Here is an 84,578-nt window from a genome sequence, read left to right on the forward strand (position 1 = left end):
GTGAAAGACGGTGAAGAAACCCACCTTCTAGTCAGCGAAGCCAATATTCTAGCAATAGTTGAGTAAGATTAGAAAAGAGGGATAAAAAATGGCAAAAGACATTAAATTTTCAGCTGATGCAAGAAGTGCAATGGTACGCGGAGTCGATATTTTAGCAGATACAGTCAAAGTAACCTTGGGACCTAAAGGTCGCAATGTTGTTTTGGAAAAATCTTTTGGCTCTCCCCTTATCACCAATGACGGTGTGACCATCGCTAAAGAAATTGAATTGGAAGACCACTTTGAAAATATGGGTGCTAAGTTGGTGTCAGAAGTTGCTTCCAAAACCAACGATATCGCAGGTGACGGAACAACAACAGCAACTGTTTTAACGCAGGCTATCGTCCGCGAAGGAATCAAAAACGTAACTGCCGGAGCCAATCCAATCGGTATCCGTCGTGGGATTGAAGCAGCTGTTGCAACAGCTGTCAGCGCTCTGAAAGAAACTGCTATTCCAGTTTCTAACAAGGAAGCGATCGCTCAGGTTGCTGCCGTTTCTTCTCGTAGTGAGAAAGTCGGTGAATACATTTCTGAGGCTATGGAAAAAGTTGGCAACGACGGAGTTATCACTATCGAAGAGTCCAAAGGGATGGAAACTGAGCTGGATGTTGTAGAAGGAATGCAGTTTGACCGTGGCTACTTGTCTCAATACATGGTGACAGATAGTGAAAAAATGGTGGCTGATCTGGACAATCCTTATATTTTGATTACAGACAAGAAAATTTCTAACATTCAAGAAATCCTGCCATTGTTGGAAAGCATCTTGAAAACCAACCGTCCGCTTTTGATCATTGCAGATGATGTGGATGGCGAAGCCTTGCCAACACTGGTTCTTAACAAGATTCGTGGAACTTTCAACGTTGTTGCTGTTAAAGCACCAGGTTTTGGTGATCGTCGTAAGGCTATGTTGGAAGATATTGCCATCTTGACAGGTGGAACAGTCATTACAGAAGATCTTGGTTTGGACCTCAAGGATGCGACTATTGAAGCACTTGGACAAGCATCTAAAGTCACTGTTGACAAGGACAGCACCGTGATTGTCGAAGGTTCTGGCAATCCAGAAGCTATTGCTAACCGTGTAGCTGTTATTAAGTCTCAAATTGAAAGTGCAACTTCAGAATTTGACAAGGAAAAACTGCAAGAACGTTTGGCTAAATTGTCTGGTGGTGTAGCTGTGATTAAGGTTGGAGCTGCAACCGAAACAGAACTCAAGGAAATGAAACTCCGCATTGAAGATGCCCTTAACGCAACCCGTGCCGCTGTAGAAGAAGGAATTGTATCCGGTGGCGGTACAGCCTTTGTTAGCGTTTTAGATGCAGTTGCTGCTCTCGAATTAACAGGAGATGAAGCTACTGGTCGTAATATTGTACTTCGTGCCTTGGAAGAGCCAGTTCGCCAAATCGCTCTCAATGCAGGCTTTGAAGGTTCAATCGTCATTGACCGTTTGAAAAACTCTGAAGCTGGTACAGGTTTCAATGCAGCGACTGGTGAATGGGTTAACATGATTGAGGCTGGAATCATTGACCCAGTCAAGGTGACTCGTTCAGCCTTGCAAAATGCAGCTTCTGTTGCTAGCCTGATCTTGACTACCGAAGCAGTGGTAGCGAATCAGCCAGAGCCAGCTAGTCCAGCACCAGCCATGGATCCAAGCATGATGGGTGGCATGATGTAGTCATTAGCTAAAAGCTTAAATAACAAAAAGAGGAAAGATTTTTCCTCTTTTTTTACTGTTGAAACATAATTATTTCCTTGAAGATTTGAGCTCAGGCTTCCTATATGATAAAATAACGATAGAAAAAGGAGAAAATGATGATTGATGTAGAAGAAATTCTGAGCAAGATGAATCTCAACCAGAAAATCAATTATGACCGTGTCATGCAGAAAATGGTCCAGGTTTGGGAAAAGGATCAGAAACGTCCAACTATTCTTATGCATACGTGTTGCGCCCCTTGCTCGACCTATACCTTGGAATATCTCAGCCAATATGCGGATGTGACAATTTATTTTGCCAACTCCAATATTCATCCTAAGGCGGAGTATCAGAGGAGGGCTTATGTGACTCAAAAGTTTGTCAGCGACTTCAATGAGAAAACAGGCTATACAGTTCAGTATTTGGAAGCACCCTATGCACCTCAGGAATTTTTCCGAAAAGTTCATGGCCTGGAGGATGAACCTGAAGGGGGCGATCGTTGCAAGGTCTGTTATGACTATCGATTGGACCAGACGGCAGAAGTTGCGGTTGAACTTGGTTTTGATTATTTCGGTAGTGCCCTGACTATCAGCCCACATAAGAATTCACAAACCATCAACAGTGTTGGTATTGAGGTTCAAAAGGTCTATGCTACTCACTATTTACCGAGTGATTTCAAGAAAAATCAAGGCTACAAGCGCTCGGTGGAGATGTGCGAGGAATATGATATTTATCGTCAGTGTTATTGTGGCTGTATTTTTGGTGCCCAAGACCAGGGAATCGACTTAGTAAAAGTAAAGAAAGAAGCTACAGCCTTTATGGCGGGCAAGGATTTAGAAAAGGACCACTCTCATATCAAGTTCACAGTGATAGATTAGTTCTTGATAGACTCATAGTCTGTGGACAATAAAAAGAACTGCTCTAAGATAGATTGTTCTGTCTTGGGGCAGTTCTTTTTATTATATAAGTGTTTAAAAATGTAAACTTGGCTGATCATTATCCAATCGCGCAGCTGTTTGGTAGGCTAGGAAGAAGGTAAAAATAGCTAGGGCAGATAGGATGGGTCTTACAAGCGGTATTTCGGTTTCAATAGCTGAAAGCGGTGAGTTCCAGATGAAATGTAGGATGAAAGCCGCTAGGAAGTAGATAAGTCCTGTTTTGAAGTTGCTAGCATTCTTTTTGCGATAGCGAATCATGAGGGTCAAACCGAAAGCAGTCAAGCCTGTGTAGAGCCAATGTGAGGCGATTGAGCCAACCACGCGTCCCAAAATTCCTGAGATAGCGAAAGAGAAGCCTTCTGACATATCAGATAAGATATAAGAGAAGTCCTCACTGATTTGGAAACCAAATCCCGCTACAATTCCTAGAAGTAAGATAGACTTCAAGTTTTTTACAGGAACTAAGTAGAGAGCAAAGGCTACACCGATCAATTTGAGAGGCTCTTCGACAAGTGGCGCTACGATAGCACTTTCTAAATCATTAATAAAAGAAATAGATAAAGTAGAAACACCGTCATGGATATAAGTGTTGGCAAGACCAGAAGTCCATCCCGCGATGAATAGCCCGCCCAAGAAGGCGATGATTAAGCTGGCAAGTGGAGTCTTCCATTTTTTTTGAACGTGTAAAATGATTAAGCTAGCTGGAACGATATAAAGCAAGGCTAATAAGGCAGCCAGTCCAATAATGCCGTAGGCTTTGCCGGATAATTCGCCTAGAGTATAGGTCTTTGTTTCGTACTCGATTCCAATACAGATTAGAGCCAGAAATAGGAGAAATACTAATTTTTTCTTCATAAACTTCTTTCTAAGGTGAGCATAATGTGTTGAGTGATAAGAGGGAATTAGTCGTGATGAATCATGGACAAAATTTCCTGTCTCTGATGAACATTTTCTTTGTAAATTCCTTTTGCAACAGTCGTGACAGTCTTACTACCAGGTTTTTTGATTCCTCGCATAGTCATGCACATATGTTCGGCTTCAACCATGACAAATACACCCTCGGGTGACAAAGCTTCATCTAAGGCTGTCGCAATTTGGGCAGTAAGGCGTTCTTGTAGTTGAGGACGTTTGCTAGCCACTTCAACTGCACGGGCTAATTTGCTCAGCCCGGTGACTTTGCCATTGCTTGGTAGGTAGGCGACATGAGCAACACCATAAAAAGGTAAGAGATGATGTTCACACATGGAATGAAATGGAATATCTTTTACAAGAACGACTTCTTCATGACCTTCCGAAAATACAGCAGTAAATTCATCCTTAGGATCTCGACCAAGTCCAGAAAATACTTCCTGATACATTTTAGCTACTCGCTTTGGTGTGTCGAGCAACCCCTCACGGTCAGGATTTTCCCCAACCAATTTTAATAGTTGGTAAACAGTCTCTTGCAATTTTTCAAAATCAGACATAAAAAACTCCTCATCAGTCAAACTAGTCCTATTATATCGGAAAGGAACAGGGCCGTCAAATACTTGAGCAGTATCAGAATATCTCGTTCATGAAGTTTTAAAGGTAAGTGTCTAGAGTTTTGAGAAAGTGAAAAATTGAATAAGAAATTGACGAGGAAATGAGAAATCATTTCCTCGTTTTTTGTTTGTTTAAGATAACTAAGGAGGGGCTAATATGTCACCTAAAGAAAAAGAATCCAGAGAGGCTATTATTTCATTCTTGATGAAAGAGACTGGTTTTACACGAAAAGAAACGCTAGAAAATTTGAAAGAACTAGAAGCGTTTGGATTGATTAGATTTAACTCAAAAGGTGCTTTTAGACTGAGGGAGGTTTAATCAATGCGAGATATAAAATTTATTAGTGCAAGTCATTATCAAACATCAGAACGATTTTATGCATTACCCAAAATTCTGTTTGAAAGCCCTTTGTACGAGAACATGAGATTAGACTCCAAAGTAGCTTATTCTATGCTGAAAGACAGATTGGATTTATCTTTCAAGAACAATTGGATTGATGAAGATGGAAATATCTATTTGGTATATTCTAACTCTAATCTAATGAAGATCCTAAATTGTTCAAAATCTACTCTTTTAAGAATTAAGAAGCAGCTTACAGAATATGGTTTAATTCGTGAAATTCAACAATCTACTAGTAAATCAGGAAACCTTGCTAACCGGATTTACCTTGGTCTACTACAAGATGATACACTTGCTAGAAATACTGATAAACCAGTTGATTTCAAATCTGACACTAGGGGGGTGTCAAATTTAGACCAGGGGGGTGTCAAAAAAACACCAGGGGGGTGTCAAATTGATACTACCCCGGTATCAGATTTATCCCCTAACGATACTGATATTAGTGATACTGATATTAATGATACTGAATTAATTATTTCTGAGGAGGACGAGGAAAAGGCTACTCAAAATTCAAAAAAGAAAGATCCAAATTCTCTTTTCCGGAAAGTTGATAAAGCTACCCAGTATGATAAAGATTATATCTGTGATTTGGTCTATGCTCAGCTTTTGGAAGATAACTACTCAGAAACAGTAATTAGTGCTATCATGCTGCCATTTGAGGACCGTTACAAGTATGCTCTAGAGAACATGCGCTTTGCACGTTCATCTGAAATGGTTGCTGAGTACGTCTACAATGGCCTCCTGGCTACCTTCAATAGCAATACTAGAAAGCAACTGGAATAAGGTTTTGTTCCTAGTTTAGAAGTTGTTTGAAAAAATCGTAAGGGGTTTTTGGTATGAAAGAAAATGAAGAACAAGTGAAGTACGAAGGCCGAGTTTATTTGTTTAATTGCATTCCTCTTTGGAAAGTAAGTTTTACTAAAAAGCAATGGCAAAAAATAGCTTTTGAGCAATCATCGAAATCAAAGATATACGAACTGATATTCATAGATGATAAAAACAAAGAACGCTGAACATATGGAGGATACAGTAATGGTATTTGAAAGAAGAAACGCAGGTATGGCAGCAATGAAGTCTGAACCAAAGCCTGCTCAACCGTTGAGCATTTATATCGAGTATCATGATTCAACTATAGAGAATATTGACATTAATTATAACCTTGAAGAGATTCAGCAACTATTTAGCACAGCATTCTCTGATGGCGGTGCTTTAAATTTCACGTCTGCAACTCCCCCTTTTAGTATTAATACAAGGTACATCAAGAAAGTGACATTTGTTCCAAAAGAGAACTGAGTCATGATTTAGACTGCGATACTAATATTCTTATAGTTTAACACTTGACCTCAGCAAGTCAATAAACTGCTGCCAGATCTTTGACAACTGAATACCCCCGCTGTCCTGATTAGCGTGACCTAGACATAAAAGAGAAATAGGGGCGGCGAGTAACTAGAAAAGGATATCTAGTGTTGGTCACATGACGTAAAGCCACGGTTGACTTGTCCCGTAAGGCAAAGGAGTTTTAGGGTTTACTAGACTAAAATAACCCTGCGTAAGAAACACGGAAGGCAGTTACGCACTGCCTCGGCAAGCTGTAAATCAGCAACTTTTCAGAAGGGGGATTAACCATGACTGAAAAAAATGATATAAAGTCAGTTACTATCTCTGACCTCAAAAAGATGGGTAAACACGGCAGTGCAACAGCTCGCCTGGACTCAGGAGAAGAGATTAACTTGGGTCCAAAATATGCAACTCAGAGAAGGTCAGGCATTATCGCTGGTCAAGTGCAGGAAGTAGATCTAATCATCCCCTACACTACCCAGCTGATCAGTCAGATACGGACTATTAAAGTCGGTCCAGTACTGGTTGCTAGAAAATTGAAACAACAACGTAAAACCTCCCTGCAGCTGACAGGGCAGGGCTATAAGAAATAATACAAGGAGAATAAAAACATGGAAATTTTTACAACAATCATTCGTTTTTTGGGTATTGGAATTAACATTGGCGGAGCTTTGTTTATTGCAGAGGGATGGCAAACATACGCTGCAGGTAAAAGTTCTAACAGTCCTAATGAACGACTTCAAGGACAAAATAGCATGATTTATGGTGGCATGATGATTGCTGGAGGAACAATCGTAATGACTTATGTAGCTAATCAAATTGCTGCTCTTGGATAAAACCAAAGGAGGCAGATATGGACGTTGATCAAGTTAAAGAATTGACCCAGAGCCTCGCTGAATATGCACCTAAAGTTAATGAGATGTCAACTCTTATTAACTCTTCTAGTATGAAAGCTGCACAATTAATTATTGCTGTAATGTTTCTAATTGAGCTGGATTCTTGGTATCGATATTTGAAACGGGAGGGAGGCGGCTTGAATAGTGGCCTCTTTGCAGAATTAGCTGTGAAGTTTTTATTTGCTTTTATTCTTGTCACTTATTCTGCGACTATTTTTGATGGTATTGCAGAACTCTTTAGTTATATATTAAGTGGTTTAAGCAAGATAATATCAATTATTGCTTTTAAAGGGTCTGTAAAAACAGATGGAGTAGATGGTTGGATTTTAAAGAATTTCTTGGGGCTAATAAGTTGGCTATCGGAAGCTGTTTCTAGTGTCTCTATAAAAATGATTATTTTTATGAGAGCCTTTGAAATGTATATACTCAAAGCAATTGCCCCACTAATCATTGCTTTCTGGATGGCTGATAGCACTAGAGATATGGCCAAGAATCTACTGAAGCAATTTGCAGCTGCAGCTTTTCAAGGAATTGTATTATTCATTGTAGTTGCTATTTATGCTGCTTTTGTAACAGATGATCTCTTTAAGGTTTCAACTGGCAAAGCTGGTGCGGATATTGCTTTTGCTGGGATTTTTAAATTACTTGTTTTTATATTTACACTTTGGAAAACCCAGCAACAGTCTAAAAAATTATTCGGAACTTCCTAGTAAATTGTGCTATAATAATAAAAAGGGGAAGGGGTGAGAAGATGGCAACAGAATTAGAAAAAGCAGTTAAAAAGCTTAATCAGGCGTTAAGTCAAGCTTCGGAAGAAGAGCGTACAGAGTTTCTGGAACAGAATTTTCAGCCGGATCAATTTGAACTGACTTCTAAAGCAGCTGTTCCTAACTGGAAAAAGTTTGTTTCCCAGTTAGGTCGGTTGCTAGCTAGGGCAGGATTTATTGTGCTTCGGGTATTGCTTTGGATTCTCAAAGCTCCTTTTTTCATTCTTTCCTTCCTGAAAAATTGGTTTTTTATGGGCTTAGGATTGTGGGTGATGTGTTGGTTTCTTGATGGGGTTTATCGGGTTGTTATATTAGATCAGTATAGACCTTTCCAATCAACTCCAACATCGATTAATGACAACATCACTACAATAATAGTGATTATAGCAGGGATTTTATCCCTGATTGGAACGGCTTTACAATATAAAGGCGAGATTGACTAGAATTGACAGAAAACACTTTGCAGACAGTAAGGTGTTTTTATTGTGCTAAAAAACAGAATGAGAGGTTTTGGTTTGGAAAAATTAGGCAGTGAATTTCTTAAGGAATTTGGGGACTATGAGCGCCCTGTTTTTCTAAGACGAACTCTAAGACAGCTAGTTATGACTGGTGGGATTGTCTTAGGTGTAGCTCTGGGAGTTTTGTTGAATTGGCTAGGCTTCCCAGATGTATTTAACTATTTAGTAACTGGAATTATTATTGGTCCTTGTTTTTTGTATGGAACTAAGAAAAACAAAATTCTGAAAGAGCGTTTAATCTTTCAGTTAATCAATCAAAAACGGTCTTATATGACTGAATATGGAGGAGAGGAGACAAGACACTATGAGTTTACTCAATCAGCTTCCGTTCAGGAAGCGGACGGTCCAGACGGCTACTGAACGTAGCCGTCAAATTCGTTTGCGGAAGGAATTTAAAAGGAAGCCTTCAACACAGAACAGCATTTACTTTACCAGTCAGTTTGAGACTGGAATCATGCACATTGCAGAAAACTGGTATTCCCGAACATACCGGCTGGGAGATGTTGCCTATACAACGGCTAGCACAGAGGACAAGTTGGATATTATTGACAGCTATGGAGAGGCACTGAACTCTCTGGATGCTGGAGATAATTTTCAGCTCCTGGTGATCAATCGACGGGTGGACAATCAGACAGTCCGCAAGGTTCTCTATGAGCCTGCAGGAGATTGTAACGATATCTACCGAGATGAATATAATGATATTATTCAGGAACGATTTTCTTTGGATGCCAAAAACTTCAAGGTGGAGAAGTATATCACCTTGGCCACAGAGGCCTATGAGAAGAACCTCGCAGACACTCAACTTCAGGAAATGGGAACCCTGGTAGAAAATGAATTGCAGGCGATGAATATTAGCCTGAAGAAGCTCTCAGGTATAGAGCGGCTGGGGATCTTTAACTTCCTACTCAGACAACAGCCTTATTTTGCTTACACCTACAAAGACATTGCCTTGTCTGGTTTAGCAGCTAAAAACTTTATTGTTCCCAATCGGATTGAGTTTCATGAAAACTTTATGAAGATTGATGGACAATTCGCTAAGGTCCTCTATGTCCGAGATTATCCGAACTTCTTATCCGATAAGCTTATCAAGAGTTTTTGTGATATTGGTATAGAGCTGGCTGTCTCAATTCATGTTGCTCCTCGAGAATTAGGGGAAGTAGGAAAAGAACTATCTAATGAGCAGTCAGTGGCTCAAGAGGAAATGGTCCGTAGTCAGAAGGAAGGATTCCAGGTTGGAATTGACCCAGGGTTAGCTGTTTCTGGAAGAGCTGTGGAAGCTAGTGAGACGACTCAGAAGTGGAAAGATAAGGTCAATGAGGATCAGAAAATTTTCAATGGGGTTATCACGGTTTACTTTGTGGCAGACAGCCTGGAAGAGCTGCAGCAAAGCACCAAGAAAGTACAGGCAGCTGGCCGCAAGCTTGGTGTGGACTTGGAAGAAACCTATTATCATCAAGAAAATGGTCTCAATACCATTCTTCCGATCGGCAAGCCCTTCCTGGAAGTCAAAAAGGAGTTTATGCGCCCTTTTACGACATCCAACGTAGTGACGCAGGTTCCGTTTACTAATGTGGATCTGCAGTCTGACAGTCAAAGAGCTCTTTATTATGGGCAAAACCAGTTGTCAAAAAATTTGATTACTTTGGACCGTCAGAGAGACCTCAACGCTGCGAATGGATTGATTATCGGAACGACGGGGTCAGGGAAAGGTATGACAACTAAAACAACTGAAGTCATTCCGGCTTATTTAAAGTATCTTAAGGATCGCTTTATCATAGTGGATCCGGAAAATGAATACACAGATATTGCAGAGGCTTTTGGAGGTCAGGTGATTAACCTATCTCCAAAGTCAGATAGCCATATCAACCTGATGGGCTTGACCCAGACAGATCAGGTCTTATTTAACGAGAATGATGAAGAAATTGACAGTGTGGCCGATAAGGCCAATCTTCTTATGGCTCTCTTTGAGTCTATTCTTAAAGAGGTTACTGATGAAGATATTGGAATTATTGACCGGGTTACAAAGTTGGTCTATGAGCGCTACTCAGAACCGACTCTAGCGGATTGGCATGATATTCTTTTAGAACAGCCTGAGGATGCTGCTCAGCAGCTGGCTACACGATCAGAACCGTATGCCAAAGGGAGCTTGAACTTATTTTCTTATAAAACGAATGTCAATTTGGATAATCGGCTTGTTGTTTTCAATCTAAAGGGACTAGATAAGAAACTCAAACCTTTTGCCCTCTTAGTACTGCAGGACTTCATCTGGCAACAGGTGATTAAGTACCAAGGAAAGGAAACTATCCGGCTCTATTGGGACGAATTGCATCTAACCTTCCGTAACCAGACAGATGCTGCTTTCTTTGCTGAGCTATGGGCACGGATCCGGAAGTACGGTGCTATTCCAACTGGCATTACCCAAAACCCAGGAACTATCCTAGCCTGGGAGGAAGGAAGAAATCTTATGTCCAATACAGAGTTTTTCATCTTACTTAAGATGAGAGAACAGGACATCGAGGCTCTGCGAGACGTGGTAGATATTCCTGATGCAATGCTACGCTATATCAAGAGACCAAAAGAAAAAGGTAGTGGCTTAATTTTAGCTGGAGAAACTGTCGTCCCGTTTGAAAACAAGATACCTAAAGAGACTAAGCTTTATGAACTGACACAGACAGATGCAGTAGTGGTATAAATTAGAAAGGAGCTAGAGAATGGCAGAAAAAGAACCCTGGTCAGAAAGGGGGAAAATCAAACGAGAAGCCAGCCAGAAGATTTCGGAGCATAATGAACTGAGTAAGCGCCAGGGTTTGAAACAAGCCAAGAGCGCTGTTCAGGAAAGTAAACAGAGCCTGAAAGAAGCTAAGACGGAGCATAAAGCAACGGTCAAAGCTAAGCAAAGCACAGCTGAGAGTAGAGAAAAACTTCATCAAGCCAAACACAACTTGAAGGTAGATAAGCAGGCTCAAAGAGCGGCTTATAACCGAGTAGGTGGCACGAAAAAGGAAAAGCTAGCTCGAGGTGGACACCGAGTTCTCGGTAGGATGGGGGAGGCGGCCTGGCAAGGGAATGATACTTTAGAAGATATCGCAGATGCTCGTCAAAAAATCAGGGGCATCCATGCAAGCCTTCAGCAAAGAAAGCAGCTCGCCAAGGCAAGCAAGACTGTTTCAAAGGGGCTAGTGAAAGGATCTTATGGCCTCGTAAACCGAGGTTATAACCTATTGCGGGGTCGAGGATTTACTCGAACAGTTGTTGGGGAACGATGGGAAGTCAAAGCAGCCAAACGGCTCAGGGCTTTTCGTCACCGACTTAAATTTTCTAAAGCCGGTAAATCTGTGCGAGGAACAGGAAAAGTTTTGAATTTCCTAACAAAGCCCCTGCAGGTGATTTTGAAAAATCCGTTGTCACTTAAAGCCTATATCGTAGGCTTTTTTCTTATCCTCTTTTTCGCTATCTTTTTAGGAAATCCAAGTCCAGTCCAGCAGGATGAATGGGAATTAAATCAATCATGGATCTATCTGACAGAATTGGATCGGAACGCTTCTAACGACAAAGTGGACTACTGGTCCAATATTGATGATGTGGTCTTTTACATGAATTACCGTTATAAGAACTATAAGCTGTCAGATATTTATGATGACGGCAGTAATAGCTTGAAAAACAGGACTAATCCATTGGCCACTCGGAAAGATACCAGCGAACAACGCACCTACAAAGATTTGCTGCGCCAGATCTGGCATGGTCTCAATGATGATCCTCAGAAACTGGAGACTATGAAAGATTTGTATACCAATGAGCAAGCTACTACCTACTATCTTGGGGAAAAAGCCTTGAAAGAGTATGAAGAGCTTCTGAAAAAATCGGACGAGTTGGGTCGCTATATGGCTTATCAGGAATTAGAGAACCCTTTCTATAGTTCTTCAGATGCCGGACATGATAGCCCGCTCCTTATTACTCGACGCTTTGGATATGATCCTAAGGATAGAATGTATAACGGAACGGTGATACAGATCAGTCAAGGGCAATCTTTAAGAGCGGCCTTTGGAGGCAAAATTAAAATAAAGGGTAGTGATGTGCTGATTACTAGCTCTAACAGAGAACTGACTTATAAAAAAGTAGATGGTATTCGAGTTCAGGATGGCGAACAGGTCTCGGCTGGTCAGGAATTGGGAACAGTATCCGGTCAGGGTGGTCAGGAGTTCTATTATCGCAAATATCGTCAGTACGATGATAAAGATAAAAAGGATGAATGGGTCTGGGTCAATCCTGGCTTTTACTTTGAAAAAGTTAAATACAATCAAACCACGTCGGTTATCTCTGATTTAGAACTTTCAGGAGACTTGGCTATTCGAAGCAAACAAACGTATGATTATATCAAGAAAAAAGAACCTAAAGCGACCGATAACGGTATAGCAGCCATGTTTGGAAATTTTGGAGTAGAGAGCAATATGACCGCTAAACGAGCTGAAGGAGATTATCTAGCCCAGCCGGTCGGTGCAACTGACAGCTCCTGGGATGATGAAGCATGGCTCTCAATGAGCGGACCAACCATTTATGGTGGCGGCTATGACAATATCCTACGTCGAGGTTTGGGTCTTGGTATGTGGACGGATACGAAAGATGGTAGTACTCGTCATAGTCTCCTTTTGGCCTTTGCTCAGGAGCATGGCAAGAAGTGGTACGATCTGCAGCTGCAGATTGACTTCATCCTGGATGGAGATGCTCCTTATTACAGAGAAATTGCCCGGCAAATCCTGACCAGCAATGAAGATGTTGAAACGCTGACCAAGCGCTTTCTTAATAACTGGGAAGGTAATGCAGGGGATAAGCTGGCCGAGCGGCAGCATGCGGCCCAGCAGATGCTAGGTTACTTCAAACGTCAGACAACTGGAGGCGGAAGCGGAACACTAGCCAACAGTGTTAATTTACCTGCTGAATACGAAGGAAAGCTGCAGTACGGAAGACCTTCTACAGCAGCTATGACTACGCAGCCAGGTAGTGGGTATCCGGTAGGTCAATGTACCTGGTATGTCTATAATAGACTAGTTGAAACAGGAATTCTGACGGATACTTCAGGCGGCTATGGGTATCTAGGAAATGGACAAAACTGGGTGCAATCTTTGGCTGCTAAAGGATGGAAAACAAGTTCAACTCCAAGCGTTGGAGCAGTTGTTTCAACACTTGGCGGCTTCGATGGAACTTATGCCATTTATGGACATGTAGCCTTTGTAGAAGCTGTAAACCCTGATGGCACATTCTTAGTTTCAGAATGTAATTATTTAGGTATTCAGGATAGGGTGCATTACCGAGTTTTGCAAAATGCATCCTACTATACCTTTGCGACAAAATAAGAGAGAGAAAGGAAATAAGATGATTGATAAGATTGAGGTCGGAAAAATGAAAAATCTTCTCCTGCTTGGCCTGGCAGTGATTATCTTTTTAATCGGCTATGGCATCGGCGGGTTTGGAAAGGCGGGCAGCAGTTCTAATAAAACTAAAACGACGACCAACCAACAGGAACAGATTAAAACAAATCAAAAGGCGGAATTGAGCCAGAAGCAAGTAAAGGATTTTTTGGTGGCTTACTTTACCAAAAAGGATCTAGAGGAAAACCGAGAACGTTATCGTCCTTTTATGACGAAAGGGCTCTATACTTCTGAGGTCAATCAGGAAGACAAGGCCGTCAATCAAGCCTATAAGGGCTATGTTGTGGACTATGTTTTCCAGAGCGCTCAGATTTATATTGATCAGGAGAACCTAACGGCTATTGCTCAGGTGAGATATAGCAATACGCTCTTATCTAAGAAAAATAATTATGATAAAGCTCAAACCAATGTAGCTAACGAAACGACACTAAAACTAACCTACAGTAAACAAGATGGTAAGCTCTTGCTCAACAGCAAGGAGCAGTTGCTTCTCACGTCCAATACAGGAACATCTAGCAGCTATCCAGATTATGGAGCTTTGAAAGAGGACTCAGAAAACTCCTCTAGCTCCTCAGAAGAAGCGACCGAGTCAAGCAGTAGCCAAGAATAGAAAGGAACATACATAACATGGTGAAAAAGAAATCTACTCAGGATCTGGAGAAGAAACTCCAGCGCCTGGAGCAAGAGAAAATCAAGGTACAGGAGCAGCAAGTTCAGCTCAAGAAGAAAGAAAAGGATATAGAGCAGGCTATTACTCAGGCCAAGGCAGAGTACGTGACTGCCCTGCTCAGTCAGTCCAATACTTCTCTGGACGATTTGAAAGGCCTCCTGCTGGAGGAAAGCGAACAGACAGAGGAAGGTGGTGAGAGCTGATGTTTTTAGCTCAGAATGTAGCAGGAGGAAGCCAGCAGCAATTTCCTAGCAGAGATCAGCTGTTGGGCTTTCTTGAGCAGGAAAATGCAAAAGTGAAGAGTTTGGAACAGGAAACGGATCTGACCTTGATGCAGGTAACGGAAGCAGGAGAAATCCTGCAGAAGAAGCGGATTAGCTTGCCATTTGTAGAAACAGTAGAAGAATTGCTGCAGGAGTTTGGCTTCGTTCAGACAGCTCAAAAAAATAAGTTTCCTTCTTTCCTTAAACTGGGAAAATCCGCTTCTCAGTCAGATGCAGAGCAGCAGGCTACTTCAAAGGCTGCTTCAGCAGCTCCTAGCAGCCCTCTCAGTACTCTTAAAGTCTTAGCGCCGGTTCTTCTCCTAGTTCTTCTGTTAGGTGGCTATACAACTGTTTTAGGCGGCCAAAACAAGCAGATGAAAAATCAGATTGCAGACCTAAAGAACCAGGTTGGAACTCTATCTAATCTGCAAGAAGCAGGCTCTAAGGTAGATGTCTTTGGCCGTTATTTTGTGGCCACTCTCTTTGCCAATGATAAGGAGCAGATCCAGCAATACCTCAATACGAATATGCAGAAGAAAATTGAGGTCAAAGATGGTCAGCTTCAGTCTACTGTCTTTGAGTCCATCAAACCTAAAGGCAAGGGCTACGAGGTGACCTATGTTCTCTATGTCAATCAAGAAAACAGCATCCGTCTAGTCCGCTTGACATTTGATGTTGTGGCGGACAAAGACAGTCGCTTTGGTTGGCTCGTTACTAGCCAGCCGACTGAAAGTCTCTATCCAGGATAGAGACACGGTATCTAACTATCAACAATAGAAAAGGAAAATCAATCATGAAAAAAACAACTATTTACTCTTTATTACTCACTTCATTAACTTTAAATCAGGCTGTTTTAGCAGATGAAATCATCGCTCCAGCTGGAGATCAGCCAGGTATTGTGTCTCCAATTGAACCCAGTCAGCCAGTCATTCCAGCTGCCCCTATAACAGTTGACCCTGTGGAGCCAACAACATCTGATACAGCTACTCCAAAGGAAGCAGAAGAAACCAAACCAGAGCAGCCGATGGAGCCTGTGACTCCAGTCCAGCCTGGCCAGCCTACTGATCCGGTGCGTCCACTTCCTGATCAGCCAACGCAGCCAAAGACTCCAGAACCCTCAACAGAACCCAGTCGGCCTAAAGAAGTTGAGCAATCAAGCCAAACTGGGCAAACTCCTGCAGCAACCAATCCTAGCGCTCCTGTGACTCCTATTGTTCGCTCTAGTGCTTCGACAGAGCCTGCAGAGGATCAGCCAATTATTGATGTTCCCGCATCTTCTGAAAAGCCTGCAGAGGAAGTGGTTATCACTCCAAAAAGCCAAACTCAGTCCTCAAAAACGGCAGAGAAAACAACTGAACTAAAGGAGAGCAGGGAAACTCTGGATCGCCTACCAGATACCGGAACAGATGACAGCTCGCTTCTGAGCTTTCTGGGAGCGGCAGCCCTGGGCTTGGTTGGTCTTGTTCTTCACAAGAAGCAGAACAAAAACGGCAGCATCTAAGAGGATGCTGCTGTTTCTATTTACAAAGAAAGGAGCTATAACGGATGGAGCAAGAAAGAACCATCTTTCAGGTTAAAGATGTGTCAAAACTAACCGGAGAGATGCTGCTGAAGATGCTGGCTTATATGGTTGAGTACATGACAGACCAGGGGTATAAGTACATGAGACGGCAACGATACGGTGCGGAAACCCGATGGAACCAGTTTATGGCCAGCGATAGTGCCAAGGAAGTGAAAACTTTCTTGAGCAATGAGGTCAACTTGGATAAGCTCAAGGCTTATCTGGAAGAGTATAAAATAGGTTTTGCCACTCAGGCTCTAAAGGATAACCGAGTTATGCTGGCCTTTGAGGTCAAGAATAAGGAACTAGTCAAAAAAGCCTATGAACAGTTCCTGACCGACTTGACCAGTCCTCAGGAGACTAAGAAGCTCAATCAGGAATTGCTGAAGAGTCCTAAAAACATGAACCTTGAGGAAAAAATCACTCATTTCAAGGTCCAAGAGCAAGTGAAAATTCAAGCAGTTGCAGAGAAGGCTCCAAAGATTACCAAACCAAGTCCAAGTAAGGAGGTCACAAAATGACAGAACGAAAACCATTGCCGTATGTCATAACAGCAGGGATTTTATTTTATTGTCTGCATTGGTTGGCCAAACTTTTTGAAATGTCTCCAGATACGGCCATTAACGATGATTTTGGTTTGGCTCGTTTGGAGTGGATGGCGGAACATTGGACAGAGAAATTTCCTATCGATGTCGAGTTTACCTCTTCCTCATTGATGGCTGGTCTTGTCGGTGTCATGGCTGTTCTTTTCTTTTTTGCCCGACGTCAAGATCGGGGGATTTACCGAACTGGAGAAGAACACGGAACAGCTCGTTTTGCAACCGTAGAGGAGCTGGCCAGCTTTCAGGATCAGGATCCAGAGAAAAACATGATTTTTACACAGCGAGCTCAGATGGGCCTCTTTAATCAACGCTTGCCCTACAACAAGCATATCAACAAGAATGTTCTGGTTATCGGGGGAACTGGTGACTGGAAAACCCGGTCTTTTGTGAAACCTAATATTATGCAGCTAAACTCGAGCTATGTTATCACAGATACTAAAGGGCTTATCATACATGAAGTTGGCACTATTTTGAAAAAGGCTGGTTATAAAATTAAAATCTTGGACTTGATTCAACTGGCCAATTCGGATGGTTTCAATGTCTTTCACTATATGCAGAAGGAAACAGATATTGATAAGGTTTCAGAAGCCATTATCACAGCTACTAAGCGCTCAGATAATAAAGGGGAGGACTTCTGGGCTCAGGCAGAGGCCTTTCTGACCAGAGCTTTGATTGGGTATCTATACTTTGATGGAAAAGTTCTAGGCAAGTATGAGCCAAACCTTGCTCAAGTAGCCGATCTGTTACGCTTCCTGAAGCGGACTGATCCGGAGATTGAAAGTCCGGTTGAGGAAATGTTTAAGCAGCTCGAAGAGGAGTTGCCAGGTAATTATGCTAATAAGCAGTTCCAGCTCTTTATGAAGAACTTTGGCGGTCAGACTTTGATGTCTGTCCTAGCTATTATCTCCAGCCGGTTTTCTGTTTTTGACCATGATGATGTGAGAAAGATGGTGCAGCGGGATACAATGGAAATTGAAAAATGGCAGCTGGAGAAAACAGCTGTCTTTATTCATATGCCCGAAACGGATAAGTCTTATCAATTCCTGTCAGCCCTGTTTTTCCATACCATTTTTGAAGTATCTAACAAGACTGCAGACTCTATCATCCAAGGAACGCATCCAACAGCAACGATTGAGGCTTTACTGCATTTGCAGATTTATGCAGATGAAACGGGTCAAATTGGGCAAATCCCTTATCTTCCTGAAGAAATTGCTGTTGTCCGGAGCCGGGAAATTTCAATCAAGCTGATGATCCAATCTATGAGTCAGCTTCAGCAGCTGTACGGAGATAAGAATACTACCACCATTTTGAACAACTGCGGGGCAGTTCTTTATTTGGGTTCTAATGACCCAGACACACTGAAAAGTATGGCAGACCGAACAGGACCGCAGACCATTCAGCAGACTAAGACTTCCAAAAGCTATGGTCAACATGGCTCTTCAAGCGAGTCCACAGATAGCCTCAAGCGGGAACTGCTCAATTATCATGAAGTAGCCACTGTAGCCATTGATGAAGCTTTGCTCTATCTCAATCGCCAAAATGTGTTCAAAGATAAGAAATACCGCTTAGAGACACATCCACAATATGAAAATCATGCAGATGGGCCATTCAGTCCTAATTGGTTTACATACAGACGCTATATGTCAGATATAGATGAGTGGCTAGAAAATGTCGAGCTAGGTAACCAGGTTGAGATCAGCATGGAAGAACTGGAAGAAATCGCTCTGCCTTGGGACTTGAGCGCATAGAAAGGAAATGATATGTACGATTTTATGTTTAAGAGCGACAAACAACCTCAAAAACCAACTTATGGAGTTGGTTTTTTTGAGGGCATTGAGGAGCAAATACCCGGAGGGGTATTATTGAGAGCTGCGGTATCTGCTACAAAAGAAGGAACTGCAGATCAATCTCAGGAAGAGTTTTTGCTGCAGGTGCTTGTGAAAGCTATTCAGGAATTGACTTATCAAGAATTCCAAGAGCTGCAGCCTTATCTATTTTGTTATGATGCAGAACAAACAGCAAAAGTCCCAATAGTTCGACCGCTGGAGGCAACTCAGGAAGAGTTTGAATTAATCCGAGCTACTCCAGAAGATTTCTTCCTAAAGTTGCCTAGCCGTTCAGAATAGAAAGGAGGCTGCTTATGGCACGAGTAGAAGAATTGAAAAAGCTATCCATTCTGGATGTCGCAGAGGCTTTAGGAATGGAGCTGAAGCGCCAAGGAACGGACAGATATGTCTGGGTTGAGCATGAAAGTTTTGTAATCAGCCCACGTCGCAATATCTTTTCATGGTTTTCTCGTGATGTGAAAGGAGATGTAATTAAGCTTGTCCAGACTATTCGGGAAGAGCAGACAGGAAGCCGGCCATCTTTTAAAACGGCCAAGCACTTCCTGGAGGTAGGAGAGTTTCCAGAAGTGGATATGACCGCTGCACCAGCGCCTAAACTGGCCTTTGAATACAGGCATGAAAGCTATGAGCATGCCAACACCAGCTGGACCAGAGACTATCTGAGAAGGGAGCGGAAGCTATCTGAGGATACAATTACTTTTTTCTTCCAGCAAGGGAGTATAGCTGAAATATCTCATAAAATGAACGATTACTCTGAGCCAGCTATTGTTTTTAAATTCAAAAACAGCCAGGGAAAGGTGATGGGAGCCAGCCTGCAGGGAATTGTCGAAAATCGGGAGAAATACCCTGATAGGGGCTATCTAAAGCGGATATTGAAAAATTCTGATGGTCTTACTGGTTTTTACGCAGACGTTGGCCGACCTAAGCGACTTATATTTGCAGAGTCTCCCATCGATGTCATGAGTTATTATCAACTCCATCCTCAGCTGCAAGATGTCCGTTTAGTGGCCATGGATGGACTTAAGGAAGGTCTTATGAGTTTTCGATTTGCGGAGCTAGTCAGTGAGCTGCAAGGCAAGACTTATGAGCCAGGGGAGCGAACAGCTAGAGTACTTGAAGCTACAGCTAAAACTTCCACGTTCTTTCAGAGTAATGAGGATTTTATCACTTTGGCCGTAGATAACGACTCTGCAGGGTGGAATTTTATCAGCAAGCTGCAGGAAAAGGGAATCCCTTTTAAGTTAGATATTCCGCCTATTGCTGAAAAAGGGGTTGAAAAAGCTGATTGGAACAGCTTTTTGAAAGAACCGCTCCAGGGGCAAGCAGAGCTAGTTCATATCTACAGCTACGATAAAAAGAAAAAAATTACAGCCTATCAAGGTTACTTTTCAAAAGAGTTGGCTACAGCAAAAGTTGCCCAGTTGACTGTAGGTGATGTGGTCGCTTTCAGTGCCTCTGAAACGCTCTCTAGGGACGAGATAGAGGAATTAGCGGCCAATCAATCACAGACATACCCGCAGCTTTCAGAAGCCAAAGAGGGGCTTAGAGAGGAAGTTCCGCAGACACTGAACATCTGGGCTGGAACGAATGAAAATACATTACTATCTAATCTAGCACCTTCCCTACTAGTCATTGATGGTTTCAGTTATGAGAGTGTAGAACATGCTTATCAGACTCTGAAATCAGGAAAGATGAATGCAAAAGCTTATTCCTGGGCTGAAAAAAATAGAGCAGCCTTTAAGGCAGGTCAAAAAGTCCAATCAGATCGAGTTTTAGGGCCTGCTGATATCAGTAAGAATATTTTGTTAATGGAGAAACTTTTGAAAGAACGTTATCAGCAAGATACGTCCTTTCGTCAAGCATTGGATGCAACAAGAGGAAAAGTTTTAACCCATGAACAAGATCAAGGAATATGGAAAGTAGAATTTCCAAAAATTTTAACGAGGATAAGAGATAAAGAAAATTTCAAGAAGGAGAACCGAATGACAGAAGTAAATAAACCAAGCATTGACCAGCTCATTCAAGACAGAGATCTGAAAGGTTTGTCTGCTCACCTGAAGGAAGGTGTCAAAGATTATTTTAACTCTGATACCTATAAAATTTTCTTGCAAACCATGAGCAAATTCAACAATTACTCTCTGAATAATTTGTTTTTAATCGTCGCTCAAAAGAAAGATGCGTCTGCGGTTGCTTCCTTTAATGCATGGAAAAAATTAGGAAGACATGTCCAAAAAGGGCAGAAGGCGCTCAAGATTTGGGCACCCTATCAAGTGACTAGAAAGGACGAAAAAGGCCAGCCTGTTTTAGATAAAAAAGGTCAAGAAGTAAAGGACACACGCTTCCGTTTAGTTCCTGTCTTTGATGTCAGTCAAACGGAAGGCAAGGAGCTTCCTAAGCCTGTTTATGAATTAGAAGGAACTCACCAAGACTATGCGAACCTCTATCGTGCAGCTAAAGAAACTGCAGCCGCTAAAGGAGTCCTTCTAGAAATTTCTAAGGAACCGAAGGAAGAACATGGCTATTACTCTCCAGCAGAAAATAAGATTGTCATTCGGGCTGGCATGAGTGAACGTGAGACACTGAGTACCATTTTTCACGAGATGGCGCATGCAGACTTACACAACCCTAAAGCACTTGAAGGGCAGAAGCTGACACGAACTAATAAGGAGCTGCAAGCTGAGTCTGTAGCTTACGTTGTGGCTAATCATTATGGTTTAGATACCAGCTCATACAGTTTCGGTTACCTTGCTAATTGGAGTAAGGAACCGGATAGTCTAGCCGATCTTGAAGCTCAGCTATCCATCGTCCAAAAGGAAGCTGCTGACCTCATTCATCGGTTAGATACAGCATTTGAAAAATATCAAAACAAGGAAGTGTCCAAGGATCCGCTCTCTCAAAAATTGGAACAGTTCAACGAAAAATGTCATCAGAAGATGGCAGAAAAGGCGGCATCAGAACCCGAAAAAAAATCTCATCCCCAGAAAGGGGACGAGGAGAAGGACAACCAAGCGAGCAAGTAAAAGAACTGCTCAGTTCACTTAACCGAAAACGAAAGGATAACCAAGATGAAAGAAATAGTTGAAGAAACTTTAGCAACCTATTTTACAAAATTTGCACCAGATGGTGTGCTAAAACCAGATGAAGAATTTTTCAAACTATCTCGTAAAGCAGCAATCCACGAACTCCAAAAGGACCTGAAAGAACAGGAAGAGTTGGAGCTGGAGCTTGCAGAAGATACAACAGAAACAATCGCCTATCTGCAGTCTATTAACGACGCAGAATATGAGCAGTTGAAGGATAACTACCGCTAGGTAGGTATTCAAAATAGGCGAGGCCATTTGAAAAATGGTCCGCTTGTTAAGGTGCGCAGCACCTCACCAGGGGCTTGGGGATTTCCCCAAAATTTTGAAAGATAGGTTCTCTTATTTGGGCAGGGAAAGCCCAAAGAGAAGAGAGCCTATTCTTTTAAATTTCGCATTTGTATATACAAATGCTATGCTTGCCAGAGCAAAGTATATCAAGATGGCAGGTTGCAATCAAGCAGAGAGGAACAAAATTAGGTATGAAAGAACAAGGACACAGAGAACGACCAATACAAAAGCTATTTTGGATAAACGAAAGCGAAAATCAGGCCATCCGTCGCAAAATGGGAGAGGCCGGCATCCGAAACTTTTCGACATTTGCCCGCTACATGCTGCTCACTGGCCGAGTTCAAGTTATCAACTTTGAGGAACTGTCCAAACTGCGCCAGGAAATCAACCGAGTCGGAGTCAACATCAACCAAATTGCTCGGCAGGTGAACACGAACGAAGAAGCCAGCAGAGAGGAATTGGTTGCTGTTTTGGAGAAGCTGCAGGAGATTGAGGAGCTGATTGAGGGGAAGATTGAAGAAGCAGAGAAAGGAGAATAGATGGTTGTTACAAAAGCTATTCAGATCAAAAACACTGGTAACTTAAAGAGGGCTGTTAAATATATTTTGGATGAAGCTAAGACAGTAGAACTGGTCACTAACAGCAACCAATCTTTTCCAGTTGTTCTCAAAGATGGGAAATTGCAGACGCAGTTAGTCTCTGGTCATTTGATTGGACAAGAGAGGAAAGCTGCAGAGGAATTCATCCTGACAAAGAAGTTAGCTGACTCTCGCTTTGGGCGAAAAGAAACCTCTGATTTGGTGACAGAAAAAGGAGTCCTAGCCCATCACCTGATCCAGTCTTTTGATCCGTCGGACAATCTGACAGCAGAGGAAATTCATGAGATAGGGCGCAAGACTGTTTTAGAACTGACGAAGGGAAAACATGAGTTTGTGATTGCAACTCATGTAGACAAAAATCACATTCACAACCATATCATTTTCAATACAACGGATAATAGCACCTTGAAAAAATTCCGTTGGCAAAAGGGAACTAAGCGGAGCCTGGAGAAAATCTCAGACCGCTATGCGGAATTGGCTGGAGCTAAAATTATTGATCGGAGCGCTCCAAGATTTTCTCATACAAAGTACGCAGCCTATCAGAAAAAGAATGTATTTAAACTTGAGATTAAGTCCCGTTTGAATTTCTTGATTAAGCACTCAACATCCATCGAGGACTTTTTAAAGAAAGCAAAGGCGCTGAATTTAGCAGTCAATTTCTCTGGCAAGCATGCCACTTATCGGTTGCTGGACAGTGAGCAGCAGCGCAATACTCGTGATAGTACTCTATCTAAAAAAGGTGCTTACACTTTGGCCACGATTGAGAAGCGAGTCAGCCAAAACAAGGCGACCTATTCTCTAGAGGATATCAAGCCAGAGTATGACAAACTGCAGCAAGAGAAGGCAGAAGATTTTGAACAACGTCTCATGATTGAACCTTGGCAAGTTCAAGAGGTTACAGCTGACGGCATCTACCTTGAGATAGACTTTGGGATCCGTAATCATGGTTTGATTAAGGTCCCACATCGGCAAGTAGATCAGCTGGAAGATGGACGTTTTGAACTCTTTGTCCGAAGAAATGATTTCTTTTATTTTCTTAATCCAGATCACTCAGAGAATAACCGTTACATCAAAGGAAATACCCTTATGAAGCAGCTTGCTTATAATAATGGTGAGGTTGTTCTGACTAAAAATCGAAACATCTCTAATCTAGATCAGTTGATTAAAGAGTTTGAATTCCTGGCTGCCCATAACGTGACCAGTGGCCAACAATTTGAAGAACTCGAGGAACGCTTTATTGAGCAGCTGGACCAAACAGAGGAGACGCTGCAGCAGATTGACCAACGACTGATGAAACTCAACAAGGCTGCAGCTGCTTTGTCTGATCTGCAGTCTGACAATCCAGAATACCAGGCGCTAGGTCAGGAAATTCTGGAAAGCTTGGGCTTCCCTTTGACCATTCGAACGGAGGAACTGGAGAAAGAGATTACTGAAATCAGTGTCGAGCAAGCAGGTCTGCAGCAGAAATATGATGGCATTGTTGGTAGCTTTGAAGAGTACCGATCTGTTAAGGATAATAACCAGGTCCGGAGGGAGAAAGAGCAGGAAAGCTCATTATAAATATAAACATAATTATAAGTATATAGAACGTGTAAATCAGGTATAAACAAGCAGATGCAGCAGGCCAATAAGGTATGCCCTATTGGCCTTATATGTGCAACTTGATTCTATTGGTTTTATGATACGGCCATTAGAGTTCGGCAAAAAGGAGGTAAGAAAATGTCGAAAATCGGTTATGCCAGAATCAGCTCGGCCGATCAAAATCTATCTCGGCAACTGGAGCAGCTGAAGGGATGTGAGAAGATTTTCCAAGAAGCAGCCAGTGGAGCCAGCAAGGAGCGGCCTCAGCTGCAGGCTCTCTTGGAATATGTCCGTGAGGGGGATATAGTGGTCGTCAGTGAGCTGGAGCGCCTGGGGCGGAACAATCAGGAGCTGACAGAGGTCATGAATCAGATACAGGCTCAGGGGGCTACTTTGGAGGTTCTTAATCTTCCAACCCTGCGAGGTATCGAGGATGACAATCTCAGACGGTTGCTTAATAACTTGATTTTAGAGCTGTATAAGTATCAAGCCCAGGCAGAGCGGGAGCGCATTAAGGAGCGCCAGCGCCAGGGAATAGAAATTGCCAAAGCTCAAGGGAAGTACCAGGGCAGGAAAGCACTCTATACAGAAAATGACGAACGCTTGCAGCATGCCTTTGATTTGTACCGAAAGGGCTATACCGATAAAGACGTAGCCCGATTGACAGGGATCCCTGAGAGGACTTTTAGGAGGTATCGGGAGAAATACCAAATAAGGCGAACCAATTAGCTACTGTATTCGCAGGATATTGCAAAATAATTTAAATCATTCTCCCTAGACTGTCCTAGGGCTTTTTTATTCCTATGTATCGTTATAAATATAATCATAATTATATTTATAAACATATTGACAAATATAATTATAGTGATATAATAGAAGTATAGAAAAGTGACGAAAGGACAGCAAAGAAAATGAAATTTCTTGATCTATTCTCTGGAATTGGCGGTTTTCGTTTCGGGATGGAAGCAGCTGGCCATGAATGCATTGGTTTTTGTGAAGTTGATGTCTTTGCAAGAAAATCTTATAAAGCTATTTTTAATACAGAAAAGGAGGTAGAGCTTCATGACATCAGAAGCGTACCAGATGAATCTATTCGAGGACTTGGACAAGTGGACATTCTCTGCGGAGGATTTCCGTGCCAGAGTTTCTCGCTTGCTGGAAGCAGAAGAGGTTTCAGAGATGAACGAGGCAATCTCTTCTTTGAAGTTACACGCTTCGCAAAGCTTCTTAGACCCTCTTATATTTTCCTTGAAAACGTCCCAGGACTCCTTAGTCATGGAGGAGGTGATACCTTTGAGACCATCCTCAGCACGCTTGATGCCTTGGGGTATAATGTGGAATGGCAAGTGCTTAACAGCTCGCACTTCGGAGTTCCACAGAACAGACAAAGAGTCTTCCTTGTTGGACATTCTCGAAGACGAGGTACCCGACCAATATTTCCTCTCGGAAGCTACAACAGGGAAGTTGCTGAATTATCAGAAATCAGAACAAATTCCCTTACCGCGCAATACCCAGGGGGACAAGGGAACGGATCGTACATTATTGAAAGTAAACCGAAGAGAGTAGGGAATATTCATCCTTCGGGTAAGGGAATGAATGGAGATGTTTACTCAGCTGAAGGGCCTGCTCCTACTCTTACAACAAATAAAGGCGAGGGGATGAAGATTGTACTATCAGGTATTGCTCCCACACTTTCCACAATACAAGGAGGAGGCCAAGAGCCAAAGATAATTCAGCGCTCTCATGGTTTTAATAAAGGTGGGGAACATAAAATAGCACCAACCTTAACCGGTCATAGTTATCAGGAGAATAACGTTTTGAAAATTAAAGAAGCAACATCTGTTGGTTATACAAAAGCTGCAGTTGGTGACAGTGTAAATTTAGCTCATCCTAATTCTGCAACACGCTGGGGCAGAGTTGGAAAGAATAAAGCAAACACGTTAGTGACTGATGACAGCCAAGGAGTTGTTATGTCAGATTTTCGTATCCGTAAACTCACTCCTCGTGAGTGTTGGAGGCTTCAGGGCTTCCCAGATTGGGCTTTTGATAGAGCTGAGAAAGTAAACAGTAATAGCCAGCTTTATAAGCAGGCAGGTAACAGTGTAACGGTTCCTGTAATTGCTGCTATTGCCAGACAGTTACAATAACTAAATTTATTTTATAGGGGTAATCAAATGAAAATTATTACATTTGCCGCTATTAAGGGCGGTGTTGGAAAAACAACTTTAACTTTTAATTATGCTGAATGGCTTGCCAAGAAAGGTCAGAAAGTGCTTTTGATTGATCTGGATCATCAGTGTAATTTGACGCAGTGTTACAATATCTACGAGAGCAAGAATACCATTGCTAATGCTTTCAAAGGCGGTGACGTGGATATTAAGCAGGTCAAAGAAAATATCAGTCTTATTCCTGGTTCCGTTCAGCTAGACACTGTGGAGCGGGATCTGGAGAACAGCGACAAGAAAAATATGCTTCTCTATCTCTGGTTAGAAGATAACTATGAGAAGAAAGACTTGGAACGGTTTGATTATATATTGATTGACTGTAGGCCGGACTTTGCAACCGCAACTAAAAATGCAGTTGCAGTTAGTCATGCCATTGTCAGTCCGCTGACTCCGTCTGAGTTTGGCTACAATGCCAAATTCAACCTTTCCAGTCGTCTAGAGGCTTTCCGAAAGGATGTGATTGATTATCGTACTAGAGAGTCTTATATAACGGCTGAACTGTATTTTTTGGCTAATATGATTCGTCCAAACTACGGATCTTCCAGAGAGCTTTTAGAAGCTTTAGGGCTGGAGGCTAAAGAAAAGGGAACTGATAACCTTTTGGGAATTATTCCAGCAAAAGAGTTGTTCAATCACTCAACAATCGATAAAGTCTCTATTGCGGATATGAAAGAAAATCCGGAACTCTATAAAAAACATAAAAAATTCTTTGACGAGCTAGAGAAGACTTTTTCGAAGATTTATGATACAATATAATTATATTTATAAGTATAAATACAAACACAATTATAAATATAATTAATAAAGGAGATATAGATGGCATTTGAACGTAAAGAAAAGGAAATTTCGCAGCTAATTGAGAAAACCACTCAGCCAACTCCTCAGCCGGTTTTTGCTCCTGATATGAGTAATTTTGAACGGAAGAAGCAATATCAGTTCACCTTAAAGCCAAGCAATAGAGAGAAACTGGATCAGCTTTCTAAAGCTGCAGGGGCTCGATCAGCATCCGACTATTTAGATAAGCTAATAGAAAGCTTGAGTTGATTTATATTTATAATTATATTTATAAACATGATTATAAATATAATTATATAAGTGACAAAAGGAGAGCTAAAAGATGAACAATCCTCAACGCACTGTAAGACTGATTGATATTACAAATAACGTAAGTTTAAGCTACAAGATTGTAGCCGAAGCAAACGAACTAGAATTAGAGATTCTGGATCAGGCTCTGGACCAGGATCTGGAAGGCCCTTTGAATAGCTTCCTCTTCGTTGGTTCAATTGATTACTACAGCCTATGCCAAATCAAAAAAGAAACCTACCAATCCTCTCAGGTGATTGTTTTGGAATGTGTATCAGGCCTGAGTCCGATGAACTGGAATAAAGATTTATACAAAGAAGCAGATCAAAAATATGGTCTGAGTGGTCACACTATCTACGTGAGAACTCCTGTAACAGGACGTGACCAAGCAATTCCTTTAGACTTTTAACTATGACTTATATAACAATATTCCAGCCATAGTTGACAATCACTTTCTGACCTTTCTAACTGAAAGGTCTTTTTTTGTCATTTCCGGGATAAAAAATGACATTTCAGAGGAGAGCTACTACAAAATATCTAGTACATGTTAAACTTTTCTTATCACTTGAAGGAGGAAAGAGATGCTGAGAAAATTGAAAAGCTGGCATAAAAAATATTTTGGAGTTGGCAGCAACTTTTATCGTAAAATAGCCCACTTTGAAAGCTGGCTATATGATGCGATTGTTTCCAAACTATTCTAAAATTTGTGTTATACTGGTTGTGAGGTGGTAACCCTAACAGCTATCTCATAGCCTGGCCTGTTGGTCAGGCTCTTTTTTTATCATGGACTTGAAAATTTTACCAAAAAACAATAATATAATACCTAAGTTTTAGAAAGGGGTTAGCTTATGGGTGTGACTGTCCTGGATGAAAAAAAATTTTTAGCAGATTTGAGAAAGCAGAATGAAGAAGCCTTCCTGAAGGCTGTAACTCGATATGATGATCAGGTAGCCCCGTCTATGCGTGCCAGGGGCTATAAATTGAAAAATAGATCAGCTCGTACAGTTGCTTTTATCTTTGGGGAAATTTGCTTTGAAAGAAACCGCTGGTACAAAAAGGGAACCTGCAAGGTGCCGGTGGATGAATGGCTTGGGCTGGAGAAACACAGCCGTTTCAGCATGGAGCTGATTTATCAAATTAACCAGATTTCAACGTGTACCACTTACCGCAAAACAGCGGATCTGATAGAGTTCATGACTGGTATCAATCTAACAAAAGATACTGTCCTGAAAGCTGTTAAGCGAGCTGCAGCACTCAAGAAGGAGCAAGAAGAATATGACCTCTTGTCTCTTCCGGAAGTTACAGAGGAAAACAAAAAAAGCCCTGAGAGGCTTTACATTGAAGGTGATGGAGTCTGGGTCAAAACACGATCTAAACAAGGAGAGGAAGCCAAATATAGCAATATCTCTCATTATGTCGTACATACAGGAAGCGAGCAGATCGGCCAGTCCAAACGCAGGCAGTTAAAAAATAAAAAGAACGTGCTTTCTTTATCTGGTAGCAAAGCCAAAGATCAGGTATTAGATTATGTTCATCAGACCTATAAAACAGGAAAGGGAACAACCCTGATTACTAACTCTGATGGCGGTCCGGGTTATGGAGGCAGAGTTTTCAAGGATTTTGCGGCCGCTTTTAAAGTTCAAAGACATGAGCATTTCTGGGATCCGTACCATTTGCAGCAAGAGATAGAAAAGAATTATAAAGCGCAGCCAGAAGAGCTAAAAGAACTCTTGAAACAGGCTATTTATCAGCATGACTTTGACCTTCTTCAAACAACCCTCGACACGACAGAAAGTCTCATTGAGGACGAGGAAGAAACGGCTACTTTCCAGGACTTTGCCAGAAGACTAAAGCAAAATTTTAGTTATACTAAGCCAGCATCACTTCGCAATCTCCCAAAGAAAGGAATTGGGGTGATGGAGTCACAGCACAGGCGCCTTACTTACAGAATGAAGAACCAGGGAATGATTTGGAGTTTAGAAGGAGCTGAGATTATGGCAAATATGATATTAGCTGTAGAAGAAGGAACCCTGAGAGAGTTGTTTTTCGGGGACTGGCGGAAAGCATCCCAAAAAATAAAAGGGTTAGATAAGGTTTCTGGAGGAAAAATAAGAAAATACATGAATCATTTGGATAGTCTAAAGCGGAATTTCCAGATTGGAGAGGGAAGAAAGGCGCATAAAGCTCGACGTCAAAGTCATAAAAAAGGTGCTACTATCCTAAGATAATCAAATAGTCCTGTATAGTTCTTCTGGGGTTGAAAACTCTAGGGTTTATTTGACATGCCGTCATCATTTTTCTGTTGACATCGCTTGAAATTAGTTGTATAATTATAGCAATAAGAAACAAAAAAAGAGGCAGGTGCGCTAACACCTACCTCCACCGAGTAAACAAGTACAGTTGTGTTACTCAGTCTTTAATCTAGTTTACAGCATAAAGTAGAGAATGTCAAGGCTGAAGTGAACGATTGTATACGTTTGCATCTCATTTCCTTGAATTTCTGCTATTTTTTTATCTTCTCAAAAATTGAGACACATACGTTTTAAAGAATTCTCTTGCTATTTCATGGAGAATCTAGTATAATAGTTATTCGTGAGAAAACCTCACTTACCCCTTGCAAAGTCTTGGGGTCATTAGACCAAAAGGAGGAAAAATCAATGGCTAAATACGAAATTCTTTATATTATTCGTCCAAACATTGAAGAAGAAGCTAAAAACGCTTTGGTAGCACGCTTTGACTCTATCTTGACTGACAACGGTGCAACTGTTGTTGAATCAAAAGATTGGGAAAAACGTCGTCTTGCATACGAAATCCAAGATTTCCGTGAAGGACTTTACCACATCGTTAACGTTGAAGCAAACGACGATGCAGCTCTTAAAGAGTTTGACCGTCTTTCAAAAATCAACGCTGACATTCTTCGTCACATGATCGTCAAACTTGACGCTTAATTAAGAAGGTAGATTCATGATAAATAACGTTGTACTTGTAGGTCGCATGACCCGCGATGCTGAACTACGCTATACACCGCAAAACCAAGCGGTTGCAACATTTACATTAGCTGTTAATCGTAATTTTAAAAACCATAATGGTGAAAGAGAAGCAGACTTTATCAATGTTGTCATCTGGCGTCAGCAGGCAGAAAATCTTGCAAACTGGGCTAAAAAAGGTGCTCTAGTCGGAATTACAGGTCGTATTCAGACTCGTAATTATGAAAATCAGCAAGGTCAACGTGTCTACGTCACTGAGGTCGTTGCAGATAACTTCCAACTATTGGAAAGTCGTACAAGCCGTGAAGGACAGTCTGGAGGCTATGCTCCAAATAACTTTGGCGGTAATGCAGCACCAAGCTTCGGAGGCGCTGACTCGTCTCACCAAGTACCGAATTTTTCTCGTGATGAGAATCCATTTGGTAACTCAAATCCAATGGATATCTCAGATGATGATCTGCCATTCTAATTGGACAAACTAGAACTATAATATAAAGGAGAAAACACATGGCTCAACAACGTCGTGGCGGATTCAAACGCCGTAAAAAAGTTGATTATATCGCAGCGAACAAAATTGAATATGTTGATTACAAAGATACTGAGCTTCTTAGCCGTTTCGTTTCAGAACGTGGGAAAATCCTTCCTCGTCGTGTAACAGGAACTTCAGCTAAAAACCAACGTAAAGTAACAACAGCTATCAAACGCGCTCGCGTAATGGCTTTGATGCCTTTCGTAAATGAAGACTAATTTGATTAATAGCAGGCTCTGACCTGCTGTTTTTTTATTATATCATTGACAAAATGTCAGTTAGGTGCTATACTGACCACAAGGAGGCAGAAATCATGCGTGATGTCAAGGAAGTAGAGGTACGGAGAGCAGAGATTATGTCTGCAGCCTTACAGCTCTTTGCCCAAAAAGGCTATCTAAAGACTAGAACTCAAGATATTATTGATAAGCTTGGAATCTCACGAGGTCTGCTTTACTATCATTTTAAGGATAAGGAAGACATTCTCTATTGTCTGATTGAAAAGAATTCTGAGCCCTTGCTGAGAAAGCTAGAAAAGATTAGCTATCAGCCAAATGTTGGGGCCAAGGAAAAAATCAGAGCCTTTATTGAGGCGACCCTTATCCCAGAGGAAAGCAGAACACAGGAAAATCAGGTCTTGCAGGAAACCGTCAATTTGGAGACCAATCGCTATGTTTTAGATCGCTTTTATCATAGACTCTGTGAACGGATGATTGTTTTCTTCACTCATATCTTGGAGGAAGGACAGAAATCCGGAGATTTTCATTTAAAATATCCACATGAAACGGCTTCTTTTCTCATGACTGCCTACGTCTTTGTGTCAAATGATATTAAGATGAGTAATGAAAAACCAGAGACTTTGCAGGATTATCTCACCAGTTTCCAGGTAATCCTAGAAAAAACCTTAGGATTAGAAGAATCTATTTTTTAGAATAATCGGCAGTTTTCTGCCTTTTATTTAGAAATTGCACTGACAAAATGTCAGTTTGAGCCTTCAATCTCTTAATCTAAATTATAAAAAATTTTACGCCAAAACTGACAAAATGTCAGTTTAAATAAAAGGAGAAATTCATGTTAAAAATAGAACATTTAACAAAAGTATATAGCAACGGTAAAAAGGCTGTGGATGATCTTAGTCTGATGGTGGAGCCTGGGGATATTTATGGATTCATCGGTGCCAATGGAGCAGGTAAAACATCCACCATTAAGGCGATTGTGGGGATTCATGATTTTGATAAAGGAGATATTTATATCTGCGGGCACTCTATCAGGAAGGAGTCCTTGCTTTGTAAGAAAAAGATGGCGTTTTTGCCGGATAATCCAGACCTCTATAAAAATCTAGTAGCAAGGCAGTTTTTGGACTTTGTAGCAGACATTTATAGGGTTTCTTTGGAAAAAAGGCAAGCGGCTATAGAAAAGTATTCTAAAATGTTTGAGCTGGATACGTCTTTGGATCAGTTGATATCAGCTTATTCACATGGAATGAAGCAACGATTGGCACTAATAGCGGCCCTTTTGCATGAGCCAGAATTGTTGATTTTAGATGAACCTTTTGTCGGTTTGGATCCGAAAGGCGCATATTATTTTAAGCAGATCATGAGAGAGCTAGCCAGTCAAGGGCATGCGATTTTCTTTTCTACTCACGTTTTAGAGGTTGCGGAAGAACTCTGCAATAAGGTAGCAATTCTGCAGAAGGGTCGTTTGGTGGCTAATGGAAGGGCCTCTGAAGTTAAGGGGGCATCCAGTTTGGAACAAGTATTTATGGAGTTACAGGATGATGACTAATATTCTTTTGCTTTTAAAAGTACAATTATACAGCACATTTTCGCTTAATGATTTAAGGAAAGGACGAGGGTTGGGCAGGTATTTTAAGCTTGGTCTGCTCTTCTTGCTTGTTTTGCTATTTTCAGGCTATAACTTTTTGACGGCTTTGAGTTTGGTCAAGTTGGGGCAGGCAAATTTGATTCCAGCCTATATGATTGCCTTGGTTAGTTTTATTATTTTCTTTTTCAGTCTGATGCAATCAAATGGCATCTTGTTTGACCAAGAGGAACTTGACAGGCTCATCGTATTGCCGCTCAGTATTAGAGAGATTGTCTGTGAGAAATATGCTTTTCTTTATCTTTTGAACAGTGTGTTTGCCGTCCTTCTCATGCTCCCAGCAGGCCTCGTTTGTTTTAGATATGGTGCGTCCTTGTTGGAGTTGATTCTTTATCTGCTTTTAATGGGATTTGTTCCTCTTTTACCTCTCTGTTTAGCATCTTTACTTGGCTTGTGCGTTGCCTACATAGCCTCAAAGGCCCCTCATAAAAATCCAGTTGCCTTCCTTTTTTCTATTCTCTTGCTTTTGGGCCTAGCAACAGGCAGTATGTGGGCTATGAGAGCCGGATTATCAGTAGAAAATGTTGGTCTCTTGCTTACCAAGCAGCTGACTTCTCTTTATCCTCCGGCAAGCTTGTTTTTTAACCCTCAGCATTTTTGGTGGGCTAGCCTTTTGTTGATGTTTGTCTCGTTTGCGCTGACAGGACTTTTTCTAAGGTATTTAAGTAGAAATTATTTAAAAATGAATCAGATGATAACAGGAGTGAAGTCAGAAAGCAAAGTCTATAGAAGCTGGCAGAAGTCTCCCTTTATGGCTCTTTATAGGAGAGAATTTGCGAATTTTGTGAGTTCCTATCTTTATATGCTCAATAGTGGACTAGGAACCATTTTAATCATCGTTTTAGCCATCTCGCTTTGTTTTATGGGTCCTGATGTCCTCTTTTCTTCGATTGGACTCAGAGATAGCCGAGAATTTTTACCCCTATTACTGGCTGGCTGTCTCAGTATTTCCAATCCTGCAGCTGTCAGTATTTCCTTAGAGGGGGAAGAGATTTGGCTGCTTCAGACGCTCCCGGTTTCTATGAGGCAGATAATGATGGCAAAGCTGGCCTTGACGGTGTCTTTACATTTCGTGGCCTTGCTGCTGGGCTTGCCTGTTCTGACTTGGCGTTTCTCGCTAGGAGGATTGCAAGTAGTGGATTTGGTCCTTATTTCACTGGCTTATTCACTGTTTACAGCTCTTCAGGGACTTGTGGTCAATTTTCATTATCCTAAGTTCATCTGGGACAATGAAATGATTGTTATTAAGCAAAGTTTTTCGGCTATCTTGTCTGGAGGAATTGGCATCTTGGTTCTTGTGTTCCCTCTTTGCTTATCCTTACTATTTGGTATGGACTTGGAGATGTCGCTGCGAATCTCAGCTCTTGGACTTTTGCTTTTGGCTGCCGTCCTTTATAGGCATTTAATAAAACAAGGATATTTTAAGGAGGTCCATGGCTAATGAAAAAGAAAGATTTATTCGTTTTGTTTATCTTAGCAGTAATCATATTTTTGCTTATCTGCCTGATACCAGAGCAGGTTCTCATTCATTTTAACAGCGCAGGAAAGGCGGACATTGTTGTCAACCGCTTTTGGTTGATTCTCAGTTTGCCCATTCCCTGCTCTCTTTATTGGAAATATTTTCGAAGCAAATAAAAAAGAGGTCAGTGAACAATTTCTAAGAGAAGCTAGGTGTGACCATCAAAAAACCACTTATGAACTGAATATAGCTTTCTATACGGTTCATAAATGGTTCTTTTTCTTTTATTCTTTGCAATTAAGGTGATGGTATCTTTTTTATCCATGCTCTTAGAAAGCTTAGATCATTAAAGATAAAAATTAGAAAAATTATTTGGCAGAAGTAATATCCCCAATCAAGCTTATAAATGTCTCTTTGGATGGTGATGGAGAACATTGTGTAAACCATTAAGACAAAACTAGCTATAAAAAATAGAAAAGATTGTAAACTTGCTAGAAAAGGATAGCCTTTGTTTTTTAAAATGAATTTCAATAAAACGGCTAGGGCAGGAAGAACAGATAGAAAAATAAAGGAATTCTTAAAATAGGAATTGTTCAGATCTGCAAATTCTTTTCCACCAAAAATAGGATTATTATTTTGGAATAGATAAATTTGTGATGTTTTATCGTGTAAAAAAGGCATACTAGCAATAACTAAGTAAAGTGCAACTAATAATCCGATTTGCCAAGGGAAACTTACTTTAACCTTTTCTTTATTCTCTGACATCCCTATCTCCTTTCTCTAATTTTTCCTTGCTCAACGACGACAAAATCACCTTCTGCTTCATCAATCGTCCCTAGGACGTAGGCTCCATCTGGCAGGCTTAATTGTTCTAACAACTGTTGGATTTGGTCTCTTAGGTGGATATCTTCTCTGTCGACTCCTTTGGGCAAGATAATTTGGACATAGACAGCTCCTTGTGACAAGGCATGATTTAATGAAAAATCGTACAATTCCTCAAGGATAGAATGTTTATTTTTAGTAGCATCTTCAATGCGATCGCTATACCAAGTTTCACCTCTAACAAAATTAGCTTGATCAGATAGGGTGCTTCTTAACTTAGCTGATGCTCCACTTAGATCTGGAGTTTGATTTAATTTTCTTGTTAAAGACTCTTCTAACTTGGTCCGTTCGGGATTGATTTCCAGCATTTTTTCAATCATTGGTAAATAAACTCTGATAGATTCATCATAAGTCGTCCCTAACTCAGATATAGGGTTGTATCTATCAGATAAATCTATTTTGTCATAATAAGGCATGACTAATTGTTTAAAGCGTACGGATTTTTTCAAGGGCAGAGAAATATTCTTGCCGTTAATTTTTTCAGTATAAGTAAAATTAACATCAATGCCCGTTCTTTTTTCAGCCCAGGAAAAGCCTGTAATCTTAATCTCTCCAGGGAAATTCCGATTAGCATAAAAACCCTTGAGATTGGCCTCTAGATTCTTATAGAAAAACAGGAACAAGAGTGCTAGAAAGCACACGAGGACAAGCATACTTTTCCACTTGTCAGAATTAATCTTCAATATCTTTTTCAATAGCATCCTCCTTAATTACTTGCTTGAACTCTTGATCTGTTTCTACATACTCTTCCCGGCCAGTTTTTGTATATCTGCTCCTAATGGTCCAGTGAAAATAGGAGGCATCAGGATATAAAATCTTTGTCAGAGTTTCACTATCATCTAAGGTCATATTTTCTTTTAAAACTAATAAATAACCATACTTCTTAAGTGTTGCAAGTGTTACGTTATCCTCAGTTTTAACATTACTGCTACTATGATTCTTGTCGGAAGAATTGCCAGTTGAAATTGAGTCTTTATCGTCTTTTTTGTACTCAAACCAAGGTCCGTAACTATGTATATTACTCTCGTCATCACTATATGCCTCAGTAATAAATGATGGATCTGAGAGTGCACGATAGATTCCTCCATAGCCGAATTGGATCGTCTCTTTGGGGCGTTTTTTTGTTGCCTTTTTATTAGTCAGATTGATATAAATTTCGTTATTGTAGTCTATCTGGATTTTTACATAGTCATTTTTTCCATCAGAATACATCTGATTATCTAATTCGCCATTTATAGATACATATCCCATATCTTGAACAATCTTTAAGGCATCAATCGTTTGACCTTCTCCTTTTTCTTGTCCTAGTTGGTAATAACGAATTCGGAAGTATTCTTCCTTATCCTTCTTTTTCAGTGTGCCATCATATTGCTTGGAATCTTGAACTGCTAGATATTTCCGACCTACGGCAAAAATAGATGAGCCCCGTTCATTATCGTCTTCCTTAAAAGAGAGGGCTATCATAGGAAATTCAGGCTCATTCTCTCCAATTGTTACATAATTCGTTAAACGCAAATTCTTCCCTTTATAAACATAATTTCGTTCTTTAACTACATAAGTAGCTTCTTTTACAAAAAAGAAAGAACAAGCACCACCAACAATAAAAACGACCAGCGCTGCTAAAGCATAAATTTGCCACATTTGCCAAGAGAAATTCTCTAGCTTCTTCATCCTACACTCCTTTAAGATAGATTATGCACTATTATATCATTTTTGGGTAAGATTTCTGCTAAAAGTGGCAGAAAAGTATGATAGAATGGTATTATTATATTTTTATTAGGGAAGCGAATATGGATCAAACACCTTTCAAAAAAATCATTAAAATATCTAGTTTCTTTTTTCTAGCGCTAGTAACCTATCTGATCTATTACCCAACGATTAGTCCTGAACCTGCAAAAAGGGAAGGGATTAGCAAGAATCATAGTCGGACTGAGTCAGAAGAACGGTATCGAATAGGTGTTAGTCAGGTAAATGACTTTCAGAAAATCGGAAATATTGCCCTGGCTATCGATAAATTTGGAAAAGTCCAGGAGAAAGATGGCTATCTAGTTGCACAGAATTACAAACTCCCCGAGGATCCGTATCCTGACGAGGGGAAGGCTTTTTATGACAAAAAGAACACGGAATATTTTTATCAGATTGATATTTACAAAGAAGATGAAGGGATTCAGTCATTAAAGAAGGTCGATGTACGAGCCCTCCTTCTTAAAGAAAAGAAAAAATATAACATTAAGAGTACCGCGAAATTAGATGTGCTTGACTCGTCTCCAGATGCTCCTTATATAGAAATAGAGCTGGAAGAGATTGATGGCGACTCTAAAAAAGCATCTTTGATTATTGACTTAAAGACGGCAAAGAGCCGGATTGCTCACTACATAGGAGCTGCACAAGAAGAAGTCTTAACTGCTAGCGATAATAGTGAATTTAAAATTGCTCAAAGTAATCCTATTTTTGCTGACCGTTTAAAGAGCCTAAGCTTTATTGTTGATGCTAAAAAAGACACAAATTCCTATGATAACCAAGAAAAGCAAAATCAAGACAAAGTTATCATGATGAGACCATATCAGGGTGGAGACCTGATCAATCTCTATCAAGAATATCCTCATGTCCTCGAAATGGCTAAGAAAGCTAGTTTCGCTATCTATCCACTGTTTAAATACACTAAGGATTCCACTCAACAAGCCTCTGATTTTGCTAGACTATTTAATTATCCAGGAGAAGCTCCTTTTTGGTCTGCTCAAAAGAAACAAGAGTATGAAGCGGAACAAATCGTAAAACAGAAGAAAAGTCCTGAAACTCCACTTCCTTATGACTTGTTTATAAAGAAGGTACAGGAGGAAGGCAAAATCAATTGGGCGGAAGGGATTGTCCCAATTGGACTTGATATCGATAGTGAAGAAGTAGTTACCGTTGACTTCAAAAAAGGTCCGGTTTACACGCAGCATTTCGATCTATATGACCACATAAGTGCCTTAGGAAGCCTGACTGATCTTAGCTCTACCAATACGATGCTAAATCAAGTTAGTTTCGATAAAACCAGACGCTATGGAATAAAAACTGTAAAAGACGTCAGCACTCTTATTGATGAATCTAAGCGGTCTAATCCAGCCGGCCCGCAATATATTAATTGGCTTCAATATAACCCTGGTAGCCCTTTGTCTGAAACGTATATGAATACCGTTAAGGAGATTGTGGAGCAGGGACCTCTGTATAGAATTTTCTCCATATTTAGTCTTGAGGTAGGACAGATGACGGTTAGTCAAGCTGAAACTAATGACAATCTTGTGGCAGGATCAATTTCTGTAATGGTTCAAAACGGCAACCAGGCTTTAGTTCCTCTGCAGTTTAAGATAAATAATTTTCATGATTTAACCCCTGATAAAATGATAAAATCGGGACGAATTATCTATGTCCTTATAGATGGTCAGCTTCGTCGAGTAAAAGTTCCGGAGGAAAGATAAGTGAGTCAGATCCTTATAAAGATAAAAAAACTATTTCAAAATAAAATCTTTTTGAATATTGGTGGCTATACTTTAGCATTTGCAATTGGTTTATTTTTGGCTTCTTACGTTGCTGAAAAACAAAAAAATACTATACACTCTGAGCAAAATCAGACTGAGCAGCAAGAGGTTGGTAAAAATAGACCTGATAAGGATGCGACTTTTAAGATAGAAAAGCTGGGTGATAATCTCTATATGGTCGAGAATCCTAATTTGGCCATCTTGTCTGACAAGTATATCTTGCAGCAAGAGATGAATTACCCCAACAAAACTTTTTACTACGATAGTTACCAGCAATTTAGTAGAGATAAGAATAAGAATAACCACCTGAAAATTAGACTTCTAAACCAAGCTGAAGGGACTTACAAAGATTATGACCTACTCCAGTTGGCTCAAAAACTACATCCTCAAGCTATTCCGGGGAAAGTGAGTCACCAACTGTATCAAGATCCTCAAGACAGTCAACTCTATTTTTCTTTTGAGGTATATCTACCAGGTGGATCAAATGCAAGCTACTATTCTAGTTCAAGTAGTGGCTCCTTTACCCAGACTCTTTATACGAATATTGAAAATGGTCAGACTTTTTCTCTGGATCGCTATTTCGAACCTCTAACAGCCCATTCGAAGCAACCAATCTATTCAGCTACTGACCTGGATGATAAATTGAATCGTTATGGACTAGTCTTGGCCAATAAAACACAGAATATTACTCTCATTGAGGGAGGAGAGGATTTAAATATCAAGAGTTTGAAATTAAGTAAAGAATTGCCTGGTATAGAAAAGAAATTTAGTGCCGGATGGAGCTTATTGATAACTGGCGATGATTCTTATGAAAAAAGTCTAAAGCTTCTAGCTGCTGAAGGGGAAATCGATCTCTATACTAACATCAAACTAGATGGTTGGTATTCGTCTGATAAGAAGGATCATCTCTTAAAATCTTATCAAGATTTTCTAAACCTATACCAAAAAGATAAAAACTAGCTTGTTTCTTTTCTAGCAAAGTTGGTCGGACATGGTTGAGAGAAGCTTATACACTTGTTAAAAGTTAAAGAATGTATTCATAGCGATCAAGGATGACTTTCGTAAAAGAGGATTAAGTAAATCCCTGCTTTTGCAGGGTTTTTTATTTCTCTTTAAAGTGTTAAAATGAGATAAGAATCTGTTATAAGGAGTATGATATGGGTGAAGAGCGAATCGTCAGAAAGATGCTTTTTGAGGATATTGAAGGATTATCAAATGCTTTTGTTGAGCAGGGATGGCCTGAGCGAAAAGATATTCTGCACAAATATTTTCTTGAGCAAGAGGAGGGAGAACGCCAAGTTTTGGTGGCTCTTGTTGGCAGATTTTTGGCAGGTTATATAACAGTCATTCCATCAGCAAATCACGGTCCTTTTGCAGGTCTTTATCCGGAGTTAACTGATTTTAATGTTTTTGAAAGCTTTCAAAGGCAGGGGATTGGCACGGCTCTAATCGAAAAAGCAGAGCAAGAAGCCTTGAAATATTCAGATGTGGTTACCTTGGGAGTGGGATTACATAAGGGATATGGGCCGGCACAGCGCTTATATATTAAAAGAGGATATATTCCAGATGGTTCTGGACTTTGGTTTAACAATGAAGCCCTTGCCCCATATGCTCCTTGTGAAAATAGTGATGACCTAGTACTTTATTTTTCGAAAAAAAGAAAATAAAAAAATTCCTAAGCTGGTTTGCTTAGGAATCAAAAAATTAGTAGCGTCTCGGGTTAGCTGTGGCGCTTTTAATGTTGAATTTTTTCTTGAGGTACCAGCGTCCTACTAGGGCAAGACCACCAATCATTATGACAAGGAGGTTTGGCAATTGCGGATTAAGGAAGCTTGGTAGGAAAGCACTAAGAGTGAAGGCTACCAACCAAAGTAGGACAGCACCACTCATAACAATAGCTGATTTCCAAAAAGGTGGTTTAGTACCGTATTCTTGGTCCGGTTCATAGTAGCGATAAATGAAATGGTAGAGTGAATAGAAAACCAAACCTCCTGTTAAACTACCCAGAACTAGGGTAGTAAATCCGTAAGGATTCGGTGTTTTTGCAAAATAGTTAACTGCTCCTTGGAAAATAGATAAAAGCCCGAAAATTAAAAGAGCAGAATCCAAAATCATGAGGCGCGGATCGTCATTTTGTGCAGGATTTTCAGCTGCTTTTTTCTCTGCAGCGGTTAATTGCTGAACCCAGGCAGTTGGGGAACCGTAGAGACCACGGGCAGTGATTCCTTTGGATTGGTTTTCAAGGATGGTAGGAATAATCTCTTCTAGGAGGACTTTGATTTCCTCATCGGTTTTCCCAGCTTCAATCAACTGGTGAGTTGCAATGCGAATAAATTCTTGGTTTTTCTTGCTAAGTTTGTCTATAGATACTTGTGACATAGGCTTTCCTTCTATCAATTAAAATAGTTTTTTGTGCATGAGGTAAACGGTGAGAGAACCGCTGATAGCAAAGGCGATAAACATGATGATCCAAAAGGCATGAGGTTCGCCATTGAGTGGGATATCGTTATTTTTAAAGTTCATACCATAGGCAGAAAAAATCATAGTTGGAATGGACATAACGACCGTTACCAAGGCCAGAGTTTTCATAATGTTGTTCTGGTTATTGGAAATAATGGACGCAAAGGTGTCTGTCATCCCACGCAGGATATTTCCATAAATGTCTGCCATCTCAATGGCCTGCTGGGTCTCAATCAAGGTGTCTTCTAGCAAGTCTTCATCCTCTAGGTATTTTTTGATATTGCTAGTGGCGCTGGTCAGCTTTTTAATCACGCGCTCATTGGTTTTGAGAGAGGCCTTGAAGTAGACAATGGTTTTTTCCAACTCCATGAGTTCAATCAATTCTTCGTTTCGCGTAGACTGGTGTAGCTGGCTTTCAATCTGCTCACTCTTGCGGTCAATAGAACGTAGGGCTGTCAGATATAGCTCGGCATTACGATAGAGAATCTGAAAGATAAAGCGTGACTTCATAAAGGTGTAAAAGTTGCGCAGGCGACGGTGGATGAAGATATCCAACAAGGGGAGCTTTTCCAAACAGGTGGTGATAATGGCATCCTCCGTCAGAATGATACCAAGCGGAATAGTGACATAATAGGTCTTGTTGTTTCTTTCTTCAGTGATGGGAACGTCCACGATAATCAAAGTATAGTCATCTTCGATCGTTACCCGGGACATTTCTTCCGCATCGAGTGGCGCCCGTAAGTCGGTGATATCAATACCGAAAGCATTGGCAATTTCAACTGATTCGCTCTGGGAAGGATTGACAAGATTGATCCAAGTACCCGATTCGAGGGAGTCAATCTCTTTGAATTCGGTCGTAGTAGATAAAAAGACTTGTTTCATGCTCTTTTTCCTTTCCAGATTGTTTTTTTAGACACCGTACTATTATACTATAAATTCACGATTTTTGGAGCAAAAGAATAGAGAAAATTTTGATATAATAGAGAATGTTCAAAGTGAAATGAGGTTAAGATGCAAGATAAAATTGTGATCCATGGAGCGCGAGCTCATAATCTAAAAAATATTGATGTAGAAATTCCTAGAGATAAGCTGGTTGTGGTGACAGGATTATCCGGTTCAGGTAAGTCTAGTCTGGCTTTCGACACTCTCTATGCTGAGGGGCAACGTCGCTATGTTGAGAGTTTGTCGGCCTATGCTCGGCAGTTCTTAGGTAATATGGAAAAGCCGGATGTGGACTCAATTGATGGTCTTAGCCCGGCTATTTCCATCGATCAAAAGACGACGAGTAAAAACCCCCGTTCAACTGTAGGAACTGTTACTGAGATCAATGACTACTTGCGCTTGCTCTATGCCCGTGTTGGAACACCATACTGTGTCAACGGCCACGGAGCTATTACGGCTTCCTCTGTTGAGCAGATTGTAGACCAAGTCTTGGAGCTTCCAGAGCGCCAGCGCTTGCAGATTTTGGCGCCAGTTATCCGCAAGAAAAAGGGCCAGCATAAGACTGTCTTTGATAAGATTCAGAAAGATGGCTACGTCCGAGTGCGCGTGGATGGTGAAATTTACGATGTGACAGAAGTTCCTGACTTATCAAAAAGCAAGCAACATGACATTGAGGTTGTGGTAGACCGAATTGTCATCAAAGAGGGAGTGAGAAGTCGTCTTTTTGATTCGGTCGAAGCTGCTTTAAGGATTGCAGAGGGCTATGTAGTTATCGATACCATGGATGGGAAAGAACTACTCTTCTCTGAACACTATGCCTGTCCGGTTTGTGGCTTTACAGTGCCCGAGCTTGAGCCACGTCTTTTCTCTTTCAATGCGCCTTTTGGCTCTTGTCCGGACTGTGATGGCTTGGGCGTAAAACTAGAAGTAGACCTAGATCTTGTGGTGCCAGATTCTAGTATGACTTTACGAGAAGGTGCACTGGCGCCCTGGAATCCTATCTCTTCCAACTACTACCCGCAGATGCTAGAACAGGCGATGACCTCCTTTGGCATTGATATGGACAAGCCTTTTGAAGAGCTAAGTGAAGAAGAAAAGCAATTGATTTTCTTTGGCTCAGATGGACGAGAATTCCATTTCCACTATGAGAATGAATTCGGAGGTGTGCGAGATATTGACATTCCTTTTGAGGGAGTAGTTACCAATATCAACCGTCGCTACCATGAGACCAATAGTGACTATACTCGGACCCAGATGCGAACCTATATGAATGAGTTATCCTGCGTAGCTTGTCATGGCTATCGTCTTAGTCCTCAGGCCTTATCAGTCAGGGTTGGGGGTGAAGCTGGTTTGCATATTGGTGAGATTTCGGACTTGTCCATTGCGGATCATTTGCTTCAGTTGGACAAGCTTAGCTTGACAGACAACGAAGCTACGATTGCTCGGCCTATTCTCAAAGAAATTCATGATCGGCTAACCTTCCTCAATAACGTTGGTCTTAATTACTTGACCCTATCTCGTTCTGCTGGTACATTATCAGGAGGCGAAAGCCAGCGGATTCGCTTGGCGACCCAGATTGGTTCTAATTTGAGTGGCGTTCTTTATATTCTTGATGAACCATCGATTGGCTTGCACCAGCGTGACAATGACCGCCTGATTGCCAGCCTTAAGAAGATGCGTGACCTAGGAAATACCCTCATCGTGGTTGAGCACGATGAGGACACCATGCGGGAGGCTGACTGGCTGATTGATGTCGGGCCAGGAGCAGGAGTCTTTGGTGGTGAAATAGTTGCAGCTGGTACTCCTGCACAAGTGGCTAAGAATAAGAAGTCTATCACTGGACAGTACCTATCAGGCAAGCGTGAAATTCCAGTACCACTGGAACGTCGTGTAGGAAATGGGCGTTTTATCGAAATTACAGGTGCGACTGAAAATAATTTACAGAACATTACAGCTCGTTTCCCACTTGGGAAGTTTATCGCTGTGACGGGAGTTTCGGGATCCGGCAAATCGACCTTGGTCAACTCTATTCTAAAAAAGACCTTGGCTCAAAGACTCAATCGTAATTCGGATAAGCCTGGAAAATTTAAAACGATCTCTGGAGTAGATTATATAGATCGTTTAATCGATATTGATCAAAGTCCAATTGGTCGGACACCGCGCTCCAACCCTGCCACCTACACTGGAGTTTTTGATGATATTCGGGATCTTTTTGCTCAAACCAATGAAGCCAAGATTCGTGGCTATAAGAAGGGTCGTTTTAGTTTTAACGTGAAGGGTGGCCGTTGTGAGGCTTGCTCGGGTGACGGTATCATCAAAATCGAAATGCATTTCTTACCGGATGTTTATGTTCCTTGCGAAGTTTGTCATGGAAGACGCTACAACAGTGAGACCTTAGAAGTACACTACAAGGAAAAGAATATCTCACAAATCTTAGATATGACAGTTAATGATGCAGTTGATTTCTTCAAACATATTCCAAAGATCAATCGGAAGTTACAAACAATTAAAGATGTGGGCTTGGGGTATGTTACTTTAGGACAGCCAGCGACTACTTTATCGGGTGGTGAAGCCCAGCGGATGAAGTTGGCTAGTGAGCTCCACAAGAGATCGACCGGCAAGTCTCTCTACATCTTGGATGAACCGACGACCGGACTTCATACAGAAGACATTTCTCGTCTGCTAAAAGTTCTAGATCGTTTCGTTGATGATGGAAATACCGTCTTAGTTATTGAGCACAATCTAGATGTGATTAAGACAGCTGACCATATTATTGATTTAGGCCCAGAAGGTGGTGTCGGTGGTGGTACGATTATTGCAACTGGTACACCAGAAGAAGTAGCGGCCAATGAAGCCAGCTACACAGGACACTATTTGAAAGGAAAATTAAAATAAGATTTTAAAAACTCTGCTTTTTTAGGCAGAGTCTTTTTTATAATAAATTACGAATTTTTTCTTTTATAAATGGGTTAAGAGAATAGTGTTTATCAAGATATTCTAGGAGTGCCTGAGCAGATTCAGAGATTCGTTCGTAACCTTGCAAAAAGTAGGGTAATTGTTTGGCCTCATTTGGATAACCTTTTTCAAATCGTCTGTTGCTGTTAAAAATATCTATAAAATCAGATTTAGAAATTTTTTCCAAATTGATTAATTCAGTCCAAAGCTTGACGGATCTGTTTTGGATGAAATCATAAGCAGCCAATTTTTCGCCTCGTTGATAGCGACCTAGTCCTATATATAGATTGCATAAAATTTCTCCCAACAGCCATTCACGGTCTCTATTTTCTTTTGATGGCAATCTTTGTGGCTGGCAGATTGTTCCATCAAAACCGACTTCCTTCCAGATAATCTTGCCTTCAGCGAAGGGAATGTTTGCTAGTTCATGAGCTTCAAAGACAGCAAATTCACAAAAAACATCATCTTCAAATAGAACTTTATGTCCGTCCACTGTATTTTGGTAGTGAAATGCAATTGGTTCTAGCTTACTTAACCAGGTTAGGTCCTGGATATAGGCCTGCTTGTAGCCATCTTTTACAATAACAAAGAAATCCAAATCGGAGTACTGATCCAATCGTTCTCTTTCTGCTCCGCAAGAACCAAGTGCCAGCATAGCTAGTGCTTGTCTAGAATCTTTTAGAGACTGAGCAATATCATCTAGCCTTTGTAATAGTAATTCTGTTTTATTCATATCGTTACCTCATTCTTTCTTGTTTACAGACATTATATATTTAGCGCTTTCAAATGTCAATTTTATCTAATCCTAACTATATAGATTGTATTATTTTCGTTTTTTTTTGCTATAATAAATTGAATCATTTTACGGAGGTTTTCTCATGTTATCAAGAGTTGAAAAATTTGAAGTAGCATTGGCTCAGACAGAATGTGATGCTGTCTTAGTAACCAATTTAAAAAATATATACTATCTGACTGGCTTTAGCGGAACAGAGGCGACAGTTTTCATCAGTAAGACACGTCGTATTTTCCTGACGGATGCCCGTTATACACTGATTGCCAAGGGAGTAGTTCAAGGATTTGACATTGTTGAAACGCGAGACGCACTTGGTGAGATTGCTAAAATCATAGCGGACAACAAGCTGCAAAAAATCGGTTTTGATGACGAGATTTCCTATGCTTATTTCAAGATGCTAGAAAGTCTTTTCTCAGGATATGAGCTGGTGCCAATGACCGGTTTTATCGAGAATCTCCGCATGATTAAAGATGAGCAAGAAATCGCGACCATTCGCAAGGCCTGCCAAATTTCAGATCAAGCCTTCCTAGATGTACTGGACTTTATCAAGCCAGGTGAGACGACAGAGCTAGCGGTTATGAACTTTTTAGATGCCCGGATGCGTCAGCTAGGTGCTTCAGGTGCCTCTTTTGACTTTATCATCGCTTCAGGCTACCGCTCTGCTATGCCGCACGGTGTGGCTAGTGATAAGGTCATTCAAAATGGCGAAACCCTGACCATGGACTTTGGCTGCTACTACAACCACTATGTCAGTGATATGACGCGGACTGTTCATGTGGGACAGGTGACAGACGAAGAGCGGGAAATCTATGATATTGTCCTGCGTAGCAATCAAGCTCTGATAGAAGCTGCTAAGGCTGGGCTTAGTCGGATTGATTTTGACCGAATTCCGCGGCAGATTATTAACGATGCTGGCTATGGTCCTTACTTTAGCCACGGGATTGGCCACGGTATCGGTCTGGATATCCATGAGATTCCTTACTTTGGCAAGTCAGAAGAGCCGATTGAGGCAGGCATGGTCCTGACCGATGAGCCAGGTATTTATCTGGACGGCAAATACGGCGTCCGCATCGAAGACGATCTCCTCATTACAGAAACAGGCTGTGAAGTCCTAACCCTTGCGCCAAAAGAATTGATTGTTATTTAGATTAAAGAATCTTTTCTTACCCTGTTAATTTAAAGGATAAAAAGAGGCTTATGAAAAAAGGTATTTTAGTATTTGCGACCATCTTTCTTGTTCTACTCTTCTTTTTAGCCCCTGCCGTTGATGCTGGTGTGGGAAATTCTGAAAGTGGTGGTAGCAGCTTGATTGATTCGGGTGGCGGAAGCAGTTGGTCTGGAGGTGACAGTTGGTCTGGAGGTTCGAGCAGTTATAGCTCAGGCTCTGGTTCGGGTTCTTCGGGAAGTTTTGCCGTTGTTGTCATCGGTGGTGTTATCGGTTTACTATATAACTTAGTAAAAGGTACAGATGACACTAGTTCTTCAAATAATGAATTAAAAAGAACGACTGAGGAAAGAGCCGGCAAGCCGATTCAGAATAATCTCGAAGCGATTAGACAACTGAAACAACAGGATCCAAACTTTGATGAAGAGCGTTTCTTGTCACAGGTGAAGGTAATCTACCTTCGACTTCAATCTGCCTGGACCGAGAAAGATTGGGCTTCGGTTCGTGGCTTAGAAAGTCCGAGTCTCTATGACCAGCACAGCACTCAGCTACAGGAGCATATTCGAGCGAAAACGACCAATGTCTTGGAACGTGTACGAGTAGAAAATTCTAAGATTAAGGACTTCTATCCAAATCCGCAAGGTCATGATAGACTGGAAGTGATCCTGTCATCGACTATGAGGGATTATATCAGGGACGATGAAACAGGACGGATTATCGAAGGTGATCCAACCAAGGACTTATTTACAGTTTATCGCTTAAACTTCATTCGTCTGCATGATGCTAAAACTGAAGAAGTCACGAAGACTGATATTCTTAGTGACCACTGTCCAAACTGTGGGGCTCCTCTGACGATTGACTCTGTTTCCAAGTGTGAATACTGTCAGGCTTCCTTGGTACGAACAGCTCAAGATTGGCTCTTGGACACCTATGATGTTGTCGATGAAATTGAATTTTATAAATAGGAGATAGTATGGGATTTATTAAAGCAGCCCTTTCTGGGGGCATCAGTAGCTTTCGTGATAGCAAGTTTAAAGAAGCGGTTGTTCTGCCTGAGTCAGTTCCGTCAGAAGCCTTGGCAGTTAAAGGTGTTCTTTTGACAAAAGACCCAGACGGTCAATCTCGACACGGCAATCAAAATACCGGTCTTTTAACGGATGGCTCTTTGGTAATTGTTCCTCAAGGCTATGTAGCTTTATTGGTCAACAATGGAACTTTTCTGGGAGAACTTTTGGAAGCTGGTAGCCACGAATGGCAAGCTGGCGATAATGCTTGGTTACTAGAAAAAGGTGGGATCAAAGGAACTTGGGAAAACTTTAAGAATCGCTTCTCATTTGGTGGACAAGTTGTGACCCAACAAGAAATTATTTATTTCAAGATCCAGCCTTTCACAGGCAATAAATTTGGAACTCAAAACCCTGTTGAATACTTTAGTGAACGCTATCAACAACTGCTTAGTATCAGATTTTACGGGCTGTATGATGTCAAAATTGCGGATCCAGTTCTCTTTTATATTAGTTCTGTAAGTCGTCAGATTACGGTGGATCAACCATTTACCTTGCAAGATGTAGCACAAGGGACTCTACGCCAAAATCTGCCACCAAAGATTGCGGTTGCCATCGCAAAGTATACTGCTGACAATCAAGTGGACATCTATAGCCTCAATGCTAATCAAGAAGTCTTTAATGAACTTGCAAAACAAGAGGTCAATCAAACTTGGACAAGCTTATATGGTTTGGAAGTAACTAATGTCCTCCTTGAAGACATAAGCTATGATGAAGATAGCATGGCGACTGTTCGCAAGCTTGATAGTGAGTTGGCGGCTATGAAATACAACACGATCGAAATTGAAGAACGCAGGGCGCGTAATGAGGCTTTGATTGCTGCAGCCAAAAACGAAGGTGGAAACGGCATGAATCTTTTGATGGGGATGAACCTTGGCCAAGCTCTAGGTGGAGAACTTCAGCAACAAGTTTCATCTTCTCAAGGCAAGGAAAAAACATTTTATATTGAGGTGGATGGGAAATATGTCCATGTCAAGAAAGATGAAGAGGGAAATATCGTTCCTGTCGACTGAGGCAAGTCTACAGATTGATATGATGATTAAGCCTGAAAATTTAGAAGCTACAACCATTTGGAGTTGATTGTTATTTGAGAATTATCAGGCTTTATGGTACAATAAAGAGTAAATTATTTATTAAAGAGGTAAAAATCACATGATTGAAGCAAGTAAATTGAAAGCTGGTATGACTTTTGAAACAGCTGATGGCAAATTGATCCGCGTTTTGGAAGCAAGCCACCATAAACCAGGTAAAGGAAATACGATCATGCGTATGAAATTGCGTGACGTCCGTACTGGTTCAACTTTTGATACAAGCTACCGTCCAGAAGAAAAATTTGAGCAAGCTATTATTGAAACTGTGCCTGCTCAATACTTGTACCAAATGGATGACACTGCTTACTTCATGAATACTGAAACCTATGACCAATATGAAATTCCAGTAGTCAATGTTGAAGATGAATTGAAATACATCCTTGAAAACTCTGACGTAAAAATCCAGTTCTATGGAAATGAAGTGATTGGTGTGACAGTGCCAACAACCGTTGAATTAGTTGTAACTGAAACTCAACCATCAATCAAGGGTGCTACTGTAACTGGTTCTGGTAAACCAGCTACTCTTGAAACTGGTCTTGTTGTTAACGTTCCAGACTTTATTGAAGTTGGACAAAAATTGATCATCAACACTGCAGAAGGAACATACGTTTCTCGCGCATAATATAGAAGAGGTAATCACTATGGCAACTGAACAATTAGGTGAAATTGTTATTGCGCCACGCGTTTTGGAAAAAATCATTGCGATTGCAACTGCAAAGGTAGATGGAGTTCACTCTTTTGCAAACAAGAGTATGTCAGATAGCTTAGCTAAGCGTTCTTTGAGTCGTGGGGTCTATCTTCATACTGCGGATAATGGCGATGTAACAGTGGATATTTATCTGTACTTGGAGTATGGTGTAGGGGTTCCTACCGTTGCTATGGCTATTCAAAAGGCTGTGAAAAGTGCTGTCCATGATATGGCAGATGTAAGTTTGTCAGCTGTTAATGTCCATGTTGCAGGTATTGTTCCTGAAAAATCTCCAAAACCGGATATGGCTGATTTATTTGATGAGGATTTCCTCAATGAGTAAGGTAATGGTAGACTCAAGACGTGATTTACGTGAGCGCGCATTTCAGGCATTGATGAGTCTGGAGTATGATGAGGATATAGTTGAAGCCTGTCGCTTTGCTTATCTACATGATAAGGAAGAAGAGGAACAAGTTGAACTTCCGATCTTCTTGCTCAATCTAGTTAATGGCGTAATGCAATCCAAAAGTGTGCTCGATGATAAGATTACTCAGTATTTGAAGGCTGGTTGGACCTTAGATCGTTTGACTCTGGTAGAGAAAAATATTCTACGTTTAGGTTTGTATGAGCTACTAGAATATGACGAGACACCACAGCTTGTTGCAGTTAACGAGGCTATTGAGCTGGCGAAAAAATTCTCAGATGAAAAATCAAGTAAGTTTATCAATGGGATTTTGAGTCAATTTGTTACAGAAGAATAAAAAAGCTGAGATTCTTATCTCGGCTTTTTTGCGGTAAGGAATCTAAAAAGAATGCAGATGGAGCTAGTGGTGAAGTAATACAAAAGATCAAAACCCTTACGTGAAGCTAGTCCTTCAAAAAATAGCAAATTATTAGATGCTAAGCTAGGAGTCTTTCTTGACAATCATTATGAAAACGTTATAATTTTATTAGATTAATATTAGGAGGATGTTTTTTTATGAAAGCAACGAAAGCTACCGTAACCATTTTTTCTGCATTGGCATCAGTTATTATTCTGACGAGCTGTGCTCCGAAACCAACAGAAAATAAGACAACAGAGAGCAGTACATCGGATAATAAGATTTCGATGACCTATGAACAGCTTCGTTCGAGAGAAAATACCATGTCTACTCTTTGGTATCAAAAGGCGGCTGAAACCAAGGCTTTGTATTTACAAGGCTATAACGTTGCAACGAATCGTCTGAAAGAATTATTAAAAACACCGACAGAAAAACCTTATTCCATCGTCTTAGACTTGGATGAGACTGTACTGGATAACAGCCCTTACCAAGTGAAAAATGTAAAAGATGGCACAGCATTTACACCTGAAAATTGGGATGTTTGGGTCCAAAAGGCGGAGGCTAAAGCCGTTCCAGGAGCAAAGGAATTCCTCCAATTTGCCAATGAAAATGGTGTACAAATTTACTATGTTTCTGACCGTGCGGCTAGTCAGGTAGATGCAACCATTAAGAACCTCGAAAAAGAAGGCATTCCTGTTCAGGGACGTGACCATTTGATGTTCTTGGAAGAAGGCGTCAAGTCAAAAGAAGGACGTCGCCAAAAGGTTCAAGAAACGACAAATTTAGTTATGCTATTTGGGGATAATTTAGTTGACTTTGCAGACTTCTCCAAAAAATCTTCTGAAGAGCGTGACAAAAAATTGGACGAACTTCAAAAAGAATTTGGTGAAAAATTCATCATCTTCCCTAACCCAATGTATGGATCATGGGAATCCACAGTTTACAAGGGCGAAAAATTAGACGCTAAGGGTCAAGTTGAAGAACGTGAAAAAGCCTTAGAAAGCTTTGATAAATAGTCTGAGAGTTTTTTGAAAGATTAGACATAAAAAAGACAACCTTCATTTTTGAGGTTGTCTTTTTAGTAAAAATCAGATACTTTTTCCTGGCAAGAGACTGACCGGCAGGAAATAGCCTGTTGTTTGAACTTCTTGACCAGCAATCTTTTTGAGGAGTAGGTCTACAGATAGATGAGCAATATCTTTCAGTGGTTGCTTGATAGTTGCCAGCTGTGGGTAGTAGTTCTCCACAAAGTAGGTGCCATCGTAGCCGATGATTTTCAAATCTTCGGGAATCTGGATATCTAGTTCCTGAGCGACTTTCATGATTAAGATAGCTGTCAAATCATCTGAAGTAAAAATAGCATCGGGTTTAATTTGATTAAGGATTTGCTTGATTTCCATTTCCTTTCGGACGGGAGAAAAATCACTGGAAACATTGATAATAGGTGCATCAGGTAGGACGGAAGCAAAGCCAGCATGGCGCAGGCCTGTTGGTGAGTTGGAATTGTCATTGCCAGTAATCATGATGATATTTTGAGCACCAGCCTTGACCAAGGTCTGAGCCGCCAGCACTCCGCCTCCGTAGTTGTCTGAAGAGACGACAGGAATATCCGGCGAAAGATTACGGTCGAAGGCAATAATTGGCGCAGTCACGCGATTGTAGTCCTCGATGCCCAAATTGTGGCTACCAGAGATGATACCATCCACCTGGTTGGCTTCTAACATCTCAAGGTATTCACGCTCCTTGTCTGAGTCATGCTCACTATTGCAGATGATGGTTTTATAGCCCTGTTTAAAGAGCTCGTGCTCTAGCTTGTCAATCAATTCTGCATAAAAAACATTGCTGATATTAGGGAAAATAAGCCCGATTAGCTTAGCTGATTTTCCTTGGAGGCTACGCGCTAGATTGTTAGGCTTGTAGGCCAACTCTCGCATGGCTGCCTCAACCTTAGAAATCGTTTTGTCGGATAAATAGCCTTTTCTGTTGATGACGCGAGAAACAGTTGTGGGGCTGACTCCTGCAAGTTTTGCTACATCAGTTAGCTTTGCGACCATAATCTAATTCATAGTAAGTACCGGTTGGATTGCCCTTGGTAATAGCAATGCCTGTCTGGTCTTCTTTCGGGAAGACACGGCCGGAAAATACTTTCTCTCCTTCATTGATGAAAATTTCAAAAATCGATTTATCTATAAATATACTAGCATTTGTTGCTTCTTTGTCAATATTACAGCTTCGGCTGGTTCGAAAGTCTAGAGCAAATGACTTACCCGCCTGACTACGATCAACCGTTACTAGACCTGCTTTGAGGTCAAAATTGATGCGTAACCCCTTTCCATCCTTGTCTGCAAAGAGAACGATTTCGTGTTCGGTATCCGCAGCGAGATTCAGTTCTAGTTCGTAGCTGTTCTTGCTTTCTGACAGAGAAGTGAAAGGCTGAGATGCTGCTTGTAAATCCTTGATAGCAGGCACTGGGTATTGGTAGAGCTTGCCGTCTTTCAGAGTTAATTCCTTGACGAGAGAGAAAACACCTTGATGGTCGAATCGGTCAGAAGGGTACTCCACATCAGGCAAGCCCAGCCAGCTGACAGCGAGTGCACGACCGTCAGGTGCATTGAAGGCTTGGGTGGCATAGCAGTCGAAACCAAAGTCCAGATTTTGAATAGGGCTAGGATTAATCAAAGCAGCGTTATTTATGTCAAACGATTGACCTATTTTATACATGTTTGGATAAATGTTGCCATAGTCCAGTACGTCTTTAGACAAGCCTTGAGGGCAATAGAGTAGGACTGGCTGGTCATTGATGAAGACAAGGTTTGGACACTCCATCATATAGGCCGTTTTGTCATTGGCGAAGTCTAAATCGCCGACGACTTCCCAGTTGGTATAGTCGTTATCAACAGCCTTGTAAAGCTTGACATAGCCTTGCTTGTCTAGATTTTGTCCTCCGACAATGGCATAGAACTGCCCTTTGTAGTTGAAAATCTGAGGATCGCGGAAGTGGTCAGTGGCTTCAGCAGGTTGCTCAATCAAGACCTTATTAATTTTTTCCAGCTTGCCTGATTTATCTAACAAGGCGCCAATCTGATAGGGGTGACGTACCCAATTCTCATCACGAACATTTCCGGTGTAGAAGAGAAAGAGCTTGTCGTCAAACTGCATGGCAGAGCCAGAGTAAGCGCCGTGGCTGTCTAGTGCGGTGTCTGGCAGTACACGGAGCCCGGTTTCAGTAAAGTGAACTAAGTCATCGCTCTCCAGCTGAACCCAGCATTTGAGACCGTGAGCTGCTCCGAAAGGAAAGTTTTGGTAGAAAACGACCCATTTGCCATCAAAATAGGAAAAACCGTTGGGATCATTGAGTAGTCCAGTCTGAGGTTCCACATGGTAGCTGGCCCTCCAAGGGGATTTTGCAATATTTTCTTTAATCTGCTGTACTTCATCTTGAGTCCAGTCTTCGTAGCGTCTGTAGCGTTTTTCAGTCGTCCAAGCCAAACTTCATTCCTCCGTCATGTGTTTTTTCTTACTACTATAGTAAACGTTTTCCGCCTAAAAATCAACTTTAAACATATAAAAAATAAAATTTCTGCAAAACGCTTGACATATTTTTGGATCATGGTAAAATAATATTCGTAAAGGTGATTAAATCGCTTTCAAAAAAGTTTAACAAATTTAATAAGGAGATTTTTGCAAATGGATTATTCAAAAGTTGCAAAACAGGTTATTGATGCTGTTGGAAAAGATAATCTTGTGGCAGCAGCACATTGTGCAACTAGATTGCGCCTTGTGTTGAAAGATGACAGTATTATTAATCAAAAAGCATTGGATGATAATGCTGATGTTAAAGGGACTTTTAAAACAGATGGTCAATATCAGGTTATCATTGGTCCTGGTGATGTAAACTTTGTTTACGCTGAGATTATAAAAGAAACTGGTCTTAAAGAAGTTTCAACTGATGATTTGAAGCAGATTGCTGCTAGTGGGAAGAAGTTTAATCCTATTATGGCTTTGATTAAACTCTTGTCCGATATTTTTGTACCAATTATTCCAGCCTTAGTTGCAGGCGGTCTTTTGATGGCTTTAGGTAATTTCCTTACCTCTAAGGGATTGTTTGGATCTCAATCGCTGGTCCAAATGTATCCAGCTATTAAGGGCCTTTCTGATATGATTCAGCTCATGTCTGCAGCCCCATTTTGGTTTTTACCAATTCTGGTAGGTATTTCAGCAGCAAAACGCTTTGGTGCTAACCAGTTCCTAGGTGCATCTATTGGTATGATTATGGTTGCGCCTGGTGCAGCAAATATCATTGGTTTGACGGCAAAAGATCTTATTGGTAAAGCATCCACCATTGGTGCCTATACGGAATTTTGGGATATTTTTGGAATGCACGTTAAGCAAACAAGCTATATTTACCAGGTTATTCCAGTTCTAGCTGCTGTGTGGATTCTATCTTACCTTGAAAAATTCTTCCACAAGAAGTTACCGTCCGCTGTAGATTTCACCTTCACTCCATTGCTATCTGTTATGATTACTGGGTTCCTGACATTTACAGTCGTAGGTCCAGTAATGCTATTGGTATCTAATGGTATTACAGATGCAATTGTTTGGCTCTACAACACAACAAGCTTTATTGGCATGAGTATCTTTGGTGGAACTTATTCATTAATTGTAATGACTGGACTTCACCAATCTTTCCCAGCCATCGAAACGCAATTGCTTTCTGCTTGGCGAAATGGTAGTGGACATGGTGACTTTATCTTTGTTGTTGCATCTATGGCCAACGTTGCTCAAGGTGCAGCTACATTTGCAATTTTGTTCTTAACTAAGAATGCTAAAACCAAAGGTCTTGCATCATCTGCAGGTGTCTCTGCCCTCTTGGGTATTACAGAGCCGGCTCTCTTTGGTGTAAACTTGAAATATAAATTCCCATTCTTCTGTGCCCTTATCGGATCAGCAGTAGGAGCTCTCTTTGCAGGTCTTTTCCAAGTTGTTGCGGTGTCTCTTGGTTCAGCTGGTTTCCTTGGATTCCTTTCAATTGATGCTAAGTCAATTCCGTTCTATTTCTTATGTGAAGTTATTGCTTTTGCGATTGCCTTTGCTTTGACTTATTTCTACGGTAAGACAAAGGCAGCAGATGTTTTTGCTGCAGAAGCTACTGTTGAGGTAGCTGTTGAAACAGTAGAAAAAGAGGTTGTTGAAGAGCAAGTAGTTGAAAATGAAAATTCTCTCCAAAACGAAACAATTCTTGCTCCAGTTGCTGGGGAAGTTGTTCCTCTTGCAGATGTTAATGATCCAGTATTTTCAAGCGGAGCTATGGGGCAAGGTTTGGCAATCAAGCCAAGCGAGGGAGTTGTCTATGCTCCGGCTGATGCAGAGGTTACGATTGCTTTTGCGACTGGACATGCATATGGTCTTAAAACTTCTAATGGTGCAGAAATCTTGATTCACGTTGGTATTGATACGGTATCAATGAATGGTGAAGGTTTCAATCACACTGTAGCACAAGGTGATAAAGTCAAAGCAGGTGATGTTCTAGGAACATTTGATTCAGCTAAGATTGCTGCAGCTGGTCTCGAAGATACAACTATGGTTATCGTGACGAATACTGCGGACTATGCTTCTGTAACTCCAGTAGGTCAAGGGACAGTAAGCAAAGGTGATGCTGTTATTGAAGTAAAAGCATAAAAATTTAAGTACAATATAGAAAAACAGATATCCAAATTTGGACGTCTGTTTTTTTGTATTTTTATTTATAAAATGTAATCTTATAGAGAGAAAATAATTGTAAAAGCACGATTGATTACATTTGTAAATTTTTTTAAAAATTTGAGCATAATTTATTGACAATCCTTTTGTGTCATGATACAATTACAAATGTAAACGAAAATGCAAAACAAAATATCGTTTGCAATTCTTGAAAATGAAGAGGTATAAATATGAATAACAATTACAACAATTTTAATAATATGGATGACTTATTTAATCAATTAATGGCTGGAATGCGTGGTTACAATAGTGAAAACCGTCGTTACCTAATTAACGGCCGTGAAGTGACGCCAGAGGAATTTGCACAATATCGTGCTACTGGTAAACTACCTGGTCAAGGAACGGGTGAACAGGATTTACAAACTGCTGGTCATGGACCTAAGCAAGATGGCATCCTGGCTAAGCTGGGTCGCAATCTGACTCAAGAAGCTCGTGATGGTAAATTAGATCCAGTCATTGGGCGTAATAAGGAAATCCAAGAAACAGCTGAAATCCTTTCTCGTCGGACTAAGAACAATCCAGTTCTGGTCGGAGATGCAGGTGTCGGAAAGACCGCTGTAGTGGAAGGTTTGGCTCAGGCTATCGTCAATGGTGATGTACCAGCGGCTATCAAGAACAAGGAAATTATTTCTGTTGATATTTCTGGTCTGGAAGCTGGTACCCAGTATCGTGGTAGCTTTGAAGAAAATATCCAAAACTTAGTCAATGAAGTCAAGGAAGCTGGCAACATCATCCTATTCTTTGACGAAATTCATCAAATTCTAGGAGCAGGATCTACCGGTGGAGATAGTGGCTCTAAGGGACTAGCGGATATTCTCAAACCAGCGCTTTCTCGTGGTGAGTTGACAGTTATCGGGGCTACTACTCAGGATGAGTACCGTAACACTATTCTCAAAAATGCGGCTCTAGCTCGTCGTTTCAATGAGGTTAAAGTCAATGCACCATCTGCAGAAGATACCTATAAGATTCTCCAAGGTATTCGTGACTTGTACGAAAAACACCACAATGTCATCCTGCCAGATGAAGTGCTGAAGGCTGCTGTGGACTACTCTGTTCAGTATATTCCACAAAGGAGCTTGCCAGATAAGGCGATTGACCTGGTTGATGTAACGGCAGCCCACTTGGCGGCTCAACATCCAGTGACTGATGTCCATGCGGTCGAGCATGAAATCGCTGAGCAAAAAGACAAGCAGGAAGCCGCTGTTGAAAAAGAAGATTTCGAAGCAGCCCTCAATGCTAAGACTCGCATTGAAGAGCTTGAAAAGAAAATTCAAAACCACACTGAGGATATGAAGGTGACAGCTACAGTCAACGACGTGGCAGAATCTGTTGAACGTATGACGGGCGTACCAGTATCTCAAATGGGTGCTAGCGACATTGAGCGCCTCAAGGGCATGAATGACCGTCTCAAAGCTAAAGTAATCGGCCAAGACAAGGCTGTAGAAGCTGTGGCTAGAGCTATCCGACGTAACCGTGCAGGCTTTGATGAAGGGAATCGCCCAATTGGTAGCTTCCTCTTTGTTGGTCCGACAGGTGTTGGTAAGACGGAGCTTGCTAAGCAACTAGCTTTGGATATGTTCGGTACTAAAGAGGCCATCATTCGTCTGGATATGTCTGAATACTCTGATCGGACTGCTGTGTCTAAGCTGATTGGTACGACTGCAGGATATGTTGGTTATGATGACAATAACAATACTCTGACAGAGCGGGTACGTCGCAATCCATACTCTATCATTCTCTTGGATGAGATTGAAAAGGCTGATCCACAAGTGATTACCCTTCTCCTTCAAGTTCTGGATGACGGTCGTTTGACAGATGGTCAAGGGAATACAGTTAACTTCAAGAACACGGTTATCATTGCAACTTCCAATGCTGGATTTGGCTACGAAGCTGGCTTAGAAGAAGATGCAGAAAAACCTGATCTGATGGACCGCCTCAGAGCTTACTTCCGTCCAGAATTCCTCAATCGTTTCAATGCGGTTATTGAGTTCTCTCATCTCAAGAAAGAAGATTTGATGGAGATTGTCAATCTCATGCTGATTGAAGTAAATCAAACCTTGAGCAAAAAAGAAATTGATCTTGCAGTATCTGATGCAGCTAAGGAATTCCTACGTGACGCTGGTTATGACCAAGTCATGGGTGTTCGTCCACTCCGTAGAGTTATCGAACAACAAATCCGTGACAAGGTGACTGACTTCCACTTGGATAATCTAGATGCTAAGCATTTGACAGCTGATTTAGAAGATGGTGTCTTGGTTATTAAGGAAAAGGAGGGGGCCGAGTAAGTCCCTTTCTCTTGAACTTTTAAAAGATAGACCAGCTATTAGTGGTGTTAAAAAAGTCTTTTAAAATCGTCTTTAAAGCCTTTTGTAGTCAGGTCGAAAGAACAGTCCTCTCTTGTAAAAAAAAGAGAAATTTGTTATAGTAATGAAGACATGAAAAACGAAAGGAGACGACTATGGGATACCAAATGATTATCATGTTTGTGGTCATGGCTGGATTGATTTTCTACATGAACCGCACACAGAAAAAACAAGCGGAAAAACGCATGGAAAGCTTGAATAAGCTCCAAAAGGGTTATGAGGTTATCACAATTGGCGGTTTGTATGGAACTGTTGATGAAGTGGATACTGAAAAACGGACCGTTGTTTTGGATGTTGATGGCGTTTATTTGACTTTTGAATTAACAGCGATCAAGACAGTCTTACCACAAGCTGAAGCAGAAGTTGATCCTGAAGCAAAGGTAGCGATTGAGGCTGCTGGTGTGGAAGAATCTGCTATCGAAGAATAAGAAAAAGAATCTGAGGATCTCGGATTCTTTTTTTACCTTTTTATAGAGTCTGTAGTTTGGGGACATTTCTTGAAAATTAAAAGAGGAAAGCCTATAATATAAGAAGGTAAGGCCTTTCAAAGGGGTAAGAGGTTAGAATGAGGAGTTTTACGAAGCTTCTTAGCCTAGTTTTGGGCGCTCAGTGTCAAAAAACTTGCTAAAACAACACTTTTGTTAGATTTATGATATAATAAAATGATTAAAATTTAGGATAAAGCTATGTTTCATTTAAAAAAGAAAGAAAAAGTAACCATCCCCCTACAGGTGCCAAAGCATATTGGGATTATTATGGATGGAAATGGCCGTTGGGCTAAGAAGAGACTGCAACCACGCGTGTTTGGACACAAGGCGGGTATGGAGGCTTTGCAGAATGTCACCATTGCAGCCAAAGAGATGGGCGTCCAGGTTTTGACGGTCTATGCTTTTTCAACAGAAAACTGGTCTCGACCAGAAAAAGAAGTCAAGTTTATCATGAACCTGCCTGTTGAGTTTTATGAGCGTTATGTGCCAGAATTGCACAAAAATAATGTGAAGATTCAAATGATTGGTGATGTGGCTAGATTACCTAAGGCTACATATGATGCTTTGGTTAAAGCAGAAGAGCTGACCAAGCTCAATACTGGCTTGATTTTGAACTTTGCCTTAAACTATGGCGGACGGGCAGAATTAACTCAAGCCATTCGAAATATTGCTCAAGAAGTTTTGGATGCCAAGTTTAACCCAGGTGATATTAGCGAGGAAATGATTGGGGATTATTTACAGACTAGTACCCTGCCTCGCATTTTGCGGGACCCAGATTTGATCATCAGGACTAGCGGGGAATTACGTCTCAGTAATTTCCTTCCTTGGCAAAGTGCCTATAGCGAATTGTACTTTACAAAGACCTTGTGGCCGGATTTTAATGAAAAATCTTTAAAAGAAGCTATCGAAGAATATAGTAAGCGCCAGAGACGCTTTGGTGGTGTTTAGGAGAATATATGGATAAGGATTTACAGACGAGATTGATTTTTGCGGGAGTGGCTCTTGCAATTTTCCTTCCTTTGGTCGTATTAGGAGGAGTCGCTTTTCAGATTGTTGTAGGCATTTTAGCCATGTTGGCAGTACATGAATTGCTCCGAATGAAGGGCCTAGCGACGACAACTCTTGAAGGTATGTTGGCCATGCTGGCTGCCTTTGTCTTAGCAGTTCCGATTGAGTATTATTTTACCTTTTTGCCAATTGATGGCAATGTAATAGCCTATACTCTGGTCGTCTTTTGCTTATTGGGTTCTATTGTCGTTGGTAGCAATTATACCTTTGATGATGTGGTCTATCCGATTGCAGTTAGTTTCTATGTGGGATCAGGTTTTAATGCCCTTTTAGATGCTCGAGTTGCAGGCCTAAACAAGGTGCTTTTGGCTCTTCTAATTGTTTGGGCAACAGATAGTGGTGCTTATCTCTTTGGCCGCCGTTTTGGTATGAAAAAGCTAGCTCCAACAATTTCACCCAATAAAACTGTTGCAGGTGCCCTCGGTGGTATCGCGTCTGCGATGGTAGTCACCTTCGTTTTTGTTTTGATTGATGGAAGTGTGGCAGCTCCGCATAATCGCTGGCTTTTGGTTTTATATGCGATTTTCTTTAGTATAGCTGGACAGTTTGGAGACTTGGTGGAAAGCGCCATTAAACGTCATTATGGTGTCAAAGATTCTGGTAAGTTTATACCTGGCCATGGTGGTGTTTTGGATCGCTTTGACAGTTTGCTCTTTGTCTTCCCTCTGATGCGGATTTTAGGTTTATTCTAATTTGTTTAAGATGTGCAGAGTTGGAGATAAGCGGCTTCTTCTGCCTGGAACAAAATTTAATGAAAAACAGAGTACTGGGAGACACTCCCAGCCTCTTTGATTTAGACTCCAGAAGTCAAGATTTAGAAAGGAATGTGTGGTAAGGAAAGTATGGGAATTATGGGACTCCTCACCTTCATCATTGTTTTTGGTATTATTGTAGTGGTTCATGAGTATGGGCATTTCTACTTTGCCAAAAAGTCAGGCATTCTCGTTCGAGAGTTTGCCATTGGAATGGGACCGAAAATCTTTTCTCATATTGGAAAAGATGGAACAGCCTATACCATTCGGATTCTTCCTCTAGGTGGCTATGTGCGCATGGCTGGCTGGAGTGACGATGCAACTGAAATCAAAACTGGAACACCTGTCAGTCTGACTCTGAATGAAGAAGGCAAGGTTATTCGAGTAAATCTATCTGGCAAGAAAATTGATCAGACAGCCCTGCCAATGAATGTGACAAGTTTTGATTTTGAAGATAAATTAGAAATCACTGGTTTGGTTCTTGAAGAAAGTAGAACCTACTCAGTTGATCACGATGCAACTATCGTTGAAGCAGATGGAACAGAAGTTCGGATTGCGCCTTTGGATGTTCAGTACCAAAATGCAACAATCTGGGGCCGTTTAATCACAAACTTTGCTGGCCCTATGAATAACTTTATTTTGGGTATCGTGGCTTTTTGGATTCTAATTGCTCTGCAAGGTGGGGTTCAAAATCTGGACACAAATCATGTACAGGTTGCTCCAAACGGCGCCTTAGCTCAAGCTGGTGTGAAAAATAACGACCAGATTCTAAAGGTTGGTCAGACAGAAATTTCAAACTGGGATGATTTGACTCAGGCAGTTGAAAAGGAAACGAAAGGTCAAAAGAATCCCAAACTTAACTTGACGGTTAAAAGCGGAAACGAGACCAAAGAAGTAACAGTCAGTCCTAAAAAAGAAGGGGACCGTTACTTATTAGGTGTCACGCCAGGTATGAAGTCGGATCTGATGTCCATGATGGTAGGTGGTCTGACCATGGCTTGGGATGCGGCCTTCCGTATTTTAAATGCTTTGAAAAACTTGATTTTCCATCCTAGTCTTAATCAACTGGGAGGACCAGTTGCTATCTTCCGTGTCAGCAGTCAAGCGGCACAAGCTGGTCTGAATCAGGTGATTAGTCTATTGGCTCTGCTATCAATCAATATTGGTATTTTCAATTTGATTCCGATTCCAGCTCTTGACGGTGGAAAGATTGTTCTCAACATAATTGAAGCAATTCGCAGAAAACCGCTCAAGCGCGAAACAGAGACTTATGTAACCTTAGCAGGTGTAGCGATTATGGTTGTGCTGATGATTGCTGTTACCTGGAATGATATTATGCGTACATTCTTTTAAGTAAGGGCAAGTGAAGATAAAACGTAGATTGCTAAAGGGCCTTCACTGCCTTCAAATGTAATTAAAGGAGTTTTTATGAAACAAAGTAAAATGCTAATTCCAACCTTGCGTGAAATGCCAAGTGATGCGCAGGTTATCAGTCATGCCTTGCTTTTGCGGGCGGGCTATGTTCGCCAAGTGTCAGCGGGGGTTTATTCTTACCTGCCATTGGCCAACCGAGTTATTGAAAAAGCTAAAAATATCATGCGCCAAGAATTTGAAAAAATTGGTGCAGTAGAAATGTTGGCGCCAGCTTTGCTAAGTGCAGATCTTTGGCGTGAATCAGGTCGCTACGAGACCTATGGTGATGACCTTTTCAAGTTAAAGAACCGTGAGGGATCAGACTTCATTTTGGGACCAACCCATGAAGAAACCTTTACTGCCTTAGTGCGTGATTCAGTGAAATCTTACAAACAATTACCGCTGAATCTTTATCAAATCCAGCCAAAATATCGTGATGAAAAACGTCCTCGTAACGGTCTTTTGCGGACGCGGGAGTTCATCATGAAAGATGCTTATAGCTTCCATGCGAACTATGATAGTTTGGATGTGACGTATGATGAATACAAGTCTGCCTATGAAAAGATCTTCACTCGTAGTGAGATTGACTTTAAAGCTATCATTGGAGATGGCGGAGCTATGGGAGGAAAGGATAGCCAAGAATTTATGGCGATTACTCCTGATCGGACAGACTTGGATCGTTGGTTGGTATTGGATAAATCCGTTGCAAGCTTGGACGAAATCCCTGCAGGTGTTTTGGAAGCCATTAAGGCTGAGCTAAGCAACTGGATGGTTTCTGGTGAGGATACTATCGCTTACTCTAGTGAGTCAAGCTATGCAGCTAACCTTGAGATGGCAACAAATGAATACAAGCCGAGCAATTGTGTAGTAGCTGAAACCGAACTAGTTCGTGTGGAAACACCAAACTGTAAGACTATTGATGAAGTTGCAGCCTTCCTACAAGTTTCTGAGGAGCAAACCATCAAGACCTTGGTATACATTGCAGATGAAAAGCCTGTAGTGGCTTTGCTTGTAGGAAACGACCAGCTCAATGAAGTCAAATTGAAAAACCACTTAGGGGCTGACTTCTTTGAAGCAGCAACAGAAGCAGAAGTCCAAGAATTGTTCGGAGCAAACTTTGGCTCTCTTGGTCCAGTTAATCTGCCAGAAGAAGTGACCATCATCGCTGACCGTAAAGTTCAAGACTTGTCCAACGCTGTTGCTGGAGCTAATGAAGATGGCTATCACTTGACAGGGGTAAATCCTGGTCGTGACTTTACTGCTGAATATGTCGATATCCGTGAAGTTCGCGAAGGAGAAATTTCTCCAGATGGTAATGGTGTTCTGAAGTTTGCTCGCGGAATTGAGATTGGGCACATCTTTAAACTAGGGACTCGTTACTCTGACAGTATGAATGCGACAGTTCTAGATGAAAATGGCCGAGCAGTTCCCCTTGTGATGGGTTGCTATGGTATCGGTGTTAGTCGTCTGCTCTCAGCTGTCATGGAACAGCATGCCCGCCTCTTTGTTAATAAAACTCCTAAAGGTGAGTATCGTTATGCTTGGGGAATTAACTTCCCTAAAGAATTGGCACCATTTGACGTTCATTTGATCCCGGTCAATGTCAAAGATGAAGAAAGCTTGGCTTTGACAGACAAGATTGAAGAAAGTTTAGTTGGAGCTGGCTATGAAGTTTTGGTCGATGACCGTAATGAGCGGGTCGGTGTTAAGTTTAGCGATAGCGACTTGATTGGTCTGCCAATCCGAGTAACCGTTGGTAAGAAAGCTGCTGAAGGCATTGTAGAAGTCAAAATTAAAGCAAGTGGCGATACCATTGAGGTCCATGCAGATAACTTGATCGAAACCTTGTCTATTTTAACGAAATAAGATAAACTGCCAGTTTTACCTGGCAGTTTTCTTTTTGAAAATTTCCTTTTTGGTAAAGGGGAAAAAAGGAAGTTAGGCACTATGAAGATACAACAAAAAATATACCGTTATTTTATTTTATTTAAAAAAATAAAAAAATGGTATATTTTGTTATTGACGTACTAGATGAGCAGTGCTACAATGTAAACATTAGGAGTAAAAGTGAGTAAATATTTTATTTAGATAAGGAACTTTCAATCTTTAAGGAGACAACTGTAAATGAAGATTTTGTCAATTTTGAATAAAAAAAATGTAATATTAGCTATTCTGTTCAGTTTGTTAACGGGATTGGATACTTTAGTTGTTCCAGTTATTGTTAATGGGATTATTGATAGTGTTCAATCAAAAGATATTAGTAACTTATTTTATATTACTTTATATGGTATTGTGGGGTATATACTTTTGCAATTGTGCTTGTTTTTGTGGAAAAAGTACGTTGCAAAAGTTAATTGTAACTTTAGTCAATTAGCTAAATACAGGATATTTACTTATGCTGTTCATAAAAATTTGCCAAGTGAGGACACAGAAAATATAATTTATAACGATATTCCTTTACTTGAGAAGCAGTATGTAGAGGCATTATTAAATTTCCTTTACTGTATTTGGTTTTCCATGATTTCCTTAATATATGTTTTAACAATTTCATGGCAAGTTTCACTTATTTTTATTTTATTTTCAGTTATTCCTTTAATATTGCCAAAGTTTTTTGAAAAGCAATTAAAAAATAGTAGTGTTGAATGGAGTAAAGCTAATGAAGCATTAATAAAAGAAATAAATGAAAATTTACATGCAGTTAGTGTGATGAAGCATTATAGACGAGCATCGTATTTTATTAATCGCTTTCTTTTAAAACTGAACACAAGGGAAAAGAGTACTTATAAAAAAAACAAATTGTCCTATAGGGTCACTTTTATAATTAATTCTTTTGCAGTCATTTCTGGAATATTACCTTTTGGTTTAGGCGGTTATTTAGCTATCAAAGGGTACTTATCAATTGGTGAATTGGTTGCTGTGTTTCTTGCTAGTGATAGAGTTTTAAGTCCGCTTGAAAACGCAATTAATCACTGGAATGATATGCGTATAAGCGTCCCAATAAGAGAAAAGTTAGAAGCAATATTGTTTGATTCTGCTATTGAGGAGCTAGTTGACGAAGAAAATAGTCGTTCTATCGAAGATGTTGAAATTATATTTAATAATGTAAACTTTGGATATACATTTCCACTTTTCAATCTCACTGATAATCTAGCGAAAGGCGATAAGGTATTAATTATCGGACCATCGGGAGCTGGCAAAACGACAATTTACAAGACTATATTTAAAGAAATTGATAAATTATCAGGTGATATTTTTATTAATAGTCAAAAAATAGAAGATGTTAAGCAATCTTATATCTATGCTAATGTTGGTTATATACCACAAGAACTTGTTATTTTTGATGATACTTTGCTTTTCAATTTAACATTAGGTGAAAAGTTTTCATCTGAAGAAATAAGTAATGCTATCCAACAATCAGGGTTGCAAAATCTGATATTGAGAAAAGGGGTAGAATATAAAGTTGGAAATAATGGTGAAAAATTATCGGGTGGCGAGAAAGCGAGATTGATTGTTGCGCGAGCATTATTAAGACAGTATTCGCTTATTTTAGTGGATGAATTTTCCTCTTCTCTCGATAATAAAACCGCATCAAAAATTAGAGACGTTTTATTAAATACAAATGCAACTGTGATTGAAATTGCTCATCACTATACAGAAGATGATAAATGTAAATATAGCAAGATTTGGGAGCTTGCCCAATAGGTTGTAAAATATAGAAAGGACATGTTAAAATAATAGATAATATATATACCAATACAAGAGGAAAAATATGAGTACGCTGTTAGCTTCGCGCTTGAAACAAAGAAGAAAAGAATTAAAGTTATCGCAAAAAGAACTGGCTGATGGGATATGTAAGCAAGGACAAATTAGTCGTTTAGAAAACGGAGAATATACTCCGGGATCAGATTTGTTACACGAATTAGCTAAAAGGTTGAAAGTCAGTATGGATTATTTTTTTGATGAAGAAAATAATTCTAGTAGAAATAGTGAGTTGTTGGACTTTAAAAACTTATCTAAAAAATTCATACATTATAGAAATTATGAATCTTTAAGATATATTTATGAGCTTGAAAATGCAAAAAAACATCAATTATCTCTATCCGGTAAAATGTATATGGAGTGGATACACTCTCTCATACAATTTTATTACTATGAGAAGAAAGATAAAGCTATAGATCAATTAGAAGAAACGCTAAGTCAATTTAAGAAAATAGATATAAATTACCTCCGATTAGCAAATACCTTATCGAATTATTATTATGAAGTCAACGAATTAGAAAAGTTTGAAGTTATTAATAAGGATTTAATACTTAAGGTAAGTAGTATACAAATTGTTACAGTAGAGGAGTTAGAACTTGTTTTAAAAATTAAATATAATTTTTGCCGTCATCTATGGTTAAAAAAAGATATTGAATCTGCTATTAAGGAAACTACTGAGACGATAGAACAGTGTAAAAAATATAGTTCAACGTACCATCTTGCTGATTTATACTGCTTGCTTGGAAATATTAGTGAAAGCCTTTCTAATAAAAAATTAACAAAAGAGTATTTTGAAACAGCCAAGTTTTTATATGACTTAGATAACAATCAACAAATGGTTTTAAATATAGAACATTATATAATGGACAATTATTAGAAATCATTTATTTTAGTTTAAAGAAAATGAAATGATGAATCTACAAGTATTATATGTTAAATTAACTTGATTTTAAGAGCATCATTCCCAAAGGGAGGAATTGAAATGAAAAATAGAAAAGTAATTTTAGCAATTCTATTATTTTTGACGTTGTTTTTCTTATTTTTGTCTACTAAAAATATAGATTCTTCTACCTCAAAAATGACGTGTGGAATAGATCCGGGGCCTGCGAACGGTATTATTAAATAATAAATAAGTTATAATGATTTTAATTTTGTTAATTTTAATATAGATAAACTGCCAGTTTTACCTGGCAGTTTTCTTTTGCTTATTAGACTTGAAAATGCTATAGTAAGAAAAAATGAATCGGAGGACGAAATCATGGGATTATTTAGTGGTTTGCTGGGCAACGCTTCTCAAAAAGATATTGATAAAGTTGAAAGAGAACTAGAGAATATTCTAACACCAACTGAAAATGTGGAACTGGCCTTCAGTCTTATTCGAGATTTGATTGTGTTTACAGATGGGCGCTTGATTTTGGTTGATAAGCAAGGGGTGACGGGCAAGAAAACGGCTTATAAGTCTTATCCTTATCGCTCTATCAGTCGATTTTCAGTGGAAACGGCTGGCCACTTTGACCTTGACGCTGAGTTGAAAATCTGGGTATCCAGTGCTGAAGAACCAGCCGAAACCCTGACTTTCCGAAGTGATAAGAGTTTTATTGCCATTCAAAAAGCGTTGGCAGAAGCAGTATTAAGATAAATAAAGGCGGTTTCAACCGCTTTTTTTGCAAATAAAAACTAACCATAACGTATTAGTTTGGTTAGTCCATATATACAGATTGCCGATCTGGAATACTTCCTATCTAGTTGTCTTCACTAGGGAAAGATTCACCAAAATGTAGCTCAGAGTATGGAGTTTCAAAATTACCTCCGTCATAAGTTACCCTTACTGAAGTCATTCCGAAGTCAACGATTATTGGTTTTGCAGCTGTTATGAAGACGTAGCGATTACCGTTTTGTTTTATATCATAGAGATTTACTGCTCCGTAAATGGAATCGGCAGAATAGCTATCTCCATTTTTAGTCGATTTGGTTATTTCAATGGTCTTCTTAGAAGGAGAGTAGGATAAATTATAGACTTCTTTTTTTCCGATGCCTTGAGTAATAAAAGTTTCGTGATCGTCACTTTTCGCTTGATAGTGAATAAAATTTTTATCAAAACTTTGCTGAGCGTTGTGCTTAACGAGAAATAAATTTACTCCCCATGCAGCTAAGCCTAAAATAAGAAGAGAAGCGACACCAATAAGAACAGTTTTTTTAGTTAAGCGCATAAAAACTCCTTGAAATTTATATCAAAATAAAACAAAAGTTAATAACTTGTATTAGAAAATATACTAAAATTTATGAACAGGTATAAGTTTAAAAATTAATCAGAAAGCTTTTTTATTTTTCTTCGAGTCCTTGCCCCTTCAAATAATCAAAGACAACTTCTGGTTTATCTTGAAGTTTCCTGAAGAAAGTTTGACTACTTTCAGAGTCACTTGCTGACTGAATCAGTTGTTCTTGATCTATTTTGCTGAGGTCAAAGTCAAAAATGGCTATAGCGTTTTTCTTGTCTTCAGAAATTTTAAGATGAATCTTAAGTCCTTTTAGCTTTTCTTGATTTTCAATCATGGAACTTTTCTTAAGATCTTCACTATAGGATTTCTTTAATTCTTCAACACTCATTTTTTGACTTTCTTCAGGGATGGCCTGGCTGGAAATGAGTTGGAAAGATAGGATCTTGTCTTTAGTATAGAAAAGTTTGACTGAATTAGTATAATGCTCATCGATTTTTTTAGAAAAAGTTTTCGTCTTTGTCTTTTCTTCTTTGGTTTTACTTTGACTCTGACTTTGCTTGGGTGTATTTTCTTGCTTATTCTGACTGGTCGTACTACAAGCAGTTAGGGTCAGTAGACAGATGCTAGCTAGTAAGATTTTCTTCACAGTTAAGACTCCTTTAGGTAAATGTTTTTTCTATTATATCATAACTTAGGACCAAGAAAAAAGTCTTGAAAATTATATGGGGAGCTGAGCATTGCTCTGTCCTTTTTCTGTCGAAAAAAGTGCTGATTTATGGTAAAATAAGGTCACTACTGTACGAGGAAATGTCATGTCAAACAAGTTTGAAATTTTAATGAATCAGCTAGATATGCCCCTTGAAATGAGAAATTCAGAGGCCTTTTTGAATGCAGAAATCGAGAAGGTTTTGGTCCACAAGGTCAGTCGGGTCTGGGAATTTCATTTTTCTTTTGAGGATATTCTGCCTGTTGAGATTTTTAGGGAATTGCAGAAGCGCTTAGCTCAAGAGTTTTCGAAGACAGGCAATCAAGCTATTTTTGAAATTCACTGTCAGGCGCCTCAGATATCGGATGAGCTCTTGCAGGCTTATTACCAGCTGGCCTTTGAGGAAGGTCCATGTGCCAGCCATGGATTTAAGAGCCTTTATCAGGATTTGCAGGTTCATTTGGATGAGGACAAGTTGCTAATTGAAGGGCCCTCGACCATTGATACGGAGCATTTTCGCAAGAATCACCTACCAAATCTCAGTCGCCAGCTAGTCAAGTATGGCTTTCCTCAGTTGACCTGTCAGGTTCAGCACAGCGATGAGTTAACCCAGCAACAGGCAGAGAATTTCCAGGCAGAGAATGACAAGATTGTTCAAGAAGCTAATGAAGAAGCTCTCAAAGCCATGGAATCTCTACAGCAAATGGCGCCACCGCCGGAGGAAAAACCAGCCTATGATTTCCAAGCTCGCAAGGCTGCAGCTAAACCAAAGCTGGACAAGGCAGAGATTACCCCTATGATTGAAGTTCAGACTGAGGAAAATCGCCTGGTCTTTGAGGGAATGGTCTTTGATCTGGAGCAGAAGGTTACTCGGACCGGCCGGGTCTTGCTCAATTTTAAGATGACAGACTATACTTCCAGCTTCTCCTTGCAGAAATGGATGAAAAATGAAGAAGAAGCCAAGAAGTTTGACATGATTAAGAAGGGGGCTTGGCTACGTGTGCGGGGAAATGTGGAGATGAACAACTTCACTCGTGACCTGACCATGAATGTACAGGATGTGCAGGAAGTTACCCACTATGAGCGTAAGGACTTGATGCCTGAGGGGCAGAAGCGGGTCGAGTTTCACGCCCATACCAATATGTCTACTATGGATGCTCTGCCTGAGGTAGAGGAAATCGTTGCAACGGCTGCCAAGTGGGGCCACAAGGCTGTCGCCATTACTGACCATGGTAATGTGCAAAGCTTTCCCCATGGCTACAAGGCTGCCAAGAAGGCTGGTATCCAGCTGATTTACGGTATGGAGGCCAATATTGTAGAAGACCGGGTGCCCATCGTTTACAATGAAGTGGATATGGCGCTGAGTGATGCGACCTATGTAGTCTTTGACGTGGAAACGACAGGGCTTTCAGCGGTCTACAATGACTTGATTCAGGTCGCTGCCAGTAAGATGCATAAGGGCAATATCATCGCAGAGTTTGATGAGTTTATCAATCCTGGGCATCCTCTTTCGGCCTTTACGACGGACTTGACAGGGATTACAGATGAGCATGTCCGCAATGCCAAATCACTGGAGCAGGTGCTGAAAGAGTTTCAGGAATTTTGCCAGGACAGCGTCCTCGTTGCCCATAATGCCACCTTTGACGTGGGCTTTATGAATGTTAACTATGAGCGTCATGGCCTGCCGAAAATTACCCAGCCAGTTATTGACACGCTGGAATTTGCCCGCAACCTCTATCCAGAGTACAAGCGCCATGGTCTAGGGCCTTTGACCAAGCGTTTCCAGATTGCTTTGGAGCACCACCACATGGCCAACTATGATGCGGAAGCGACGGGCCGTCTCCTCTTTATCTTTATCAAGGATGTGGCTGAAAAGCATGGTGTGACCAATCTCAAGGATTTGAATACGGATCTGGTCGATGAGAATTCCTACAAGAAGGCTCGGGTCAAGCATGCGACCATTTATGTAAAAAATCAGACGGGGCTCAAGAACATTTTCAAGTTAGTCAGTCTGTCCAATACCAAGTATTTTGAAGGTGTCCCTCGGATTCCACGGACTGTGCTGGATGCCCATCGTGAAGGCCTGATTCTGGGCTCAGCCTGTTCAGAAGGTGAAGTCTATGATGCCGTTGTCTCTCAGGGAGTGGATGCAGCTGTCGAAGTGGCCAAGTATTATGACTTTATCGAGGTCATGCCACCAGCCATCTATGAGCCACTGATTGCCAAGGAGCAGATCAAGGACCAGGAAGAACTGCAGACCATAATTCGCAATCTGATTGAGGTCGGAGATCGCTTGGGCAAGCCTGTCCTTGCAACGGGGAACGTCCACTATATCGAGCCGGAAGAAGAGATCTATCGTGAGATTATCGTACGGAGTCTGGGTCAGGGAGCCATGATTAACCGAACCATTGGTCACGGTGAAAATGCCCAGCCGGCTCCGCTTCCTAAGGCTCACTTCCGGACCACCAATGAGATGCTGGACGAATTTGCCTTCCTGGGCGAGGATTTGGCTAAGAAGCTGGTCATCACCAATCCAAATCAGCTGGCGGAAACCTTTGAGCCAGTAGAAGTGGTCAAGGGCGACCTCTATACACCTTTCATTGATAAGGCCGAGGAGACGGTTGCCGAGCTGACCTATCAAAAAGCCTTTGAGATTTATGGCAATCCGCTGCCGGATATCGTAGACTTGCGGATTGAAAAAGAGTTGACCTCTATCTTGGGGAATGGCTTTGCCGTGATTTACCTAGCTTCGCAGATGCTGGTGCAACGCTCCAACGAGCGGGGCTATCTAGTAGGTTCACGGGGGTCTGTTGGATCCAGCTTTGTCGCGACCATGATCGGGATTACCGAGGTTAATCCTCTATCACCCCACTATGTCTGTGGCAAATGCCAATACAGCGAGTTCATCACGGACGGCTCCTATGGTTCTGGCTTTGATATGCCGGATAAGGACTGTCCAGAGTGTGGCCACAAACTCAGCAAAAATGGGCAAGATATTCCGTTTGAGACCTTCCTTGGATTTGACGGGGATAAGGTACCCGATATTGATTTGAACTTCTCGGGAGAAGATCAGCCGAGCGCTCACTTGGATGTGCGGGATATCTTTGGTGAGGAGTATGCCTTTCGGGCTGGTACCGTTGGTACCGTTGCAGCTAAGACAGCTTATGGATTTGTAAAGGGCTACGAGCGCGACTACGGGAAGTTCTACCGAGACGCCGAAGTTGAGCGTCTGGCGCAGGGAGCGGCTGGAGTTAAGCGGACAACTGGACAACACCCGGGCGGAATCGTTGTTATCCCTAACTACATGGATGTTTATGACTTTACACCGGTCCAATATCCAGCCGACGATGTGACGGCCGAGTGGCAGACTACCCACTTTAACTTCCATGATATCGATGAAAATGTCCTCAAGCTAGACGTTCTGGGGCACGATGATCCGACCATGATTCGGAAGCTTCAAGACTTATCTGGCATTGATCCTACTGATATTCCTATGGATGATCCTGGTGTCATGGCCCTCTTTTCTGGGACAGACATTCTGGGAGTGACTCAGGAGCAGATCGGCACGCCGACTGGTATGCTGGGAATTCCGGAGTTTGGGACCAACTTTGTACGGGGCATGGTTGATGAGACCCATCCGACGACATTTGCCGAGCTCTTACAGCTATCTGGCCTCTCTCATGGTACGGACGTTTGGCTGGGCAATGCTCAGGACTTGATCAAGCAAGGGATTGCTGACCTTTCAACCGTTATCGGTTGTCGGGACGACATCATGGTTTACCTCATGCACAAGGGCTTGGATCCTAAGATGGCCTTTACGATCATGGAGCGCGTGCGGAAGGGCCTTTGGCTGAAGATTTCTGAAGAAGAGCGCAATGGCTATATCGCAGCCATGAAGGAAAACAATGTGCCAGAGTGGTACATCGAGTCCTGTGGAAAGATCAAGTACATGTTCCCCAAGGCCCATGCGGCAGCCTATGTTATGATGGCCCTGCGGGTGGCCTACTTCAAGGTGCATCATCCGATTTATTACTACTGTGCTTATTTCTCTATCCGGGCCAAAGCATTTGACATCAAGACCATGAGTGGCGGTCTTGATGCCGTCAAGCGCCGTATGAACGAAATCGCTGAAAAGCGCAAGAACAACGAAGCCTCCAATGTAGAAATTGACCTTTATACGACCCTGGAAATCGTCAATGAAATGCTGGAGCGGGGCTTCAAGTTCGGAAAGCTAGACCTCTACAAGAGCCATGCAACTGAGTTTCTCATTGAAGGGGATACCCTTATCCCACCATTCTCTGCCATGGACGGTCTGGGTGACAACGTTGCCCGCCAAGTGGTCAGAGCGCGGGAAGAAGGCGAATTCCTCTCCAAGACAGAGCTCCGTAAACGCGGTGGTCTCTCTAGCACCCTAGTCGAAAAAATGGACGACATGGGCATCCTAGGCAATATGCCTGAGGATAATCAGTTGAGTTTATTTGATGAGTTTTTCTAAAATAATTCAAAAAGATTTTAAGTTGTCTATGAAACGTGGATTTAAGACAAACTTGTTAGAAGAAGTTTTGAGTTTTCTGATTGTCAATCTTCTAACTGATAGCTCAGAAGCGCAAAGCTTGTATCTGGATCAGGAGTAAGAAAGGAGAAAAAATGAGATTTAGTATTGTAGCAGAAGATAAACCAGCTCAAAAATCGTTTAGTTATCAATTAGAGCTAGACACGGATACGATTATAAAAGTGACCGGATTGGTTTGCTCCACTGTAGTTATGGTAACTCTCTTGTCTCTCTTTAAAGATTAGATCAAAACCTCTATTTTCAATAAAGGAAAATAGAGGTTTTTAAGGTTTATAACCGCTTCTAGATGTTTTCATTGAACCTGGATTGTGTTACAATTTTTAGTGTATAGAGTATTGTAAATGAGCTGATAAATCAGTGAGTTTTTATTGGTAATCAGAAGAAAAGAGGAGAAGAGTGTGGCGAAATATTTAGTAGGTCCTTACAACAATAGTTGGAATTTTATGGACGCTTATAACAAAGCTCAGAATGGGGACATCATCGAGTTTGAAGATGGATACGCTTTTCAATGGCCGACCAATCAGGAAATTGTAATTGATAAGGAGCTACATTTTGTAGGGCAAGTGGTTTCTAATCCAAATGGCAATGGCCAAATTTTTAAGAATACCATTGAAGCGGCTTTCCGATTTGTAGCAGGAGCAAAGGTGACCTTTGAAAATCTGTGTTTTAAAGTCACAGGGAATTATTCTACCCTTCTGTTATGGAGTGGATCTGAAGTCACTTGTAAGCAGGTTTATTTTGAAATTAGCACTCAAAATAATCAGAACTTTTTTCTATATGCAGACACGCATTCTAAACTAATCTTAACTGATATAGAAATGAAGGTTCCCGAAAAACATGATGCTTCAATCGGTATTGTGGCTTCAGAATTATCAATCAGTCATTCAAGGATTTTGTCTAGAATCGATCTATCAGATGGAGCTAGGTTGACCTTAGAAACCGTCGACCTTGAAAAATATGATATTAATACGATCAGTGCGACTAACTCTGAAGTGACTCTCAAGAACTCTACTGTTAAAGGTGGGAATCTCGAAATGGACTATCCACCAGTTTGGTTAGATAATGTAGTCTGGAAATCTGAGAACTGCAAAATCGAATTGCCTGGTGGGACTGCGGTTTGCCTTAATAATAACGTTCAATTCAATTCTGATTCGGATTGCATTACGTCCTTGAATTCGTACGGAAGTATGCTTCGAGCTCATCAAGCCACTTTCACAGAATTTTTATGCATTTATGACCTATCGTTCGCGGCTTTGACAGGAGAAACTACTTTCCTTGCGGAAAATGCTCAAAGAATTTCATTCGGTGCTTTTTCGGATAGTGTAGTGATGGCGGACCAGATGGTCTTCCATAAAATTGCCGATCCAAATATTCGACTTCAAAGTTCTGCCTATGTAAAGGCAGACGCCGTTACTTATACACAGGGAGATGCGCGTGATCTGATAACTGAGATTGAGGATGGCTGTGATTATCTTGTAGGCAGAGAAGTGGCTAAAGCTAATCCGCAAACACCTTCTTCAGGCACTGCATCTGATGCAACTGTTCCAACTACTACAGCAACTGCTTCTGAACAAGAAAAGAAACGCGATGCACTGGAAGAACTCAATAGCCTGATTGGTCTTGAGAAGGTCAAACATGAGATCAAAAAAATGATCAACATGGTAGAATTTAACAAAAAGCGGATCGCAAATGGCAAGGCTCCTGAAAAGCAAACGCTACATGCAGCCTTCATGGGAAATCCTGGTACAGGGAAGACGACCGTTGCCCGCCTCTTGGGAGAAGTTCTCTTTGAGGCAGGTGTCCTTTCCGGTAAGGAATTTCGTTTTGTCGAAGCGACTGAGTCAGACTTAATCTCCTCTAATGTTGGAGGGACAGCTGAGCAGACCCAGGCTCTTCTTGAAAAAGCTCGTGGTGGGATCCTCTTTATTGATGAAGCTTATAGTTTGGATAAAAAAGACAGTGATGTCGACTTTGGGATCGAGGCCATCAATACCATCCTTAAATTTATGGAGGACAATCGTGATGAGATCATGATTATTTTTGCCGGCTATACCAAAGAAATGGAGGAGTTCTTAAAGACTAATCCAGGACTCCGTTCGCGTGTCCCTAATAACTTCATCTTTGAGGATTTCACAGGAGATGAAATTGTCCAACTGGGTGAAATGATCTTGAACAAGGGAGACTATAAGCTCGAAGACCGCGATTACTATGCTCGTCATGTCAAGCGGGCCTACGATGGATCATTGGATAAGAGCAATGGTCGCTGGATTCGTAATCTAGATGAGCAATTGACCAAGACTATGGCAGACCGAGTGGTGGCTCAAGGTTCAGATGATATCGAGACCATCCTTAATATTGACATTGATGCTGTTCTCAATCAAGGCAAGTACCAGGCGGGGGCGGACAAAGAAGAAGATGGTATGGTAGCTCTCAACCGCTTGGTTGGAATTGCAAAAGTGAAAGAGCAAGTCGAACAGTTTGTAGCTATGGCTGAGTTCAACCAAAAACGGGCAGAGCAAGGTGGTCTTGTGGAAGATACAACGCTGCACTCGCTCTTTCTTGGAAACCCTGGTACAGGGAAGACGACTGTTGCTCGTATTTTGGGGAATATTCTCTTTCAAAAAGGAGTCATCAAGCAGAAGAAATTCATTGAAGTATCTAGAAGCAATCTGGTTGGTGGCTACCAAGGCCAAACAGCCTTAAAGACGCGTGAAGTCTTAGAAAGTGCGCTAGGTGGAGTCCTCTTCATCGATGAAGCCTACACGCTCTACACTGGTCAAAATGATGATTTCGGGAGGGAAGCCTTGGATGAAGTACTCAAATTTATGGAGGATCACCGTCGAGACATCGTCATTATCTTCGCTGGTTATACTAGGGAGATGCATGACTTCTTGCAAGTCAATTCGGGATTGCAAAGTCGGATTCCAAATGTCTTTGACTTTGAGGACTATAATCCAGATGAGATTGTAGAGATCGGTCTCATGGGATTACGCAAGCAAGGCTACCAAGTCAATGAAGCTCTCTATGGAGAAATTGTGAAAGGAAATTATTTGCGTGCCAATGACCACAGTAACGGTCGCTGGGTCCGCAATCTCAACGAAAAACTTTTACGACAAGTATCGACTCGTGTAACACGTGAAGGAAGTACAGACTACAATTCCATTTTGGATCAAGATTTGGAAGCCTTGAGGGAGAATGGAAATTCAGAACATCCTCATATGGTAGATGACCAAGGCTATGTTATTCCCTAATTCTCAGCTTTCAAAATTCCAAGCGTCTGAAACATTCTTGTTTCAGGCGTTTTTCTCACGGTAGAAAGTCTTGGTTTATGTTTAAATAATGGACTTGTTTTTAATATTCTAGTAGAGAAAAAAGTATTCCAGACGGAAGGAAAGGCATTTTCTGTTGTAAGGATTCTGCAGGAGGCGTGTACTTATGGTATACTAGGAAGAGAATATTGCTTATTAAGGAGAAAAAATGGTTTTACCAAATTTTAAAGAAAACTTAGAAAAATACGCTAAATTATTGGTGGCTAATGGTATCAATGTGCAGCCGGGGCACACGGTAGCGCTCAATATCGATGTGGAGCAACGTGAATTGGCCCACTTGATCGTGAAGGAAGCCTATGCCTTGGGGGCACATGAAGTGATCATCCAATGGGCAGATGATTTTACTACCCGGGAAAAATTCCTCCATGCACCGATGGATCGCTTGGACAATGTGCCTGACTACAAGATTGCAGAGATGAACTACCTCTTGGAACACAAGGCTAGTCGCTTAGGTGTGCGCTCGTCTGATCCAGGTGCCTTAAATGGTGTTGAGGCAGAAAAGCTTTCGGCTTCTGCTAAGGCCTTGGGACTAGCTATGAAGCCGATGCGAATCGCAACCCAATCTAATAAAGTCAGCTGGACAGTCGCTGCAGCAGCGGGTACTGAGTGGGCGAAGAAGGTCTTTCCAAATGCAGCTAGCGATGAGGAAGCAGTAGATCTTCTCTGGGATCAGATTTTCAAAACCTGCCGGGTCTATGAGGATGATCCAGTTGCAGCTTGGAAGGCTCATGAAGAAAAACTCAGCTCAAAAGCGAAGATTCTAAATGAAGAGCAATTTTCTGCTCTCCACTACACAGCGCCGGGAACTGACTTGACATTGGGCTTGCCCAAGAACCATCACTGGGAGTCAGCTGGTAGTCTCAACGCTCAGGGCGAGTATTTCATTGCCAACATGCCGACAGAAGAGGTCTTTACAGCACCGGATTTCCGCCGGGCAGAAGGTTATGTGACCAGCACCAAACCTCTCAGCTATAATGGCAACATCATCGAAGGCATCAAGGTGACCTTCAAGGATGGCCAGATTGTGGACATTACTGCTGAAAAGGGAGACCAGGTTATGAAGGATCTTGTCTTTGAAAATGCTGGTGCGCGTGCTTTGGGTGAATGTGCCTTGGTACCAGATCCAAGTCCGATTTCCCAGTCAGGCATTACTTTCTTTAACACCCTTTTTGATGAAAATGCGTCTAACCACTTGGCTATTGGAGCTGCTTATGCGACTAGTGTAGTGGGCGGAGAGAATTTCTCCGAAGAAGAGCTGGAAGCAGCGGGTCTCAACCGCTCGGATGTCCATGTGGACTTTATGATTGGCTCTAATCAGATGGATATTGACGGTATCCGCGAAGACGGCAGCCGTGTAGCAATCTTTAGAAATGGAGACTGGGCAATTTAAGATGACAGGACTAATTTTTGTATTGATTTTTACTTTGCCAGCTTGTTTACTGACGACAGCTGTGGCAGTCATATTGACGCCGTATGAAAAGCCCAAACAATGGAAATTAAAATTATTGGTCAGCTTAATCGGTGCCCTGCTTGGCTTGGTTGTCTTTTTCCCTATCTTTAAAATTTTTGCTTCCTTTGTTGGCTCAGTAATTTCCTTGGCCATCCTTTGGTTGGTTCAACGATTTAAAAAGGAGGATTAGGTCATGCTTGGAAGTATGTTAGTTGGTTTTATCATTGGTCTAATAGCTGCCGCAATTACCAATAGAGGCGAGCGGATGGGTTGCATCGGCAAGATGATCTTAGGCTTACTTGGAGCATGGATAGGCCAAAGTCTTTTTGGGACCTGGGGGCCTCTTCTCCATGACACAGCTGTAGTACCCTCTATCTTAGGCGCAGTGATTTTATTAGCAATTTTTTGGAGACGAGAAAGCTAAAGTCTGAAAAAATACCCCTGAGAATTTTTTCAGGGGTATTTATGATGGTAGTGGAATGAAAGTGGTTTTGACCAAATGCACGTATGGATTTCTTTGCGTATAAATATCTTGGAAATCAACTAGCTAATGAGAAAGAACTAGAACAGTTCTAGGTTATGGAAGATTTCTAGCCGGAGCATAATGGGAAATAGCTTGAACGTAAAAATTTCGTCTTTAGTTAATTTTTATAGGTTAACTTTAACTTCTTTTCTAGCTAATAGATAAATGATAAACAAGAGCCCTGAAAATCAAAGTTATTTATTTTTGTTTGGCGGGAAATAAAGAATAAAACCTGTTATCCAATGATTTGATTTTGAATTTTTTCGAAAAAAAGGTAATACGTAAAAAATTTGTTTATCTAGCAGGGACATTTATATAATAGCTATTTATTGTATCTAATTTAGTCATTCGGACTGTATTGTTTCCTAAACCGAAACCTTTATAAAGTACTACTTTAAACAGTTGATCTTGTCAATCGACTGAGAATTTAATTGTAATATTCTGTGTTAAAATAAATACTAGTATAAACCACTTTCTATATTTTTGGTCAATATTGCAAATTTCATTCATTAATTAGAGTGGATTTATACTTTGGAAAACATTAATATGAGGAATGCTGTTTTGAGAAAAATTTTACAGGATGACAAGCTTTATTCTTTAACAGAATTTAGAGATAAGGTCTATGATGATCTAGATTTAACAAGAAGTGATTTAGCTATTTTGTTATGCGCAATGTTGATTGCATCTATTGGCTTAAACATGGATTCTACTCCAGTTATCATTGGGGCAATGTTAATTTCTCCGCTAATGACACCCATTCTTGGGATTGGTTTTTCGCTAGCAATATTGGATATGAATCTGCTCAGAAAGTCGTTTAAAATTTTGTTTATTCAAGTTTCGTTGAGTCTTATAGCATCAACAGTTTATTTTCTAATTTCTCCTATTTCTTATGCAAGTACAGAAATTATTGCTAGAACGTCTCCAACAATTTGGGATGTAGTTATAGCTTTTGTGGGTGGGGTAGCTGGAGTTATTGGAGCACGAAAAAAAGAAGCAAATAATATTGTCCCTGGAGTGGCAATTGCAACGGCTCTTATGCCACCTGTGTGTACAGTTGGTTATTCTATAGCAACAGGAAACTTTAAGTTTATGGTAGGAGCCTTGTATTTGTTTTTCATCAATTGTAGTTATATTATGATAGCTACTTATATAGGGACAAGCTTAACTATGGTGAAAAGTCATTACATTAAACACAATCAAGAAGCTTATAAAATGAGAAAAATATTAATTCTAGTTTCGCTTATTCTTATTATTCCCAGTTTGGTTTCAGCAGCTACATTAGTTAGAGAAACACTAATTAATGAATCTATAAATAAATACTTATCTGATCAGTTTAAAGAGCAGACAGTACTAAAAAAGAACTTTATCAAAGAGAATAATACACTAAAGTTAACTATTTCAGGAAAACATCTTTCTGACGAGGAGTTAAAAAAAATTATTGGTAAGCAAAATGACTATGGTTTGCAAAATATTTCAATTCAAATTTCACAATTATCCAATGATAGATTGACTGAAAAAGAAGTAGTAGAATTTATTATTCAATATAAGAATGATCAGGATCTTCAAAAGATTGATAAGGAAAAGAGTGAAACGAAGACTAAAAATGAGTAATCAAATTACCTTTCGTTGCAAGAGAAATGAAAAAGAGGCTGGGATAAAAGTCCTAGCCTCTCAATTGTCTTTGGATTGTCGAGCATGACGCAGTGGTTGAGTGGGCTCTACTACGCTGATTCCATCAGCTTTTACAGCCCTACTCAACTGTGCGGAGGTGGGACGACGAAATCGAATTCTAACGAATTACCGATTTCTGTCCCACTCTCTTTTTTACTATTATTAATTACAAAGACGTTTTGCAAGAGAAATTAACTCTTAGCTTTATTTGTCATCTTTATTAATCATATTTTTAACGCCTTCGATTGCGCCTTCGACAGCATCTTTGGCATCTTCAGCGACTTCTTTAACTTTAGAAACTACTTTTTCAGCAGCCCCTTCTTTTTCTGTTTTTTTATCACCAGTTAATTTTCCTAGTCCTTCTTTAACAGAACCTTTAGCTTGGTTGAATTTTTCTTCTGTAGACATAATCTTTACCTCCATTATGAGTTTTTAAGTATTTTATTTATAGAAAAGAAATAAAATAAAAATCTCTTTTCGTAGTTATAGTATTAATGAACGCGAGTTTTTTCCTTAGAAGTAGCTTCTTTAACAGCATCTACCCCTTCACCAACTTTTTCTTGAACAGCTGAGAAGCCACCGCTAAGTCCAGATTTTGCTTTTTCAAATTGCTCTGAAGCGAATTCGCCTGTTGATTCTGCAATATCTGTTACTCGGTCTTGAAGACTAACTGAATCAGCTTCATGCTGTTCTTTAGTTTTGATATCAACAACATTAACATTGACTTCAACAACTTCTAAGTCAGTCATCTTAGAAACTTCTTCCACAACAACTTTCTTGATTTCGTCGTATAATGCAGGAACATTCTTTTGATATTCAACTACTACATTCAAGTCAACAGCTACTTGTTCTTTACCAACTTCGACATTAACACCGTTAGTGACATTATCAGTGTTAATCAATTTATCTGCTAAGTTAGAGAAGAAGCCACCGTCAACAGCCAGCAAACCTGAAACTTTCTCTAAAGAAAGGCCAATAATTTTTTGAATGACCTTATCATCATAAGTCAATTCACCTTTTACTTCGTGAGCTGCTTGAGCAACTTCTTTTTTTGCAACATCTTTAACATCTTTATTTGACATGTTAAACTCCTTTATTCTTATTTAAATATATTTTTGTTTTGAATATAATATCCGATTCCTGCCCCTAGAGTAGCGCAAATCAAGACAAATAGAGTCTTAAAGAAGCCAAAGGATAGGATAAAACACGCTAGAATAATGCCTGCTAATCCAGACAAGATTGGATATTGATATTTTTTAAACCATTCCATTTTTTACTTCCTTACTTTACACGACTAGTAGTTTTTTTAGCCACTTCTTTTGGCTTGAAGTCTGAGACAGAGATTTTAAGCTTGACATTATGATTGATTCCGAAGAATTCTGTCAATCCAGACGCAATTTCTTCTTGAATCAACTGACTTCTCTTGATAATGTTTTCCGAAGGAACGATTGCCCCTTTAACGGACACCATGCATTTGTTTTTACGGCTATTTACTGAAACTGTAGGATCTTTAATTAAACCGTGATCTGTTACCAGACTACGAACAAACCCTTCAATCGCTGAATTTTTCAGCATCAGTTTCCCATCCGCATCAGCTAGCTGAATTTCTAAACGTCTCTTAGGATAAAAAACTATCACTAGCATCAGTAGTAAGATTAAGCTTGCTAAAACCACAGTGCCCCAAAAAACATACCTAGAAAGATAGTAGCCCACAAAAGGAATCTGCTTCCAAGTGAATAACTTCCAGCTAAATAACTGGAGCCCCAGACCGCTGACTTTATGAAAGTCTAGCAAAACAGGAATCAAAATTGTCAAGATTAAAATACAGAAAATAAGGGAAAGTATTTTTCTTGATTTTGACATATTGAATCCTCACATCATTAAATTTTAAATTGTATTTTGAAAGTAAATAGATAATTTATGCCTTTTTACCCAAAACAAATGATACAACAGCTACTACAATAACTGCACCAATGATAGAAGGAAGCAAGGCCATTCCAGCCAAACTAGGACCCCCAAGTTCCCAAAAGTGATTGACCGACAGTTGAACCGATTAAACCTGCAACAATATTTGCAATAACACCCATAGAGCCACCTTTTTTAGTGATTGATCCAGCAATAAGACCAATAACACCTCCGACAATAATAGACCAAAGCATATCGATTCTCCTTTCTAAATTTACTAAATCAAAATTCAAATCTTTTGATTAATATGATTATATAATTTTCCAACTTTGAAACATAATAATTCAACTTGGTTTTCTTGCCGTTTATCTGCACTTTAGATACGCAAAGATAAGAATTTCTTGTTCTATAGGCTTTTATCGGCGTTTTTAGATATATTTTAAAGTTGTTAAACAAGGTTAAATTCATAAAATATGGTATAATTGCCTGATAATAAAATCACTATATTATAAAGAAAGATAACAATTTAATGCGAGAATTACTGTCTAAAAAAAGTCACAGACAATTAGAATTATTAGAATTACTATTTGAAAACAAACGCTGGTTTCATATTTCAGAACTAGCAGAATTATTGCACTGTACAGAACGTTCTGTAAAAGATGACTTGTCCCATGTCAGGTCTGCTTTTCCTGACTTGATATTTCATTCCTCAACAAATGGTATCCGTATCATAAATACTGACGATAGTGATATTGAGATGGTCTATCACCATTTCTTTAAGCATTCAACTCACTTTTCAATTTTAGAATTTATCTTCTTTAATGAAGGATGTGATACTGATAGTATTTGCAAAGAGTTTTATATCAGTTCTTCCTCTCTTTACCGTATCATCCGTCATATTAATAAAATTATTAAGAAACAATATCGTTTTGAAATTAGCCTCAATCCAGTTCGAATCACTGGAAATGAAATTGATATCCGTTACTTTTTTGCCCAGTATTTTTCAGAGAAATATTATTTCCTTGAATGGCCCTTTGAAGATTTTTCTGTAGAACCTTTGTGTAAGCTGTTGGCACTGGTCTATAAAGAAACTGCATTTCCTGTCAATTTCGCCACTCAACGAATGTTAAAGTTACTCCTCGTAACAAATTTATACCGAATAAAGTTTGGTCATTTCTTGGAAGTTGAGAAAAATTCTTTTAACAACCAATTGTTAGAGTCTTTCATGCAGGCAGAAGGAATTGAAGAGATTGTAGCGAGCTTTGATTCTGAATATCATATCTCTTTGAATAAAGAAGTGATAGGTCAACTGTTTGTATCCTATTTTCAAAAAATGTTTTTCATAGATGAAGAAGTTTTCTTGAACTATGCAAAAACAGACAGCTACGTAAAAAAATCGTATCAGTTATTGGGCGATCTAGTAGATCAGGTATCAAGAGAGTATAATCTCCAAGTAGACAATAGAGATAATCTGATTTGGCATCTGCATAATACAGCACATCTGCATCGCCAGGAATTATCGACAGAGTTTATCCTATTTGATCAAAAAGGCAATACAATCAAAAACTTTCAAAATATTTTCCCTCGCTTTGTTTCAGAGGTGAAAGAAGGGATTGAACACTATCTAGAGGCTTTGGATATGGATCGTAATTCAATGAAAGTCAATCACTTGACCTATACTTTTATCACCCATAGCAAACACTTGGTGCTAAATCTTTTACAAAATCAACCTAAATTAAAGGTTTTGGTCATGAGTAATTTTGATCAGTATCATGCAAAATCAGTAGCTGAGACACTTTCTTACTATTGCAGTAACAATTTTGAACTTGAAGTTTGGAATAAATTAGAACTATCAATTGATTCTTTAAAAGAATCACCTTACGATATCATCATTTCGAATTTTATTATTCCACCTATTGAGAACAAGAGACTTATCTATTCCAATAATATTAATACAGTCGCACTCATTTCTTTGCTTAACGCAATGATGTTTATTCGACTAGATGAGTAACTAAGAATAACAAAAA

83 protein-coding genes and 1 pseudogene (1 of these 84 only partly in view) are annotated in these 84,578 nt (G+C 40.4%); 67 read left to right on the forward strand and 17 right to left on the reverse strand.

Translation table 11 applies throughout. The annotated features are described in order from the left end of the window. The 3 genes from groES to HMPREF0847_RS05610 form a co-directional block, all read left to right on the forward strand. A protein-coding gene (gene groES / locus HMPREF0847_RS05600) for a co-chaperone GroES (RefSeq protein WP_020992701.1) crosses the window boundary here: on the forward strand, positions 1–66 show its 3' portion. The gene continues 216 nt to the left of window position 1, outside the view; 66 of the gene's 282 nt are visible here — the last part of the coding sequence; its start codon lies beyond the left edge, outside the window; it ends in the stop codon at positions 64–66. A 22-nt stretch (positions 67–88) separates the two neighbouring features. Beyond that, on the forward strand, positions 89–1,711 hold the full coding sequence (groL, locus tag HMPREF0847_RS05605) for a chaperonin GroEL (protein WP_008810028.1): 1,623 nt from the start codon (positions 89–91) through the stop codon (positions 1,709–1,711). Between the two features lie 137 nt (positions 1,712–1,848). After that, entirely contained in the window at positions 1,849–2,607 is a 759-nt protein-coding gene (locus HMPREF0847_RS05610) for an epoxyqueuosine reductase QueH (protein WP_020992702.1), read from the forward strand. Between the two features lie 93 nt (positions 2,608–2,700). Here the strand turns inward: HMPREF0847_RS05610 and HMPREF0847_RS05615 are convergent, their stop codons facing one another. Further along, complete coding sequence (locus HMPREF0847_RS05615; RefSeq protein WP_008810026.1) at positions 2,701–3,522, reverse strand: PrsW family glutamic-type intramembrane protease; 822 nt, start codon at positions 3,520–3,522, stop codon at positions 2,701–2,703. Positions 3,523–3,569: 47 nt separating this feature from the next. After that, positions 3,570–4,133 carry a GTP cyclohydrolase I FolE gene (gene folE / locus HMPREF0847_RS05620; RefSeq protein ID WP_008810025.1) on the reverse strand — a complete coding sequence of 188 codons (564 nt, stop codon included), beginning with the start codon at positions 4,131–4,133 and terminating at the stop codon, positions 3,570–3,572. 214 nt (positions 4,134–4,347) lie between these two features. Between folE and HMPREF0847_RS11355 the strand changes: the two genes are divergently transcribed. The 35 genes from HMPREF0847_RS11355 (at position 4,348) to HMPREF0847_RS11075 (ending at position 34,366) form a co-directional block, all read left to right on the forward strand. Continuing rightward, the gene (locus HMPREF0847_RS11355) at positions 4,348–4,509 is read left to right on the forward strand and encodes a hypothetical protein (protein WP_008809890.1); all 162 of its coding nucleotides are present in this window, start codon (positions 4,348–4,350) and stop codon (positions 4,507–4,509) included. Between the two features lie 3 nt (positions 4,510–4,512). Continuing rightward, positions 4,513–5,373 carry a replication initiator protein A gene (locus tag HMPREF0847_RS05630; protein ID WP_008809889.1) on the forward strand — a complete coding sequence of 287 codons (861 nt, stop codon included), beginning with the start codon at positions 4,513–4,515 and terminating at the stop codon, positions 5,371–5,373. 53 nt (positions 5,374–5,426) lie between these two features. Further along, positions 5,427–5,603, forward strand: coding sequence for a hypothetical protein (locus HMPREF0847_RS11360; protein WP_008809888.1), 177 nt, complete (start codon positions 5,427–5,429; stop codon positions 5,601–5,603). Positions 5,604–5,622: 19 nt separating this feature from the next. Next, positions 5,623–5,883, forward strand: a complete 261-nt coding sequence (locus HMPREF0847_RS05635) for a hypothetical protein (protein ID WP_020992703.1) — start codon at positions 5,623–5,625, stop codon at positions 5,881–5,883. 332 nt (positions 5,884–6,215) lie between these two features. Then, entirely contained in the window at positions 6,216–6,521 is a 306-nt protein-coding gene (locus HMPREF0847_RS05640) for a hypothetical protein (protein ID WP_008809886.1), read from the forward strand. 18 nt (positions 6,522–6,539) lie between these two features. Beyond that, positions 6,540–6,764 carry a hypothetical protein gene (locus HMPREF0847_RS05645; protein ID WP_002905332.1) on the forward strand — a complete coding sequence of 75 codons (225 nt, stop codon included), beginning with the start codon at positions 6,540–6,542 and terminating at the stop codon, positions 6,762–6,764. 17 nt (positions 6,765–6,781) lie between these two features. Next, a complete protein-coding gene (locus HMPREF0847_RS05650; RefSeq protein ID WP_008809885.1) occupies positions 6,782–7,534 on the forward strand; it encodes a type IV secretion system protein in 753 nt (250 codons plus the stop codon). A 41-nt stretch (positions 7,535–7,575) separates the two neighbouring features. Beyond that, positions 7,576–8,034: a hypothetical protein gene (locus HMPREF0847_RS05655; protein WP_008809884.1), complete on the forward strand. Its 459-nt coding sequence runs from the start codon at positions 7,576–7,578 to the stop codon at positions 8,032–8,034. Between the two features lie 42 nt (positions 8,035–8,076). Continuing rightward, complete coding sequence (locus HMPREF0847_RS05660) at positions 8,077–8,469, forward strand: hypothetical protein (RefSeq protein ID WP_008809883.1); 393 nt, start codon at positions 8,077–8,079, stop codon at positions 8,467–8,469. After that, positions 8,414–10,801, forward strand: coding sequence for a VirB4-like conjugal transfer ATPase, CD1110 family (locus HMPREF0847_RS05665; RefSeq protein ID WP_008809882.1), 2,388 nt, complete (start codon positions 8,414–8,416; stop codon positions 10,799–10,801). The genes HMPREF0847_RS05660 and HMPREF0847_RS05665 overlap by 56 nt, the downstream gene beginning before the upstream one ends. A gap of 19 nt (positions 10,802–10,820) precedes the next feature. Continuing rightward, a complete protein-coding gene (locus HMPREF0847_RS05670) occupies positions 10,821–13,460 on the forward strand; it encodes a phage tail tip lysozyme (protein ID WP_008809881.1) in 2,640 nt (879 codons plus the stop codon). Between the two features lie 19 nt (positions 13,461–13,479). Next, the gene (locus HMPREF0847_RS05675; protein WP_020992705.1) at positions 13,480–14,145 is read left to right on the forward strand and encodes a hypothetical protein; all 666 of its coding nucleotides are present in this window, start codon (positions 13,480–13,482) and stop codon (positions 14,143–14,145) included. A 17-nt stretch (positions 14,146–14,162) separates the two neighbouring features. Next, positions 14,163–14,408 carry a hypothetical protein gene (locus tag HMPREF0847_RS05680; RefSeq protein ID WP_008809879.1) on the forward strand — a complete coding sequence of 82 codons (246 nt, stop codon included), beginning with the start codon at positions 14,163–14,165 and terminating at the stop codon, positions 14,406–14,408. Then, positions 14,408–15,217 carry a hypothetical protein gene (locus HMPREF0847_RS05685; RefSeq protein ID WP_008809878.1) on the forward strand — a complete coding sequence of 270 codons (810 nt, stop codon included), beginning with the start codon at positions 14,408–14,410 and terminating at the stop codon, positions 15,215–15,217. Before HMPREF0847_RS05680 ends, HMPREF0847_RS05685 begins: the two co-directional genes overlap by 1 nt. Before the next feature lie 44 nt (positions 15,218–15,261). Then, positions 15,262–15,969, forward strand: coding sequence for an LPXTG cell wall anchor domain-containing protein (locus HMPREF0847_RS05690; RefSeq protein ID WP_008809877.1), 708 nt, complete (start codon positions 15,262–15,264; stop codon positions 15,967–15,969). A 44-nt stretch (positions 15,970–16,013) separates the two neighbouring features. After that, on the forward strand, positions 16,014–16,550 hold the full coding sequence (locus tag HMPREF0847_RS05695; RefSeq protein ID WP_008809876.1) for a hypothetical protein: 537 nt from the start codon (positions 16,014–16,016) through the stop codon (positions 16,548–16,550). Further along, the gene (locus HMPREF0847_RS05700) at positions 16,547–18,379 is read left to right on the forward strand and encodes a VirD4-like conjugal transfer protein, CD1115 family (RefSeq protein WP_037622441.1); all 1,833 of its coding nucleotides are present in this window, start codon (positions 16,547–16,549) and stop codon (positions 18,377–18,379) included. The genes HMPREF0847_RS05695 and HMPREF0847_RS05700 overlap by 4 nt, the downstream gene beginning before the upstream one ends. A 12-nt stretch (positions 18,380–18,391) precedes the next feature. Further along, positions 18,392–18,757, forward strand: a complete 366-nt coding sequence (locus HMPREF0847_RS05705; RefSeq protein ID WP_037622444.1) for a hypothetical protein — start codon at positions 18,392–18,394, stop codon at positions 18,755–18,757. A gap of 14 nt (positions 18,758–18,771) precedes the next feature. After that, the gene (locus HMPREF0847_RS05710) at positions 18,772–21,498 is read left to right on the forward strand and encodes an ArdC-like ssDNA-binding domain-containing protein (RefSeq protein ID WP_008809874.1); all 2,727 of its coding nucleotides are present in this window, start codon (positions 18,772–18,774) and stop codon (positions 21,496–21,498) included. A 45-nt stretch (positions 21,499–21,543) separates the two neighbouring features. Beyond that, a complete protein-coding gene (locus HMPREF0847_RS05715; RefSeq protein ID WP_008809873.1) occupies positions 21,544–21,789 on the forward strand; it encodes a hypothetical protein in 246 nt (81 codons plus the stop codon). A gap of 251 nt (positions 21,790–22,040) precedes the next feature. Beyond that, the gene (locus HMPREF0847_RS05720) at positions 22,041–22,388 is read left to right on the forward strand and encodes a plasmid mobilization protein (RefSeq protein ID WP_002926311.1); all 348 of its coding nucleotides are present in this window, start codon (positions 22,041–22,043) and stop codon (positions 22,386–22,388) included. Further along, complete coding sequence (locus HMPREF0847_RS05725) at positions 22,389–24,008, forward strand: relaxase/mobilization nuclease domain-containing protein (RefSeq protein ID WP_008809872.1); 1,620 nt, start codon at positions 22,389–22,391, stop codon at positions 24,006–24,008. It abuts the gene before it with no gap. A 159-nt stretch (positions 24,009–24,167) separates the two neighbouring features. Next, positions 24,168–24,758 (forward strand): recombinase family protein, encoded by a 591-nt coding sequence (locus HMPREF0847_RS05730; RefSeq protein WP_008809871.1) that lies wholly within the window; start codon positions 24,168–24,170, stop codon positions 24,756–24,758. Between the two features lie 182 nt (positions 24,759–24,940). Then, positions 24,941–26,176, forward strand: a complete 1,236-nt coding sequence (locus tag HMPREF0847_RS05735) for a DNA cytosine methyltransferase (protein ID WP_008809870.1) — start codon at positions 24,941–24,943, stop codon at positions 26,174–26,176. Positions 26,177–26,203: 27 nt separating this feature from the next. Further along, complete coding sequence (locus tag HMPREF0847_RS05740; RefSeq protein WP_008809869.1) at positions 26,204–27,010, forward strand: ParA family protein; 807 nt, start codon at positions 26,204–26,206, stop codon at positions 27,008–27,010. Positions 27,011–27,070: 60 nt separating this feature from the next. Further along, on the forward strand, positions 27,071–27,298 hold the full coding sequence (locus tag HMPREF0847_RS05745; RefSeq protein ID WP_008809868.1) for a hypothetical protein: 228 nt from the start codon (positions 27,071–27,073) through the stop codon (positions 27,296–27,298). Positions 27,299–27,371: 73 nt separating this feature from the next. Next, on the forward strand, positions 27,372–27,746 hold the full coding sequence (locus HMPREF0847_RS05750) for a hypothetical protein (protein WP_008809867.1): 375 nt from the start codon (positions 27,372–27,374) through the stop codon (positions 27,744–27,746). Between the two features lie 439 nt (positions 27,747–28,185). Then, positions 28,186–29,565, forward strand: coding sequence for an ISLre2 family transposase (locus HMPREF0847_RS05755; RefSeq protein ID WP_020992706.1), 1,380 nt, complete (start codon positions 28,186–28,188; stop codon positions 29,563–29,565). Positions 29,566–29,994: 429 nt separating this feature from the next. Then, the gene (gene rpsF, locus HMPREF0847_RS05760; protein WP_002896497.1) at positions 29,995–30,285 is read left to right on the forward strand and encodes a 30S ribosomal protein S6; all 291 of its coding nucleotides are present in this window, start codon (positions 29,995–29,997) and stop codon (positions 30,283–30,285) included. 16 nt (positions 30,286–30,301) lie between these two features. After that, the gene (locus HMPREF0847_RS05765; protein ID WP_008809864.1) at positions 30,302–30,793 is read left to right on the forward strand and encodes a single-stranded DNA-binding protein; all 492 of its coding nucleotides are present in this window, start codon (positions 30,302–30,304) and stop codon (positions 30,791–30,793) included. Between the two features lie 38 nt (positions 30,794–30,831). Next, a complete protein-coding gene (rpsR, locus tag HMPREF0847_RS05770) occupies positions 30,832–31,071 on the forward strand; it encodes a 30S ribosomal protein S18 (protein ID WP_000068664.1) in 240 nt (79 codons plus the stop codon). A 53-nt stretch (positions 31,072–31,124) separates the two neighbouring features. Further along, positions 31,125–31,781: a TetR/AcrR family transcriptional regulator gene (locus tag HMPREF0847_RS05775; RefSeq protein WP_084624310.1), complete on the forward strand. Its 657-nt coding sequence runs from the start codon at positions 31,125–31,127 to the stop codon at positions 31,779–31,781. A gap of 140 nt (positions 31,782–31,921) precedes the next feature. Continuing rightward, on the forward strand, positions 31,922–32,635 hold the full coding sequence (locus tag HMPREF0847_RS05780; RefSeq protein WP_008809862.1) for an ABC transporter ATP-binding protein: 714 nt from the start codon (positions 31,922–31,924) through the stop codon (positions 32,633–32,635). Then, on the forward strand, positions 32,562–34,172 hold the full coding sequence (locus HMPREF0847_RS05785) for a hypothetical protein (protein WP_051312038.1): 1,611 nt from the start codon (positions 32,562–32,564) through the stop codon (positions 34,170–34,172). Before HMPREF0847_RS05780 ends, HMPREF0847_RS05785 begins: the two co-directional genes overlap by 74 nt. Continuing rightward, positions 34,172–34,366: a DUF1648 domain-containing protein gene (locus HMPREF0847_RS11075; protein WP_008809860.1), complete on the forward strand. Its 195-nt coding sequence runs from the start codon at positions 34,172–34,174 to the stop codon at positions 34,364–34,366. The genes HMPREF0847_RS05785 and HMPREF0847_RS11075 overlap by 1 nt, the downstream gene beginning before the upstream one ends. 121 nt (positions 34,367–34,487) lie before the next feature. On the opposite strand, the gene HMPREF0847_RS05790 is transcribed toward HMPREF0847_RS11075, so the two are convergent. Genes HMPREF0847_RS05790 through HMPREF0847_RS05800 form a run of 3 tightly spaced genes read right to left on the reverse strand, consistent with a single transcriptional unit; the run spans position 34,488 to position 36,743 of the window. Then, positions 34,488–34,955: a hypothetical protein gene (locus HMPREF0847_RS05790; protein WP_008809859.1), complete on the reverse strand. Its 468-nt coding sequence runs from the start codon at positions 34,953–34,955 to the stop codon at positions 34,488–34,490. 2 nt (positions 34,956–34,957) lie between these two features. Beyond that, on the reverse strand, positions 34,958–35,773 hold the full coding sequence (locus HMPREF0847_RS05795) for a hypothetical protein (RefSeq protein WP_008809858.1): 816 nt from the start codon (positions 35,771–35,773) through the stop codon (positions 34,958–34,960). Further along, positions 35,745–36,743 (reverse strand): hypothetical protein, encoded by a 999-nt coding sequence (locus tag HMPREF0847_RS05800; protein WP_008809857.1) that lies wholly within the window; start codon positions 36,741–36,743, stop codon positions 35,745–35,747. The genes HMPREF0847_RS05795 and HMPREF0847_RS05800 overlap by 29 nt, the downstream gene beginning before the upstream one ends. Positions 36,744–36,862: 119 nt before the next feature. On the opposite strand from HMPREF0847_RS05800, the gene HMPREF0847_RS05805 reads away from it, so the two are divergent. From HMPREF0847_RS05805 to HMPREF0847_RS05815, 3 genes are all read left to right on the forward strand, one after another. Beyond that, a complete protein-coding gene (locus HMPREF0847_RS05805; protein WP_020992709.1) occupies positions 36,863–38,533 on the forward strand; it encodes a hypothetical protein in 1,671 nt (556 codons plus the stop codon). Next, on the forward strand, positions 38,534–39,553 hold the full coding sequence (locus HMPREF0847_RS05810) for a hypothetical protein (RefSeq protein ID WP_008809855.1): 1,020 nt from the start codon (positions 38,534–38,536) through the stop codon (positions 39,551–39,553). A 197-nt stretch (positions 39,554–39,750) separates the two neighbouring features. After that, on the forward strand, positions 39,751–40,260 hold the full coding sequence (locus tag HMPREF0847_RS05815; RefSeq protein ID WP_008809854.1) for a GNAT family N-acetyltransferase: 510 nt from the start codon (positions 39,751–39,753) through the stop codon (positions 40,258–40,260). A 37-nt stretch (positions 40,261–40,297) separates the two neighbouring features. On the opposite strand, the gene HMPREF0847_RS05820 is transcribed toward HMPREF0847_RS05815, so the two are convergent. Next, a complete protein-coding gene (locus HMPREF0847_RS05820; protein WP_020992710.1) occupies positions 40,298–40,972 on the reverse strand; it encodes a DUF1129 domain-containing protein in 675 nt (224 codons plus the stop codon). An 18-nt stretch (positions 40,973–40,990) separates the two neighbouring features. After that, complete coding sequence (locus HMPREF0847_RS05825) at positions 40,991–41,935, reverse strand: magnesium transporter CorA family protein (protein ID WP_008809852.1); 945 nt, start codon at positions 41,933–41,935, stop codon at positions 40,991–40,993. A gap of 129 nt (positions 41,936–42,064) precedes the next feature. Between HMPREF0847_RS05825 and uvrA the strand changes: the two genes are divergently transcribed. Continuing rightward, positions 42,065–44,890, forward strand: a complete 2,826-nt coding sequence (gene uvrA, locus HMPREF0847_RS05830; RefSeq protein ID WP_008809851.1) for an excinuclease ABC subunit UvrA — start codon at positions 42,065–42,067, stop codon at positions 44,888–44,890. A gap of 37 nt (positions 44,891–44,927) precedes the next feature. On the opposite strand, the gene HMPREF0847_RS05835 is transcribed toward uvrA, so the two are convergent. Next, complete coding sequence (locus HMPREF0847_RS05835; RefSeq protein WP_008809850.1) at positions 44,928–45,683, reverse strand: hypothetical protein; 756 nt, start codon at positions 45,681–45,683, stop codon at positions 44,928–44,930. Between the two features lie 145 nt (positions 45,684–45,828). On the opposite strand from HMPREF0847_RS05835, the gene HMPREF0847_RS05840 reads away from it, so the two are divergent. The 7 genes from HMPREF0847_RS05840 (at position 45,829) to HMPREF0847_RS05870 (ending at position 51,588) form a co-directional block, all read left to right on the forward strand. Next, on the forward strand, positions 45,829–46,890 hold the full coding sequence (locus tag HMPREF0847_RS05840) for a M24 family metallopeptidase (protein ID WP_008809849.1): 1,062 nt from the start codon (positions 45,829–45,831) through the stop codon (positions 46,888–46,890). A 50-nt stretch (positions 46,891–46,940) separates the two neighbouring features. Further along, a complete protein-coding gene (locus HMPREF0847_RS05845) occupies positions 46,941–47,873 on the forward strand; it encodes a Tim44 domain-containing protein (protein ID WP_008809848.1) in 933 nt (310 codons plus the stop codon). Positions 47,874–47,881: 8 nt separating this feature from the next. Then, a complete protein-coding gene (locus HMPREF0847_RS05850; protein WP_008809847.1) occupies positions 47,882–48,985 on the forward strand; it encodes an SPFH domain-containing protein in 1,104 nt (367 codons plus the stop codon). Positions 48,986–49,124: 139 nt separating this feature from the next. After that, a complete protein-coding gene (gene efp, locus HMPREF0847_RS05855; RefSeq protein ID WP_008809846.1) occupies positions 49,125–49,685 on the forward strand; it encodes an elongation factor P in 561 nt (186 codons plus the stop codon). A gap of 19 nt (positions 49,686–49,704) precedes the next feature. Continuing rightward, on the forward strand, positions 49,705–50,094 hold the full coding sequence (locus HMPREF0847_RS05860) for an Asp23/Gls24 family envelope stress response protein (protein ID WP_008809845.1): 390 nt from the start codon (positions 49,705–49,707) through the stop codon (positions 50,092–50,094). Continuing rightward, entirely contained in the window at positions 50,087–50,512 is a 426-nt protein-coding gene (nusB, locus tag HMPREF0847_RS05865; protein ID WP_008809844.1) for a transcription antitermination factor NusB, read from the forward strand. Before HMPREF0847_RS05860 ends, nusB begins: the two co-directional genes overlap by 8 nt. A 218-nt stretch (positions 50,513–50,730) precedes the next feature. Further along, entirely contained in the window at positions 50,731–51,588 is an 858-nt protein-coding gene (locus HMPREF0847_RS05870) for a 5'-nucleotidase, lipoprotein e(P4) family (protein WP_008809843.1), read from the forward strand. A gap of 72 nt (positions 51,589–51,660) precedes the next feature. On the opposite strand, the gene HMPREF0847_RS05875 is transcribed toward HMPREF0847_RS05870, so the two are convergent. After that, the gene (locus HMPREF0847_RS05875; RefSeq protein WP_008809842.1) at positions 51,661–52,626 is read right to left on the reverse strand and encodes a LacI family DNA-binding transcriptional regulator; all 966 of its coding nucleotides are present in this window, start codon (positions 52,624–52,626) and stop codon (positions 51,661–51,663) included. Beyond that, the gene (locus HMPREF0847_RS05880; RefSeq protein WP_008809841.1) at positions 52,607–54,061 is read right to left on the reverse strand and encodes a sucrose-6-phosphate hydrolase; all 1,455 of its coding nucleotides are present in this window, start codon (positions 54,059–54,061) and stop codon (positions 52,607–52,609) included. Before HMPREF0847_RS05880 ends, HMPREF0847_RS05875 begins: the two co-directional genes overlap by 20 nt. Before the next feature lie 198 nt (positions 54,062–54,259). Here HMPREF0847_RS05880 and HMPREF0847_RS05885 point away from each other — a divergent pair, with 198 nt between their 5' ends. From HMPREF0847_RS05885 to HMPREF0847_RS05930, 10 genes are all read left to right on the forward strand, one after another. Then, positions 54,260–56,251, forward strand: a complete 1,992-nt coding sequence (locus HMPREF0847_RS05885; RefSeq protein WP_008809840.1) for a sucrose-specific PTS transporter subunit IIBC — start codon at positions 54,260–54,262, stop codon at positions 56,249–56,251. A 251-nt stretch (positions 56,252–56,502) separates the two neighbouring features. Continuing rightward, entirely contained in the window at positions 56,503–58,617 is a 2,115-nt protein-coding gene (locus HMPREF0847_RS05890) for an ATP-dependent Clp protease ATP-binding subunit (RefSeq protein WP_008809839.1), read from the forward strand. A gap of 173 nt (positions 58,618–58,790) precedes the next feature. Further along, complete coding sequence (gene yajC / locus HMPREF0847_RS05895; protein ID WP_012130881.1) at positions 58,791–59,123, forward strand: preprotein translocase subunit YajC; 333 nt, start codon at positions 58,791–58,793, stop codon at positions 59,121–59,123. 258 nt (positions 59,124–59,381) lie between these two features. Then, positions 59,382–60,131: an isoprenyl transferase gene (locus tag HMPREF0847_RS05900; protein WP_008809837.1), complete on the forward strand. Its 750-nt coding sequence runs from the start codon at positions 59,382–59,384 to the stop codon at positions 60,129–60,131. 8 nt (positions 60,132–60,139) lie between these two features. Continuing rightward, a complete protein-coding gene (locus HMPREF0847_RS05905) occupies positions 60,140–60,943 on the forward strand; it encodes a phosphatidate cytidylyltransferase (protein WP_008809836.1) in 804 nt (267 codons plus the stop codon). A gap of 156 nt (positions 60,944–61,099) precedes the next feature. Continuing rightward, positions 61,100–62,356, forward strand: coding sequence for an RIP metalloprotease RseP (gene rseP, locus HMPREF0847_RS05910; RefSeq protein ID WP_187364089.1), 1,257 nt, complete (start codon positions 61,100–61,102; stop codon positions 62,354–62,356). 75 nt (positions 62,357–62,431) lie between these two features. Continuing rightward, positions 62,432–64,282: a proline--tRNA ligase gene (locus tag HMPREF0847_RS05915; RefSeq protein ID WP_008809834.1), complete on the forward strand. Its 1,851-nt coding sequence runs from the start codon at positions 62,432–62,434 to the stop codon at positions 64,280–64,282. A gap of 258 nt (positions 64,283–64,540) precedes the next feature. After that, a complete protein-coding gene (locus tag HMPREF0847_RS05920; RefSeq protein ID WP_008809833.1) occupies positions 64,541–66,118 on the forward strand; it encodes an ATP-binding cassette domain-containing protein in 1,578 nt (525 codons plus the stop codon). 67 nt (positions 66,119–66,185) lie between these two features. Beyond that, positions 66,186–67,052 carry a helix-turn-helix domain-containing protein gene (locus HMPREF0847_RS05925; RefSeq protein ID WP_008809832.1) on the forward strand — a complete coding sequence of 289 codons (867 nt, stop codon included), beginning with the start codon at positions 66,186–66,188 and terminating at the stop codon, positions 67,050–67,052. Between the two features lie 381 nt (positions 67,053–67,433). Next, positions 67,434–67,814 carry a PH domain-containing protein gene (locus HMPREF0847_RS05930; RefSeq protein ID WP_008809831.1) on the forward strand — a complete coding sequence of 127 codons (381 nt, stop codon included), beginning with the start codon at positions 67,434–67,436 and terminating at the stop codon, positions 67,812–67,814. 103 nt (positions 67,815–67,917) lie between these two features. Here the strand turns inward: HMPREF0847_RS05930 and HMPREF0847_RS05935 are convergent, their stop codons facing one another. Both HMPREF0847_RS05935 and HMPREF0847_RS05940 read right to left on the reverse strand, forming a co-directional pair. After that, complete coding sequence (locus HMPREF0847_RS05935; RefSeq protein WP_008809830.1) at positions 67,918–68,385, reverse strand: hypothetical protein; 468 nt, start codon at positions 68,383–68,385, stop codon at positions 67,918–67,920. Between the two features lie 112 nt (positions 68,386–68,497). Then, positions 68,498–69,040, reverse strand: coding sequence for a hypothetical protein (locus HMPREF0847_RS05940; protein ID WP_008809829.1), 543 nt, complete (start codon positions 69,038–69,040; stop codon positions 68,498–68,500). A gap of 166 nt (positions 69,041–69,206) precedes the next feature. On the opposite strand from HMPREF0847_RS05940, the gene HMPREF0847_RS05945 reads away from it, so the two are divergent. The 7 genes from HMPREF0847_RS05945 (at position 69,207) to HMPREF0847_RS05970 (ending at position 80,586) form a co-directional block, all read left to right on the forward strand. Continuing rightward, positions 69,207–73,595 carry a PolC-type DNA polymerase III gene (locus tag HMPREF0847_RS05945; protein WP_008809828.1) on the forward strand — a complete coding sequence of 1,463 codons (4,389 nt, stop codon included), beginning with the start codon at positions 69,207–69,209 and terminating at the stop codon, positions 73,593–73,595. A 152-nt stretch (positions 73,596–73,747) separates the two neighbouring features. Then, the gene (locus tag HMPREF0847_RS11365; protein ID WP_008809826.1) at positions 73,748–73,897 is read left to right on the forward strand and encodes a hypothetical protein; all 150 of its coding nucleotides are present in this window, start codon (positions 73,748–73,750) and stop codon (positions 73,895–73,897) included. A 174-nt stretch (positions 73,898–74,071) separates the two neighbouring features. Continuing rightward, positions 74,072–76,924, forward strand: a complete 2,853-nt coding sequence (locus tag HMPREF0847_RS05950) for an AAA family ATPase (protein ID WP_020992712.1) — start codon at positions 74,072–74,074, stop codon at positions 76,922–76,924. Positions 76,925–77,150: 226 nt separating this feature from the next. Beyond that, entirely contained in the window at positions 77,151–78,392 is a 1,242-nt protein-coding gene (locus HMPREF0847_RS05955) for an aminopeptidase (protein WP_008809824.1), read from the forward strand. A gap of 1 nt (position 78,393) precedes the next feature. Further along, a complete protein-coding gene (locus HMPREF0847_RS05960) occupies positions 78,394–78,642 on the forward strand; it encodes a hypothetical protein (RefSeq protein WP_020992713.1) in 249 nt (82 codons plus the stop codon). Between the two features lie 3 nt (positions 78,643–78,645). Further along, positions 78,646–78,876, forward strand: a complete 231-nt coding sequence (locus HMPREF0847_RS05965) for a GlsB/YeaQ/YmgE family stress response membrane protein (RefSeq protein WP_008809822.1) — start codon at positions 78,646–78,648, stop codon at positions 78,874–78,876. A 660-nt stretch (positions 78,877–79,536) separates the two neighbouring features. Then, positions 79,537–80,586 carry a TIGR00341 family protein gene (locus HMPREF0847_RS05970; protein ID WP_008809821.1) on the forward strand — a complete coding sequence of 350 codons (1,050 nt, stop codon included), beginning with the start codon at positions 79,537–79,539 and terminating at the stop codon, positions 80,584–80,586. Between the two features lie 264 nt (positions 80,587–80,850). Here the strand turns inward: HMPREF0847_RS05970 and HMPREF0847_RS05975 are convergent, their stop codons facing one another. The 5 genes and pseudogenes from HMPREF0847_RS05975 to HMPREF0847_RS05995 form a co-directional block, all read right to left on the reverse strand. Continuing rightward, positions 80,851–81,054, reverse strand: coding sequence for a CsbD family protein (locus HMPREF0847_RS05975; protein ID WP_008809820.1), 204 nt, complete (start codon positions 81,052–81,054; stop codon positions 80,851–80,853). Between the two features lie 83 nt (positions 81,055–81,137). Then, the gene (locus tag HMPREF0847_RS05980; protein WP_008809819.1) at positions 81,138–81,728 is read right to left on the reverse strand and encodes an Asp23/Gls24 family envelope stress response protein; all 591 of its coding nucleotides are present in this window, start codon (positions 81,726–81,728) and stop codon (positions 81,138–81,140) included. Positions 81,729–81,745: 17 nt separating this feature from the next. Continuing rightward, a complete protein-coding gene (locus HMPREF0847_RS11085) occupies positions 81,746–81,916 on the reverse strand; it encodes a DUF2273 domain-containing protein (protein WP_002899156.1) in 171 nt (56 codons plus the stop codon). Positions 81,917–81,927: 11 nt separating this feature from the next. Continuing rightward, complete coding sequence (amaP, locus tag HMPREF0847_RS05990) at positions 81,928–82,509, reverse strand: alkaline shock response membrane anchor protein AmaP (RefSeq protein ID WP_008809818.1); 582 nt, start codon at positions 82,507–82,509, stop codon at positions 81,928–81,930. Between the two features lie 55 nt (positions 82,510–82,564). Beyond that, positions 82,565–82,805: pseudogene (locus tag HMPREF0847_RS05995) on the reverse strand (GlsB/YeaQ/YmgE family stress response membrane protein). Between the two features lie 275 nt (positions 82,806–83,080). On the opposite strand from HMPREF0847_RS05995, the gene HMPREF0847_RS06000 reads away from it, so the two are divergent. After that, positions 83,081–84,562, forward strand: a complete 1,482-nt coding sequence (locus HMPREF0847_RS06000; protein WP_008809816.1) for a M protein trans-acting positive regulator PRD domain-containing protein — start codon at positions 83,081–83,083, stop codon at positions 84,560–84,562. Positions 84,563–84,578 lie beyond the last annotated feature (16 nt).

Source organism: Streptococcus sp. 2_1_36FAA (assembly GCF_000161955.2).
GTDB classification, from domain to species: Bacteria; Bacillota; Bacilli; order Lactobacillales; family Streptococcaceae; genus Streptococcus; species Streptococcus gordonii.

What these genes read in the sequence shown, in the direction of transcription:
- groL (WP_008810028.1), top strand. Translation starts at nt 89, where the DNA reads ATGGCAAAAGACATTAAATTTTCAGCTGATGCAAGAAGTGCAATGGTA.
- HMPREF0847_RS05610 (WP_020992702.1), top strand. Translation starts at nt 1,849, where the DNA reads ATGATTGATGTAGAAGAAATTCTGAGCAAGATGAATCTCAACCAGAAA.
- HMPREF0847_RS05615 (WP_008810026.1), bottom strand. Translation starts at nt 3,522, where the DNA reads ATGAAGAAAAAATTAGTATTTCTCCTATTTCTGGCTCTAATCTGTATT.
- folE (WP_008810025.1), bottom strand. Translation starts at nt 4,133, where the DNA reads ATGTCTGATTTTGAAAAATTGCAAGAGACTGTTTACCAACTATTAAAA.
- HMPREF0847_RS11355 (WP_008809890.1), top strand. Translation starts at nt 4,348, where the DNA reads ATGTCACCTAAAGAAAAAGAATCCAGAGAGGCTATTATTTCATTCTTG.
- HMPREF0847_RS05630 (WP_008809889.1), top strand. Translation starts at nt 4,513, where the DNA reads ATGCGAGATATAAAATTTATTAGTGCAAGTCATTATCAAACATCAGAA.
- HMPREF0847_RS11360 (WP_008809888.1), top strand. Translation starts at nt 5,427, where the DNA reads ATGAAAGAAAATGAAGAACAAGTGAAGTACGAAGGCCGAGTTTATTTG.
- HMPREF0847_RS05635 (WP_020992703.1), top strand. Translation starts at nt 5,623, where the DNA reads ATGGTATTTGAAAGAAGAAACGCAGGTATGGCAGCAATGAAGTCTGAA.
- HMPREF0847_RS05640 (WP_008809886.1), top strand. Translation starts at nt 6,216, where the DNA reads ATGACTGAAAAAAATGATATAAAGTCAGTTACTATCTCTGACCTCAAA.
- HMPREF0847_RS05645 (WP_002905332.1), top strand. Translation starts at nt 6,540, where the DNA reads ATGGAAATTTTTACAACAATCATTCGTTTTTTGGGTATTGGAATTAAC.
- HMPREF0847_RS05650 (WP_008809885.1), top strand. Translation starts at nt 6,782, where the DNA reads ATGGACGTTGATCAAGTTAAAGAATTGACCCAGAGCCTCGCTGAATAT.
- HMPREF0847_RS05655 (WP_008809884.1), top strand. Translation starts at nt 7,576, where the DNA reads ATGGCAACAGAATTAGAAAAAGCAGTTAAAAAGCTTAATCAGGCGTTA.
- HMPREF0847_RS05665 (WP_008809882.1), top strand. Translation starts at nt 8,414, where the DNA reads ATGAGTTTACTCAATCAGCTTCCGTTCAGGAAGCGGACGGTCCAGACG.
- HMPREF0847_RS05670 (WP_008809881.1), top strand. Translation starts at nt 10,821, where the DNA reads ATGGCAGAAAAAGAACCCTGGTCAGAAAGGGGGAAAATCAAACGAGAA.
- HMPREF0847_RS05675 (WP_020992705.1), top strand. Translation starts at nt 13,480, where the DNA reads ATGATTGATAAGATTGAGGTCGGAAAAATGAAAAATCTTCTCCTGCTT.
- HMPREF0847_RS05680 (WP_008809879.1), top strand. Translation starts at nt 14,163, where the DNA reads ATGGTGAAAAAGAAATCTACTCAGGATCTGGAGAAGAAACTCCAGCGC.
- HMPREF0847_RS05685 (WP_008809878.1), top strand. Translation starts at nt 14,408, where the DNA reads ATGTTTTTAGCTCAGAATGTAGCAGGAGGAAGCCAGCAGCAATTTCCT.
- HMPREF0847_RS05690 (WP_008809877.1), top strand. Translation starts at nt 15,262, where the DNA reads ATGAAAAAAACAACTATTTACTCTTTATTACTCACTTCATTAACTTTA.
- HMPREF0847_RS05695 (WP_008809876.1), top strand. Translation starts at nt 16,014, where the DNA reads ATGGAGCAAGAAAGAACCATCTTTCAGGTTAAAGATGTGTCAAAACTA.
- HMPREF0847_RS05700 (WP_037622441.1), top strand. Translation starts at nt 16,547, where the DNA reads ATGACAGAACGAAAACCATTGCCGTATGTCATAACAGCAGGGATTTTA.
- HMPREF0847_RS05705 (WP_037622444.1), top strand. Translation starts at nt 18,392, where the DNA reads ATGTACGATTTTATGTTTAAGAGCGACAAACAACCTCAAAAACCAACT.
- HMPREF0847_RS05710 (WP_008809874.1), top strand. Translation starts at nt 18,772, where the DNA reads ATGGCACGAGTAGAAGAATTGAAAAAGCTATCCATTCTGGATGTCGCA.
- HMPREF0847_RS05715 (WP_008809873.1), top strand. Translation starts at nt 21,544, where the DNA reads ATGAAAGAAATAGTTGAAGAAACTTTAGCAACCTATTTTACAAAATTT.
- HMPREF0847_RS05720 (WP_002926311.1), top strand. Translation starts at nt 22,041, where the DNA reads ATGAAAGAACAAGGACACAGAGAACGACCAATACAAAAGCTATTTTGG.
- HMPREF0847_RS05725 (WP_008809872.1), top strand. Translation starts at nt 22,389, where the DNA reads ATGGTTGTTACAAAAGCTATTCAGATCAAAAACACTGGTAACTTAAAG.
- HMPREF0847_RS05730 (WP_008809871.1), top strand. Translation starts at nt 24,168, where the DNA reads ATGTCGAAAATCGGTTATGCCAGAATCAGCTCGGCCGATCAAAATCTA.
- HMPREF0847_RS05735 (WP_008809870.1), top strand. Translation starts at nt 24,941, where the DNA reads ATGAAATTTCTTGATCTATTCTCTGGAATTGGCGGTTTTCGTTTCGGG.
- HMPREF0847_RS05740 (WP_008809869.1), top strand. Translation starts at nt 26,204, where the DNA reads ATGAAAATTATTACATTTGCCGCTATTAAGGGCGGTGTTGGAAAAACA.
- HMPREF0847_RS05745 (WP_008809868.1), top strand. Translation starts at nt 27,071, where the DNA reads ATGGCATTTGAACGTAAAGAAAAGGAAATTTCGCAGCTAATTGAGAAA.
- HMPREF0847_RS05750 (WP_008809867.1), top strand. Translation starts at nt 27,372, where the DNA reads ATGAACAATCCTCAACGCACTGTAAGACTGATTGATATTACAAATAAC.
- HMPREF0847_RS05755 (WP_020992706.1), top strand. Translation starts at nt 28,186, where the DNA reads ATGGGTGTGACTGTCCTGGATGAAAAAAAATTTTTAGCAGATTTGAGA.
- rpsF (WP_002896497.1), top strand. Translation starts at nt 29,995, where the DNA reads ATGGCTAAATACGAAATTCTTTATATTATTCGTCCAAACATTGAAGAA.
- HMPREF0847_RS05765 (WP_008809864.1), top strand. Translation starts at nt 30,302, where the DNA reads ATGATAAATAACGTTGTACTTGTAGGTCGCATGACCCGCGATGCTGAA.
- rpsR (WP_000068664.1), top strand. Translation starts at nt 30,832, where the DNA reads ATGGCTCAACAACGTCGTGGCGGATTCAAACGCCGTAAAAAAGTTGAT.
- HMPREF0847_RS05775 (WP_084624310.1), top strand. Translation starts at nt 31,125, where the DNA reads ATGTCAGTTAGGTGCTATACTGACCACAAGGAGGCAGAAATCATGCGT.
- HMPREF0847_RS05780 (WP_008809862.1), top strand. Translation starts at nt 31,922, where the DNA reads ATGTTAAAAATAGAACATTTAACAAAAGTATATAGCAACGGTAAAAAG.
- HMPREF0847_RS05785 (WP_051312038.1), top strand. Translation starts at nt 32,562, where the DNA reads ATGGAAGGGCCTCTGAAGTTAAGGGGGCATCCAGTTTGGAACAAGTAT.
- HMPREF0847_RS11075 (WP_008809860.1), top strand. Translation starts at nt 34,172, where the DNA reads ATGAAAAAGAAAGATTTATTCGTTTTGTTTATCTTAGCAGTAATCATA.
- HMPREF0847_RS05790 (WP_008809859.1), bottom strand. Translation starts at nt 34,955, where the DNA reads ATGTCAGAGAATAAAGAAAAGGTTAAAGTAAGTTTCCCTTGGCAAATC.
- HMPREF0847_RS05795 (WP_008809858.1), bottom strand. Translation starts at nt 35,773, where the DNA reads ATGCTATTGAAAAAGATATTGAAGATTAATTCTGACAAGTGGAAAAGT.
- HMPREF0847_RS05800 (WP_008809857.1), bottom strand. Translation starts at nt 36,743, where the DNA reads ATGAAGAAGCTAGAGAATTTCTCTTGGCAAATGTGGCAAATTTATGCT.
- HMPREF0847_RS05805 (WP_020992709.1), top strand. Translation starts at nt 36,863, where the DNA reads ATGGATCAAACACCTTTCAAAAAAATCATTAAAATATCTAGTTTCTTT.
- HMPREF0847_RS05815 (WP_008809854.1), top strand. Translation starts at nt 39,751, where the DNA reads ATGGGTGAAGAGCGAATCGTCAGAAAGATGCTTTTTGAGGATATTGAA.
- HMPREF0847_RS05820 (WP_020992710.1), bottom strand. Translation starts at nt 40,972, where the DNA reads ATGTCACAAGTATCTATAGACAAACTTAGCAAGAAAAACCAAGAATTT.
- HMPREF0847_RS05825 (WP_008809852.1), bottom strand. Translation starts at nt 41,935, where the DNA reads ATGAAACAAGTCTTTTTATCTACTACGACCGAATTCAAAGAGATTGAC.
- uvrA (WP_008809851.1), top strand. Translation starts at nt 42,065, where the DNA reads ATGCAAGATAAAATTGTGATCCATGGAGCGCGAGCTCATAATCTAAAA.
- HMPREF0847_RS05835 (WP_008809850.1), bottom strand. Translation starts at nt 45,683, where the DNA reads ATGAATAAAACAGAATTACTATTACAAAGGCTAGATGATATTGCTCAG.
- HMPREF0847_RS05840 (WP_008809849.1), top strand. Translation starts at nt 45,829, where the DNA reads ATGTTATCAAGAGTTGAAAAATTTGAAGTAGCATTGGCTCAGACAGAA.
- HMPREF0847_RS05845 (WP_008809848.1), top strand. Translation starts at nt 46,941, where the DNA reads ATGAAAAAAGGTATTTTAGTATTTGCGACCATCTTTCTTGTTCTACTC.
- HMPREF0847_RS05850 (WP_008809847.1), top strand. Translation starts at nt 47,882, where the DNA reads ATGGGATTTATTAAAGCAGCCCTTTCTGGGGGCATCAGTAGCTTTCGT.
- efp (WP_008809846.1), top strand. Translation starts at nt 49,125, where the DNA reads ATGATTGAAGCAAGTAAATTGAAAGCTGGTATGACTTTTGAAACAGCT.
- HMPREF0847_RS05860 (WP_008809845.1), top strand. Translation starts at nt 49,705, where the DNA reads ATGGCAACTGAACAATTAGGTGAAATTGTTATTGCGCCACGCGTTTTG.
- nusB (WP_008809844.1), top strand. Translation starts at nt 50,087, where the DNA reads ATGAGTAAGGTAATGGTAGACTCAAGACGTGATTTACGTGAGCGCGCA.
- HMPREF0847_RS05870 (WP_008809843.1), top strand. Translation starts at nt 50,731, where the DNA reads ATGAAAGCAACGAAAGCTACCGTAACCATTTTTTCTGCATTGGCATCA.
- HMPREF0847_RS05875 (WP_008809842.1), bottom strand. Translation starts at nt 52,626, where the DNA reads ATGGTCGCAAAGCTAACTGATGTAGCAAAACTTGCAGGAGTCAGCCCC.
- HMPREF0847_RS05885 (WP_008809840.1), top strand. Translation starts at nt 54,260, where the DNA reads ATGGATTATTCAAAAGTTGCAAAACAGGTTATTGATGCTGTTGGAAAA.
- HMPREF0847_RS05890 (WP_008809839.1), top strand. Translation starts at nt 56,503, where the DNA reads ATGAATAACAATTACAACAATTTTAATAATATGGATGACTTATTTAAT.
- yajC (WP_012130881.1), top strand. Translation starts at nt 58,791, where the DNA reads ATGGGATACCAAATGATTATCATGTTTGTGGTCATGGCTGGATTGATT.
- HMPREF0847_RS05900 (WP_008809837.1), top strand. Translation starts at nt 59,382, where the DNA reads ATGTTTCATTTAAAAAAGAAAGAAAAAGTAACCATCCCCCTACAGGTG.
- HMPREF0847_RS05905 (WP_008809836.1), top strand. Translation starts at nt 60,140, where the DNA reads ATGGATAAGGATTTACAGACGAGATTGATTTTTGCGGGAGTGGCTCTT.
- HMPREF0847_RS05915 (WP_008809834.1), top strand. Translation starts at nt 62,432, where the DNA reads ATGAAACAAAGTAAAATGCTAATTCCAACCTTGCGTGAAATGCCAAGT.
- HMPREF0847_RS05920 (WP_008809833.1), top strand. Translation starts at nt 64,541, where the DNA reads ATGAAGATTTTGTCAATTTTGAATAAAAAAAATGTAATATTAGCTATT.
- HMPREF0847_RS05925 (WP_008809832.1), top strand. Translation starts at nt 66,186, where the DNA reads ATGAGTACGCTGTTAGCTTCGCGCTTGAAACAAAGAAGAAAAGAATTA.
- HMPREF0847_RS05930 (WP_008809831.1), top strand. Translation starts at nt 67,434, where the DNA reads ATGGGATTATTTAGTGGTTTGCTGGGCAACGCTTCTCAAAAAGATATT.
- HMPREF0847_RS05935 (WP_008809830.1), bottom strand. Translation starts at nt 68,385, where the DNA reads ATGCGCTTAACTAAAAAAACTGTTCTTATTGGTGTCGCTTCTCTTCTT.
- HMPREF0847_RS05945 (WP_008809828.1), top strand. Translation starts at nt 69,207, where the DNA reads ATGTCAAACAAGTTTGAAATTTTAATGAATCAGCTAGATATGCCCCTT.
- HMPREF0847_RS11365 (WP_008809826.1), top strand. Translation starts at nt 73,748, where the DNA reads ATGAGATTTAGTATTGTAGCAGAAGATAAACCAGCTCAAAAATCGTTT.
- HMPREF0847_RS05955 (WP_008809824.1), top strand. Translation starts at nt 77,151, where the DNA reads ATGGTTTTACCAAATTTTAAAGAAAACTTAGAAAAATACGCTAAATTA.
- HMPREF0847_RS05960 (WP_020992713.1), top strand. Translation starts at nt 78,394, where the DNA reads ATGACAGGACTAATTTTTGTATTGATTTTTACTTTGCCAGCTTGTTTA.
- HMPREF0847_RS05965 (WP_008809822.1), top strand. Translation starts at nt 78,646, where the DNA reads ATGCTTGGAAGTATGTTAGTTGGTTTTATCATTGGTCTAATAGCTGCC.
- HMPREF0847_RS05975 (WP_008809820.1), bottom strand. Translation starts at nt 81,054, where the DNA reads ATGTCTACAGAAGAAAAATTCAACCAAGCTAAAGGTTCTGTTAAAGAA.
- HMPREF0847_RS05980 (WP_008809819.1), bottom strand. Translation starts at nt 81,728, where the DNA reads ATGTCAAATAAAGATGTTAAAGATGTTGCAAAAAAAGAAGTTGCTCAA.
- HMPREF0847_RS11085 (WP_002899156.1), bottom strand. Translation starts at nt 81,916, where the DNA reads ATGGAATGGTTTAAAAAATATCAATATCCAATCTTGTCTGGATTAGCA.
- amaP (WP_008809818.1), bottom strand. Translation starts at nt 82,509, where the DNA reads ATGTCAAAATCAAGAAAAATACTTTCCCTTATTTTCTGTATTTTAATC.
- HMPREF0847_RS06000 (WP_008809816.1), top strand. Translation starts at nt 83,081, where the DNA reads ATGCGAGAATTACTGTCTAAAAAAAGTCACAGACAATTAGAATTATTA.